Below are 107,761 nucleotides of genomic sequence, written 5' to 3' on the forward strand. Positions count from 1 at the left end.
GGGATAACAGGCTGATACCGCCCAAGAGTTCATATCGACGGCGGTGTTTGGCACCTCGATGTCGGCTCATCACATCCTGGGGCTGAAGCCGGTCCCAAGGGTATGGCTGTTCGCCATTTAAAGTGGTACGCGAGCTGGGTTTAGAACGTCGTGAGACAGTTCGGTCCCTATCTGCCGTGGACGTTTGAGATTTGAGAGGGGCTGACCTTAGTACGAGAGGACCGGGTTGGACGAACCTCTGGTGTTCCGGTTGTCACGCCAGTGGCACTGCCGGGTAGCTATGTTCGGAAAAGATAACCGCTGAAAGCATCTAAGCGGGAAACTTGCCTCAAGATGAGATCTCACTGGAGCCTTGAGCTCCCTGAAGGGCCGTCGAAGACTACGACGTTGATAGGCAGGGTGTGTAAGCGCTGTGAGGCGTTGAGCTAACCTGTACTAATTGCCCGTGAGGCTTGACCATATAACACCCAAACAATCTGCTGCTGACAGCAGAGGGTGTCGATGGTGAAGTCGACAAACCGAAAATTTGCGAGAGCTACAGGCCTGCGGCCTATGCCAAACGACTGTCACATACCCAATTCGCTGTAGCGGTTAACCCCGAGACAGCAACAAATTGCTTGACGACCATAGAGCGTTGGAACCACCTGATCCCATCCCGAACTCAGAAGTGAAACGACGCATCGCCGATGGTAGTGTGGTGCTTCACCATGTGAGAGTAGGTCATCGTCAAGCTCCTATACGAACGCCCTGATCAGGTCTCTGATCAGGGCGTTCTCTTTTGCGCGAAGAAAACCCGCTCGGCGGTGAGCGTCCCGAAGCGCAGACCACCGGGATGCAAGTCACCGGGGTGCCAGTCTGGCCATGCATCAAACTTCAATGCATAACCCCGGTCGCAGCAAGAGGCCGGGGTTTGTTCTTTGTGCGCGAAAAGTGATGTGAGGCGGTGATCTACGGGCCTTTTCTATGCAAGTCGTGGGCTCGTCGTTATCATTCCACCCTTGTTCGTGGCGGGGCCTGGCATGCTGGAATTGTTGAAACTTTTGCAGGATGGGCGTTTTCACTCCGGTGAGGCCTTGGGGGCAGCGCTGGGGGTGAGTCGTAGTGCCATCTGGAAACAGTTGCAGGGTCTGGAATCCGAATTCGGTATCGACATATTCAAGGTGCCGGGCAGGGGATATCGTTTGGCGTCGCCCATGATCTTGCTGGATTCCGAGATAATCGAGCGAGAGACGGCGGTTCTGGGCTGGCCGGTCGCCGTGTTGGCCGCTATCGACTCGACCAATGCTGAGGTGTTGCGCCGCCTCGATGGCGGCCGAGGGGCTCCTTTCGTTGTGCTTGCCGAGCGGCAGACCGCAGGGCGTGGTCGGCGCGGGCGTAGCTGGGCGAGTCCTTTCGCAGAGAACCTCTATTGCAGCCTGGCACTGCGCGTGGATGGCGGTATGCGCCAAGTAGAGGCGTTGAGTTTGACCGTTGGGCTGGCGGTTGCGCGTACATTGCAGGCCTGCGGTCTGGAGTCGGCCGGGCTCAAGTGGCCCAATGATGTACTGGTCGACGGACAAAAGATCGCAGGCGTCCTGTTGGAGCTTTCTGGTGACCCGGCCGATGTCTGTCACGTGGTGGTCGGCATTGGCGTCAACGTGAACATGGCGCTCGATGATTCGGGGGGTATCGATCAGCCCTGGACATCCATGCGTCGATGTCTCGGAGCGGCGATCGATCGAAACCTGCTGGCGGGGATGCTGCTGCGTCAGTTGGGTGGGTATCTGTCTCGCCACTTGCAGCACGGTTTCGCCGGTTTGCGCGACGAGTGGGAGTTGCTCCATCTGTGGCGAGGGCGCTCGGCGGCGTTGACGGCGGGCGATCATGTCACTCTTGGCGTGGTGCTCGGAGTGGATGAACGAGGCGCTATCTGTCTGAATGTCGATGGGGTCGAGCGCGCGTTTAGTGGTGGTGAGCTGAGCTTGAGGTTGCGCGATGATTCTTGAGCTCGACTGTGGCAACAGTTTCATCAAATGGCGGGTGATCGGCGCGGACGGTCTTGGGCGGGTCGGCGCCGGGATCGTCGACTCCGATGCACGCTTGTTTGCCGACCTGGCTGCGTTGCCGAATCCGCGCATTGATCGCTGCCGGCTGGTGAGCGTGCGCAGCGATGCGGAAACCGCCCAGCTGATAGACGAGCTGCGTGCAACCTATGACGTCAAGGTTGACTGCGTGCAGTCGGCCAGGCAGGTCGGGTCGGTACGCAACGGTTATGAAGACTATCAGCGGCTGGGGCTCGATCGCTGGTTAGCTGTGCTGGGCGCCTATCATCTCGGACAGCGCGCTTGTTTGGTGCTGGATCTAGGGACGGCGGTCACCGCTGATTGGATCTCGAGCGATGGCGTCCATCTTGGTGGTTTTATCTGTCCTGGTCTGCCCCTGATGCGTGACCAACTGAGTACTCACACGCGACGTATTCGCTATGACATGCAGGCGGCCGTGGCGGCCCTGCAGGAGCTGGAGCCCGGGCGCACCACGGCGCAGGCGGTGGAGCGTGGCTGTTTATTGATGCTGAGAGGCTTTGTCGCTGCCCAGTTCGCTGAGGCGCAGGCGCGCTTTCCTGAGGGTTTCGAGGTTTTTCTGACAGGGGGAGATGCCGAGCTGGTGCGGGATGTGGTGCCGGGCGCGCAGGTCGTTCCCGATCTGGTCTTTGTCGGGCTGGCGATTGCCTGTCCGTTGAATTGAGGCGCGGCATGCGTTGGATGCTACTTCTGCTCGTTCTGCTCAACGTCTTTTATTACGTTTGGCATCAGCAACAGCTGCCATTGCGTGCCAAGGAAGTGGCGCCGGTCAGCTCCTATCAGGGGGCGCGTAGGGATATTCGTCTGCTCAGCGAGGCTGAATCGCCGCCCGCCCGTCCCAGTGAGGCAGGGGTTGAGGGGGCGGCATCGACAGTCTGCCTGTTCCTGGGCAGTTTCGATGATGAATCGCAGGCCAGGGAGGTGGAGCAGCGGTTGCTCAGTCTGGATATCCGGGCGCAGGTGCGTGGTGTTGATGCTGCGGCCGGTGTCGAATACTGGGTTTATCTACCGCCGCTGGCATCGCGGCAGGCCTCGTTGCGGCAGTTGCGTGAACTGCAGGCACGGCGTATCGATAGCTACATCATTACGCAGGGCGATCTGGCTAACGGTATTTCGTTGGGCATATTCGCACGTAGTGATTCCGCAGACAGCGTCATGCAGCGCTTGCGTGAGGTGGGTTATGAGCCGCAGATGCGGGAGTTGTCGCGGGCGCACCGTAGCTTCTGGGTGCGCGTGGCTCCGGAAAGCCGGCGTCTTGCCGACGAGTTTCTGCTCGGTCGCCTGGCAGGTGATTTCGCTGGTTTGCAGCATCAAATAATGCCATGCGAAGGCGTTGCATTGCCTTAATACTTTGCATAGAATGGCGCCCGCTTCGCAGGGTGGTCATTGATGGTTCCCGACGGAGATGTTGTCAAAGTAGCTAACCTCACGATTTTAAATGAGAAAATGCTTGACAGCAGGGTGGCAGATCTAGAAAATGCCGCCTCACTTTGGAGGGGTTCCCGAGCGGCCAAAGGGATCAGACTGTAAATCTGACGTCATCGACTTCGAAGGTTCGAATCCTTCCCCCTCCACCAGATTCAGCGTGAGCTGCAAGCTCCGCGGGTATAGTTCAGTGGTAGAACCTCAGCCTTCCAAGCTGATGATGCGGGTTCGATTCCCGCTACCCGCTCCAGTTTGTGGTTGATGCGATAGAGTTTGGCTCATGTAGCTCAGCTGGTAGAGCACACCCTTGGTAAGGGTGAGGTCAGCGGTTCAAATCCGCTCATGAGCTCCATCTAATGAAGGCAGATATGAAAGTATCTGCCTTTGTTTTAATGGCGGCATGGCTTGCTCAATTCTTCGCTAGGAGACGGTCAAGATGGCTAAAGAGAAATTTGAACGTAACAAACCGCACGTCAACGTCGGCACCATCGGTCACGTTGACCACGGTAAAACCACTCTGACCGCTGCTCTGACCCGTGTGTGCTCCGAGGTTTTCGGTTCCGCTCGCGTTGATTTCGACAAGATCGACAGCGCCCCGGAAGAAAAGGCTCGTGGTATCACCATCAACACTGCGCACGTAGAGTACGACTCCAACATTCGTCACTACGCGCACGTTGACTGCCCGGGCCACGCCGACTACGTGAAGAACATGATCACCGGCGCTGCCCAGATGGATGGCGCGATCCTGGTCTGCTCGGCTGCCGACGGCCCCATGCCGCAAACCCGTGAACACATCCTGCTGTCCCGTCAGGTTGGCGTACCCTACATCGTCGTATTCCTGAACAAGGCCGACATGGTTGACGACGCCGAGCTGCTGGAGCTGGTCGAGATGGAAGTTCGCGACCTGCTGAGCACCTACGATTTCCCGGGCGACGACACCCCGATCATCATCGGCTCCGCTCTGATGGCGCTGAACGGTCAGGACGACAACGAGCTGGGCACCACTGCCGTCAAGAAGCTGGTCGAGACTCTGGATACCTACATCCCTGAGCCGGTTCGTGCCATCGATCGTCCGTTCCTGATGCCGATCGAAGACGTGTTCTCGATCTCCGGTCGCGGCACCGTGGTAACCGGTCGTGTCGAGCGTGGTATCGTCAAGATCCAGGAAGAAATCGAGATCGTTGGTCTGCGTCCGACCACCAAGACCACCTGCACCGGCGTGGAAATGTTCCGCAAGCTGCTGGACGAAGGTCGTGCTGGCGAGAACTGCGGCGTGCTGCTGCGCGGCACCAAGCGTGATGAAGTCGAGCGTGGTCAGGTTCTGGCCAAGCCGGGCACCATCAAGCCGCACACCAAGTTCGAAGCTGAAGTGTACGTGCTGTCCAAGGAAGAAGGTGGTCGTCACACCCCGTTCTTCAAGGGCTACCGTCCGCAGTTCTACTTCCGTACCACCGACGTGACTGGTTCGTGCGAACTGCCGGAAGGCGTTGAGATGGTAATGCCGGGCGACAACATCAAGATGGTTGTCACCCTGATCAAGCCGATCGCCATGGAAGACGGCCTGCGCTTCGCGATCCGCGAAGGCGGTCGTACCGTCGGCGCCGGCGTGGTTGCCAAGATCATCGAGTAATCGGTTGATCTGTTCCTCTCAGGCCGGCATAATGGTCGGCCTGATTTTGATTTAGGTCAGTAGCTCAATTGGCAGAGCGGCGGTCTCCAAAACCGCAGGTTGGGGGTTCGATTCCCTCCTGACCTGCCATTTTCTAACGAATCTGGCACGTCTTTCACAGGATCCTCTCGAATGAATGTTAAGGCTGAAGCCAAAGACTCTCGCTTTGATCTGGTCAAGTGGCTGATTGTCGCTGCCCTGGTTGTAGTGGGTGTGGTCGGTAATCAGTACTTTTCTGCGGAGCCGATTCTGTATCGCGTCCTCGGTCTGTTGGTGTTGGCGGTCCTGGCGGGTGTGGTTGCCCTGCAGACTGCTCGCGGTCAGGCCTTTGCGGTGCTGTTGAAAGAGGCGCGTGTCGAGATTCGTAAAGTTGTTTGGCCGACCCGCCAGGAAACCACGCAGACCACGCTGATCGTCGTGGCGGTGGTGTTGGTGATGGCGTTGCTGTTGTGGGGGCTCGATTCCCTGCTCGGTTGGCTTGTTTCCCTGATTGTTGGTTAAGGGTGTCCCGTGGCTAAGCGTTGGTACGTCGTGCATGCTTACTCGGGTTACGAGAAGCATGTCATGCGCTCGCTGATCGAGCGCGTCAAGCTGGCTGGTATGGAAGACGACTTTGGCGAGATTCTCGTGCCCACTGAAGAAGTGGTCGAGATGCGCAATGGTCAGAAGCGCAAGAGCGAGCGCAAATTCTTCCCCGGCTATGTCCTGGTGCAGATGGAAATGAACGAGGCGACTTGGCACCTGATCAAGGATACGCCGCGTGTCATGGGCTTTATCGGTGGTACTGCCGACAAGCCGGCGCCGATCACCGAGAAAGAAGCCGAAGCCATTCTGCGCCGTGTTGCCGATAGCGGCGACAAGCCCAAGCCGAAGACGCTGTTCGAGCCGGGTGAGATGGTGCGTGTGGTCGATGGCCCGTTCGCCGATTTCGGTGGCGTGGTCGAAGAAGTGAATTACGAGAAAAGCCGCATCCAGGTTGCTGTGACCATCTTCGGTCGCTCCACCCCGGTCGAGCTGGAGTTCAGTCAGGTCGAGAAGGCATAACTGACATAAGCATCCCCCACCCCGCAGCCTTAGGCTGCGGGGTTTTGTCGTCACTGGGATAAATGCGTAAGTAACCCGGGGAGCCGTCAGGCGTTCGAACCCGAAAATGGAGTAGCTAATGGCTAAGAAAATTCAGGCTTATATCAAGCTGCAGGTTAAAGCCGGTCAGGCAAACCCGTCGCCGCCCGTGGGTCCCGCTCTGGGTCAGCACGGCGTGAACATCATGGAATTCTGCAAGGCGTTCAACGCCAAGACTCAGGGCATGGAACCTGGTCTGCCGACCCCTGTGATCATCACCGTTTACAGCGACCGCAGCTTCACCTTTGAAACCAAGAGCACCCCGGCATCGGTGCTGCTGAAGAAGGCCGCCGGCCTGACCAGCGGTTCCGCTCGTCCGAACACCGTGAAAGTAGGCACCGTTACCCGTGCTCAGCTGGAAGAGATCGCCAAGACCAAGCAGGCCGATCTGACTGCCGCTGACCTGGATGCGGCCGTGCGCACCATCGCCGGCTCCGCTCGTAGCATGGGCCTGAACGTGGAGGGTGTGTAATGGCTAAGTTGACCAAGCGCCAAAAGGCCATCGCGGCCAAGGTTGAAGCCGGCAAGGCCTACACCTTCGAAGAAGCTGCCGGCCTGCTGGCCGAGCTGTCTGCCGTCAAGTTCACCGAGTCCTTCGACGTCGCCGTGAACCTGGGCGTAGACCCGCGTAAATCCGACCAGGTTGTACGTGGCGCCACCGTGCTGCCGAACGGCACTGGCAAGACTGTACGCGTTGCCGTGTTCACCCAGGGTCCGGGCGCTGAAGCCGCTCTGGCTGCCGGTGCTGACAAGGTTGGTATGGACGATCTGGCTGCCGAAATGAAGGCCGGTGATCTGAACTACGACGTGGTCATCGCCTCCCCGGACGCCATGCGTGTCGTTGGCCAGCTGGGCCAGGTACTGGGCCCGCGCGGTCTGATGCCGAACCCGAAAGTCGGCACCGTTACCCCGGACGTCGCCACTGCCGTCAAGAACGCCAAGGCTGGTCAGGTACGTTTCCGTACCGACAAGAACGGCATCATCCACACCTCCGTTGGCAAGGTCGGCTTCGAAGCCGCCGCGCTGAAGCAGAACGTGGAAGCCCTGCTGGCTGACCTGAAGCGTCTGAAGCCGTCCACTTCCAAAGGTATCTACGTCAAGCGCGTGACCCTGAGCACCACCATGGGTCCGGGTCTGGTCATCGATCAGGCTTCGCTCGACGCGTAAGTGATTGGGTCGGTGGCGTGCGCGCTGCCGGCCTTGAAAGATTGGGGTCCCTGCCTGGCGGGGGCTATCCAAGACCGTAGGTGGCGCAAGCCTTAAACCCGGGGAGCGATCCTCGGCAGCCTACGCAGATGGTGCTCCCGATTCTACCGAATCAGACACCAAAACGCCGTCCGGTCTTTGCCGGACGAAACGGTAACATCCAGGAGTAAACCCGTGGCAATTAAACTCGAAGACAAGAAGGCCATCGTCGCTGAAGTCAACGAGGCTGCCAAAGCCGGTCTGTCCGCTGTCGTGGCTGATGCCCGTGGCGTGACCGTCGGCGCAATGACCGGACTCCGTAAAGAGGCCCGTGCGGCTGGTGTGTACGTGAAAGTCGTGCGTAACACCCTGCTGCGCCGCGCCGTTGAAGGCACTCAGTTCGACGTGCTCAACGACGTGTTCAAAGGCCCGACCCTGATCGCGTTCTCCAATGAACATCCGGGCGCTGCTGCCCGTATCTTCAAGGAATTCGCCAAGGGTCAGGACAAGTTCGAGATCAAGGCAGCTGCGTTCGAGGGCCAGTTCCTCGCAGCCAATCAGATCGACGTTCTGGCTACCCTGCCGACCTACAACGAAGCTATTGCCCAGCTGATGAGCGTGATGCAAGGCGCCACCAGCAAGTTCGTTCGTACTCTGGCAGCTGTTCGCGACCAGAAAGAAGGCGCTGCCGCCTAATCCAGGCGCATCTCCCTTTCTACGTTATTTGTTTAATTCGATGGCCGCGTAGGCTGTCACCCCAATACAGGAATTAGAGTCATGGCTCTGACCAACGAAGACATCATCAACGCCGTTTCCGAAATGTCCGTGATGCAGGTTGTTGAACTGATCAAGGCAATGGAAGAGAAGTTCGGCGTTACTGCCGCTGCCGCTGTTGCTGCCGGCCCTGCCGCTGCTGCCGCTGTAGTCGAAGAGCAGACCGAGTTCAACGTCGTTCTGGCCGAAGCCGGCGACAAGAAAGTGAACGTGATCAAGGCTGTTCGCGAGCTGACCGGTCTGGGTCTGAAGGAAGCCAAGGAGAAGGTCGACACCGCTCCTCAGGTCATCGCTGAAGGCCTGAGCAAAGAAGCTGCTGAAGACGCCAAGAAGAAGCTGGAAGAAGCTGGCGCCAAGGTCGAGCTCAAGTAAGTTCGCATCTTGCGTCTACAGCCCGAGCGACTCGCGTAAGGCTGACGGCTGGTGGCTTTTGCCACCGGCCTTTTTCCGTTCTAGGTCGGCTGTTCGGCAGTCGACCTGGGGCCGAAAGACCCGCCTATCGAGGCGGCCGCAAACCGAGGGTTTGCACGATTTTCTGGTCATCGCCGCCGGCGCTGGCCAAACAAGCAGGTGACCAAGCTGGGGAACGCTGATGGCTTACTCATACACTGAGAAAAAACGTATCCGCAAGGACTTTAGCAAGTTGCCGGATGTCATGGATGTGCCTTACCTCCTGGCCATCCAGCTGGATTCGTACCGCGAATTCCTGCAGCAAGGAGTGAGCAAGGAGCAGTTCCGCGACATCGGCCTGCACGCGGCCTTCAAGTCCGTATTCCCGATCATCAGCTATTCCGGCAACGCCGCTCTGGAATACGTCGGCTATCGCCTGGGCGAGCCGGCGTTCGACGTCAAGGAGTGCGTCCTGCGTGGCGTGACCTTCGCCGTGCCGCTGCGCGTGAAAGTGCGCCTGATCATTTTCGACAAAGAATCGTCGAACAAAGCGATCAAGGACATCAAAGAGCAGGAAGTGTACATGGGCGAGATTCCGCTCATGACCGAGAACGGTACCTTCGTCATTAACGGTACCGAGCGCGTGATCGTCTCCCAGCTGCACCGCTCCCCGGGTGTGTTCTTCGACCACGACCGTGGCAAGACCCACAGCTCCGGCAAGCTGCTGTACTCCGCTCGCATCATTCCCTACCGCGGCTCCTGGCTGGACTTCGAGTTCGACCCGAAGGACGCCGTGTTCGTGCGTATCGACCGTCGCCGCAAACTGCCGGCGTCCGTCCTGCTGCGCGCGCTCGGCTACAGCACCGAGGAGGTGCTGGACGCCTTCTACGACACCAACGTGTTCCACGTTAAGAACGAAAGCCTGAGCCTGGAGCTGGTGCCCCAGCGCCTGCGCGGCGAAGTCGCCGTCCTCGACATCAAGGACGCCAGCGGCAAGGTGATCGTGGAGCAGGGCCGTCGTATCACCGCCCGCCACATCAACCAGCTGGACAAGGCTGGTATCAAGGAGCTGGAAGTTCCGCTCGACTACGTCATTGGCCGTACCACCGCCAAGGCCATCGTGCACCCGGCTACCGGCGAGATCATCGCCGAATGCAACACCGAGCTGACCGCCGACCTGCTGGTCAAGATGGCCAAGGCCCGGGTGGTGCGCTTCGAGACCCTGTACACCAACGACATCGATTGCGGTCCGTTCATCTCCGACACCCTGAAGATCGACAGCACCACCAATCAGCTGGAAGCGCTGGTCGAGATCTACCGCATGATGCGTCCCGGCGAGCCGCCAACCAAGGATGCCGCCGAGACCCTGTTCAACAACCTGTTCTTCAGCGCCGAGCGTTACGACCTGTCCGCCGTTGGCCGCATGAAGTTCAACCGTCGTATCGGCCGCACCGAGATCGAAGGTTCGGGCGTGCTGAGCCGCGAAGACATCGTCGACGTGCTCAAGACCCTGGTCGACATCCGTAACGGCAAAGGCATCGTCGACGACATCGACCACCTGGGTAACCGTCGCGTGCGTTGCGTCGGCGAGATGGCCGAGAACCAGTTCCGCGTAGGCCTGGTGCGTGTCGAGCGCGCGGTCAAGGAACGCCTGTCGATGGCCGAAAGTGAAGGCCTGATGCCGCAGGACCTGATCAATGCCAAGCCGGTTGCGGCGGCGGTGAAGGAGTTCTTCGGTTCCAGCCAGCTCTCGCAGTTCATGGACCAGAACAACCCGCTCTCCGAGATCACCCACAAGCGCCGCGTCTCCGCACTCGGCCCGGGCGGTCTGACCCGTGAGCGCGCCGGCTTCGAGGTCCGCGACGTACACCCGACCCACTACGGTCGCGTGTGCCCGATCGAAACCCCGGAAGGTCCGAACATCGGTCTGATCAACTCGCTGGCGGCCTACGCCCGCACCAACCAGTACGGTTTCCTCGAGAGCCCGTACCGCGTGGTGAAGGACACCCTGGTCACCGACGAGATCGTGTTCCTGTCCGCCATCGAAGAAGCCGATCACGTGATCGCCCAGGCCTCGGCCCTGATGAACGACAAGAACCAGCTGATCGACGAACTGGTGGCCGTGCGTCACCTCAACGAATTCACCGTGAAGGCGCCGGAAGACGTCACCCTCATGGACGTTTCGCCGAAGCAGGTGGTCTCCGTCGCAGCCTCGTTGATTCCGTTCCTCGAGCACGACGACGCCAACCGTGCACTCATGGGCTCGAACATGCAGCGTCAGGCCGTGCCGACCCTGCGCGCCGACAAGCCGCTGGTCGGCACCGGCATGGAGCGCAACGTCGCCCGTGACTCCGGCGTCTGCGTCGTGGCTCGCCGTGGCGGTGTGATCGACTCGGTCGACGCCAGCCGCATCGTGGTACGGGTCAACGATGACGAAGTCGAAACCGGTGAAGCCGGTGTCGACATCTACAACCTGACCAAGTACACCCGCTCCAACCAGAATACCTGCATCAACCAGCGTCCGCTGGTGAGCAAGGGCGATCAGGTTGCGCGTGGCGACATCATGGCCGACGGCCCGTCCACCGACATGGGTGAACTGGCGCTGGGTCAGAACATGCGCGTGGCGTTCATGCCGTGGAACGGCTTCAACTTCGAAGACTCCATCTGCCTGTCCGAGCGCGTGGTTCAGGAAGACCGCTTCACCACCATCCACATCCAGGAACTGACCTGTGTGGCGCGTGACACCAAGCTCGGCCCAGAGGAAATCTCTTCGGACATCCCGAACGTCGGTGAGGCCGCGCTGAACAAGCTGGACGAAGCCGGTATCGTTTATGTGGGTGCCGAAGTCGGCCCGGGCGACATCCTGGTCGGCAAGGTCACCCCGAAAGGCGAGACTCAGCTGACTCCGGAAGAGAAGCTGCTGCGTGCGATCTTCGGTGAGAAGGCATCCGACGTGAAGGACACTTCCCTGCGCGTGCCGACCGGCACCAAGGGTACCGTCATCGACGTGCAGGTGTTCACCCGTGACGGCGTGGAGCGCGACTCGCGCGCCCTGTCGATCGAGAAGATGCAGCTCGACGAGATTCGCAAGGACCTCAACGAGGAGTTCCGCATCGTCGAAGGCGCGACCTTCGAGCGTCTGCGTTCCGCTCTGGTTGGCGCGACTGCCGAAGGCGGCGCCGGCCTGAAGAAAGGCGCGGTGATCACCGACGAGTTCCTCGACGGCCTCGAGCGGGGTCAGTGGTTCAAGCTGCGCATGGCCGACGACGCGCTGAACGAGCAGCTGGAGAAGGCCCAGGCCTACATCTCTGACCGCCGTCAGATGCTCGACGACAAGTTCGAAGACAAGAAGCGCAAGCTGCAGCAGGGCGATGACCTGGCGCCGGGCGTACTGAAGATCGTCAAGGTCTACCTGGCCATCCGCCGTCGCATCCAGCCGGGTGACAAGATGGCCGGTCGTCACGGTAACAAGGGTGTGGTCTCGGTGATCATGCCGGTCGAAGACATGCCGCATGACGCCAACGGCACGCCGGTGGACATCGTACTGAACCCGCTGGGCGTACCCTCGCGTATGAACGTCGGGCAGATCCTCGAAACCCACCTGGGCCTCGCGGCCAAGGGCCTGGGCGAGAAGATCAACCGCATGCTCGAAGAGCAGCGCAAGGTTGCCGAACTGCGCAAGTTCCTCACCGAGATCTACAACGAAATCGGTGGTCGTCAGGAAAACCTCGAAGAGTTCTCCGACAACGAGATCCTCGAGCTGGCGAAGAACCTCAAGGGCGGCGTGCCGATGGCGACTGCCGTGTTCGACGGAGCCAAGGAAACCGAGATCAAGGCCATGCTGAAGCTGGCCGATCTGCCGGAAAGCGGCCAGATGCGCCTGTTCGATGGCCGTACCGGCAACCAGTTCGAGCGCCCGACCACCGTCGGCTACATGTACATGCTCAAACTGAACCACCTGGTGGACGACAAGATGCACGCGCGTTCCACTGGTTCCTACAGCCTGGTTACCCAGCAGCCGCTGGGTGGTAAGGCGCAGTTCGGTGGTCAGCGTTTCGGGGAGATGGAGGTCTGGGCGCTGGAAGCCTACGGCGCCGCCTACACCCTGCAGGAAATGCTGACCGTGAAGTCGGACGACGTGAACGGCCGTACCAAGATGTACAAGAACATCGTGGATGGCGATCACCGCATGGAGCCGGGCATGCCCGAGTCCTTCAACGTGTTGATCAAAGAGATCCGTTCGCTCGGCATCGATATCGATCTGGAAACCGAATAACACGACGTGAATCGGCAGCGGGGCTGATCCAGCCCGCTGCCCGCTCCGCCAGGAGGAAAGGCCTTGAAAGACCTACTGAATTTGCTGAAAAACCAGGGTCAGATCGAAGAGTTCGACGCCATCCGTATCGGGTTGGCCTCGCCTGAGATGATCCGTTCGTGGTCGTTCGGTGAAGTTAAGAAACCGGAAACCATCAACTACCGTACCTTCAAGCCCGAGCGCGACGGCCTGTTCTGCGCCAAGATCTTCGGCCCGGTCAAGGACTACGAGTGCCTGTGCGGCAAGTACAAGCGCCTCAAGCACCGCGGCGTGATCTGCGAGAAGTGCGGCGTTGAAGTGGCCCTGGCCAAGGTTCGTCGTGAGCGCATGGCGCACATCGAACTGGCCTCGCCGGTCGCCCACATCTGGTTCCTCAAGTCGCTGCCGAGCCGTATCGGCCTGCTGATGGACATGACCCTGCGTGACATCGAGCGCGTGCTCTATTTCGAGAGCTACGTGGTTATCGACCCGGGCATGACCACCCTGGAGAAGGGCCAGCTGCTGAACGACGAGCAGTACTTCGAAGCCCTCGAAGAGTTCGGTGACGACTTCGACGCCCGCATGGGCGCCGAGGCCGTGCGCGAGCTGCTGCACGCCATCGACCTGGATCACGAGATCGGCCGCCTGCGCGAAGAGATTCCGCAGACCAACTCCGAGACCAAGATCAAGAAGCTGTCCAAGCGTCTGAAGCTGATGGAAGCCTTCAAGGACTCCGGCAACCTGCCCGAGTGGATGGTGCTGACCGTTCTGCCGGTTCTGCCGCCGGATCTGCGTCCGCTGGTACCGCTGGATGGTGGCCGCTTCGCGACTTCCGATCTGAACGATCTGTACCGCCGCGTGATCAACCGTAACAACCGTCTCAAGCGCCTGCTCGATCTGTCGGCGCCGGACATCATCGTGCGCAACGAAAAGCGCATGCTGCAGGAAGCGGTCGATGCCCTGCTCGACAACGGCCGTCGCGGTCGCGCCATCACTGGCTCGAACAAGCGTCCGCTGAAGTCGCTGGCCGACATGATCAAGGGTAAGCAAGGTCGCTTCCGTCAGAACCTGCTCGGTAAGCGCGTGGACTACTCCGGTCGTTCGGTTATTACCGTCGGCCCGACCCTGCGTCTGCACCAGTGCGGTCTGCCGAAGAAGATGGCCCTGGAGCTGTTCAAGCCGTTCATTTTCGGCAAGCTGGAAATGCGTGGTCTGGCGACCACCATCAAGGCCGCCAAGAAGATGGTCGAGCGCGAGCTGCCGGAAGTGTGGGACGTGCTCGCTGAAGTGATTCGCGAACACCCCGTACTGCTCAACCGTGCGCCGACCCTGCACCGTCTGGGTATCCAGGCGTTCGAGCCGGTCCTGATCGAAGGTAAAGCGATCCAGCTGCACCCGCTGGTCTGCGCCGCGTACAACGCCGACTTCGACGGTGACCAGATGGCCGTTCACGTGCCGCTGACCCTGGAAGCCCAGCTGGAAGCGCGCGCGCTGATGATGTCGACCAACAACATCCTCTCGCCCGCCAACGGCGAGCCGATCATCGTGCCGTCGCAGGACGTGGTACTGGGTCTGTATTACATGACCCGTGAGGCGGTGAACGCCAAGGGCGAAGGTCGCGTGTTCGCCGACCTGCAGGAAGTCGACCGCGTGTTCCGCGCCGGCGAAGCGTCCCTGCACGCCCGGGTGAAAGTGCGTATCAACGAAACCGTCAAGGAAAAAGACGGCTCGATCACCAAGAACACCCGCATCGTCGACACCACTGTCGGCCGTGCGCTGCTGTTCCAGATCGTACCGGCCGGCCTGTCCTATGACGTGGTCAACCAGTCGATGAAGAAGAAGGCGATCTCCAAGCTGATCAACCAGTGCTACCGCACCGTTGGTCTGAAGGACACCGTGATCTTCGCCGACCAGCTGATGTACACCGGTTTCGCCTACTCGACCATCTCCGGTGTGTCGATCGGCGTGAACGACTTCGTCATCCCGGACGAGAAGGCGCGCATCATCGACGCCGCCACCGAGGAAGTGAAGGAAATCGAATCGCAGTACGCCTCCGGCCTGGTCACCCAGGGCGAGAAGTACAACAAGGTGATCGACCTGTGGTCGAAGGCCAACGACGAAGTGTCCAAGGCGATGATGGCCAACCTCTCGAAAGAGCCGGTGGTCGATCGCGAAGGCAAGACCGTCGAGCAGGAGTCATTCAACTCCATGTACATGATGGCGGACTCCGGTGCGCGTGGTAGCGCCGCCCAGATCCGTCAGCTGGCCGGTATGCGTGGTCTGATGGCCAAGCCGGACGGTTCCATCATCGAAACGCCGATCACCGCGAACTTCCGTGAAGGTCTGTCGGTACTGCAGTACTTCATCTCCACCCACGGTGCTCGTAAAGGTCTGGCGGATACCGCACTGAAGACCGCGAACTCCGGTTACCTGACCCGTCGTCTGGTGGACGTGGCCCAGGATCTGGTGGTGACCGAGATCGACTGCGGCACCGAGCACGGCCTGCTGATGACTCCGCACATCGAAGGCGGCGACGTGGTCGAGCCGCTGGGTGAGCGCGTGCTGGGTCGAGTGATCGCCAAGGACGTGTTCAAGCCGGGCACCGAGGACGTCATCGTTCCGGCCGGTACCCTGATCGACGAGAAGTGGGTCGAGTTCATCGAGCTGAACAGCGTCGACGAAGTCGTCGTGCGTTCGCCGATCACCTGCGAAACCCGTTACGGCATCTGCGCCAAGTGCTACGGTCGCGACCTGGCTCGCGGTCACCAGGTCAACATCGGTGAGGCGGTCGGCGTTATCGCAGCCCAGTCCATCGGTGAGCCGGGTACCCAGCTGACCATGCGTACCTTCCACATCGGTGGTGCCGCAAGCCGTACCTCGGCTGCCGACAGCGTCCAGGTGAAGAACGGTGGTGCGATCCGCCTGCACAACCTCAAGCACGTCGAGCGTCTGGACGGCAACCTGGTAGCGGTGTCCCGTTCCGGCGAGCTGGCCGTGGCCGACGAGTTCGGTCGCGAGCGCGAGCGCTACAAGCTGCCCTACGGTGCCGTGATTTCGGTGAAGGAAGGCGACAAGGTCGACGCTGGCGCGATCGTCGCCAAGTGGGATCCGCACACCCACCCGATCGTGACCGAAATGAAGGGTACCGTGACCTTCGTCGGCATGGAGGAGGGCATCACCATCAAGCGTCAGACCGACGAACTGACCGGTCTGACCAACATCGAGGTGCTCGATCCGAAGGATCGTCCGGCCGCCGGCAAGGACATCCGTCCGGCCATCAAGCTGGTCGACGCCAACGGCAAGGAGCTGCTGCTGCCGGGTACCGACGTACCGGCCCAGTACTTCCTGCCGGCCAACGCCCTGGTCGGCGTTGCCGACGGTGCGCAGATCGCGGTCGGTGACGTTATCGCCCGTATCCCGCAGGAAACCTCGAAGACCCGCGACATCACCGGTGGTCTGCCGCGCGTTGCCGACCTGTTCGAAGCCCGTCGTCCGAAGGAAGCTTCGATCCTGGCGGAAATCAGCGGCACCATCAGCTTCGGCAAGGAGACCAAGGGCAAGCGCCGTCTGGTCATCACCCCGACCGATGGCAGCGATCCGTACGAGGAGCTGATTCCGAAGTGGCGTCACCTGAACGTGTTCGAAGGTGAACAGGTGAACCGCGGCGAAGTGATCTCCGACGGTCCGAGCGATCCGCACGACATCCTGCGCCTGCTGGGTGTCAGCGCGCTGGCCAAGTACATCGTCAACGAGATCCAGGACGTCTACCGTCTGCAGGGCGTGAAGATCAACGACAAGCACATCGAGACCATCCTGCGTCAAATGCTGCGCAAGGTCGAAGTGACCGAGTCCGGCGATTCGTCCTTCATCAAGGGCGACCAGATGGAGCTCACCCAGGTGCTGGGCGAGAACGAGCGCCTGGCCGAAGAGGACAAGTTCGTCGCCAAGTACACCCGCGTACTGCTGGGTATCACCAAGGCGTCGCTGTCCACCGAGTCGTTCATCTCGGCGGCCTCCTTCCAGGAGACCACCCGCGTCCTCACCGAGGCGGCGGTTACCGGCAAGCGCGACTACCTGCGTGGTCTGAAAGAGAACGTGGTCGTGGGTCGCCTGATCCCGGCCGGTACCGGTCTGGCCTATCACAGCGAGCGCAAGCGCAAGCGTGATGCCGACAAGCCGGTACGTGTCAGCGCCAGTGAAGTGGAAGCCGCACTGACCGAAGCGCTGAACTCCAGCGGAAATTGAGTCGAAGCCCTGCCGGTTCGCCGGCGGGGCTTTGCCTTGACTGGGGGCGGGAGTCTCTTTAGACTCATGCACCCCTAAATTTGGCAGGGCGTCCAGCTCTGCCATCTTTGTTTATGTCGAAAGACAACAGTGGAGCTAGTAGATGGCAACTATCAACCAGCTGGTACGTCAGCCGCGCAAGCGTATCGTCGAGAAATCCGACGTGCCTGCGCTGCAGAACTGCCCGCAGCGCCGTGGCGTGTGCACCCGCGTGTACACCACCACGCCGAAAAAACCTAACTCGGCACTGCGTAAAGTATGCCGTGTGCGTCTGACCAACGGTTTCGAGGTTTCCTCGTACATCGGTGGTGAAGGCCACAACCTGCAAGAGCACAGCGTGGTGCTGATCCGTGGCGGTCGTGTAAAGGACCTTCCGGGTGTGCGTTACCACACCGTGCGCGGTTCGCTGGATACCTCCGGCGTCAAAGACCGTAAGCAGGGTCGTTCCAAGTACGGTACCAAGCGTCCGAAGTAAGGCCGCCTGATCTTTTTATTTAGTTGAGTCGATAAGAGTAAGGTCGGGCGCGGCAACCGCCGTTGGTCCCGGGCTAACCTGAAGACCGTTTGAGGGCTTATCAATGCCAAGACGTCGTGTAGCAGCAAAGCGTGAGATCCTGGACGATCCGAAGTACGGAAGCCAGATCCTCGCCAAATTCATGAACCACGTGATGGAAAGCGGCAAGAAGGCCGTGGCCGAGCGCATCGTTTACGGTGCACTGGACACTGTCAAGGCGCGCAAGAACACCGATCCCCTGGAGATCTTCGAGAAAGCTCTCGACGCCATCGCTCCGCTGGTCGAAGTCAAGTCCCGCCGTGTCGGCGGTGCTACCTACCAGGTTCCGGTCGAAGTTCGTCCGTCCCGTCGTAACGCCCTGGCCATGCGCTGGCTGGTGGACTACGCGCGCAAGCGCGGTGAGAAGTCCATGGCCCTGCGCCTGGCTGGTGAGTTGCTGGATGCTGCTGAAGGCAAGGGCGCTGCCGTCAAGAAGCGCGAAGACGTGCACCGTATGGCTGAAGCCAACAAGGCTTTCTCGCACTACCGCTTCTAATTCCGGCTCCACTAACTTTGCGAGGGCTTTATGGCTCGTACTACAGCAATTAACCGCTACCGTAACATCGGTATCTGTGCCCACGTTGATGCGGGCAAGACCACCACTACCGAGCGGATCCTGTTCTACACAGGCCTGAGCCACAAGATGGGCGAGGTGCATGATGGCGCCGCGACCACCGACTGGATGGTTCAGGAGCAGGAGCGTGGTATCACCATCACTTCTGCTGCGATCACCACCTTCTGGGAAGGTTCTCGTCGTCAGTACGACAAGTATCGCGTGAACGTCATCGACACCCCCGGCCACGTCGACTTCACCATCGAAGTGGAGCGCTCGCTGCGCGTGCTCGACGGCGCTGTCGTGGTGTTCTGCGGTACCTCCGGTGTCGAGCCGCAGTCCGAAACCGTATGGCGTCAGGCCAACAAGTACGGCGTTCCGCGTATTGTCTACGTGAACAAGATGGACCGTCAGGGCGCCAACTTCCTGCGTGTCGTCGGTCAGATCAAGAATCGTCTGGGTCACACCCCGGTTCCGATTCAGATCGCCATCGGCGCGGAAGAGAACTTCGAGGGTCAGGTCGACCTGATCAAGATGAAGGCGATCTACTGGAACGACGACGACAAGGGCACCACCTATCGCGAGGAAGAAATTCCTGCCGAGCTGCTGGACCTGGCCAACGAATGGCGTTCCAACATGGTCGAGGCTGCTGCCGAAGCCAACGAAGAGCTGATGAACAAGTACCTCGAAGAGGGTGACCTCTCTGCCGAGGAGATCAAAGCCGGCCTGCGTCAGCGCACCCTGGCCAGCGAGATCGTTCCGGCCGTTTGCGGTTCGTCCTTCAAGAACAAGGGCGTGCCCCTGGTTCTCGACGCCGTGATCGACTTCCTGCCTGCTCCGACTGAAATCCCCGCGATCCAGGGTATCCACCCGGATCACGTCGACGATGGCGACCAGGCTCCGAAGAGCGAGCGTCATGCCGACGACAACGAGCCGTTCTCGGCTCTGGCGTTCAAGATCGCTACCGACCCGTTCGTCGGTACCCTGACCTTCGTTCGCGTCTACTCGGGCGTGCTCGAGTCCGGTCAGTCGGTCATCAACTCGGTCAAGGGCAAGAAAGAGCGCGTTGGTCGTATGGTGCAGATGCACGCCAACCAGCGTGAAGAGATCAAGGAAGTACGCGCTGGCGACATCGCTGCTCTGATCGGCATGAAGGACGTCACCACCGGTGAAACCCTGTGCGATCCGGACAAGCCGATCATCCTCGAGCGCATGGACTTCCCGGAACCGGTTATCTCGGTAGCTGTAGAGCCGAAGACCAAGGCCGACCAGGAGAAGATGGGTATCGCGCTGGGCAAGCTGGCCCAGGAAGACCCGTCGTTCCGCGTCAAGACCGACGAAGAGACTGGTCAGACCATCATCTCCGGTATGGGTGAGCTGCACCTGGACATTCTCGTTGACCGCATGAAGCGCGAATTCAACGTCGAGGCCAACATCGGCAAGCCGCAGGTTTCCTACCGTGAAACCATCACCAAGGACAATGTCGAGATCGAAGGCAAGTTCGTTCGTCAGTCCGGTGGTCGCGGTCAGTTCGGTCATTGCTGGATTCGTTTCTCGACTCCGGACGTGGACGACAAGGGCAACATCACCGAAGGTCTGGTGTTCACCAACGAAGTCGTGGGTGGTGTGGTTCCGAAGGAATACATCCCGGCGATCCAGAAGGGTATCGAAGAGCAGATGAAGAACGGCGTCGTTGCCGGCTATCCGCTGATCGGCCTGAAGGCTACCGTGTTCGATGGTTCCTACCACGACGTCGACTCCAACGAGATGGCGTTCAAGATCGCCGCCTCCATGGCGACCAAGCAGCTGGCCCAGAAGGGCGGTGGTAAGGTGCTTGAGCCGATCATGAAGGTGGAAGTGGTAACTCCCGAGGACTACATGGGTGACGTGATGGGTGACCTGAACCGTCGTCGTGGTCTGATCCAGGGTATGGAAGATTCGGTGTCCGGTAAGGTAATCCGTGCCGAAGTTCCGCTGGGCGAGATGTTTGGTTACGCTACCGACGTTCGCTCCATGTCCCAGGGTCGCGCCAGCTACTCCATGGAATTCTCCAAGTACGCCGAAGCTCCGTCGAACATCGTCGAAGCGCTGGTTAAAAAACAAGGCTAATCCCGCCCTTTAAGTAAGAGGTTTACTGTCGTGGCTAAGGAAAAATTCGAACGTAACAAACCGCACGTCAACGTCGGCACCATCGGTCACGTTGACCACGGTAAAACCACTCTGACCGCTGCTCTGACCCGTGTGTGCTCCGAGGTTTTCGGTTCCGCTCGCGTTGATTTCGACAAGATCGACAGCGCCCCGGAAGAAAAGGCTCGTGGTATCACCATCAACACCGCGCACGTAGAGTACGACTCCAACATTCGTCACTACGCGCACGTTGACTGCCCGGGCCACGCCGACTACGTGAAGAACATGATCACTGGTGCTGCCCAGATGGACGGCGCGATCCTGGTCTGCTCGGCTGCCGACGGCCCCATGCCGCAAACCCGTGAACACATCCTGCTGTCCCGTCAGGTTGGCGTACCCTACATCGTCGTGTTCCTGAACAAGGCCGACATGGTTGACGACGCCGAGCTGCTGGAGCTGGTCGAAATGGAAGTTCGCGACCTGCTGAGCACCTACGATTTCCCGGGCGACGACACCCCGATCATCATCGGCTCCGCGCTGATGGCGCTGAACGGTCAGGACGACAACGAGCTGGGCACCACTGCCGTCAAGAAGCTGGTCGAGACTCTGGATACCTACATCCCTGAGCCGGTTCGTGCCATCGATCGTCCGTTCCTGATGCCGATCGAAGACGTGTTCTCGATCTCCGGTCGCGGCACCGTGGTAACCGGTCGTGTCGAGCGCGGTATCGTCAAGATCCAGGAAGAAATCGAGATCGTTGGTCTGCGTCCGACCACCAAGACCACCTGCACCGGCGTGGAAATGTTCCGCAAGCTGCTGGACGAAGGTCGTGCTGGCGAGAACTGCGGCGTGCTGCTGCGCGGCACCAAGCGTGATGAAGTCGAGCGTGGTCAGGTTCTGGCCAAGCCGGGCACCATCAAGCCGCACACCAAGTTCGAAGCTGAAGTGTACGTGCTGTCCAAGGAAGAAGGTGGTCGTCACACCCCGTTCTTCAAGGGCTACCGTCCGCAGTTCTACTTCCGTACCACCGACGTGACTGGTTCGTGCGAACTGCCGGAAGGCGTTGAGATGGTAATGCCGGGCGACAACATCAAGATGGTTGTCACCCTGATCAAGCCGATCGCCATGGAAGACGGCCTGCGCTTCGCGATCCGCGAAGGCGGTCGTACCGTCGGCGCCGGCGTGGTTGCCAAGATCATCGAGTAATCGACGATCCGCTTGAGAGAAAAGGGCCCTTCGGGGCCCTTTTCTTTTGAACTGGTTAAAAGTTGACACCCTCTGGGGGCATCCGTACAATTGCGCCTCCTTTCGGCGGGCGTAGTCCGTCCGCAGGGATTAGCAGCTTGGAATCTGAGGTCAAAATGCAAAACCAACAAATCCGTATTCGGTTGAAGGCTTTTGACCATCGCCTGATCGATCAATCTACCCAGGAAATCGTGGAAACCGCGAAACGTACTGGTGCTCAGGTGCGTGGTCCGATTCCTCTGCCTACTCGTAAGGAGCGGTACACCGTTCTGATTTCCCCGCACGTCAACAAGGACGCGCGCGATCAGTACGAAATCCGCACTCATAAGCGTGTTCTGGACATCGTCCAGCCGACGGACAAGACCGTCGATGCGCTGATGAAGCTCGACCTTGCGGCAGGCGTGGAAGTGCAGATCAGCCTCGGCTAAAACCTGGCGGTTTTAGTCGTGTAACGCTCTGAAATGGGCGGCCATAGCGGGTGAAAGCCCCGTACACTCATGAGGTTTACAACATGACTATTGGTGTAGTCGGTCGTAAGTGCGGCATGACCCGCATTTTCACCGAAGAAGGTGTCTCCATTCCGGTCACGGTCATCGAGATCGAGCCGAATCGCGTCACCCAGTTCAAAAACGAGGAGTCCGATGGCTATCGCGCAGTGCAGGTCACTGTCGGTGAGCGTCGTGCCTCGCGCGTCAGCAAGGCTCAGGCCGGCCACTTCGCCAAGGCGAACGTCGCGGCAGGTCGTACCGTCATGGAGTTCCGTCTTGAAGAAGGCGACTACCAGGCCGGCGATTTGATCAACGCTGAAATTTTCCAAGCTGGTCAGCTGGTGGATGTCACCGGTCAGTCCAAGGGTAAAGGCTTCGCCGGTACCATCAAGCGTTGGAACTTCCGCGGCCAGGACAACACTCACGGTAACTCCGTTTCTCACCGTGTTCCGGGTTCCATCGGCCAGTGCCAGACCCCGGGTCGTGTATTCAAGGGCAAAAAGATGTCCGGTCATATGGGCGCTGAGCGCGTGACCGTGCAGTCCCTGGAAGTCGTTCGCGTAGACGCCGAGCGTAATCTGCTGCTGGTCAAGGGTGCCGTTCCGGGCGCTACTGGCGGCGACGTTATCGTTCGTCCGGCTGTCAAGGCGTAAGGGGAGAATCTGAGATGCAATTGAATGTAAATGGCGCTCAGGCGATCGAAGTGTCCGATGCGACCTTCGGTGGCGAGTTCAACGAGACCCTGGTTCACCAAGCAGTCGTGGCCTACATGGCTGGCGGCCGTCAGGGCACCAAAGGCCAGAAGTCCCGTTCCGACGTTTCCGGTGGCGGCAAGCGCCCGTGGCGTCAGAAGGGTACCGGTCGTGCCCGTGCCGGTACCACCCGTGGTCCGATCTGGCGTGGCGGTGGTGTGACCTTCGCAGCGTCCACCCGCAACCACGAGCAAAAGCTGAACAAGAAGATGTACCGCGCAGCCCTGCGCTCCATCCTTGCTGAGCTGGTGCGTACCGACCGTCTGGTCGTGGTCGAGGACTTCGCCGTTGAAGCGCCGAAGACCAAGGCTCTGCTGAGCAAGCTGAACGGCCTGGGCCTGAACGATGTGCTGATCGTATCCGATGCGGTCGATCAGAACCTGTACCTGGCTGCCCGCAACCTGCCGCACGTCGACGTACGTGACGTCCAGGGTTCCGATCCGGTCAGCCTGATCGCGTACGAGAAGGTGCTGGTCACCGTTTCGGCCGTGAAGAAATTCGAGGAGCTGCTGGGATGAACCAGGAACGCGTATTCAAAGTGCTGCTTGGCCCGCACATCTCCGAGAAGGCCACGGTTCTGGCTGACAAGCAAGGTCAGTTCGTTTTCAAGGTCGCTACCGATGCGACCAAGCTGGAAATCAAGAAGGCCGTCGAAAGCCTGTTCAGCGTGAAGGTTGAGCGCGTTACTACCCAGAACGTTCTGGGCAAGAGCAAGCGCACCGCTCGCGGTCTGGGCAAGCGTAACGACTGGAAGAAGGCAGTTATCTCCCTTCAGCCGGGCCAAGATCTCGATTTCACCAGCAGTGCTGAGTAAGGAAGGGGTGCATCATGGCAATCGTTAAATGCAAACCGACTTCCGCTGGCCGCCGTTTTGTGGTCAAGGTGGTCAATCAGGAGCTGCACAAAGGCGCTCCGTACGCTCCGCTGCTCGAGAAGAAGTCGAAGTCCGGTGGTCGTAACAACAACGGCCGTATCACCACTCGTCACGTGGGTGGTGGTCACAAGCAGCATTACCGTCTGGTCGACTTCCGTCGCAACGACAAGGATGGCATCCCTGCCACCGTCGAGCGCGTGGAATACGACCCGAACCGTACTGCTCACATCGCTCTGCTGAAGTACGCCGACGGCGAACGTCGCTACATCATCGCGCCGAAAGGCGTGAGCGCTGGCGATCAGCTGGTAGCCGGTAACATGGCGCCGATCAAGCCGGGCAACAGCCTGCAGCTGCGCAACATTCCGGTGGGTTCGACCGTTCACGGTATCGAGCTGAAGCCGGGCAAGGGTGCGCAGATCGCTCGTTCCGCTGGTGCTTCCGCTCAGCTGATCGCCCGTGAAGGTGCCTATGTGACTCTGCGTCTTCGCTCCGGCGAGATGCGCAAGGTCCTGGCTGAGTGCCGTGCGACCCTGGGCGAAGTCTCGAACTCCGAGCACAGCCTGCGTTCGCTGGGTAAGGCCGGTGCCAAGCGCTGGCGCGGTGTTCGTCCGACCGTTCGTGGTGTTGCCATGAACCCGGTTGATCACCCGCACGGTGGTGGTGAAGGTCGTACCTCCGGTGGTCGTCATCCGGTGTCGCCATGGGGCTTCCCGACCAAGGGCGCGAAGACCCGTGCTAACAAGCGCACCGACAACATGATCGTCCGTCGTCGCAAGTAAATAGAGGGATACGACAGTGCCACGTTCTCTGAAAAAAGGTCCTTTTATCGATCTTCACCTACTGAAGAAGGTCGAAGCGGCGGTGGAAAAGAACGATCGCAAGCCGGTTAAAACCTGGTCGCGTCGCTCCATGATCCTGCCGCAGATGGTCGGTCTGACCATCGCTGTGCATAACGGTCGCCAGCATGTCCCGGTTCTCGTGAACGAAGACATGGTCGGCCACAAACTGGGCGAATTTGCCGGCACCCGTACCTATCGTGGTCACGTTGCCGACAAGAAAGGCAAGCGTTAAGGGGTTTGGAAATGGAAGTAGCCGCTAAGTTGTCGGGCGCTCGCATCTCCGCCCAGAAAGCTCGCCTGGTCGCCGACCAGATCCGCGGGAAGAAGGTGGGCGAAGCGCTCAACCTGCTGGCTTTCAGCAGCAAGAAAGCCGCCGAGATCATGAAGAAAGTGCTGGAGTCGGCCGTTGCCAACGCCGAGCACAACGAAGGCGCAGACGTTGATGACCTGAAGGTCAGCACCGTTTTCGTCAACGAAGGGCGTTCGCTTAAGCGCATCATGCCGCGTGCCAAGGGCCGTGCTGATCGCATCGTCAAGCGGTCTTGCCATATCACTGTCAAGGTTGCGGACAAGTAACGGAGTCGATCAGATGGGTCAGAAAGTACATCCCGTTGGCATCCGCCTGGGAATCGTCAAGGATCACACCTCGGTCTGGTACGCGGATGGTCGCAACTATGCCGACTACCTGAACGCCGACCTGAAGGTTCGTGCATACCTGCAAGACAAACTAAAAAGCGCGTCCGTTAGCCGTATCGACATCGCTCGTCCGGCGCAAACCGCACGCATCACCATCCACACCGCTCGTCCCGGCATCGTGATCGGCAAGAAAGGTGAAGATGTTGAGAAGCTGCGTCAGGACCTGACCAAGCAAATGGGTGTGCCGGTGCACATCAACATCGAAGAGATCCGCAAGCCGGAGCTCGACGGTATGCTGGTTGCGCAGAGCGTAGCTCAGCAGCTGGAGCGCCGCGTTATGTTCCGTCGCGCCATGAAGCGCGCCGTGCAGAACGCCATGCGTATTGGTGCCAAGGGCATCAAGATCCAGGTGAGTGGTCGTCTCGGCGGCGCTGAAATCGCCCGTACCGAGTGGTATCGCGAAGGTCGTGTGCCCCTGCACACCCTGCGTGCCGACATCGATTACGCCACCTACGAAGCGCACACCACCTACGGTGTGATCGGCGTCAAGGTTTGGATCTTCAAGGGTGAGGTCATCGGTGGCCGCACTGAAGAGCTGAAGCCGCAAGCGCCCGCTCCTCGTAAAGCTGCTAAGAAATAAGGAGTACGCATCATGTTGCAACCAAAGCGTACGAAGTTCCGCAAGCAGATGACCGGCCACAACCGTGGTCTGGCTCAGCGCGGTAGTAAGGTCAGCTTCGGCGAGTTCGCGCTGAAGTCTGTTGCCCGCGGTCGTCTCACCGCTCGTCAGATCGAGTCCGCTCGTCGTGCTCTGACCCGTCACGTAAAGCGTGGCGGCAAGATCTGGATCCGCGTCTTCCCGGACAAGCCGGTTACCAAGAAGCCTCTCGAAGTGCGTATGGGTAAAGGTAAGGGTGGCGTCGAATACTGGGTAGCCCAGATCCAGCCAGGCAAGGTCCTGTACGAGATCGAAGGCGTATCCGAAGAGCTGGCGCGCGAGGCTTTCGCCCTGGCTGCTGCAAAGCTGCCGCTCGCCACCACCTTTGTTAAGCGGACGGTGATGTGATGAAAGCGACCGAACTTCGTGAAAAAAGCGCACAACAGCTGAACGAGCAACTGCTCGAGCTGCTGCGCGACCAGTTCAATCTGCGTATGCAGAAGGCGACTGGCCAGCTGGGGCAGTCTCACCTGCTCTCGCAAGTGAAGCGCGACATCGCTCGCGTCAAGACTGTCCTCAGCCAGCAGGCAGGTAAGTGATCATGGCCGAAGTTGAAAAAACAGTCCGTACGCTGACCGGCCGTGTTGTCAGCGACAAGATGGACAAGACCATCACCGTTCTGATCGAGCGTCGCGTCAAGCACCCGATCTACGGTAAATACGTCAAGCGTTCGACCAAGCTGCACGCTCACGACGAGACCAACCAGTGCAAGATCGGCGACAAGGTTTCCATTCGTGAAACCCGTCCGCAGTCCAAGACCAAGTCCTGGGCCCTGGTTGAAGTCGTTGAACGCGCCGTCGACGTTTAAGAGCTAAGGGTCGGAGAAATTTTATGATTCAGACTCAATCCATGCTCGATGTGGCTGACAACAGCGGTGCACGTCGCGTCATGTGCATCAAGGTGCTGGGCGGCTCGCATCGTCGCTACGCCGGCATCGGCGACATCATCAAGGTGACCGTCAAGGAAGCAATTCCGCGCGGCAAAGTGAAGAAAGGTCAGGTCATGACCGCAGTGGTTGTTCGCACCCGTCACGGCGTTCGTCGTGCCGACGGTTCGATCATCCGCTTCGATGGCAACGCTGCTGTTCTGCTGAACAACAAGCAGGAGCCGATCGGTACCCGTATTTTCGGGCCAGTGACCCGTGAACTGCGTTCCGAGAAGTTCATGAAGATCGTCTCGCTCGCCCCTGAAGTGCTTTAAGGAGATCCGACATGCAAAAGATTCGTCGTGACGACGAGATCATCGTGATCGCCGGCAAAGACAAAGGTAAGCGCGGCAAGGTGCTCAAGGTTCTCGCTGACGACCGTCTGGTCGTCGGCGGCATCAACCTGGTGAAGCGCCACACCAAGCCGAACCCGATGTCGGGCGTTCAAGGCGGTATCGTCGAGAAAGAAGCGCCGCTGCACGCTTCCAACGTTGCCATCTTCAACTCTGAAACCAACAAGGCTGATCGCGTTGGCTTCAAGATCGAAGACGGCAAGAAAATTCGTGTCTTCAAGTCCACCCAGAAGCCGGTTGGCGCTTGAGAATCATAGGTAGAACACCATGGCACGACTGAAAGAGATTTACCGGAAGGAAATCGCGCCCAAGCTGAAGGAAGAACTGAAGCTGGCCAACGTGATGGAAGTTCCGCGCATCACCAAGATCACCCTGAACATGGGCCTGGGCGAAGCGATCGGTGACAAGAAGGTCATCGAGAACGCGGTTGCCGACCTCGAGAAGATCACCGGTCAGAAAGTCGTCGTGACTCATGCCCGCAAGTCGATCGCCGGTTTCAAGGTTCGTGAGGGCTGGCCGATTGGCGTCAAGGTCACTCTGCGTCGCGAGCGTATGTATGAGTTCCTGGATCGTCTGCTGTCCATCTCCCTGCCGCGCGTGCGTGACTTCCGCGGCCTGAATGCCAAGTCCTTCGATGGTCGTGGCAACTACAGCATGGGCGTGAAAGAGCAGATCATCTTCCCGGAAATCGATTACGACAAGATCGATGCGCTGCGTGGTCTGGACATCACCCTGACCACCACTGCCCGTAACGATGATGAAGGCCGCGCTCTGCTGCGTGCTTTCAACTTCCCGTTCCGTAACTGAGGATCAGCACATGGCCAAGATGAGCATGAAGAACCGTGAGCTGAAGCGTCAGCAAACGGTTGCCAAGTTCGCCAAGAAGCGTGCCGAGCTGAAAGCGATCATCGCCAACCCGAATTCCACTCCGGAAGCTCGTTGGGAAGCGCAGGTCGCCCTGCAGAAGCAGCCGCGTGACGCCAGTGCCTCGCGCCTGCGCAATCGCTGCCGCATCACCGGCCGTCCGCACGGCGTTTACCGTAAGTTCGGTCTGTCGCGTAACAAGCTGCGCGAAGCCGCCATGCGCGGTGACGTACCGGGTCTGGTGAAAGCCAGCTGGTAAGTCGAAACGGAGCCGGCCTCGCGCCGGCTTTGTTTTATCCGAATCAAGCCCCTCTTGGGGCTTGATTCATTTCTGCCCGGTCTCTAGAATGTCCGGCTCTCCTGAGCCTGGCATTTTGTGTGTCGGGCTTCGGGATGATCCCACAGCCCTCGGGCTGTTCTTTTTGTATCAGGAGCGTCTAGCCCATGAGTATGCAGGACCCGTTAGCGGACATGCTAACTCGTATCCGTAATGCCCAGATGGCTGAAAAGTCCGTCGTAAGCATGCCGTCTTCCACGCTGAAGGTGGCTGTAGCCAAAGTTCTCAAGGACGAAGGTTATATTGCGGGTTATCAGATCAGCGGTGAAGCCAAGCCGCAGCTGTCCATCGAGCTGAAGTACTTCGAAGGCCGTCCGGTTATCGAAGAGGTCAAGCGCGTAAGCCGTCCCGGCCTTCGCCAGTACAAATCCGTCGACGATCTGCCGAAAGTTCGTGGCGGTCTCGGTGTTTCCATCGTCTCCACCAACAAGGGTGTGATGACGGATCGCGCTGCGCGCGCTGCCGGTGTCGGCGGCGAAGTGCTCTGCACCGTGTTCTAAGGGGGGATAAGCATGTCTCGCGTTGCTAAGAACCCCGTCGTGTTGCCTGCCGGTGTCGAGGTCAAACTCGCCGGTCAGCAGCTTTCGGTGAAGGGCGCCAAGGGCGCTCTGGAACTGAACGTTCACTCCTCCGTGGAAGTGATCCAGGAAGGCAGTGAGCTGCGTTTCGCCGCTCGCAATGGCGATCAGCAGAACCGCGCCATGGCCGGCACCACTCGTGCTCTGGTCAACAACATGGTCATCGGCGTCAGCCAAGGCTTCGAGCGCAAGCTGCAGCTGGTCGGCGTGGGCTACAAGGCCCAAGCCAAGGGCCAGGTGCTCAACCTCGCGCTGGGCTTCTCCCACCCGATCGACTACGAGCTGCCGGAAGGCGTCGTGGCCGAGACCCCGAACCAGACCGAGATCCTGATCAAGGGTATCGACAAGCAACTGGTGGGTCAGGTGGCTGCGGAGATCCGTGACTTCCGTCGTCCTGAGCCTTACAAGGGCAAAGGCGTTCGTTACGCGGATGAAGTCGTCCGTCGTAAAGAAGCCAAGAAGAAGTAAGGGGCTGAGATATGACCGACAAAAAAGTTACTCGTCTGCGTCGCGCTCGCAAAGCACGCCTGAAAATGCACGAGCTCGAAGCCGTGCGTCTGTGCGTGTACCGCTCTTCGCAGCACATCTACGCCCAGGTCATTTCGGCCGACGGCAGCAAGGTTCTGGCCAGCGCCTCGACCTTGGACAAAGCACTGCGTGATGGCGCCACTGGCAACGTCGACGCCGCCAAGAAAGTAGGTCAGCTGGTTGCCGAGCGTGCGAAAGCCGCTGGTGTGACTCAGGTTGCATTCGACCGTTCTGGCTTCAAGTACCACGGTCGCGTCAAGGCGCTGGCCGATGCTGCTCGTGAAGGCGGGCTGGAGTTCTAAGTTATGGCAAATAACGACCAAAAGCGCGACGAAGGCTATATCGAGAAGCTGGTCCAGGTTAACCGCGTTGCCAAGACCGTAAAGGGTGGCCGTATCTTCACCTTCACCGCGTTGACCGTGGTGGGTGATGGCAAGGGTCGCGTCGGTTTCGGCCGTGGCAAGTCCCGCGAAGTGCCGGCTGCCATCCAGAAAGCGATGGAAGCTGCGCGTCGCAACCTGATCCAGGTGGATCTGAACGGCACCACTCTGCAGTACCCGATCAAGTCCGCTCATGGCGCCTCCAAGGTGTACATGCAGCCGGCTTCGGAAGGTACCGGCATCATCGCCGGCGGCGCCATGCGTGCCGTGCTGGAAGTGGCGGGTGTGCAGAACGTTCTGGCCAAGTGCTACGGCTCGACCAACCCGGTGAACGTGGTTCATGCCACCTTCAAGGGTCTGAAGACCATGCAGTCTCCGGAGTCCGTTGCAGCCAAGCGTGGCAAGAGCGTCGAGGAGATTCTCTAACCATGGCTAATACCGTCAAAGTGACTCTGATCAAGAGCACCAATGGCCGCCTGGCCAATCACAAAGCTTGCGTCAAGGGCCTGGGCCTGCGCCGCATCGGTCACACCGTAGAGGTTCTGGATACTCCGGAAAACCGCGGCATGATCAACAAGGCTTACTACCTGCTGAAGGTGGAGGGTTAATCATGCAACTGAACGATCTGCGTTCCGCGCCGGGTGCCCGTCGCGAAAAGCACCGTCCGGGCCGTGGCATCGGTAGCGGTCTGGGCAAGACCGGTGGCCGTGGCCACAAGGGTCAGACCTCCCGCTCCGGTGGCTCCATTGCTCCGGGCTTCGAGGGTGGTCAGCAGCCGCTGCACCGCCGTCTGCCGAAGTTCGGCTTCGTTTCCCTGAAGGCTATGGACCGCGCCGAAGTGCGTACCTCCGAGCTGAACAAGGTGGAAGGCGTTGTCACTCTGCAGGCGCTGAAGGATGCCAACCTGGTCGGCCAACACGTACAGCGCGTGAAAGTCATGCTGTCCGGTGAGGTCACCCGTGCGGTCACCCTGAAAGGTATCGCCGCCACCAAGGGTGCGCGCGCGGCTATCGAAGCAGCTGGCGGTAAGTTCGAGGACTAAATGGCTAAGCAAGGTGCTCTCTCAGCGCTGGCAGGTGGCGGATTGTCCGAACTCTGGGCTCGTCTGCGTTTCCTGTTCATGGCGATCATCGTCTACCGGATAGGTGCGCACATCCCGGTTCCGGGCATCAATCCTGACCGACTGGCGGATCTGTTCCGGCAGAATGAGGGGACCATTCTTAGCTTGTTCAACATGTTTTCCGGCGGCGCGCTGGAGCGGATGAGCATCTTTGCACTGGGGATCATGCCGTACATCTCGGCTTCGATCATCATGCAGCTGATGACCGCCGTCAGTCCGCAGCTGGAGCAGTTGAAGAAGGAAGGTGAAGCTGGCCGTCGCAAGATCAGCCAGTACACCCGCTACGGCACTCTCGTTCTGGCGTTTGTCCAGGCCATCGGCATGTCCGTTGGTCTGGCCAGTCAGGGCGTAGCGTTCTCGGTCGATTTCGGCTTCCACTTCGTGGCGGTTACCACTTTCGTGGCGGGCGCGATGTTCATGATGTGGCTGGGCGAGCAGATCACCGAGCGCGGTGTCGGCAACGGTATCTCGATGCTGATCTTTGCAGGCATCGTGGCCGGTCTGCCGGCGGCAGTCGGGCAGTCTTTCGAGTCTGCGCGCCAGGGCGATATCAACATCTTCGCCTTGATTGCCATCGGCCTGCTGGCAGTAGCGATCATCGGTTTCGTGGTGTTCATTGAGCGTGGTCAGCGTCGTATCGCGGTGCACTACGCCAAGCGTCAGCAGGGCCGCAAGGTCTTCGCCGCGCAGACCAGCCACCTGCCGTTGAAGGTGAACATGGCGGGCGTAATCCCGGCCATTTTCGCCAGCAGCCTTCTGCTGTTCCCGGCCTCGCTGGGTGCCTGGTTCGGTCAGTCCGAGGGTCTGGGCTGGCTGCAGGACATTTCGCAGGCTATCGCTCCTGGTCAGCCGTTGAACATCTTGCTGTTTAGTGCAGGGATCATTTTCTTCTGCTTCTTCTACACGGCGCTGATGTTCAATCCGAAAGACGTAGCGGAAAACCTGAAGAAGTCCGGTGCCTTTATTCCGGGTATCCGTCCCGGTGAGCAGTCCGCGCGCTATATCGATGGCGTTCTGACCCGCTTGACCATGTTCGGTGCTCTGTACATGACGGCCGTATGCCTGCTGCCCCAGTTCCTGGTGGTTGCGGCCAACGTTCCGTTCTACCTTGGCGGGACCTCGTTGCTGATCGTGGTCGTGGTTGTCATGGACTTCATGTCCCAAGTGCAATCGCACCTCGTGTCTCACCAGTACGATTCCCTGATGAAGAAAGCCAACCTGAAGGGCTATGGCAGCGGCATGCTCCGCTGACCCACCCATAAGGTTCGAGGAGTTGGTAATGAAAGTTCGTGCATCGGTGAAAAAGCTGTGCCGTAACTGCAAAATTATCCGTCGCGAAGGTGTCGTGCGGGTGATCTGCAGCGCAGAGCCGCGTCACAAGCAGCGCCAAGGCTGAGTGTGAACCACGCGTGATAAGCCCGGCAGCTAGTGCGCTGCCGGGTTGATTATTTGTTATTACAGCGTTAATATCTCGCGCCCTATTTCTTGGCTTCCGGGGCGTAGGTAGCTGTCAATTGGAGTTCCACTGAATGGCCCGTATTGCAGGCGTTAACATTCCGGATAACAAGCACACTGTTATCTCGCTGACCTACATCTATGGTGTCGGTCGTACCACCGCACAGCAAATCTGTGCCGCTACCGGCGTCAACCCGGCAGCAAAAATCAAGGATCTGACTGACGAGCAGATCGAGCAACTGCGTGGCGAAGTAGCCAAGGTGAACACCGAAGGCGACCTGCGTCGTGAAGTGAATATGAAAATCAAGCGCTTGATGGATCTGGGTTGCTACCGCGGCCTGCGTCATCGTAAAGGTCTGCCGGTCCGCGGTCAGCGTACCAAGACCAACGCTCGCACCCGTAAGGGCCCGCGTAAGCCGATCCGCAAGTAATCGCATTCGCGAATCGACAGGAATTTAGTCATGGCAAAACCTGCTGCTCGTACTCGTAAGAAAGTCAAAAAGACGGTGGTCGATGGCATCGCCCATATCCACGCGTCTTTCAACAACACCATCGTGACCATTACCGACCGTCAGGGTAACGCCCTGTCCTGGGCCACCTCCGGTGGTTCGGGTTTCCGCGGCTCGCGTAAGTCCACTCCGTTCGCCGCTCAGATCGCCGCCGAGCGCGCTGGTCAGGCTGCTCTGGAGTATGGCCTGAAGAACCTCGACGTGAACGTCAAGGGCCCGGGTCCGGGTCGCGAATCCGCCGTGCGTGCTCTGAACGCCTGCGGCTACAAAATCGCCAGCATCACCGACGTGACGCCTATCCCGCATAACGGGTGCCGTCCGCCGAAGAAGCGTCGCGTGTAAACAGGAGACAGTGAGAAATGGCTCGTTACATTGGTCCCAAGTGCAAACTGTCTCGTCGTGAAGGCACCGATCTCTTTCTGAAGAGCGGTGTTCGCGCGCTTGAATCGAAGTGCAACATCGAAGCAGCTCCCGGTATCCACGGTCAGCGTCGCGGTCGCCAGTCCGACTACGGCACCCAGCTGCGTGAGAAGCAGAAAGTTCGTCGTATCTACGGCGTGCTCGAGCGTCAGTTCAGCGGTTACTACAAGCAAGCCGCCAGCCAGAAGGGCGCCACCGGCGAAAACCTGCTGCAGCTGCTGGAATGCCGTCTGGATAACGTGGTTTACCGTATGGGCTTTGGCGCTACCCGTGCCGAATCCCGCCAGCTGGTTTCGCACAAAGCAATCAGCGTCAACGGTCAGACCGTAAACGTACCGTCCTACCAGGTTAAAGCTGGCGACGTCGTTGCTGTTCGCGAGAAATCGAAGAACCAGCTGCGCATCGCTCAGGCTCTCGAGCTCTGCGCCCAGCGCGGCCGCGTTGAGTGGGTAGACGTAGACGCCGAGAAGAAGTCTGGTGTGTTCAAGAACGTACCGGCTCGTGGCGATCTGTCCGCTGACATCAACGAGAGCCTGATTGTCGAGCTCTACTCCAAGTAAGGGCTAGAAAATAGGTGCATCCATGCAGATTTCGGTAAATGAGTTCCTGACCCCCCGTCACATCGATGTGCAGGAGGTCAGTCCGACCCGCGCCAAGATCACCCTCGAGCCTCTCGAGCGTGGTTTCGGCCATACCCTGGGCAACGCGCTGCGTCGCATCCTGTTGTCCTCCATGCCTGGCTGTGCAGTAGTCGAGGCCGAGATCGACGGCGTACTCCACGAGTACTCCGCGATCGAAGGTGTGCAGGAAGATGTGATCGAGATCCTGCTCAACCTGAAAGGTCTGGCTATCAAGCTGCACGGCCGTGACGAAGTGACCCTGACTCTGGCTAAGAAGGGCCCGGGCGTCGTTACCGCTGCCGATATTCAGCTGGATCACGATGTCGAAATCGTCAATGGCGACCACGTCATCGCCAACCTGGCCGCCAATGGCGCGCTGAACATGAAGCTCACCGTGGCTCGTGGTCGCGGCTATGAGCCGGCTGACGCGCGTCAGAGCGACGAGGACGAAAGCCGCAGCATCGGTCGCTTGCAGCTGGATGCTTCGTTCAGCCCTGTGCGTCGGGTTGCTTACGTGGTGGAAAACGCCCGTGTCGAGCAGCGCACCAACCTGGACAAACTGGTCATCGACCTGGAAACCAACGGTACCCTGGACCCCGAAGAGGCCATCCGTCGTGCCGCGACCATCCTGCAGCAGCAGCTGGCCGCGTTCGTCGACCTCAAGGGTGACAGTGAGCCGGTGGTGGTCGAGCAGGAAGACGAGATCGATCCGATCCTGCTGCGTCCCGTCGACGACCTGGAACTGACCGTACGTTCGGCCAACTGCCTCAAGGCGGAGAACATCTACTACATCGGCGACCTGATTCAGCGCACCGAAGTAGAGCTGCTCAAAACCCCGAACCTGGGCAAGAAATCCCTGACCGAAATCAAGGATGTTCTGGCCTCTCGCGGTCTGTCCCTCGGTATGCGCCTCGACAACTGGCCGCCGGCAAGTCTGAAGAAAGACGATAAGGCCACTGCCTGATCGTCATCATCACCGAACGAACAAGTTTGGTAAGGAATTGAACCATGCGTCATCGTAAAAGTGGCCGTCACCTCAGCCGCACCAGCGCTCACCGCAAGGCCATGTTCCAGAACATGGCGGTCTCGCTGTTCGAGCACGAGCTGATCAAAACTACCCTGCCGAAAGCCAAGGAACTGCGCCGCGTTGCCGAGCCGCTGATCACCCTGGCCAAGGAAGACAGTGTTGCCAACCGTCGTCTGGCCTTCGACCGTACCCGTTCGAAAGCCATCGTCGGCAAGCTGTTCAACGACCTGGGCAAGCGCTACGCCACCCGCAACGGCGGCTACCTGCGCATCCTCAAGTGCGGCTTCCGCGCTGGCGACAACGCCCCGATGGCTTACGTCGAACTGGTCGACCGTCCGGTCGCTGGTTCGGTAGAAGCTGCCGAGTAAGTTGCTGGTTGTACGAAGAACCGGGCCTAGTGCCCGGTTTTTTGTTGTCTGTCGTTTGGTTGTGTGAATATTTTTCCGCACGTCGTGTTTGATATTGTGTACGTTGTTGGGCTCGGGTAAGGTTCGGCTGTCTTCGATTCGCCGGCTCGCCGGCCTCAATAAGAACAATTGCCGATCATGTCCGAACCTACCGCTTTGAGTCTTATCCCTCCCGCCGTTGTCCTGACCCTCGCCATCTGGCTGCGCCGTCCCATCCTCGCCTTGCTGATAGGGGCCTGCACCGGCCTGTTGCTGCTATCGCCGCAGGATGCCCTGGGCAGCTTCGCCGAGATTTCGCTGAAGGTGATGCAGGATGAAACCATCGGCTGGCTGATCCTGGTCTGCGGCAGCTTCGGCGCGCTGATCGCGCTGCTGGTGCGTACCGGCGGTGCGCTCGCCTTTGGTCGCGCCGCGCTGACCCTGGCCAAGGGGCGCCGCTCCTCGCTGCTGATGACCTTCGTCCTCGGTGTGGTGATCTTCGTCGACGACTATCTCAATGCCCTGACGGTAGGCGAGACCATGAAGCGGGTCACCGACCGTTTCAGCATCTCCCGCGAGAAGCTGGCCTACGTGGTGGACTCCACCGCGGCGCCGATCTGCGTGCTGGTGCCGCTGTCGACCTGGGCGGTGTTCTTCGGTGGCCTGCTGGAGAACAACGGCATCGCCGAGACCGGCCAAGGCATCGATGTTTACATGCAGGCCATTCCGTACATGCTCTACGCCTGGGCCGCGGTAGTGCTGGTGCTGCTGGTGGCCGCCGGGCTGTTCCCCGATCTCGGGCCGATGCGCAAGGCCGAGATGCAGGCGCGCCACGGCTCGGCCGGGGCCATGCACGTGGGCGAGCTGAGCGCCGAGCATAACTATGCGATGAAGTCGCTGGAGGAGGAGTTCGAGGGGGCCGACAAGGAGACCGGCATGCTGCACAACTTCCTGGTGCCGCTGGCGATGCTGGTGGGCTTCACCGTCTACTTCGACATCGACGTGTGGATGGGCATGATCGCCACCATGCTGCTGACCCTGCCGTTCTACCTGCTGCAGCGCCTGATGCCGTTGGCCGAGATGCTCGATCAGATGGTCGACGGCTTCAAGACCATGCTGCCGGCCATCGGCATCTGCGTCGCGGCGTTCGTCTTCAAGGACGTCTGTGACCAGCTGATGCTGCCGCAGTACGTGGTCGAGAGCCTCAAGCCCTACATGACCCCGCAGATGCTGCCGGCCATGGTGTTCCTGTGCATGGCGGTGCTGTCCTTCGCCACCGGTTCGTCCTGGGGCATCTTCGCCGTGACCATCCCCATCGTCATGCCGCTGGCCTATGCCTTGGGCGCGGATATCCCGCTGGTGATCGGCGCGCTGATGTCGGCTTCGGCCTTCGGCAGCCAGGCCTGCTTCTACAGCGACTCGACCGTGCTGGCAGCGCAGGGCTCGGGCTGCAACCTGATCAGCCATGCAGTCACCCAGTTGCCCTATACCCTGGTCGCAGCGGCGGTGGCGTTCGTCGGTTTCGTGCTGGTCGCCTGAGCTGGCGTGCGGCAAAAGAACGGGCCCCGGTGGCCCGTTTTTTCATTCCCGGGCCGAAAGAAAATAGCTATCGGGTCGTTACGCTTCATGAATTGGTTCCCCTAGCGAAGCGGGTCTAGGCTTGTTTCATCGTCGGCCACAGGCGCTGAGACCGACCTGATGAGGTAAAAGGAGAGAACCATGTCCAACCAAGGTAAATGTCCGTTCAATCACGTCGCAGGTGGCGGCACGAGCAACAAGGATTGGTGGCCGAACCAGCTGCATGTGGACTTGCTGAACCAGCACTCCGACAGATCCAACCCGCTGGGCGAGAAGTTCAACTACGCCGAAGAATTCAAGAAGCTCGACTACAAGGCGCTCAAGGCCGATCTGGTCAAGCTGATGACCGACAGCCAGGACTGGTGGCCGGCCGACTTCGGCCACTACGGCCCGCAGTTCATCCGCATGGCCTGGCACTCCGCCGGGACCTACCGCACTACCGACGGGCGTGGCGGCGGCGGTCGTGGACAGCAGCGTTTCGCGCCGCTCAACAGCTGGCCGGACAACGTCAACATCGACAAGTCGCGCCGCCTGCTCTGGCCGATCAAGCAGAAGTATGGCCAGTCCATTTCCTGGGCCGACCTGATGATCCTCGCCGGCAACGTCGCACTGGAATCCATGGGCTTTCGTACCTTCGGCTTCGGCGCCGGACGCGAAGACGTGTGGGAGCCGGATCAGGACGTCAACTGGGGCGCCGAGATCGCCTGGCTGGGGGTCGATCCCAAGCGCGTCAACGATGAAAGGGAGCTGGCCGCGCCCTTCGGCGCCACGCACATGGGACTGATCTATGTGAACCCGGAGGGCCCCAATGCCAGCGGCGACTACCTGGCCGCGGCCAAGGACATTCGCGCCACCTTCAACCGCATGGCCATGGACGACGAGGAAATCGTCGCCCTGATCGCCGGCGGCCATACCTTCGGCAAGGCCCACGGTGCCGCGCCGGAATCGCACAAGGGGCCGGAGCCCGAGGCGGCGCCGATCGAGGCCCAGGGGCTGGGCTGGATCAGCGACTACGGTAGTGGCCATGGCAAGGACACCATCTCCAGCGGCATCGAGGTCACCTGGACCAAGACCCCGGCGCTGTGGAGCAACAACTTCTTCGAGAACCTGTTCAAGTTCGAATGGGAGCTGACCAAATCGCCTGCCGGGGCCAAGCAGTGGGTGGCCAAGGACGCACCGGAGATCATTCCGGATGCGCATGTGCCGGGCAAGTTCCACAAGCCGACCATGCTCACCACCGACCTGACCCTGCGGTTCGACCCGGAGTTCGGCAGGATATCCAAGCGATTCCACGAAGACCCGCAGGCCTTCGCCGATGCCTTCGCCCGCGCCTGGTACAAGCTGACTCACCGCGACATGGGGCCGAAGGCCCGCTACCTCGGCCCGGAAGTGCCGAAAGAGGACCTGATCTGGCAAGATCCGCTGCCGGCTGCCACCCATAACCCGGGCGCTGCCGATATCGCCGATCTGAAAGCGAAGATCGTTGCATCCGGGCTGTCGGTCGGTGACCTGGTGTCCGTTGCCTGGGCCTCGGCCTCTAGCTTCCGCGGTGGCGACAAGCGCGGTGGTGCCAACGGGGCGCGCCTGGCATTGGCGCCGCAGAAGGATTGGGAAGCCAACCAGCGGGCAATCAAGGTGCTGCCGAAACTGGTGGAGATCCAGCAGGCCTCCGGCAAGGCGTCGCTGGCCGATGTCATCGTCCTGGCGGGTAACGTCGGGGTCGAACTGGCGGCCAAGGCCGCTGGCGTGACGGTCGACGTGCCGTTCGCGCCCGGGCGTGTCGATGCGCGTCAGGATCAGACCGACGTCGAGTCGTTCGAAGTGCTGGAGTCGGCTGCCGATGGCTTCCGCAACTACAGCAAGGGCGATCTGGGGGTGCCGACCGAGGCCATGCTGATCGACAAGGCGCAGTTGCTGACCCTGACGGCACCGGAGCTGACCGCGCTGATCGGCGGTCTGCGTGTACTGGGCGCCAACTACGATGGCAGCCTGCATGGTGTGTTCACGGACAAGGTAGGCGTACTGTCCAACGACTTCTTCGTCAACCTGCTCGACATGGGCACCGTATGGAAAGCCGTGGATGACAGTAACGAAATGTTCGAAGGCCGGGACCGCAAGGATGGTCAGCTTAAGTACACCGCTACCCGCAATGACCTGGTGTTTGGCTCGCACTCGGTCCTGCGTGCCTACGCCGAGGTGTACGCCAGCACCGACGGCAAGGAGAAGTTGGTCAGGGACTTCGTCGCCGCCTGGACCAAGGTGATGAACCTGGATCGTTTCGACCTGGCCTGACGCTGCGTCAATGTACGGCAACGCCTCCCTCGCGGGGGCGTTGTGCTTTTGCTTGACCGCGCCCGACACCAGGCGGAGCATTGCCCGCTGTTTACGGATGCAACAAGGATTGCCTGCATGAAAGGCCATAGCGAAGTCATCGACTACCTCAAGCAACTGCTCAAGGGCGAGCTGGCCGCGCGCGACCAGTATTTCATCCACTCGCGGCTGTACGAGGACTGGGGCTTCAACAAGCTCTACGAGCGTATCAATCACGAGATGGAGGAGGAGACCCAGCACGCCGACGCGCTGCTCAAGCGCATCATCTTCCTCGAGGGCGTGCCGGACATGGCGCCCAATCCGTTCAGTTACGGCCAGACCGTGCCCGAGGCGCTGAGGCTGGACCTGGCGCTGGAGTACGAGGTGCGCGCCGCGCTGAGCCAGGGCATCGAGCTGTGCGAGAAGCACCAGGACTACCAGAGCCGCGACATCCTCCTGACCCAGCTCAAGGACACCGAGGAAGACCACGCCTACTGGCTGGAGATCCAGCTGCAACTGATCGACAAGCTTGGGCTGGAGAAGTACCTGCAGGCGCAGATGTAAGTGCTTGCAGGCGGCATGCGCCGTGCAGCTGGCGGAGAAGCCGCGACGCCCTGGGGCGCGCGGCTTTTTTCTTGGCCAATCCGCCGTCCGCGGAGGATGGGGTGGGGCCGCCCAGGCCCTGCGCGCAGGGGTAAGGGGCGACTCCGTCTCTGTCTGCGCGGCTATTCGTCGTGCGGATTGTCCAGCGGCTCGTCCACCTCCTGTCCGGGGCGCAGCAGGCGATCGGCCTCGGCGGGGGCCTGCGTCAGCAGGCTGCCGTCGGCGGTGGCGAGCAGCAGCGCCTCGAGCATCTCCCTGACGTTGTTGCGCAACATGCCGATGGACTTCTGGCCGCGGCTGTTCAGTCCGGTGATCTCCATCAGGATGCTGCCGCCCAGCGGCCCCTCGGCGCCGCTGGCCAGAAGCCTGCTGCCGAGCAGGGCGTACGCGTTGCGGGCGATGCCTGGTTCGCCTCCGCCGCGGCGGATACTGCCGTCCGGGCGCTCATAGTAGTAGTTGGTGATCTCCATGTTGCCGAGCTGCAGCGAGCGCTTCTTCATCACCAGGGCCATCTGCTTCGACAGCTCAACCGCCGCCGGGGCGACGGCGGCATTGGTCGGCCAGGTGATCGAGCCGGTCACCTGGCGGCCCGGGCGATTGGCTTCGGCATCGGCCTCGTCGAGCACCACGGCCGGGTTCTGGTTGTGCACATCGACCAGCCACATCGGTTGGTAGCGATCATAGGCGCTGCGCACGGCCTGGGCCTCGGGCGCCGGGTTGAGGCCGGGATCGAAATGGCGCTGGTCGGCCAGCCCCGGGTTGCAGGTGATCTGGGTGCTCTGGCTCCAGTCCGGCCAGTGATAGCGATTGATGTCATAGCTCCAGCGGCGCACCCCGTCCTCGGAGGTGTGAGCGGTGACGTTGGCGCCGAGGCCCTGGTCGAGTTTGTCGGGGTCGACGCTGCCGTCGGTACGCAGGCAACTGGCATTGGTCTGCGGCGCGCTGAAGTCCAGGTTGCCGCGACTCGCCTGGGCGGTGCCGTCGGGATTGACGCGGGGGATGAAGATCACCTGCAGATGGTCCAGCACCTGTGTGGAGAAGGCGCCGCCGGCCGCCAGCTTGCGCATCAGGTCGAGGGCGGCCTCGGTGCCGTGGGGTTCGTTGCCGTGCTGCTGGGTGATGATCATCACCGCGGGGTTGCCGCTCTTGCCCAGGCGCGCCAGCCAGATCGGCCGGCCCTCGCCGCTGCTGCCGGTCTGCTCCAGGCTGAGCGCGCCGCCGGAGCGACGGGCCAGGCTGGCGAGCTGGTCGTATAACTGGGCATTGCTCATGAAGCCTTCGAGCGAGACCTGCTGCTGCTCGTTGACCCAGGGGCCGTTCGGTTGGGCGGCTGCGGCGAGCGAGGGTAGCAGGCCCGCACCGAGCAGCAGGGACGCGAATGTCAGACGCATGGGGACTCTCCTTGTGATAGGCGATATGTCCCGCCTGCACTGCCCGGGGGACCCCAGTTTGACCTGGCCCGGGCGCAGAGGTTGCGTCGAATCCTGCTCAGCTGGCGGCGCGTTCGCGCTCCAGTAGCGGCCCCAGGAAGTGCCCGGTGTGCGACGCCGGATTGGCCGCCACCTCTTCCGGGGTGCCGGTGGCGATGATCAGGCCGCCCTTGGAGCCGCCCTCGGGGCCGAGGTCGACGATCCAGTCGGCGGTCTTGATCACGTCCAGGTTGTGCTCGATCACCACCACGGTGTTGCCGTGGTCGCGCAGGCGGTGCAGCACGTCGAGCAGTTGCTGGATATCGGCGAAGTGCAGGCCGGTGGTCGGCTCGTCGAGGATGTACAGGGTCTTGCCGGTATCGCGCTTGGACAGCTCGCGCGACAGCTTGACCCGCTGCGCCTCGCCGCCGGATAGCGTGGTCGCGCTCTGCCCCAGCTTGATATAGGACAGGCCGACGTCCATCAGCGTCTGCAGCTTGCGGGCGATGGCCGGCACGGCGTCGAAGAAGGCGCGCGCCTCCTCGATGGTCATGTCGAGCACCTCGGTGATGCTCTTGCCCTTGTACTTCACCTCCAGGGTCTCGCGGTTGTAGCGCTTGCCCTTGCACACGTCGCACGGCACGTAGATGTCCGGCAGAAAGTGCATCTCCACCTTGATCACGCCGTCGCCCTGGCAGGCCTCGCAGCGTCCGCCCTTGACGTTGAAGGAGAAGCGCCCCGGGCCGTAGCCGCGCGAGCGCGATTCCGGCACGCCGGCGAACAGTTCGCGGATCGGCGTGAACAGCCCGGTGTAGGTGGCCGGGTTGGAGCGCGGCGTGCGGCCGATCGGGCTCTGGTCGATGTCGACCACCTTGTCCAGGTGCTGCAGGCCGTCGAACGAGTCGTGGGCCGCGGCCTCCAGGCTGGTGGCGCCGTTCAGCGCGGTGGCGGTGAGCGGGAACAGGGTATTGTTGATCAGCGTCGACTTGCCCGAGCCGGACACCCCGGTGACGCAGGTGAGCAGGCCGACCGGAATCTCCAGGTCGACATTGCGCAGGTTGTTGCCGCGCGCGCCCTTGAGCTTGAGCTGCTTCTTCCTGTCGCGTGGGGTGCGGGTGGCCGGGTAGCGGATCTTCTCGCGGCCGGACAGGTACTTGCCGGTCAGCGAGTCGGCATGCGCCATGACCTCGTCCGGGGTGCCCTCGGCGACGATGCGCCCGCCATGCACGCCGGCGCCGGGGCCGATATCCACCACGTAGTCGGCCAGGCGGATGGCGTCCTCGTCGTGCTCGACCACGATCACCGTGTTGCCCAGGTTGCGCAGGTGGGTGAGGGTGCCGAGCAGGCGCTCGTTGTCGCGCTGGTGCAGGCCGATGCTGGGCTCGTCGAGGATGTACATCACGCCTACCAGGCCGGCGCCGATCTGGCTGGCCAGGCGGATGCGCTGCGCCTCGCCGCCGGACAGGGTGTCGGCGCTGCGATCCAGGGTCAGGTAGTCGAGGCCGACGTTGACCAGGAACTGCAGGCGCTCGCGGATTTCCTTGAGGATCTTCTCGGCGATCTCGCCGCGGCGGCCGGTGAGGTGCAGGGCGCCGAAGTAGTCGCAGGCGTCGCCCACCGGCAGGCCGCTGACCGCAGGCAGGGTCTTCTCGCCGACCCAGACGTGGCGCGCCTCGCGGCGCAGGCGGGTGCCGCGGCAATCCGGGCAGGGCTGGGTGCTGAGGAACTTGGCCAGCTCCTCGCGCACGCTGGCCGACTCGGTTTCGCGGTAGCGTCGCTCCAGGTTGGGGATGATGCCCTCGAAGGGGTGCGAGCGCTTGACGATATCGCCGCGGTCGTTGAGGTACTTGAAGTCGACGTTCTGCGCGCCGCTGCCGAACAGGATCACCTTCTGGTGTTCGGCGGCCAGGTCGTCGAACGGCTGCTCCAGGCTGAAGCCATAGTGCGCGGCCAGCGAGCCGAGCATCTGGAAGTAGTAGACGTTGCGCCGATCCCAGCCGCGGATGGCGCCCTCGGCCAGGGTCAGCTCGCCATTGACCAGGCGCTTGGTGTCGAAGAACTGCTTGACCCCCAGGCCGTCGCAGGTCGGGCAGGCGCCGGCCGGATTGTTGAAGGAGAACAGCTTGGGCTCCAGCTCGCTGATCGAGTGACCGCAGTGCGGGCAGGCGAAGCGCGCGGAGAAGATGATCTCCTCGCCCGGCTCATCGTCCATCGGCGCGACCAGGGCGATGCCGTCGGCCAGGCCGAGGGCCGTTTCGAAGGATTCGGCCAGGCGCTGCTGCAGGTCCTCGCGCACCTTGAAGCGGTCGACCATCACGTCGATGCTGTGCTTCTTCTGCTTGTCCAGCTTGGGCAGCTCGTCCAGCTCGTAGAGCTTGCCGTTGACCCGCGCGCGGACGAAGCCCTGGGCGCGCAGTTCCTCGAATACCGACAGGTGCTCGCCCTTGCGCTCGCGCACCACCGGCGCCAGCAGCATCAGCTTGCGCCCTTCCGGCAGGGCCAGCACCTGGTCGACCATCTGGCTGACGGTCTGCGCCTCCAGCGGCACGTCGTGGTCCGGGCAGCGCGGGATGCCGACGCGGGCGTAGAGCAGGCGCAGGTAGTCGTAGATCTCGGTGATGGTGCCGACGGTCGAGCGCGGGTTGTGCGAGGTCGACTTCTGCTCGATGGAAATGGCCGGCGACAGGCCTTCGATGGTGTCGACGTCGGGCTTCTCCATCATCGACAGGAACTGCCGGGCATAGGCCGACAGCGATTCCACGTAGCGGCGCTGGCCCTCGGCGTAGAGGGTGTCAAAGGCCAGTGACGACTTGCCCGAGCCGGACAGGCCGGTGATCACGATCAGCTTGTCGCGCGGCAGGGTCAGGTCGATGTTCTTCAGGTTGTGGGTGCGGGCCCCACGAATCAGAATCTTGTCCACTTGCAACGGCCTCGCATGGCGGGCGGAAACGGCCGAGTATAGGGCCTGCCGCCAGCCTGCGGCAAAGTGCGCGCCTGTGCCGAAGCAGCGCTGGCTGCTAGAATCGCCGGCTGGTTTTCACGGAACTTCTTCGATGCACGATCCGCACAGCGAGCGCATGAGTGGCAGCGAAACCCGCGCGGCCGGTGGCCTGGCGCTGGTATTCGCGTTCCGCATGCTGGGCATGTTCATGGTCCTGCCGGTGCTGGCCACCTACGGCATGGACCTGGCCGGCAGCACCCCGGCGCTGATCGGCCTGGCCATCGGTGCCTACGGCCTGACCCAGGCGCTGCTGCAGATTCCCTTCGGCATGCTCAGCGACCGTATCGGCCGCCGCCCGGTGATCTACGCCGGCCTGCTGATCTTCGCCGCCGGCAGCGTGCTGGCGGCCAATGCCGATTCCATCTGGGGGGTGATCGCCGGACGGATTCTGCAGGGCGCCGGGGCCATCTCGGCGGCGGTGATGGCGCTGCTCTCCGATCTGACCCGCGAGCAGCACCGGACCAAGGCCATGGCCATGATCGGCATGAGCATCGGCCTGTCGTTCGCCGTGGCCATGGTGGTCGGCCCCTTGCTGACCCGCGCCTTCGGCCTGGCCGGGCTGTTCTGGGCGACGGCGGCGATGGCGCTGCTCGGCATTGCGATCGTCGTCGGCATCGTCCCCAGGAGTGCCGGGCCCCTGCAGCATCGCGAGTCCGGTGTGGCGAAACAGGCGCTGTGGCCGACGCTCAAGCATGGCGACCTGCTGCGCCTGGATTTCGCCATCCTCGTCCTGCACGCAGTGCTCATGGCCAGCTTCGTCGCGCTGCCGCTGGCGCTGGTGGAGCAGGGCGGGCTGGCCAAGGAAGAGCACTGGTGGGTCTACCTCACCGCCCTGCTGATCGGCTTCTTCGGCATGGTGCCGTTCATCATCTACGGCGAGAAGAAGCGCCGGATGAAGCGCGTGCTGCTCGGCGCGGTGGCTGTGCTGCTGCTCTGCGAGCTGTACTTCGCCCTGTTCGGCAGCAGCCTGCGCGCGCTGGTGCTGGGCACCGTGCTGTTCTTCACCGCGTTCAACCTGCTCGAGGCCTCGCTGCCGTCGCTGGTCAGCAAGGTGGCGCCGGCCGGCGGCAAGGGCACGGCGATGGGGGTGTACTCCACCAGCCAGTTCCTCGGCGCCGCGCTGGGCGGCATCTTCGGCGGCTGGCTCTATCAGCAGACGGGCCTGAGTGGTGTGTTCATCGGCTGCGCGGCGCTCTGTGCAATTTGGCTGGCCATTGCTGTTACTATGCGCGAACCGCCGTACGTGACCAGTTTGCGCCTGCCGCTCGAAGCCGCGGCCCTGGCCGATGTCGGACTGGTCGAACGCCTGAAGGCTACGCCTGGAGTGGCGGACGCCGTGGTGGTGGTCGACGAAGCGGCCATCTATATCAAAGTGGACACCCAACAAGTGGATCGCCCGTCTCTGGAGCGCCTGATCGTATCGGCGCCCGCGGCGTGCGGAGCCTAGGAGAACGTTATGGCCCGTGGGGTTAACAAAGTCATTCTGGTCGGTACCTGCGGCCAGGACCCGGAAACACGCTACCTGCCCAGCGGCAACGCAGTGACCAACCTGAGCCTGGCCACCAGCGAGCAGTGGACCGACAAGCAGACCGGGCAGAAGGTCGAGAAGACCGAGTGGCACCGCGTCGCCCTGTTCGGCAAGGTCGCCGAGATCGCCGGCGAGTATCTGCGCAAGGGCTCGCAGGTCTATATCGAGGGCAAGCTGCAGACCCGCGAGTGGGAGAAGGACGGCATCAAGCGTTACACCACCGAGATCATCGTCGACATGCAGGGCACCATGCAGCTGCTTGGCGGTCGTCCGAGTGGTGACGACAGCGGCGCGCCGCGCCAGTCGCGCCCGGCGCCGCAGCGCGAGCAGCAGGCCCCGCGTCAGGAGCGCCCGGCTCCGCAACAGCAGGCCCAGCCTGCGCCGGACTACGACAGCTTCGACGACGACATCCCGTTCTAAGCGGCGCGGCCTCTAGCCTATGCGAATGCGCCTGATGCTGCTGGGCGGCGGTAGCGCCCTGGGGCAAGCGCTGATCCGTCTCGGCGCCGAGGAAGACATCGGCTTCCTCGCGCCCAGGCCACCGGAATCGGGTTGGGACGCCACCAGCCTGACCCAGTTGCTCGACGATACCCGACCGGATGCCCTGCTCAATCTGGCCTACTACTTCGACTGGTTCCAGGCCGAGTCGGTGGCGGAGTCGCGCCTGGCCACCCAGCAGCGCGCGGTCGAGCGGCTCGCCGAGCTTTGCCAGCATCATTCCATCGTCCTGATACAACCCTCCAGCTATCGGGTCTTCGATGGCTCGCGAGCCACCGCCTACAGCGAGAAGGAGGAGCCGCAGCCGCTGGGCCTGCGCGGCCAGGTGCTCTGGTGCCTGGAGCAGAGCGTGCGGGCGATCTGCCCGCGGCACGTGCTGCTGCGTTTCGGCTGGCTGCTCGATGACAGCCGCGAGGGCCTGCTCGGGCGCTTCCTGCAGCGTGCCGAGCGCGACGAAGCGCTGTATTTGGCGGACGATCGTCGCGGCAACCCGACGCCGGTGGACGATGCCGCGCGGGTGATCCTCGCCGTGCTCAAGCAGCTCGACTGCGAGTCGCCGCTATGGGGCACCTATCACTACGGCGGCCATGAGGCGAGCACCTCGCTGAGCCTGGGCCAGGCCGTGCTGAGCGAGGCGCGCCACTACCGCAGCAACCTGGTCGAGGAGATCCTTCCCCAGGCCCACGCCGCCCGCCCGGATGCCGCCGACGAGCCGCAGCACGCGGTGCTCGCCTGCAAGAAAATTCTTCACACCTTCGGCATCAAGCCGCGCGCCTGGCGTGCCGGCCTGCCGAGCCTGCTGGATCGCTACTACCGCCATGGCTGAAATCCTCGTAACCGGCGGTGCCGGCTTTATCGGCTCGCACCTGGTCGACGCCTTGCTGGCCGAAGGTCACGGCGTGCGCGTGCTGGACAACCTGTCCATGGGCAAGCGCGCTAACCTGCCGCTGGACCATCCGCGCCTGCGCCTGATCGAGGCCGACGTCGCCGACGCCGCGGCAGTCGAGCAGGCCGTCGCCGGTTGCTCCGCGGTGGCGCACCTGGCTGCGGTGGCCTCGGTGCAGGCCTCGGTGGATGACCCGGTGGCGACCCACCAGAGCAATTTCATCGGCACCCTCAACGTCTGCGAGGCCATGCGCCGGCACGGCGTGCGCCGCGTGCTCTATGCCTCCAGCGCGGCGATCTATGGCAACAACGGTGAAGGCCTGGCCATCGGCGAGGACACCGCCAAGGCGCCGCTGACCCCCTACGCGGCGGACAAGCTGGCCAGCGAGCACTACCTGGATTTCTACCGCCGCCAGCATGGTCTGGAGCCGGCGATCTTCCGCTTCTTCAATATCTACGGCCCGCGCCAGGACCCGTCCTCGCCCTATTCCGGGGTGATCAGCATCTTCACCCGCCGCGCCCAGCAGGGCCTGCCGATCAGCGTGTTCGGCGACGGCGAGCAGACCCGCGACTTCTTCTATGTCGGTGATCTGATCGAGTTGCTGGTGCAGGGCCTGTTCGGCCAGTACGTGGAGCAGGCGGTGAACGTCGGCTGGAACCAGGCCGTGAGTCTCAACCAGTTGCTGGCGGAGATCGGCGTGCTCTGTGGCGGTCTGCCACCGGTGAGTCATCTGTCGGCGCGCGCCGGCGATATCCGCCATTCGCGCGCCGACAACCGCCGCCTGCAGGCGCATTACCGTCTGCCGCGGCAGACGCCGCTGCGTGAGGGCCTGAGCCAGTTGCTCGGCCTGTAGCTTGGGTAAATGAAGAAAGCCGGCAGATGCCGGCTTTCTTCATTGCGTAGGCGGGCTTAGAACTTGTAGCCCAGGCCGACCATATAGACGAACGGATCGATATCCACATCGACCTTGACCTTGCCGGCTCCGGCCAGGTCAGTGGTGGCGGTGGTATCGATGTCGATGTACCAGACCGCGGCGTTGAACAGCAGGTTGTCGGTCAGCATGACGTCCATGCCGGCCTCCAGCGCCAGGCCCCAGGAGTCATCCAGGTCCAGGTTGCTGAAGCCCTGCCCCTCGCGGGTGCTGGTCAGGTCTTCGTCGAAGAAGGTGGTGTAGTTCAGGCCGACGCCGACATAGGGTTGCATCTGGCTGTCCTTGTCCAGCGGAAAGTACTGCAGCGACAGGGTCGGCGGCAGATGCTTGATGTCCGCCAGCTTGCCGTCCAGGCCGCCCAGGCCCTTGACTCCGACGCTGTGTTCGAAGGGCGTGGCGGCCAGCAGGCCGATGCCCAGATTGTCGGTCAGCATGTAGGTACCGGTGAGGCCCAGTTGGGTGTTGCTGTCCACGGTGGCCTGGCCGCCCAGGGTCGCGTCGTTGAGCTTCAGGGCGGAACTGTCTTCGCGCGGGTCGACGGTGGCGGCACCGGCGCGCACGATGATGTCGCCGGCTTGGTGGGCCTGCGCCAGGGGCGCGGCGATGGCCAGGGCCAGCAGGGAGGCGGTGAACAGCGACTTGTGCATAGTGAACTCCAATCGAGTCTCGGGTGTCTGGGTTGGAATAAATGCTAAGCCATGCATTGATCTACTCTTTGACCCAGCTCAATGGATGGAGGCGCTGCCGCGGTGTTTTGCCGATTGCTTAGAATGCGTCTCTAGATGATAATGTTTCTCTTTTTGCAGCAAGCCCGTCTGTCGAGGAACCTCTCCGCATGAATCGCTTCCCCCTCCGCTCCCTGGCCGCCGCCCTGATGCTGGCCAGCGGATCGCTGGCTGCCGCGCCCCTGGACGCCGCGCTGGACGAAAGCCAGCGCCTGGCCGCCGAAGCCAAGGCCTCCCAGGGCCGCGTCGAGCAGCTGGACGATGCCAGCCGCGAAATGCTCACCGAGTACCGCAATGCCTTGCAGCAGGCTGAGGCATTGAAAGGTTATAACAGTCAGCTGCGTGACCTGGTCGAAGCGCAGCGCCAGGAACTGGCCAGCTACCAGCAGCAGCTGGACGGCATCGAACGCACCCAGGAGGCGGTCAGCCCGCAGATGGTCAAGATGGTCGAGGTGCTCGGCCAGTTCATCGCCGCCGACCTGCCGTTCCTCCCCGAGGAGCGCGAGGATCGTCTGGCCCAGCTGCAGGATCTGCTGCCGCGCGCCGACGTCAGCCTGGCCGACAAGTACCGCCGCATCCTCGAGGCCTACCAGATCGAGAGCGACTACGGCCGCACCCTGGAAGCCTGGCGCGGCGAGCTGAGCCAGGCCGACGGCGACTCGCGCAGCGTCGAATTCCTCCGCCTGGGCCGCAGCATGCTCTATTACCAGACCCTCGACGCCCACGAGAGCGGCTGGTGGAACCCGCAGGCCCAGGCCTGGCAGGTGCTCGACGGCGGCGCGCGGCGTCCGCTGACCCAGGCCATCGCCATCGCCCGTCAGCAGCAGGCGCCCGCCGTGCTGTCCCTGCCGATCAAGACCCTGGCCGAGGAGGCCGCCCAATGAGTCGTCGTGTTGTAGCCGTACTGGCGCTCAGCCTGTTGCCGGCGCTGGCCGCCGTGGCCGAAACCCTCAGCCCCGATCAACTGTTGCAGCGCATCCGCAGCGAGCGCGCCGCCGAAGTCAGCGCCATGCAGGAGCGCGAGCAGGCCTTCCTCGCCACGCGCGGCGAGCAGGCACAACTGCTCGCCGCGGCCCGCTCTGCACTGAACCTGCAGAAGGACGAGGCCGAGCGGCTGAAGGCCGAGTTCGATCGCCAGGAAGCCGAGCTGGCCGAACAGGAAAAACTCCTGGCGCAGCGCGTCGGCCACCTCGGCGAGCTGTTCGGCGTGGTGCGCCAGAGCGCCGGCGACGTTGCCGGGCAGTGGCAGGACAGCCTGCTCAACGCCCAGTACCCCGAGCGCCTGAAGCGTCTCAAGGCACTGGCCGAGAGCCGCTCGCTGCCGTCTGCCGAAGACCTCGACGGCTACTGGATGCTGCTGCTCGAAGACCTGGCCGCCAGCGGCCGCATCGAGCGCGTGCAGCTGCCGGTGGTCGCTGCCGATGGCTCGCGCAGCGAGCAGCAGGTGCTGCGCGTCGGCGCCTTCGCGGTCTACGGCGAGGACGCCTTCCTGCGTTACGACGCCGACGCCGGCGAGCTGGTGGCGCCGCCGCGGCAACCCTCCGGTCTGGGCCAGGTCGAAGACTACCTGGACAGCCGCGACGCCCTCGCCACGCTGCCCATCGACCCCAGCCGCGGCAGCCTGCTGGCGCAGCTGCAGCAGCAGCCGACGCTGTGGGATCGCCTGCAGCAGGGCGGCCTGGTCGGCTGGGTGATAGTCCTGCTCGGCGCGCTCGGCCTGCTCCTGGCGGCCTGGCGCATGGTCTACCTGGGCCGCGTCGGCAGCGGCGTCAAGGCGCAGATGCACGACCTCAGCGCACCGCGTGGCGACAACCCGCTGGGCCGGGTGATCGGCGTGCTGGGGCCGCAGCCGCAGCTGTCCGACCTGGACACCCTGGAGCTGAAGCTGGACGAGGCGATCCTGCAGGAAACCCCGCCGCTGGAGAAGGGCCAGGGCCTGCTCAAGCTGCTCGCCGCGGTGGCGCCGCTGCTCGGCCTGCTAGGCACCGTGACCGGCATGATCGTCACCTTCCAGGCCATCACCCAGAGCGGTGGCGGCGACTCGCGGCTGATGGCCGACGGCATCTCCCAGGCGCTGGTGACCACCGTGCTGGGCCTGGTGGTGGCGATTCCGCTGCTGTTCCTGCACAGCCTGCTGGCCAGCCGTAGCAAGGGTCTGATCCAGGTGCTGGAGCAGCAGAGCGCCGGGCTGATCGCCCTGCATCTGTCGGGAGCGCCGCGCCGTGACTGATCTGTTCGCCTTCTGGTTGCACCTGGTCGACAGCGCCTACGCGTTGCTCGACTTCATGGGCGCCGGTGGCGTGGTGATGTGGGCGCTGGCCGCGCTCTGCGTGGTGTTCTGGACCCTGGTGTTCGAGCGTTTCTGGTACATGCGCAGGATTTTCCCGCGCTGGGTGCAGGAGCGCCGCGAGGCCTGGCAGCAGGTGCTGGCCGACGACACCGGCAACTGGCAGCGCGCCGTGCGCCTGGCCTGGCTGGCCCAGGCGCGCCAGCAGCTGGCCGCGCCGCTTCGCCTGAGCAAGACCCTGGTCGCGCTTTATCCGCTGCTCGGCCTGCTCGGCACCGTGCTTGGCATGATCGCGGTGTTCGACGTGCTCGCCCTCAACGGCACCGGCAACCCACGCGGCATGGCCGCCGGCGTCTGGCAGGCGACCCTGCCGACCATGGCCGGCATGGTCCTGGCCATTCCCGGATTGTTCAGCCTGGCGCGCCTCGAGCGCGAAGCCAGCCAGGCCATCGAGCGGCTGGCCGACCAGCTGCGTCACGACTGAGATCGCCCAACATGAGAATGCGTCGCCACCACCAGCAGGACGAAGACACCGGCATCGACCTCACGCCGATGCTCGACGTGGTCTTCATCATGCTGATCTTCTTCATCGTCACCAGCTCCTTCATCCGCGAGTCCGGCGTCGAAGTGCAGCGGCCGCAGGCGGAAACCGCCAACCCGCAGGACAAGGGCAATATCCTCATCGCCGTCACCGCTGACGGCCAGGTGTGGATGGACAAGCAGCCGGTGGACATCCGCAGCGTGCGCGCCCACGTCGAGCGCATGCGCGTCGACCAGCCGGAAGGCGCAGTGGTGGTGCAGGCCGACCAGGACGCACGCACCGGCCTGGTGATGCAGGTCATGGACCAGGCGCGCCTGGCCGGCGTGCAAGACGTGGCGCTGGCCGCCGGTAGCGGAGTCAACTGATGCGCCTGCCGCTGTCCTTCCTCGGCGCCTGCCTGATGGCGCTGGGCCTGTTCGCCCTGATGCTGTACATGGTCGCCCCGCCCCGCGCCAAGCCGAGCCAGGACCCGGTCAGCGTGGCCAACTTCGTGCGCATGGACGGCAACGCCAGCGAGACCGCCAGCCGCAACCGCCAGCAGGCGCCGCAACCGCCACAGCCGCAGACCCCGCAACCGCCGACGCCGCCCACTCCGCAGACGGCGACGCCGAGCGCCAAGCTGCCGGCCCTGGATATCCAGCTGCCTAGCCTGGCCAGCGGCATCGCCGTCAACAGCGCGCCGGCGCCGAGCCTGTCCGGCTTGGCCCCGGGCGCCCCGGCGCCGACGCCGCCGAGCGAGGCGGCCGAGTCCGGCGGACAGATGGGCGGCATGGAAAGCGAGGTGATGCCGCTCAACGACGTGCGCCCGGACTATCCGCGCTACGCCCTGCAGCGCGGCATCGAAGGCTTCGTCAAGCTGGCCTTCACCATCAACCGCGGCGGCAACGTGGAGAACATCCGCGTGCTGGAGGCCAACCCACGCAACGTGTTCGAACGCGAGGCGCGCCGCGCCGCCGCGCGCTGGCGCTTCGCGCCGCGCACCGAGGGCGGCCTGGCGGTGGACCGCGAAGCGGTGAAAACCCTCTACTTCCGTCTGCAAAGGAGCTGACCATGTATCGTTGGTTGTTGCTCGTGATGCTCAGCGCTGCGGCCGTGCCCGGCATGGCCCAGCAAACCATCGATCCGGCCGTGTTCCGCGCGCTCAACGCGGCGCAGGCCGCGCAGCAGAAAGGCGACCACGGCGCGGCGCGCAAGGCGCTGGAGGCCGCCGAGGCCAACAGTGGCAGCCTGGAGGAGGCGCTGATCTGGCGCAGCCAGGCCTATGTGGCCTGGTCGGCCGGAAATAACGGCCAGGCCATCGACTGGCTGGACAAGGCCGTGCACAGCGGCAAGCTGGACGAGCAGATGCTCGCCGGTGAACGCCTCAACCTGGCCAAGCTCAACCTCGGCGAGCGCCGCTTCGCCAAGGTCGTCGAGCTGCTGGCGCCGAACCAGGCCAAGGCCTCCGAGGAAGTGCTGCAGATGCTGGTACAGGCCTATCAGGGCCTGAACCAGCCGGCCAAGGCCTTGCCGCTGGCCGAGCGCTACGTGCAGGCCAATCCCAATGCCGGCGATATCTGGCTGCAGTTTTTGGTCGGCGCCAACGCCGACCTCAAGCGCTACGCCCAGGCCGAGCGCTGGCAGCGTCAGTTGCTGGCACGCCAGCCGGACGACGCCAAGGGCTGGCGCCAGCTGGCCGCGCTGCAGCAGATGGCCGGCAGCCACGACAAGGCGCTGGCCACCCTGCGTGCGGCGCACAGCAAGGGCCTGCGCTTCAGCGAGTCCGAGCTGGACAACCTGGTGCTGCTCGCCAGCGCCGCCGAGCAGCCCTGGCAGGGCGCCAAGCTGCTCGCCGGGCTGCTCGACAACGGCCTGCTGGCCAACACCGCGGCGCGTCAGGAACGCCTCGGCCTGTTCTGGTGGCAGGCGCGCGATCGCGCCGCGGCGGTGCGTGTGCTGCGCCCGCTGGCCGAGCGCAGCGGCAACGGCAAGCACTGGCTGTACGTAGCCCAGCTGGAGCTGGAACAGTCGCGCTGGCAGGCCGGCCTGGACGCGCTGGCGCGAGCCGAGCGCAGCGGCGCCGAACGCAGCAAGGTGCGTTCATGGCGGCAGTGGGCGGAGAGCGAGCTGCGTTTCGAGCAGGAAAACCGTCTGGCGGCCAACTAATCGGCGCTGCTGACGCCGGGGGCGGCCTGATTGACGCCACCCGGGCCTTCCGCGACGATCATCGGCATCCCCCACCTAGGATGCCAGCGCCATGTCCGTCCCCAGCATTCGTACCATGACCGCCGACGAGCTCGACCTCGCGATCGAGCTGGCCGCGCAGGAGGGCTGGAATCCCGGCCTGCATGATGCGGCCTGTTTCCATCGCGCCGATCCCGGAGGATTTCTCATCGCCGAGGTGGACGGGCGCCCGGCCGGTTGCATCAGCGCGGTGGCCTATGGCGCCGACTTCGGCTTTATCGGCCTGTATATCGTGCTGCCCGAGTTCCGCGGCCAGGGCATCGGCATGCGCCTGTGGCAGCACGGCATGCAGCGTCTGCGCGGCAGGGTGGTCGGGCTCGACGGGGTGCCGGCGCAGCAGGACAACTATCGCAAGTCCGGCTTTGTCCTGGCCTGGCGCAACGCGCGCTGTGCCGGGGTGGCCAGGCCGCTGGGGCGGGCGCCGGCGGCGCAGATCGAGGCAGTGAGCGCGGCGGATTTCGCCGCGCTATGTGCCGACGACCGGCGCGTGTTCCCCGCCCCGCGCGAGGCCTTCCTGCACGCCTGGCTGGCCATGCCCGACGGGCATGCGCTGCTCTGGCGCGAGGCGGGACGGCTGGCCGGGTGGGGGGTGATCCGCCGCTGTCGCGAGGGCTACAAGATCGGCCCGCTGCTGGCGGACGACGGACGGGTCGCGGCCGGCCTGTTCGACGCGCTCTGTGCCCGGGTGCCGGCGGGCGAGGCGGTGTTTCTCGACGTGCCGCTGGTCAACGCCGGGGCGCTGGAGCTGGTGCGGGCGCGGGGCATGCAGTGCGTATTCGAGACGGCGCGCATGTACGCCGGCCCCGCGCCGCAAATCGAGCTGGCGTGGGTATTCGGCATCTGCACCTTCGAACTCGGTTGAGCGAGGCGCGCCTCAGCTCTCCGGCAGCTCGTAGGCGTAGATCTTCTCTGCCGTCATCTGGTAGCCGACCTCGGCCAGCTCGCTGCTGACATGCTCGACCTTCAGCGCGCCCTCGATCCAGAACGGCTGATACAGCGCATCGAGCAGCACGCCCAGTTCGCTGGTGACATGCACGATCTGGTTCGACGGCGGCGGCGGGACATGGATGCAGGCACCGAAGTAGGGCACCAGCAAAAATTCCACCACGCGGCCTTCATCGGTCACGTCCAGCGGCACGATGTAGCCGGGTAGCTTGACCTGCTGGCCGTCGAGCTCCTTGACCACGGGGGCGGCGGGCGACTGCTGCATGGCTGCCGGGCCGGACTCGGCCAGGGCGTCGGCCAGTTGCGACAGGTCATGGATAGGTGCGGCCTCCGCCTGCTGCGGCGGTGCATCGGCCGGCACCAGTTCGGACCAGGTGAGTTCGCGCACCTCGGCGGCGGCCAGCGGCAGCGCCAGGGTCAGCAGCAGGGTGGCGAGCAGGGGGCGGGACATGGGCTACCTCTTGGGGGGATTCGCCTGCACAGTGTACAGGCGAATCGCTAGTTACAGCCGGATCGACAGCCCGTCGGCCAGCGATTGCCGATAGGCACGCCAGGCCGGCACGCTGCCCATCAGCAGGGCGGCGCCGAGAATCCCCGCCAGCAGCGTCCATTCGTAACTCGACGGGGCATTGAGCGCCAGATACAGGCCGTAGTTGGCCTGCACGTAGCCCTGGCTGGCGGCGATGCCCAGGTACAGCAACGCCAGGCCGAGCAGCGTGCCGGCCAGGGCCAGGGCGAAGGCCTCCAGCACCAGCAAGCTGGCGATATGCCAGGGCCGCGCGCCCACCGACCGCAGGATGGCCATCTCGCGACGGCGCTCGTTGAGGCTGGTCAGGATCGCCGTCAGCATGCCAATCAGGCCGGTCAGCACGACGAACAGCGAGACCACGAACAGCGCCTGTTCGGCGGTGCCCATCAGGCTCCACAGCTCCTGCAGGGCCACCCCGGGCAGGATCGCCAGCAGCGGCTCGCCGCGGAACTCGTTGATCTCGCGCTGCAGGCTGAAGGTGGCGATCTTGCTGTTCAGGCCGAGCAGCATCGCGGTGATCTGCTTGGGTTGCAGATCCATGGCGCGCGCCTGCTCGGCGCTGACCTGCGCCGCGCCGCGCGCCGGCATGCCGCTGCGCCAGTCGACGTGCAGCGCCTCCATGCCGGCCAGGGAGATATGCAGGGTGCGGTCCACCGGCGTGCCGGTGCGGGCGAGGATGCCGACCACGGTGAACGGCTTGTCTTCGTGCTTGACCAGGCTGATGCGGGCCACGCCATGGGCCAGCACGATCCGCTCGCCGAGGCCGTAGCCCAGGGCCTGGGCCACTTCGGCGCCGAGCACCACCTCGAACGGGTCCTCGGCGAAGGCGCGGCCCTGGGCCAGTTGCAGCGGCTGGCTGCGGGCGTAGCGGTAGTGCTCGAAGTAGTCGGCACTGGTGCCCATCACCCGATAGCCGCGGTGCGAGTCGCCGAGGGAGATGGGGATGGCCCACTTCACCTGACGGTGCCCGGCGAAGCGCTCGAAGCTGTCCCAGCGGATGTTGTTGGTGGCGTTGCCGATGCGGAACACCGAGTACAGCAGCAGATTGACGCTGCCCGAACGCGCGCCGACGATCAGGTCGGTGCCGCTGATGGTGTTGGCGAAGCTGGCGCGGGCCTCGGTGCGCACTCGCTCGACGGCCAGCAGCAGGCAGACCGACAGGGCGATGGCGAACACCGTGAGCAGGGCGGTGAAGCGGCGGTTGGCCAGGCTGGCCAGGGCGATGCGGATCAGATGCATCTCAGGCCTCCTGGGGTCGTGCGGCGCGGTTCAGTTCGGCCAGCGACAGGCTGCGATCGAACAGCGGCGCCAGGCTCTGGTCGTGGCTGACGAACAGCAGGCTGGCGCCGGCCTCGCGGCATTCGGCGAAGAGCAGGCGGAGGAAAGCCTCGCGGGCGTCGAAGTCCAGCGCCGAGGTCGGTTCGTCCGCGATCACCAGTTCCGGCTGGCCGATCAGCGCGCGCGCGGCGGCGACGCGCTGCTGCTGGCCGATCGACAGGGCATCGGCGCGGCGATCGAGCAGTTCCGCGCGCAGGCCGAGGTGATCGAGCAGCGCGGCGGCGGCGTCGTCGATACTGCCATGGCGCTGGCGCGCGCGTTCTGCACGCAGACGTGAGAAGCGGCAGGGCAGCTCGACGTTGTCGCGCACCGAGAGAAAGGGCAGCAGGTTGAACTGCTGGAAGATGTAGCCGGTGTGATCGACGCGAAAATGATCGCGGGCGCCGGCCGAGAGCTGGCCGAGGTCCTGGCCGAGCAGGCGGATATGCCCGCGTTCGGCCTTCTGCACGCCGCCGAGCAGGCCGAGCAAGGTGGTCTTGCCGCTGCCGCTGGGGCCCTTGAGGAACAGCGTCTCGCCGCGTTCGAGGGTGAAGTGGGGGATGTCCAGCAATTGCGCCTGGCCGGGCCAGGCGAAGCCGAGGTCGGCGAGTTCGATCAGAGCTTGGGTCATGGTCCGGCTATCGGGTGATTGATGGGCCAGCGCGTAGGGTGGACGACGCTTCACCCATCCACCATGGAGATCTCGCGGTAGATGAGAAGAGCGTCATCCACCCTACGGCTTCAGAAGTTCAGGCGCGGCTGCGCGGGCGTCAGTTCGGCGCCCTGCTGGCCGCTGGGGCCGATCAGTTGTACCTGAATCTTCTCGGTGGCGGGGAAACGTTTGAACAGTTCGCTCAGATCCAGCTGCTTCAGTTCGTCGGCCTTGGCGCAGTCGAACTGGTAGTGGGCGTGGATCTCGCTGTGCTCGCCCTCATGCTCGTCCTCGTGTTCATGTTCATGATGCGCATCGCTGTCCAGCAGTGCGCCTTCCAGCTCCGTTTCGCTGACCTTGCAGCCTCCGGCGGCCAGGGCGAACAGCGTCAGCGGCTGTTCCAGCTCGACCTTGGCGGCGGCCACCTTGGCCTTGTCGGCAGCGCTGCTGGCGGCGTGCTCGAAGCCCACCAGGTTCATCGCCGGGCTTTCCAGCTGCAGCTCCAGGGTCTTTCCGTCGAGCACGACGTTGAGGCTGGCGACGCCATGTTCATGGGCGCCGAGACTGTCTTGGCCGTGCTCGTGTTCATGGGCGTGGTCGTGTTGATGTTGGGCGGCCTGGGCGGCGGCCAGGGGCAGCAGAGCGAAGGGCAGGGCGAGCAGCAGTCGGCGCATGGGGGTCTCCGGCGCGGTTAATAGAATCGTTACGTTATAACAACTTTTATATCGGGCTGGCCAGCATCCGGACCGCATGGGAGCATGAGCGCTTCGAATGGAGGGGTGGTTATGGTGCGTATACGCGGGCGGATCGGTGACTGGCCGGTGGATCTGACCCTGGAACTGGATGCCGAGGATTGGGCGCGCCTGGCGGGTGGGCTGACCGCTGCGCCTGTGGCCGAGGCGACTGCGCCGGTTGCCGCGGCGGTGGCAGGCGACGCGCTCTGGCAGACCGCGCTGCAACTGGTGCGCGACGCCGGCCAGGTGGAGGGGCCGCGCCTGCTCGGACAACTGGCCGCGCTGGCCGGGGGCGAGGCCGCGGGCAAGCGCCTGCTGGTGCGCCTGCGCCACTGCGCGCAGATCCGCATGGAAACCGGCGCCGATGCGCCGATCTATCACTGGCAAGAGCAGCTGTAAGCCACAAGCTGCAAGTAAGAGCGAGTAGGGTGGACAACGCGAAGCTTGTCCACCGCTTGCCGGCGTCGCCGATCACGCCAGGGGGTGGAAAACGCTACGCGGTTCTCCACCCTACGGCTTGAGGCCTGCCGCTGCTGTCAGTAGATCGCCTGATACAGCTTGCGGCGGTAGGTGGTGACCAGCGGATGGTCGCCGCCGAGCAGGTCGAACACCTGCAGCAGGGTCTTGTGCGGCAGGCCGTCCTGGTAGCTGCGGTTGCGCACGAACAGCTTGAGCAGTGCCTCCAGCGCCGGTTCGTACTGCTGGCGCGCCAGTTGCTGCACGGCCAGTTGATAGGCCGCCTCGTCGTCGCCGGCGTCCTGGGCCAGGCGGCTTTTCAGCGTGGCCACCTCCGGCAGGTCAGCGGCCTGACGCAGGAAGGTCAGTTGCGCCTTGGCGCCGGCCAGCGCCTGCTTGTGTTCGTCGCCCTTGACCGCATTCAGCACCGCCTCGGTTTCGCCCAGCTCGCCGCGCTCGGCCAGGCAGCGCGCATAGAGGATCAGCGCCGCGGCGTTCTCGTTGTTTTCCGTGAGGATCTGCTTGAGCAGCGCCTCGGCGTCGGCGAAGCGGCCCTCGGCGAACAGCGCCTGAGCGGCCTCCAGCGGGTCGGCGGCGGCCGGCGCCGGCTCGGCCACATGGGGTTTGAGCATCTCGCGAATCGCCGCCTCCGGCTGGGCGCCGGCGAAACCGTCCACCGGCTGGCCGTCCTTGAACAGCACCACGGTGGGCAGGCTGCGGATGCCAAAGCGCATGACGATGTCCTGCTCGATATCGCAGTTGACCTTGGCCAGCAGCAGCTCGCCGGCGTACTCCTCGGTGATCTTCGCCAACATCGGCATCAGCGCCTTGCACGGCGCGCACCATTCGGCCCAGAAGTCCACCAGCACCGGCTTGTGAAAGGAGTTCTCGATCACCAGCTGTTCGAAGTTGGCGGCGCCGGAGATGTCGAAGATGTAGGGGGAATCGCTCATGGTCGGTCTCGAAAGGGGCGTGAATGCATCTATTAATGCGGGCGCCGGGGCGCGGTTACAAGGGGCGCTCGGCGTAGTACAGGCTGACCTGGCGGAATTCGCTCGGCTCGGCCAGATCCGGCCAGGTGCAGCCATCGAGCAGCGCCAAGCGGCGGTACAGCGGGTGGCGGAAGTCCTTGACCCGCGAGTCGGCCACCAGTGCCTGGCGCCCGCGGCTGAGGAAATGATCCAGCAGTGGCAGGTTGGCGCGGTCGTAGAGCACGTCGGCCACCAGGATCAGGTCGTAGCGGTCGGCCTCGGCGAAGAAATCCGCCGAATAACTCAGCGTGACGCCGTTGAGCTCGGCATTGGCGCGACAGGCGGCCAGGGCCAGCGGGTCGAGGTCGCAGGCCACCACCTCGGCGGCGCCGGCCCTGGCCGCGGCGATGGCGGCCACGCCACTGCCGGCGCCGAAGTCCAGCACGCGCTTGCCGCGCACCCATTCGGGGCGCGCGGCCAGCCAGCGCGCCAGCACCAGGCCGCTGGCCCAGCAGAAGCACCAGTAGGGCGGCTCCTCGAGGATGCGCCGGGTCTCCTCGGGGCTGAAGGCGCGGTCCATATTGCCGGCGTCGATCAGCCACAGGGCGATATCGCTGCCGGGCAGCCTCTCGGCCACCAGGCGGGCGTCGCCGAGCAGTTCGCTCAGGGCGCCTTGCAGGGATGCCGGGGCGCTCATGGTGCCGGTACCAGGCGCAGCGGGCCGAGGTCACGGTTCTGCGGGGCGGCGATGGTTTGTGCCGGCAGGCGCTGGACCAGGCGCCCGGACTGGCTGACGCGGCCGCGCAGTTCGACCCGGCGATCCAAAGGAAAGGCCTCCGGCGCGAAGGGCAGGGCGAAGCGCAGGGGGCTGCCGTCGCCGCGCAGCTGCAGGCTGCTGAGCAATTGACCGGGCCGCCCACGCGCATCGACCACCAGCAGTGCCAGTTCCACCTCCGCGCCGGCGGCAACCCCCAGCAGCTCGCCGCGCAGGCTGGGCTGGTGGCTGGCCGGCGCCGCGGGTTCGGCGGCAGGCGCCGCGGCCGGGCTGGCGGGCGCCGGCGGCGGGGCGACGGGGGCGCTGCCGCAGGCGGTCAGCAGGCCGCACAGGGCAAGCGAAAAAAGGGCGTGGCGTCTGTTCATGAGCTTCGGTCAAGTCGATGGCGCGGGCGTCTGTATAGCGCAAAGCCGGCGGCTTGTCTTGAGGCCGCGATGCGCTACCATGGCGCCTTCGCCGCCACCTGCCAGCGTCTGCCATGCACTGTCCCTTCTGCGCCGCCAACGACACCAAAGTCATAGATTCGCGCCTGGTCGCCGAGGGCGACCAGGTGCGCCGCCGCCGCGAGTGCCTGGCCTGCGGCGAACGCTTCACCACCTTCGAGACCGCCGAGCTGGTGATGCCGCGCCTGATCAAGCAGGACGGCAGCCGCCAGCCGTTCGACGAGGACAAGCTGCGTGCCGGCATGCAGCGCGCGCTGGAGAAGCGCCCGGTGAGCGTCGAGCGTCTCGAGGAAGCCATCGCCCGGATCAAGCAGCAGCTGCGCGCCACCGGCGAGCGCGAGGTCAAGTCGCTGGTGCTCGGCGAACTGGTGATGAGCGAGCTGCACAAGCTCGACGAGGTCGCCTATATCCGTTTCGCCTCGGTGTATCGGCGCTTCCAGGATCTCAACGAGTTCCGCGAGGAAATCGAGCGCCTGGCCCGCGAGCCGTCGAAAAGCCGATGAGCCCCTGCGATCACGCCTTCATGGCGCGCGCCCTCGAGCTGGCGCGCAAGGGCCTGTATTCCACCCATCCCAATCCGCGCGTCGGCTGCGTCATCGTGCGTGACGGGCGCATCGTCGGCGAAGGCTGGCATGCCCGTGCCGGCGAGCCGCATGCCGAGGTGCACGCGTTGCGCCAGGCCGGCGAGCTGGCGCGTGGTGCCACCGCCTACGTCACCCTGGAGCCCTGCAGTCACCACGGGCGTACGCCGCCCTGCGCCGATGCGCTGATCGCCGCCGGCGTCGGCAGGGTAGTGGCGGCCATGCAGGATCCCAATCCGCAGGTTGCCGGCAATGGCCTGCGGCGCCTGGCCGAGGCCGGTATCGAGGTGCTGGCGGGCGTGCTGGAAAGCGAGGCGCGCGCGCTCAATGCCGGCTTCATCAAGCGCATGGAAACGGGGCTGCCGCTGCTGCGGGTCAAGCTGGCGATGAGTCTGGATGGGCGCACTGCCATGGCCAGCGGCGAGAGCCAGTGGATCACCGGCCCGGCCGCGCGCGCGGAGGTGCAGCGCCTGCGGGCCCAGGCCAGCGTGGTGCTGAGTGGCGCCGACACCGTACTGGCCGATGACGCCCGGCTCACCGTGCGCCCCGACGAGCTGGGCCTGGGCGCCGAGCTGACGGCCCTGGCGCAGCGCCGCCCGCCCTTGCGCGTGCTGGTCGACGGGCGCCTGCGCGTACCGCTGGACAAGGCGTTCTTCCAGGTCGGGCCGGCGCTGGTGGCGACCTGCGCCGCTGCGCTCGCTCGCGACCGCTATCGGGAGGAAGGCCACGAACTGCTCGCCGTGCCCGGCAGCAATGGCCATGTCAACCTGCGCAGGCTGCTCGAGGAGCTGGCCGCGCGGGGTGCCAACGAGGTGCTGGTCGAAGCCGGACCGCGTCTGGCCGGCGCCTTCGCCCGCGCCGCGCTGGTGGATGAGTACCGCATCTTCATGGCGCCCAAGTTGCTTGGCTGCAACGCCCGGCCGCTGCTCGACCTGCCGCTCAATCGGATGGCCGAGGCGCCGGAGTTGCAGATTCTCGATATCCGCGCCGTGGGCGACGACTGGCAGATCACCGCGGTGCCCAAGCCGTAGTTTGCCGCTGGGCGCAGCGAAGCCCAACCGGGAGCGCGCCGCGCCCCGCCCGGCGATCTTGGCATTCTCCACGATCCCGGCGATCCCCACGCCCATGTTGGGCTTGGTCGCAGGCTCCTTAGCCCAACCTGCCGACGGCAGGTCGACACGGCGTCCCCCTGGGGTCATGCGGTGCGGCGATAAATATGGTAAAACGCCACTCGGCCGGGCGACTGGCCGCAACGTTCTCAGGGCGGGGTGGAATTCCCCACCGGCGGTAATGGCGGATTCTGCCTAGCCCGCGAGCGCTCGTTTCGGCGAGGTCAGCAGACCCGGTGCGATTCCGGGGCCGACGGTATAGTCCGGATAAAGAGAGAGCGGGATTCCCTCCTCGGGCGCCGCGTGCGCGTCCGTGAAATCCCTATCGATCGGCATTGCCCTGTTTTTGACCAAAACAGGAGTTCATCCATGCTGTGCATCATCTTCACGCCAGGTTCGGAGGGCGCATGTTCACCGGCATAATCGAAGCCATCGGCAGCATCCGCGCCATGACCCCCAAGGGTGGCGACGTGCGTCTCTACGTGGCCACCGGCAAGCTCGACCTGGGCGACGTCAAGCTCGGCGACAGCATCGCGGTCAACGGCGTGTGCCTGACCGCGGTGGAGCTGCCCGGCGACGGCTTCTGGGCCGACGTCAGCCGCGAGACCCTGGCGCGCACCGCCTTCGTCGACCTCAAGCCCGGCAGCGCGGTCAATCTGGAAAAGGCCCTGACCCCCACCAGCCGCCTCGGCGGCCATCTGGTCAGCGGCCATGTCGACGGCGTCGGCGAGGTTGTCTCTCGCGCCGATAACGCTCGTGCCGTGCAGTTCAGGGTGCGCGCGCCGCGCGAGCTGGCCAAGTACATCGCGCACAAGGGCTCGATCACCGTCGACGGCACCAGCCTGACCGTCAACGCGGTGGACGGCGCCGAGTTCGAGCTGACCATAGTGCCGCACACCCTGGCCGAGACCATCATGGTCGACTACCAGGCCGGGCGTAAGGTCAACCTCGAGGTCGACCTGCTGGCGCGCTACCTGGAGCGCCTGCTGCTCGGCGACAAGGCCGCCGAGCCCAAGGCCTCAGGCCTGACCGCAAGCTTTCTCGCCGAACACGGCTACCTGAACAAGTGAGACGCGCCGCCATGGCCCTGAATACCGCAGAAGAACTGATCGAAGACATCCGCGCCGGCAAGATGGTCATCCTCATGGATGACGAGGACCGCGAGAACGAGGGAGATATCATCATCGCCTCCGAGTGCGTCACCGCCGAACATATCAACTTCATGGCCCGCTTCGCGCGGGGGTTGATCTGCATGCCGATGACCCGCGAGCGCTGCGAGCTGCTCAAGCTGCCGCTGATGGCGCCGCGCAACGGCTCCGGTTTCGGCACCAAGTTCACCGTCTCCATCGAGGCGGCCGAGGGCGTGACCACCGGCATCTCCGCCGCCGACCGCGCGCGCACCGTGCAGGCCGCGGTGGCGAAGAGCGCGGTGGCCGAGGATATCGTCAGCCCCGGCCATATCTTCCCACTGATGGCCCAGCCCGGCGGCGTGCTGGCGCGTGCCGGCCACACCGAGGCGGCCTGCGACCTGGCGCGTATGGCCGGCTACGAACCTTCCGGGGTGATCTGCGAGATCATGAACGACGACGGCACCATGGCCCGTCGCCCGGAGCTGGAGGCCTTCGCCGAACAGCACGGCCTGAAGATCGGCACCATCGCCGACCTGATCCACTACCGCCTGATCCACGAGCGCACCGTCGAGCGCATCAGCGAGCAGCCGCTGGATACCGAGCTGGGCCAGTTCAATCTGGTCACCTACCGCGACGCGGTGGAAGACACCGCGCACATGGCGCTGACCCTGGGCAGCATTTGCGCCGAGGAGCCGACCCTGGTGCGGGTGCACAACATGGACCCGCTGCGCGACCTGTTCCTGGTCAACCAGCCGGGACGCTGGAGCCTGCGCGCGGCCATGGCCGAGGTGGCCAAGGCTGGCAGCGGCGTGGTGCTGCTGCTGGGTAACCCATTGACCGGCCCGGAGCTGCTGGCCCACCTCGGCCGCCAGCAACCGGCGACCCCGGCCACCTACAGCACGGTGGGCGCCGGCTCGCAGATCCTGCGCGACCTCGGTGTGCGCAAGATGCGCCTGCTGAGCTCGCCGATGAAGTTCAACGCGATATCCGGCTTCGATCTCGAGGTTGTAGAATACCTGCCGGCTGACTGACAGCGGCCCGAAGGGCCAAAGCTGATGACCCTCTCCCATTTATGGGAGAGGGGAGCAAAGCCCGCTCCCCAGGGAGCACGAATTTTATTTTTCGGAGCGCACCGCCGCCCCGGCTCTTTAACCCATGTGAGACCCGTCATGACCCTGAAGACCATCGAAGGTACCTTCATCGCCCCGCAGGGCAAATACGCCCTGGTGGTGGGCCGTTTCAACAGCTTCGTCGTCGAGAGCCTGGTCAGCGGCGCCATCGACGCGCTGGTCCGCCATGGCGTGAGCGAGAGCGACATCACCATCATCCGCGCCCCGGGTGCCTTCGAGATTCCGCTGGTCACCCAGAAGGTCGCCCAGCGCGGCGAGTTCGCGGCGATCATCGCCCTCGGCGCGGTGATCCGTGGCGGTACTCCGCACTTCGAATACGTCGCCGGCGAGTGCACCAAGGGCCTGGCCCAGGTCTCCATGGAGTACGGCGTACCGGTCGCCTTCGGCGTGCTGACCGTCGATTCCATCGAACAAGCCATCGAACGTTCCGGCACCAAGGCAGGTAACAAGGGTGCCGAAGCTGCGCTGTCTGCCCTGGAAATGGTCAGTCTGCTGGCGCAGTTGGAGGCCAAGTGAGCAACTCCGGTAACGGCCAGCCGGCCAAGAAGGGCCCCAGCGGCAAGATTCTCGCTCGCCGCGAGGCCCGCACCCTGGCCATGCAGGCCCTGTACTCCTGGCATATCGCCGGCCAGCCGCTGAACGAGATCGAAGCGCAGTTTCGCGTCGACAACGACTTCAGCAAGGTCGACGGCGCCTACTTCCACGAGATCCTGCACGGCGTGCCGCGGCAGAAGACCGAGCTGGACGAGGCCTTCACGCCGTTGCTCGACCGCCCGCTGGAAGAGATCGATCCGGTCGAGCTGGCCATCCTGCGCCTGTCCACCTACGAGCTGAAGAACCGCGTCGACGTGCCTTACAAGGTGGTGATCAACGAAGGTATCGAGCTGGCCAAGGTGTTCGGCGCCACCGACGGGCACAAGTTCGTCAATGGCATCCTCGACAAGTTGGCGCCCAAGCTGCGTGCGGCCGAAGTCAACGCTAACAAGCGTTGAGGTCTGTCCGGATGCTTGATTTACGCTCTTGCGAGCTCGAGTCCTGCAAGGCAGAAGTAGGCGAGCAAGCGCAGTGTGCTGCTGTGCTGTCGCTAATGAGCATGACTCGCTTCGCTCGCCCCTTCGGGGCCGCACCTAAGTGCGTTAGCCGCAAGCGGCTTTGCGAACCTGCTGCTAACGCAGCAGGGCCGACGCGCAGCGGATCGTTGCCAGCCCATGGGTGAGTTCGAGCTGATCCGCCACTACTTCGCCGCCGCCCCCTGCGCCCAGGGCGGCGACGGCGTGGTCCGCGGTATCGGCGACGACTGCGCGCTGCTGGCCTTGGCCGCCGGCGAGCAGCTGGCGGTGTCCACCGACAGCCTGGTCGCCGGGGTGCATTTCCCCGATCCCTGCGATCCCTTCCTCCTCGGACAGCGCGCACTGGCGGTGTCGACCAGCGACCTGGCCGCCATGGGCGCCACGCCGCTGGCCTTTACCCTGGCCCTGACCCTGCCGACCGCCAGCGAAGCCTGGCTGGCGGCTTTCGCGCGCGGCCTGCAGGCCATGGCGCAGAGCTGTGCGCTGACCCTGGTCGGCGGCGATACGACCCGCGGCCCGCTGAGCCTGACCCTGAGCGTATTCGGTCGGGTGCCGGCCGGTCAGGCGCTGACTCGCTGTGGCGCGCGGGTCGGTGATCTGCTCTGCGTCGGCGGCAGCCTCGGCGATGCGGCCGGTGCGTTGCCGCTGGTGCTGGGTCAGCGCGAGGCGGCCGCCGAGATCGCCGAACCGCTGCTGGCGCGCTACTGGTCGCCGCAGCCGCAGCTGGCGCTGGGCCAGGCCCTGCGTGGGCGGGCGACGGCGGCGCTGGATATCTCCGACGGCCTGCTTGCCGATTGCGGGCATATCGCCCAGGCGTCGGGCGTCGCCCTGCAGGTGGAGTCGGCACGTCTACCCTTGTCCGCGGCGCTGCGCGCCTTCGCCGGCGAGCAGCAGGCACTGGCCTGTGCGCTGAGCGGTGGCGACGACTACCGCCTGGCCTTTACCCTGCCGCCGGCGCTGCTCGCGGAGGTGCAGGCCGAGTGGCCCGAGGTGCAGGTCATCGGCCGTGTGCTGGCCGGTAGCGGCGTGCAACTGCTGGACGCGCAGGGGCGGGCCATGCTGTCGCCGCGCGGCGGCTACCAACATTTCTGACAGGATGGATGCCGCGTGACCGATCACCCCAACCAGGTTCCCGCCGAGTACGTACCCCCTTCTGTCTGGCGCAATCCCTGGCATTTCATCGCCTTCGGCTTCGGCTCCGGTACCCTGCCCAAGGCGCCGGGCACCTGGGGTTCGCTGGTGGCGCTGCCGTTCGTGCCGCTGTGGCAGATGCTGCCGGACTGGGGCTACTGGCTGATGCTCGGAGTGACCATGCTGTTCGGCTTCTGGCTGTGCGGCAAGGTTGCCGACGACTTGCGGGTCCACGATCACGAGGGCATCGTCTGGGACGAGATGGTCGGCATGTGGATCACCCTCTGGCTGGTTCCGGAGGGCTGGGGCTGGCTACTGCTGGGCTTTCTGATGTTCCGCCTGTTCGACATCGTCAAGCCCTGGCCGATCCGCTGGATCGACCGCCACGTGCACGGCGGCGTCGGCATCATGCTCGACGACGTGATCGCCGGGGTATTCGCCTGGCTGGCCATGCAGGGGCTGGTCTGGAGCTGGGGGCGGTATGCGGCGGTGTTGGGCTTCTAGAAAGACGATGACAATGGCGACCCGGCTGTTGGCGCTGCTGCTGGGCCTGGTTGCGGCACTGGCGGCGCACGCCGAGCCCGAGCAGCCGAGCGAGGTGCGCGTGGCCAGCGAAGTCTGGGAGGACCATACCAACGCCGACGGCACCGGCCTGGCCTGGGACATCCTGCGCCTGGTGTTCGAGCCGGCCGGCGTCGCCTTGCGCAGGCAAAGCGTTCCCTACACCCGTTCCGTCGGCCTGGTCCAGCGTGGCGAGGTCGACGCCTGGGTCGGCTCCTACCTCAACGAGGTCGAAGAACGGGTGTACTACCCGCACTGGCACTATGACGCCGATCAGGTCAGCGCCCTGGGCCTGAGCGGCAGACCGGCGCCGAGCCTGGATCGCCTCGGCGACCTGCGCCTGGTATGGATGCGCGGTTACGAGTACCAGCGCTACCTGCCGAATGTGCAGCACTACCGGGAAATTCATCGGCATAGCGGTATCCTCGCCATGCTCGACTACGGCCATGCCGACTTCTATATCGATGCCCGCACCGAGGTCGAGGACGTGCTGGCCGCCGTGCCGGGCAGCGACCGCTACCAGGTAGTCGATCTGACCTCGCTGCCGCTGTACCTCGGTTTCGCCGACAATCCCAGGGGGCGTGCGCTGGCCGCGCTCTACGACCGACGCATGACGCTGCTGGTCGAGGCCGGTACCCTGCGGCCGATCTTCGAGCGTTGGCAGCAACCCTATCCCTTCGACTAGCCGGGAGACCGTTAGCCATGCATTTTCGCCACTGCCTCGTTGCCCTCTGCCTGCTGTTCGGTGCGCCGTGCTGGGCCGTCTCGCAGGTCCAGGTGGTCGGCCTGTTCCCCGGCGCCGCGGTGCTCAACGTCGACGGCCAGCGCAAGCTGGTACGGGTCGGCCAGAGCGGGCCGGGCGGGGTGCAGGTGGTCAGCGTCGACAAGCAGGGCGCGGTGCTGCGCGTCGAGGGCGTCGAGCGGGCCTACCCGCTGAGCCGCGAGTACAGTACCGGCTTCGCCGAGCCGGTGAAGAAGCGCTTGAGCATAGCCAAGGGGGTCGGCGGCCACTATTGGGTGGCCGGCTCGGTCAATGGTCAGAGCGTGCAGTTTCTGGTCGACACCGGCGCCACCTCGGTCGCTCTCAACGACGCCCACGCTCGCCGCCTGGGCATCGACTACCGGGTCAAGGGCCGGCCGTTGCAGGTCAACACGGCCAGCGGCATCGCGCGTGGCTGGCAGGTCAACCTGGATCGGGTGAAGGTCGGCGAACTGGAAGTGCTCGGCGTCGAGGCCGTGGTGCTCGAGGGCGGTGCGCCGCACGACGCCCTGCTGGGCATGAGCTTCCTCGGCCGGGTCGGCTGGCGCGAGGAGCAGGGCATGCTGGTGCTGGAGTCCAAGCTGTAGGCTCGATCAGGCGCGAGGGCGACGCTTTCGATGCTGATGATCGGCATTTCTGACTGACCCGCGGCCTGGGCCTGCTGCTACAATGCCGCCCCGTTTCGTATTCATTGCCAGGAGTATCCGGTGTCCGTCGTGTTCGTCGCCGCCTCCCAACTGCCCACGCCCTTCGGTGTGTTCACCATGCACGGTTTCCTCGACCAGGCCACCGGCAAGGAACACGTCGCCCTGACCTTCGGCGAGGTGGCCGACGGCGCGCCGGTGCTCGGGCGTCTGCACTCCGAGTGCCTGACCGGCGACGCCCTGTTCAGCCTGCGCTGCGATTGCGGCGCACAGCTGCAGGCGGCGCTGCAGGCCATCGCCCAGGAAGGTCGCGGCGTGCTGCTCTACCTGCGCCAGGAGGGCCGCGGTATCGGCCTGCTGAACAAGATCCGTGCCTACGAACTGCAGGATGGCGGCGCCGACACCGTCGAAGCCAACGAGCGCCTGGGCTTCGGCGCCGACCAGCGCGACTACGCGATCTGCCAGCCGATGCTCGAGCATCTGGGCATCAAGAGTCTCAAACTGATGACCAACAATCCGCGCAAGGTCAAGGCGCTGGGCGAGATGGGCATCAATGTGGATCATCGCGTCCCGCTGCAGATCGAGCACAACCCCTACAACAAGCGCTACCTCGCCACCAAGGCCGGCAAGCTCGGGCATATGCTGGGCAACCAGCACCAGGGCGAGGCCGAGGACAGCCTGTGACCCGCGGCCAGGTCAAGCGCCGTCTGGCGCTCGCCTGGTGGCGCCAGCTGGGCGTGGCCCTGGCACCCTTGTTCGTCTTCAACCTGCTGTTCGGCGGCGGCGCCACTACGGTGCTGAGCCTGCCGCTGTTCGTCGCCGGGCTGGCCTCGATGTTCGTCAGCCTGCCGCTGTTCGCCGCCTACAAGCGTGCGCTGATCGCCACCGACAAAGCCCTGGACAGCGACGCCGAGCCGGCCGCCTGGCTGGAGCTGGATCGCGTGCGTTTGCGCGCGCTGCTCGGCGCCGCGCTGCCGGCCTGGATCGCCGCCCTGGCGGTGCTGGCCGGGCTGGAAGCGGTGCCGCTGGTGCTGCTGGCGCTGTCGACCATCGTGCTGCACTGCCTCTACCGCATTCCCCGCCAGCTCGGCTGATGCGCACGCTGCTGCTCGCCCTGTGCCTGCTGGCGCCGCCGCTGGCGGCTGCGGAGCGGGTGATCAGCCTGGCGCCGTCGCTCAGCGAGATCATGCTCGATCTTCAGGCCGGCGATCTGCTGGTGGGCGTGCTCGAAGGCGACGAACGTCCCGCCGCGCTGGCGCACCTGCCCACCGTCGGCCGCTATGGCCAGCTGGAATTCGAAAGCCTGCTGCAGCTTTCGCCCGACCTGATCCTGACTGCTCCGGGCAGCGTGCCGCCGGCGCAGCAGGCGCAGCTGCAGCACTTCGGCATCCCCTTGCTGCTGATCGAGCCGAGTCGTCTCGAGCAACTGGCCGAGGCCTACCTCGGCATCGCCGAGCGGATTGGTCGCCCCGAGCGGGGTCAGCGCCTGGCGGCGGCGTTTCGCGCCGAGCTCGCCGTGCTGCGGCAACGCTACCGGCGCGAGCGGCCGATCGCGGTGTTCTACCAGATCTGGCACCAACCGCTGTACACCATCGGCGGCGAGCAATTGATCGGCGACGCCCTGGCGGTGTGCGGCGCGCGCAACCTGTTTGCCGACCTGCCGCAGCCGGCGCCACAGGTCGGCATCGAATCGGTGCTGGCGCGCGACCCCGAGGTGATTCTCGGCGGCAGCAACGCGGAGCTGACGCTGTGGCAGGCCTGGCCGCAGCTGCAGGCGGTGCGCCGAGGGCAGGTCTGGGCGGTGCCGGACAAGGGCCTGGAACGGCCCAGCTGGCAGATGCTCGGCGCCATCGAGCGGCTGTGCCAGCGCTTGGCGACGGTACCCTAGCTAGGGAAGTTCTGAAAAAGCCATTCATCGTCACTCCCGCGAAGGCGGGAGCCCAGGGATTACGCAGGTTGTGGATTATTCCCCTTCGGGCCAGCGCAAGCGCTGTTCAGCGACAAAGCCTGCGCGGGAATGACGGCTATTTCAGAGTTTCCCTAGCCGGAGACGCAGGACCGGGGCGCCCTAGGCCAGTTCCACGCGGTTGCGGCCCTTGCTCTTGGCCTGGTAGAGCGCATCGTCGACGCGCTTGTAGAAGGCTTCCGGCGAGTCGTCGCACAGCGGCAGGTAATCGCCCACGCCGATGCTGCAGGTGATCGACAACGACAGCGCTGGCAGCTGCAGTGGCTGCTGTTCCAGCTCGCTGCGAAAGCGTTCGGCCAGTTGCAGCGCCTGCTCCAGGCTGGTGTTCGGCATCAGTACGGCGAACTCCTCGCCGCCCAGGCGCAGCAGGACATCGCTGTCGCGGCGAAACACCTTGCGCATGCGTTCGGCGAACAGGTGCAGGCACAGATCGCCGGCGCGGTGGCCGTGGCTATCGTTGACCTGCTTGAACCAGTCGATGTCGATCAGCACCAGGGCCAGCGGGCTGTGCTGGCGGCGCACCGCGGCCAGCCAGTTGGCCAGCAGCACGTTGAACTGGTAACGGTTGCCCAGGCCGGTGAGCGCGTCGGTGCGGCTGCGCTGGTCGAGTTCCTCGCTGTGCTGGCGCAGGCGCATCTCGCGCTCCAGGCCGATGCGGTATTCGCGGTGCCAGCGGTGGAGAAACAGCATCATGTAGGCCAGGTACATCAGCAGCGCCGCCGATTCGGCGGGGGTCTCGCGCTCGTGCCAGAACTTCACCGCGGTGGCCGGCAGGTAGATCAGCAGCATGCCGACCGCGCACGGCCTGCGGCGCATCGGGAAGGTGAAGGCCATCGCGGTGGCGAACACCACCGCGGTGAGCATCACCATCAGGTGCGAGACCTGCAGTGCCTGGCTCAGCTCCACGCCGGCCAGCATCAGGCCCCAGATCAACGCCTGCAGCAGCATCAGCTGCCAGTGGCGGCGCAGCCATTGGCCCAGGTCGGCTTCGAGCTGGTGGCCGCGTGGCTCATGGGCGATGCGCAGCATGACGAACGCCAGCAGCAGCACGCCGCCTGCCAGCCACAACCAGAGGTTCTGCGTCGGCGTGCGACTGGTCAGCCACAGCAGGCACCAGGCGAGCAGGTAGTAGAAGCCGCCGAAGCGCGAGCGCGCGTGCATGTCGTTCGCCTCGCGCCACAGCTTGAAGGCGCTGCTGGACATCTTCACTTCAGGCCGCATGGCTGCGTACTCCGGGGCTTACAGCATCAGCCTAGTCGAGTGATGGCATTTGGCTAGGCTGGTCGTCACGCCTGCACCAGGCGGTCGCGGCCCTGCGCCTTGGCGCGGTACAGGGCGCGGTCGACGCGGCGGAAGAAGGCGTCGGCGTCGTCGTCCATTTCCACATCGAAGCTGCCGACGCCGAGGCTGGCGGTCAGCGGCAGCTGTCGCCCGTTCAGGTGCAGGCCGTTGTGCGCCAGATCCTGGCGAAAGCGCTCGGCCAGGGCGGCGGCCTGGATCAGGTTGGTGTTCGGCATCAGCACGCCGAACTCCTCGCCGCCGAGACGCAGCAGGGCATCGCCGTCGCGGCGGAACACCTTGCGCAGGCGTTCGGCGAACGCCTGCAGGCAGGCGTCGCCGCTGGTATGGCCGTGCTCGTCGTTGATCCGCTTGAACCAGTCGATATCCAGCAGCACCAGCGACAGCGGCTCGCCGCGGCGCTGGGCGCCGGCCACCAGGGCGGGGAACAGCGTATTGAACTGATAGCGGTTGCCCAGCTGGGTCAGGCTGTCGGTGCGACTGAGCAGATCCAGGCGCGCCTGCTGTTCCAGCAGCTTGAGTTCCATGGCGAGGGTGGCGCGGTATTCGCGATGGCTGCGGCCAAGCACCAGCAGCAGGTAGCTCAGGTAGCAGCTCAGGGTCACCAGCAGCGCCAGTTGCCGCGTCCAGTCCAGCGCCAGTACCGCCAGGCCGGGCAGGTAGAGCAGTGCGATGGCGAGCAGGGCGCGCTGCCTGCGCATGGCGAAGTTGAAGGTCATCGCCGTGCAGAAGGCGATGGTGGCGAGCGTGGCGATCAGTGCCGAGTCGGCGAATTCGGCGCGGTAGAGGATCCAGGCGTGGGCCTGGCCCCAGGCCAGTGCGGTGAGCAGCAGCAGGGCCCAGTGCTGGTCGAGCCAGCGCTGCAGTTGGACCGGGTTATCGCCAAGCTCCGCGCAGTGCAGCTGGCGTGCCAGCAGCAGCGCGGCGAACAGCGCACTACCGCCCAGGCCGCTGGCCAGCAGGGCGAGCGGGTCGGCGCTGAACAGCCAGGCCAGCAGCCAGGCCAATAGATAGTAGAAGCCACCCAGGCGGGTACGGACGCGGGTGTCCTGCACTTCGCGCCACAGGGCAAAGGCTTCGGGATGGCGCGGTACGTCGGCGTCGGTCATGTTTGTGATCACAGCAGCGGCTTGGCCGAGCATAGCGCCTTTTGCGACCACAGGGCTGTCCTTTGGCCAGTATGGGGCTGCCGCTCGTCAGGCGGGAGTGCGTTCGCTCGCTCGGCGCAGGCGATGCACAGGGCACAGGCGGAGCCTATCGGCAGGCGCGCCGCCGTCACGGCTTCGCCGCATGCCGGCAGAAGCCCTAGTCGTCCTGCTCCAGGCGCCTTAAGGCGAGGAACAGAGGTTCGCGCGCTGCCGTACGGTGTCGGGCATCGCCTGCTGCAGCGCATCCAGGCGCCACAGGCGGCGGACCGCGCTCTGGCCGATCGTGGGACTGCGTGTCCCGCTCGGCCAGCAGCGCGTGAAAGCGGGCGACGTCCGCCCCGGCCATTTCAGCGCAGCAGCAGCAAGGGGCTGCTGCTGCTCTGCAGCATATGCGTGGTGGTGCTGCCGACCAGGAACTGACGAATGCGCGAGTGGCCGTAGGCACCCATCACCAGCAGGTCGATGCCCTGCTCGGCCTGATAGGCGTGCAGGGTCGGTTCCACCTCGCCGGCGCGGATCGCCACCTGCACCTCGTGACCGCCGGCGACCAGGCGCTGCTTGGCCTGCTCCAGCTGGGCACGGGCGTCGCCGCTGTCGGCGCCGACCATCACCAGATGGATCGGCAGGCCCTGGAACAGCGGGCTGGCGGCGAGCAGGTCGACGCCCTTGTCGCAGGTGGCGCTGCCGTCGTAGGCCAGCATCAGGCTGCGTGGCGCCTGGAACTGGCCGGGCGTGACCAGGATCGGCCGGTGCAGGGTGCGGATCACGCTCTCCAGCTGGCTGCCCACCAGCTGGCTGGCGCTGTCGCTGGTCTCGCCCTGGCGACCGATCACCAGCAGGCGGATCTCGCCTTGCAGTTCGCGCAGGCTGTCGGCCAGGTCGCCGTGGCGCTGACGCAATTGCGGGTTGGTCACGCCGTCGCGCTGGGCGCGTTCCTTGGCTGCCTCCAGGGCCAGGCGGCCCTGCTCCAGCGCCAGCTTGCTGCGCCGTTCGTCGAGGTCGGCCAGCTCCCGCAGCAGCTGTTCGCGGCTGCCCAGGGCGATATTGCCGGACAGGTCGCTGCGCGGCGGGTACTGCCTGTGGTCGAGCACGTGCAGCAGGGTCAGCGGCGCGTCGAGGCGCAGGCTGGCCCAGGCGGCGTAGTCGCATACCGCCGGGGAGGACAGGGAACCGTCGATACAAGCCATTACCTGGATCATTGTCGTTCTCCTTCTCAGTGGCCCGACAGCAGGTCGGTGGCGCTGTCCTTGTCGTGCACGCCGAAGCGGTCGACGATGGTGGCGCTGGCCTGGTTCAGGCCCCGCACTTCCACTTCGGTGCCCTCGCGGCGCAGCTTGATCACCACCTTGTCCAGCGCGGCGACGGCGGTGATGTCCCAGAAGTGCGCGCGCGACAGGTCGATGCTCACCTTAGCCACCGCTTCCTTGAAATCAAAGGCAGCGACGAACTTGTCGGCGGAAGCGAAGAACACCTGGCCGACCACCTGGTAGCGGCGCTGGCGACCGTCGGCGTCGATGGCCGAGCTGATATAGAGGAAGTGGCCGATCTTGTTGGCGAAGAACATCGCCGCCAGCAGCACGCCAACGAACACGCCGTAGGCCAGGTTGTGGGTATAGACGGTCACCGCCACGGTGGCCAGCATCACCAGGTTGGTCGACAGCGGGAAGGTGCGCAGGTTGCGGATCGAGTCCCAGCTGAAGGTGCCGATCGACACCATGATCATCACCGCCACCAGCGCCGCCATGGGGATCTGGCTGACCCAGTCGGAGAGGAACACCACCATCAGCAGCAGCACGCTGCCGGCCACCAGGGTCGACAGGCGGCCGCGGCCGCCGGATTTCACGTTGATCACCGACTGGCCGATCATCGCGCAGCCGGCCATGCCGCCGAGCAGGCCGGAGGCGATATTGGCCACGCCCTGGCCCTTGCACTCGCGGTTCTTGTCGCTGTCGGTGTCGGTCAGGTCGTCGACTATGGTGGCGGTCATCATCGATTCCAGCAGGCCGACCACCGCCAGCGCCGCCGAATAGGGGAAGATGATCGCCAGGGTTTGCAGGGTCAGCGGCACGTCCGGCCAGAGGAAGATCGGCAATGTATCGGGCAGCTCGCCCATGTCGCCGACGGTGCGGATATCCAGGCCCAGATACATGGCCACGGCGGTCATCGCCAGGATGCACACCAGCGGCGAGGGGATGACCTTGCCCAGCTTCGGCACATGGGGGGACAGGTAGATGATGCCCAGGCCCGCGGCGCACATGGCGTACACATGCCAAGTCACATTCGTGAGTTCGGGTAACTGGGCCATGAAGATCAGGATCGCCAGGGCGTTGACGAAGCCGGTGACCACCGAGCGCGAGACGAAGCGCATCAGCGAGCCCAGCTTCAGGTAGCCGGCGCCGATCTGCAGCACGCCGGTGAGCAGGGTGGCGGCCAGCAGGTATTGCAGGCCGTGCTCTTTCACCAGCGTCACCATGACCAGGGCCATGGCCCCGGTGGCGGCGCTGATCATGCCCGGGCGGCCGCCGACGAAGGCGATCACCACGGCGATGCAGAACGAGGCGTAGAGGCCGACCTTGGGGTCGACCCCGGCGATGATGGAGAAGGCGATGGCCTCGGGGATCAGTGCCAGGGCCACGACCAGGCCGGCGAGCACGTCGCCGCGGATATTGAAGAACCAGGTGTTTTTCAGGCTGTGCAACATCGACGCATTCCAGGGTTGTAATCCGCCAAAGCTGGCGCAGCCGCGAGGCGGACAAGGGTTGACGACAAGGCAGAGAAAGGAGACGCGCCGGCCATTCGCAGTGGCGGATACGCGGCGGCGCGCGCGCTCAGCCGAGAGGCTGCGCGGGCATGCGAGGGGGGGGAGAACCTATGGCGGCGTAGGCAGCCAGTCGTACGCTTGAGTCAGGGGCATGGCGACCTGCCTGAGTCCGTTACCTGCAACAAGGGCGCGAAGTCTAGCACCCGCTTAGGTCATCGCCCAAATCCGCGGCCGAACCCATGCCGAATCGCCTGGTCCAACGGCAGCCTCTTGCGAGGCCGGCAAGCGCGCTCAACTGCAACAATGGGCCGACATACTGCCGTTCTTCCCACTGTCTGCGAGCGCTGAGCGATGCTGTCCGTTGCCAAGGGGGGGCTAGGAAGGCTACCTGTCATCAGCCCATGGAAATGGGCGCTGTTGTTGTCGGTGCTGCTGGCGGCCTATCAGGTACGTGCCCTGCACTTGGACGAGCGGCTGTACTTCTGGATCAAGACCAGCTGGCACGAGGAGCGCTGGGAGCACCGCAGCCTGTGGCTGCCGGAATACCGGGTGAGCATCGAGGCCAAGCCGGTGGCTGGGATGACGGACAATTTCTCCGGGCTGAGCTACGACCATGACCGTGACCAGCTCTGGGCCGTGGTCAACAACCCCGAGCAACTGCTGCGCCTGAGCCCGGACGGCGAGTTGCTCGGGCGCTACCCGCTGAGCGGTTTCGAGGACGTCGAGGGCGTCACCTACCTGGGCGATGGCCTGCTGCTGCTGGCCGAAGAGCGCCGACAGGCGCTGGTGGCGGTGCGGGTGCCGGAAACGCCCGGTCCGCTGTATCGCGAGGATACCCGGGTGCTGACCCTGGGCATCGGCCAGGGCGACAACCAGGGCTTCGAGGGGCTGGGCTACGATCGCGCCGGCGACCGCCTTTTCGTGGTCAAGGAGCACTCGCCGCGCAAGCTCTACGAAATCCGTGGATTGAAGAGCAGCCTGGCCGGCGCTTTCAACCTGGAGGTCATCGATCGCCAGGCTTGGATCGATCGGATCGCGTTCGCCACCGACCTGTCGTCCGTGCATTTCGACGAACGCACCGGGCACCTGGTGCTGCTCAGTGACGAATCCCAGTTGCTGATCGAGCTGGACGACGACGGCCGACTGGTCAGCTTCCGCTCTCTGTTCCAGGGTTTCGCCGGGCTGGCCGACGGCGTGCCGCAGGGGGAGGGGGTGACCTTCGACGACCGCGGCAATCTCTATCTGGCCAGCGAGCCCAATCTGTTCTACCGCTTCGAGCGCGACTGACTCAGCCGCGGCGCACCGGCCGGTTCTCCGCGACTGTCGGCTGCAGCCCGGCGACCTTGCCGAGGCCGACCGGCGCCTGGCGAAAACCGGCCCAGCCGAGGTGGTCGAGCAGCAGCGTCATGCCCGGCTGGCCAGCTTCAGCTGGCGCAATTGCATCGGCGAACTACGCTTGATAGCGAAATGCCCGGCAACGTACCGGGTACCAGCCCGATGCAGGAGAACCACGATGGACATGAACCGTCGACAGTTCTTCAAGGTCTGTGCCACCGGCCTTGGAGGATCGAGCCTGGCGGCTCTGGGGGTGGCGCCCCCGGAGGCCTTCGCTGACCAGGTCAGGCACTTCAAGCTGGCGAGCACCGCCGAGACGCGCAATACCTGCCCCTACTGCTCGGTCGGCTGCGGCCTGATCATGTACAGCCAGGGCAGCGGAGGCAAGAACGTCGCGCAGAACATCATCCATATCGAGGGCGACGCCGATCACCCGGTCAACCGCGGCACCCTATGCCCGAAGGGCGCCGGGCTGCTCGACTTCATCCACAGCCCGAACCGGCTCAAGTACCCCGAGGTGCGCGAGGCCGGCTCCGGCGAGTGGAAGCGCATCGACTGGGACGAGGCCCTCGAGCGCATCTGCAAGCTGATGAAGGAGGACCGCGACGCCAACTTCATCGAGCGCAACGAGCAGGGCCAGACGGTCAACCGCTGGCTGACCACGGGCTTTCTCGCCGCCTCGGCCTCCTCCAACGAGGCCGGCTACATCACCCACAAGGTGGTTCGTTCACTCGGCATACTGGCGTTCGACAACCAGGCACGTGTCTGACACGGCCCGACGGTGGCAAGTCTTGCCCCGACGTTTGGCCGCGGTGCCATGACCAACCACTGGACCGACATCAAGAATGCCGATCTGGTGCTGATCATGGGCGGCAATGCCGCCGAAGCCCATCCTTGCGGCTTCAAGTGGGTCACCGAGGCCAAGGCGCACAACCAGGCCCGGCTGATCGTGGTCGACCCGCGTTTCACCCGTTCCGCCTCGGTGGCCGACTACTACGCGCCGATCCGCACCGGCACCGACATCGCCTTCCTTGGCGGGCTGATCAACTATCTGCTGGAGAATGACAAGATCCAGCACGAATACGTGCGCAACTACACCGATGCCAGTCTGATCGTACGCGAGGAGTTCGCCTTCGACGGCGGCCTCTACAGCGGCTACGACGCGCAGAACCGGCGCTACGACAAGAGCAGCTGGGGCTACGAGCTGGGCGAGGACGGCTATGCCCTGAGCGACCCGACCCTGCAGCACCCGCGCTGCGTGTTCAACCTGTTGAAGCAGCACTACAGCCGCTACACGGCGGACCTGGTCAGCAGCATCTGCGGCACGCCCAAGCAGCAGATGCTCAAGGTCTGGGCGGAGATCGCCGAGACCTCGGCACCGGGCAAGGCCATGACCATCATGTACGCCCTCGGCTGGACCCAGCACTCGGTGGGCTCGCAGATGATCCGCACCGGCGCCATGGTGCAGCTGCTGCTGGGCAACATCGGCATGCCCGGCGGCGGCATGAACGCCCTGCGCGGCCACTCCAACATCCAGGGGCTGACCGACCTGGGCCTGCTCTCCAACCTGCTGCCCGGCTACCTGACCCTGCCCGCCGACGGCGAGCAGGACTACGCCGCCTATATCGCCAAGCGCGCGCCGCAACCGCTGCGCCCGGGGCAGCTGTCCTACTGGCAGAACTACGAGAAGTTCCACGTCAGCCTGATGAAGGCCTGGTACGGCAAGAACGCCACGGTGGAGAACGACTGGGGCTACACCTGGCTGCCGAAGCTGGACATCCCCGGCTACGACGTGCTCAAGGTGTTCGACCTGATGTACCAGGGCAAGGTCAACGGCTACTTCTGCCAGGGCTTCAACCCCATCGCCTCCTTCCCCAACAAGGCCAAGGTCGGCGCGGCGCTGGCCAAGCTCAAGTACCTGGTGGTGATGGACCCGCTGGCCACCGAGACCTCGGAGTTCTGGCGCAATGCCGGCGAATACAACGACGTCGATACCGCCAGCATCCAGACCACGGTGTTCCGTTTGCCGACCACCTGCTTCGCCGAGGAGGACGGCTCGCTGGTCAACAGCGGACGCTGGCTGCAGTGGCACTGGAAGGGCGCCGAGCCGCCCGGTCAGGCGCGCACCGACATCGCCATCATGGCCGGTATCTTCCACCGTCTGCGCGAGCTGTACCGCAAGGAAGGCGGCGCCTTCGCCGAGCCCATCCTCAACCTTGACTGGTCCTATCTGCGCCCGGACGAACCGGGTGCCGACGAGCTGGCGCGCGAGTTCAACGGCAAGGCCCTGAGCGATCTCAGCGACCCGGCCAGCGGCGCTCTGCTGCTCAAGGCCGGCGAGCAGCTGCCGGGCTTCGCCATGCTCCGAGCTGATGGCAGCACCGCCTGCGGCTGCTGGATCTTCAGCGGCAGCTGGACCGCCCAGGGCAACCAGATGGCGCGGCGCGACAACGCCGATCCCCATGGCATGGGCCAGACGCTCGGCTGGGCCTGGGCCTGGCCGGCCAACCGGCGCATCCTCTACAACCGCGCCTCGGCGGACGTCTCCGGCAAGCCCTGGGACGACAGGAAGAAGCGCCTGGTGTGGTGGAACGGCAAGGCCTGGGGCGGCACCGACGTGCCCGACTTCAAGGCCGACTCGCCGCCCGAGGCTGGCATGAACCCGTTCATCATGAACCCCGAAGGGGTGGCGCGCCTGTTCGCCCTCGATCGCATGGTCGAGGGGCCGTTCCCCGAGCACTACGAGCCGTTCGAGACGCCCATCGGCCGCAACCCCCTGCACCCGGACAACCCGCAGGCGGTGAGCAACCCGGCGGCGAGGGTGTTCCAGAACGACATGGAGCTGTTCGGCACGGCGGCCGAGTTCCCCTACGCCGCCACCACCTACCGGCTCACCGAGCACTTCCACTTCTGGACCAAGCACTGCCGGCTCAACGCGATCACCCAGCCGGAACAGTTCGTCGAGATCGACGAGGTGCTCGCCGGCCAGCTCGGCATCGTCGCCGGGGATAGGGTCAAGGTGTCGTCCAACCGCGGTTACATCAAGGCCGTTGCGGTGGTGACCAAGCGCCTGAAGCCGCTGACGGTGGACGGCAAGACCGTGCACCAGGTAGGCATCCCGCTGCACTGGGGCTTCTCCGGCGTGGCGCGCAACGGCTACCTGACCAACACCCTGACCCCCTTCGTCGGCGACGGCAACACGCAGACGCCGGAGTTCAAGTCGTTCCTGGTGAACGTGGAGAAGGTGTGACATGGCCACTCAAGACATCATCGCCCGTTCCGCCACCACCACGCCGATGCCCTCGGTGCGCCAGACCGACCAGGTCGCCAAGCTCATCGACGTCTCCCAGTGCATCGGCTGCAAGGCCTGCCAGGTCGCCTGCTCGGAATGGAACGAGCTGCGCGACGAGGTCGGCCAGAACCACGGCACCTACGACAACCCGGCCGACCTCACGGCCGACTCCTGGACGCTGATGCGCTTCTCCGAGCACGAGGACGAGAGCGGCAAGCTCGAATGGCTGATCCGCAAGGACGGCTGCATGCATTGCGCCGAGCCGGGCTGCCTGGCGGCCTGCCCCAGCCCCGGGGCGATCGTGCAGTACGCCAACGGCATCGTCGACTTCAACCAGGACAAGTGCATCGGCTGCGGCTACTGCATCACCGGCTGCCCGTTCGACATCCCGCGCATCTCGCAGAAGGACCACAAGGCCTACAAGTGCAGCCTGTGTTCGGACCGGGTGGCGGTCGGCATGGAGCCGGCCTGCGTGAAAACCTGCCCGACCGGCGCCATCCACTTCGGCACCAAGGAGGACATGCAGGAGCACGCCGCCGAACGCATCGCCGACCTCAAGTCGCGCGGCTACGACAAGGCCGGCCTGTACGACCCCGAAGGCGTCGGCGGCACCCACGTGATGTACGTGCTGCACCATGCCGACCGGCCCGCGCTGTACGCCGGCCTGCCGGAGGCGCCGGTGATCAGCCCGCTGGTCAACCTGTGGAAGGGCGTGAGCAAGCCGCTGGGGCTGCTGGGCATGGGCGCGGTGGCGCTGTTCGGTTTCTTCCATTACCTGCGCGTGGGGCGCAACCGGGTCGAGGAGGACGAGGCGGCGCCGGCCGATCCGGCGGTGCACGAGGTGGACCCCGCGGTCCACCGCTTCGATCCCAAGGATCCGCGCTGAGCGGGAGGCAAGCATGAAACGAGATATCCAGCGCTACACCGCGGGCGAACGCAGCAACCACTGGCTGGTGGCGATCCTCTTCGTCTTCGCCGCGCTGTCCGGCCTGGCGCTGTTCCACCCGGCGCTGTTCTGGCTCAGCGAGCTGTTCGGCGGCGGCGTATGGACGCGCATCCTGCACCCCTTCCTTGGCGTCGCCATGTTCCTGTTGTTCCTCTGGCTGGTACTGCGCTTTGCCCGCCACAACCTGCTCGACAAGGGCGACGGCCAGTGGCTGCGGCAGTGGCGCGACGTGGTCGGCAACCGCGAGGAACGGCTGCCGCCGGTGGGGCGCTACAACGCCGGGCAGAAGCTGCTGTTCTGGGTGCTGCTGCTGTGCATGCTGGTGCTGCTGGGCAGCGGCATCCTGATGTGGCGCGAGTACTTCGGTCCGCTGTTCGGCATCGAGTCGATCCGCCTGGCCTCGCTGCTGCACGCCTTCGCCGCCTGGGTGCTGATCGTCTGCATCATCGTTCACATCTACGCCGGCTTCTGGGTCAAGGGCTCGGTCGGCGCCATGCTCAGCGGCTGGGTCAGCCGTGGCTGGGCGCGCAAGCACCACGGCGCCTGGTACAAGCAGGTAAGCAAGGACAGCGGCAAGCATTGAGGCCGCGCGCGCCATAGCCCGGATGGAATCCGGGACTGGTTCGGCGAGTTCGCGAATGGTTGCAGCATGAACGCTCCAGCGCAGCGCGCTAGCGCGTAGGAGCCCCGCCCCGGGGCGAAGCTTTAGGGCTGCGTGTCGATCCGGCCGCCTTCGCCGCGGGGCGCGGCTCCTACAAAAGTGTGTGGGCCGCGCGACCTGTGCTCGGGATGAAACCCGGGAACTGTGGCCAACTCGCTTTGGATGGCTTCCGGGCTATGCAGGCGTATTCAGCGTGGACCGGGCCTTCCAGCTAACGCCAAGCCTGCCCACCAATACCCCTGTACGGCATACCCCGCCAACCTGGTCTAGGCTCAAAGCCAGCCAAGGTTGCGGCAGCGGACCCGCCTGCAGCCAAAACGGGAGCGATCCCTAAGGAGTCCTGCGTGTCAGGCCAGATTCTCGAGCCGGGGCAGATCGAAGCCGCGGCCAATATCCCGCCCTTTCTCCACCTGCCCGAACGCGACCTGTTCGACCGCCGCGCCGCGCGCCTGCGCCATCTGGCGCCGAACCATCCGCTGGCCGCCTACCTGCTGCTGATGGCCGAGCTGTGCGAGGCCCAGCAGCGCGTACTCGATGCGCCGCCAGACCTGCCCGGGCCATCGGCCGACGCCCTGGCGCGCAGCCTGGAACACCGCATGCCGCCGCTGGGCTTCGACGCCCTGGTGCGCGGCGACGCCTGGCTGCCCGCGCTGGATGCGCTGCTGGCGAGCTTCCAGCCTGGCGGCAATCTCTCGGCGCAAGCGGCGCTGGCCGGCCTGAAGGAGGCCGACGCCGGCCAGCGCAAGGCCTGGGCCATCGCCCTGCTCAATGGTCAGTTCGACCTGCTGCCCGCCGCGCTGGCGCCCTTTCTCGGCGCGGCGCTGCAGGTGGCCTTCAGTCACTGGCTGCTGGCGCTGCCGGCCGAGCGCCTGGTAGAAACCGCCAGCCAGACCCTGTGCCCGGCCTGCGGCTCGCCGCCGGTGGCCGGCATGGTCCGTCAGCGCGGCAAGCACGCCGGGCTGCGCTACCTGAGCTGCTCGCTGTGCGCCTGCGAGTGGCACTACGTGCGGGTCAAGTGCAGCCACTGCGAATCGTCCAAGCACCTCGCCTACCTGTCGCTCGAGCGCGAGGGCCTGGCGGCCGAGCAAGCGGCGATCCGCGCCGAGACCTGCCCGAGCTGCCAGGGATACCTCAAGCTGTTCTATCTGGAACACGACAGCCAGGCCGACGCCGTCGCCGACGATCTGGCCAGCCTCGATCTGGACCTGCGCCTGAGCGAGGAGGGCCACCTGCGCCGCGCGCCGAACCTGCTGCTCGCCCCCGGTGCTGGCGACTGAGGGGAGCGAAGATGAACGCCGCCCGTCTGCCCTCCATCGATCGCCTGCTGCGCTGCGACAGCGTCGCGCCGCTGCAACGGCGTTACGGCCGCGAGGCCCTGCTCGGCACCCTGCGCGATCTGCTCGACGAGCTGCGCGAACCGGCCCGCAGTGGCCAGCTCGCCGCCGTGGAGCTGAGCGAGGCGGTGCTCGCCGGTCGCGCCGGCGAGCGTCTGGCCGCCCGCCACGCCAGCCGCGTGCGCCGGGTGTTCAACCTCACCGGCACCGTGCTGCACACCAACCTCGGTCGCGCGCTGCTGCCCGAGGAAGCCATCGACGCCATGGTTCTCGCCGCGCGCCATCCGCTCAACCTGGAATTCGACCTGGCCAGCGGCAAGCGCGGCGACCGCGACGACCTGATCAGCGACCTGATCCGCGAGCTGACCGGCGCCGAGGCGGTCACCGTGGTCAACAACAACGCCGCCGCCGTGCTGCTGGCGCTCAACAGCCTGGGCGCGCGCAAGGAGGGCATCATCTCCCGCGGCGAGCTGATCGAGATCGGCGGCGCCTTCCGCATCCCCGACATCATGGCCCGCGCCGGGGTCAGGCTGGTGGAGGTGGGCACCACCAACCGCACCCACGCCAAGGACTACCAGGCCGCCATCGGCCCGCGCTCGGGCCTGCTGATGCGCGTGCACACCAGCAACTACAGCGTGCAGGGCTTCACCGCCAGCGTCGCCACCCGCGAGCTGGCGGCCATCGCCCACGCCCACGGCCTGCCGCTGCTGGAAGACCTCGGCAGCGGCAGCCTGATCGACCTCAGCCGCTGGGGCCTGCCCAAGGAGCCCACGGTGCAGGAGGCGCTGCGCGACGGCGCCGATATCGTCACCTTCAGCGGCGACAAGCTGCTCGGCGGCCCGCAGGCCGGCATCATCCTCGGCAGCGCCGAGCTGATCGGGCGGATCAAGAAGAACCCGCTCAAGCGCGCCCTGCGCGTGGACAAGCTGACCCTCGCCGCGCTGGAGGCGGTGCTCGGCCTGTACCGCGACCCGGATCGCCTCGGCGAGCGCCTCACCAGCCTGCGCCTGCTCAGCCGCCCGCAGGCGGACATTCGTGCCCAGGCCGAGCGGGTCGCCCCGCTGCTCGCCGCCAGCCTGGGCGAGCGCTGGCAGCTAAGCGTGGAAAGCGCCCTGGGCATGATCGGCAGCGGCGCGCAGCCGGTCGCGCGCCTGCCCAGCGCCGCGCTATGCATCCGCCCACAGACCTCCAAGCGTCTGCGCGGCCGGGCGCTGCGTGAGCTGGAAGGGCAGTTGCGCGAGCTGCCGATCCCGGTGATCGGCCGCGTCGACGACGACGCCCTGTGGCTCGACCTGCGCCAGCTCGACGACGAGGCGGCCTTCGTCACGCAGCTGGCGCCTCTGCGCGAGGCCCTGGCGTGATCATCGGCACCGCCGGCCATATCGACCACGGCAAGACCGCGCTGCTGCACGTGCTGACCGGCCAGCTGGGCGATCGCCGCCCGGACGAGCGTGCCCGTGGCATCACCATCGACCTCGGTTACCTCTATGCCGACCTGGGCGACGGCCGGCTCACCGGCTTTATCGACATGCCCGGCCACGAGCGCTTCGTTCACAACATGCTCGCCGGCGCCTGCGGCATCGACCTGTTGCTGCTGGTGGTGGCCGCCGACGACGGGGTGATGCCGCAGACCCGCGAGCACCTGGCCATCGCCGAACTGCTGGGCATTCGCCAGGCGCTGGTGGCCCTGACCAAGATCGACCGGGTGGACGCCGAGCGCCTGCAGCAGGTGCGCGAGCAGGTCGAAGCCCTGCTCGCCCCCGGACCGCTGGCCGGCGCCGAACTGCTGGCGGTGGACAGCCTCGGCGGGCAGGGCATCGACGCGTTGCGCCAGCGCCTGCTGGCGATCTCGGCGGCGCACCAGACGCGCAGCATTCAGGGCCATTTCCGCCTGCCCATCGACCGCGCCTTCAGCGTCGAGGGCGCCGGCGTGGTGGTCACCGGCACCGCCTTCGCCGGGCGCGTGGCGCTGGGCGACGAACTGCTGCTCAGCCCCTCCGGTCGCCGCGTGCGGGTACGCGGCCTGCATGCGCAGAACCGCCAGGCCGAGAGCGCGGTGGCCGGCCAGCGGGTGGCGCTGAATCTGGCCGGCGAGCGCCTGGCCGTGCAGCAGCTGCATCGCGGCGACTGGCTGCTGGCGCCGCCGCTGCTGGCGCCCAGCACCCGGCTGGATATCGAACTGCAACTGCTGAATTCGGAAACCCGCGCCCTGGCGCACTGGACGCCGGTGCATGTGCATTTGGCCGCGCAGGACGTCATCGGCCGCATCGCCCTGCTCGACACCAGCAGCCTGGCACCCGGTGAGCGCTGTCTGGCGCAGTTGCTGCTCAACGCACCGGTCCATGCCGTGCACGGCGACGCGCTGGTGCTGCGCGACCAGTCGGCGCAGCGCACCCTCGGCGGCGGCCGCGTGCTCGACCCCTTCGCCCCGGCCCGTGGCCGCCGTGCGCCGCCGCGCCTGGTGCAGCTGCAGGCCCTGCGCGGCGCCAGCCTGGAACAGGCGCTGCCGACGCTGCTGCAGGCCGCCGATAACGGCCTTGACCCCGCTCTGCTGGAGCGCCAGTTCAATCGCCTGCGCGAGAGCTGGGTGCTGCCCGCTGGCCTGTGCGAACTGCCGACCCGCCAAGGCACGCGGCTATTCGATGCCGCCCGCCTGCAGACGCTGCGCGACAGGCTGGTGGAAGGATTGCAGCGTTTCCATCAGGAGTCCCCGGACGAACTCGGCCCCGACCGCGACCGCCTGCGCCGCTATGCGTTGAGCGAGCTGGAGCGGCCGGTCTTTATCGCCCTGCTGGAAGGGGCATTGGCCGCCGGCCGCATCGCTGCCAGCGGCCCCTGGCTGCACCTACCAGATCACCGCGTGCAACTGGGCCCGGACGACGAGGCCCTGCGCGAACGCCTCTGGCCGCTGCTGCTCGCAGGCGGCTTCGACCCGCCCTGGGTGCGCGAGCTGGCCGGCGCCGTGCAACAGGACGAAGCCGCCGTGCGGTTGCTGCTGCGCAAACTGGCGCGCCTGGGCCTGCTGCACCAGGTGGTCAAGGACCTGTTCTACCCCGAAGCCACCCTGCTGACCCTGGCCCGCCACGCCCTCGACCTGATGCAGCAGCACGGCAGCCTGCGCGTAATCGACTGGCGCGACCGCCTCGGCATCGGCCGCAAGCGCAGCATCCAGCTGCTGGAATACTTCGACCGCATCGGCTTTACCCGCCGCCTGGCCAACGAGCGCCGCATCCGCGACGACTCGGCGCTGGCGATTCAGCTGATGGGCAACAGGCAAGAGGAGGAGGCCGTGACCGTGGGGTGCGATTGACGACCAACGGTAGCGATGGGCTACCCTGCGCAAGCACCGCAACGGCTGCCGCGCTCTGAGCAGCCGCCGAACAAGGAAGGCAATCACGCCCGGTGGCGTGGCCGGGCTTCAAACCCGGTGGGGGACGGCATCCGTTCCTGGGTGAGTTCGACTCTCACTGCCTTCCGCCACTTTTGCGTAAACAAGCTTCATGTCCTGTGCAGCCAAGCAGGTATATCCCTGGCCTCATGAAGCACACGCCAAACGTCAATATGCGCCTCTTGCTCAACATAAAACACAAGATAGGGGTAACGCTGAAGCGGCCAGGAACGCAGGCCCGGTAGGTCTAGTTCATGGGCATGGCGAGTCGAGCCAGAGGCAGGATGACGGCTGATCTGCTTATACGCCCGTTCCAGGGCGTCAATGAAACCTAGGGCGGCGTTTTCGGCCTGCTCTTCCAGGTAGTAGGCAATGGCGCTGTCTACATCTCGGTTTGCCAGCTCGCGTGGGATGACCTGCTTTTGCTTCATCCTCGAGCGCTGCGCACACGTCCACGGAGTGATTCGAAGTAGTCGGCATCGGCTGGGGCGGCTGGAGCGGATGCAGCGCCGGCAAGCAGTAGGTCACGGAAGTGCTGGCGATCCCGATCCTTGCGAATCAATTCGCGGATGTATTCGCTACTGGTGCCGTAGCCGCGCTGGTTCACTTGCTCATCGACGAAGCTTTTGAGAGCGTCCGGCAGGGATATGTTCATGGTGCTCATTGGACGTGCCTCTTTGCCAAATTTTGCCAAGAATCCTAGCACCGCTTTGACCATTGGTGTCGACATCACTGTGCCGAGTTGAGCCGAAACGAGCAGGTGAAGAGGGCGGAAAGCCCGGGTTTGACACCTACTGAGCCGCTACTAGAAAGGGGGCGACGCTCACTGCCTTCCGCCATTTCGATGCAGGTATGTCTCGCGCTGCCTAATCCCCCAACACCTGCACCCCGTCCCCCTGAGGATCGAACCTGTCCCGCACCATCCGCTCGACGAAGGCCTGCACCGCCGCCTCGCCACTCAGCAGCTGCGCCTTCGCCTCTGCCAGATCATCCGGCAACAGCCGCACCAGCCAGCCGCTGCCGTAGCAGTCCTGGTTGATCAACGCCGGACGGCGAACCACTTCGGGGTTACTGGCCAGCAGGGTGCCCGTCAGCGGGCTGCGGGCGGAGGAGGCGGCCTTGGCGAATTCCACCACGCCGAAGCTGCGCTCGCGTTCGATGCGCTGGCCGTCGCGCTTGGGGGTGAAGGCGAAGATCTGGCCGTACAGCGCGCAGCCGTAGGCGGTCAGGCCGAGGGTGAGGCTGCCGTCCGCTTCCTCGCGCAGCCACAGGTTGTGCTCCGGGGCGTAGAGCAGGTCGGCAGGGAAGGACAGGCCGTGCAGGTCCATGGCGATTCCTCAGAGTGTCAGCACGCGGTCGTATTCCAGGATCATCTGCGCCAGTTCGCCGCCGCTGGCGATTTCGTCCAGTTCGGGGATCAGCGCGCTTTCGTCGATATCGATGCCCGGCGCGCGGCACATCAGCAGGCGGGCACCGGCCTGTTTGGCCTGCTGGATAAAGTGGCGGATCGGCTCGCCCTGCTCGCTGGCGCGCAGGCTGTCGGCCACGCTCTGGCGGGCCAGTTGCGCCGCCTCGCCGCTCAAGAACAGGGTCACCTCGGCGTCCATGCAGGCGAGCAGGGTCGCGGTGTGAAAGGGCGCGGCGCAGCGGGCCGGGGTACTCGGGCCGCTGCTGACGATGATCAGTACCCGGCGCGCCTCGTTCATAGCGGTTTCTCCATCTGCACCAGGGCGACCCGGCCGCCGTCCGGGCCGCGGCGTTCGACGATGCCGGTGGTGCGGTAGCCCAGGCGGCTATAGAGCAGCAGGCCGCCGGCATTGGCGTTGAAGCAGGAGACCTTCATCAGCGGCGCCTTGTAGTGCTGGTGGGCGAGCGCCTCCATTTCCGCGATCAGGCGCTGTGCCACGCCCTGGCCGCGCGCCCAGGGTGCCACCATGACGTTGCCCAGGGCGCAGTACTCGCCGTGCTGCCATTGGTAGAAGTTGGCGAAGCCGGCGACCCGGCCGTCCAGGCAGACCACGGTGCTGTCGCGGCGCTCGGCCATGGCCGCGGCCAGTTGGCCGACGCTCAGCGGCCAGTTGGCCTTGGGGTAGCAGTAGAACAGCTCGTCGGGGGTCTGCGGGAAGCCCACCACCTCGGCGAGGTCGGCGGCCTGGGCCGGGCGGGCGGTGAGGCTGGATATCGAGGGCATGGCGGGTCCAGTCAGGGAAGTACATGCCGAGACTAGTGCGCCGTCTGGCAATAATCCATTGCCGCGGCGCCTGGTCATAGGGTGTCGCTGGGCCGCCTAGGCCGTGCGCACCACCGGGGAATCGGAGGCGTGGTGCGCGCGGCGCACCCTACCCGCGCATCAGGCGTGGAGAACTTCTCATCGCGGCGGATATTGCGCCATGACCCTGGCCACGGTCTCGCGGATCGCCGCGGCGCGTTCGGCCGGGTTGCCGGGGTTGTTGCGCAGCACCTGCTGGGCACTGCCGCGCCAGACCAGCTTGCCGTCGCGCCCGTCGAACAGGTCGATCTGCAGGGTGCCGATCTGATAGTCGAGGGTGCGCGTCTCGGTGTAGGCGGGGCCGCCCCAGTAACCGCCCCAGGGACCACCCCAGAAGCCGCCGTGGTAGGTGCTGACCTGGTTCTGCCTGTTCTCCACCATCAGCACCGCCTGCACCTTGAGGTCGGCCGGGCTGCCGGCGGCGGCCGGGCGCAGGCCGCGCTGGTCGAGCTGTTCGGCGGTGGCCTCGCGGATGCGCTGCTCGGTGAGGTCGCTTTTCAGGCGCGGGTCGTCCGGGCTGTAGATCAGCGCCGGCTCCTGCCAGCTCCAGCTGCGGTAGGCGGCGAAGTCGCGGTTGGGGTCGTAGTCGCGTTCGACCTGGATGTTCTGGCAGGCCGCCAGCAGGAGCAGCAGCGGGACGATCAGCAGACGCGGGAACATGGGGCACCTCCTCGGACGTCAGTAGGGTGGGTAACCGTGCAGCGCGGCCTTGATCGCCGCGCGCAGGGCGTCGGCACGTTCGCGCTGGCTGCCGCCACTACGCGCCTCGCCGCTGCCGCTCCAGATCGGCTGGCCGTCGCGGCCGTCGAACAGCTCCACGCGCACCACCGCCACTTCCTCCTCGTAGGTGCGCAGCAGCGGCATGCTGCCCCAGGCGCCGTAGCCGTCCCAATAGCGGCCATGGCCATAGTAGGCGCCATAGTCGTCGTAATACTGGCGCAGGCGCCGCTCCAGATTGAGCGAGGCGGCGACCTGCAGGTCGCCGGGCTGGCCGGGCGGTGCGGGACGCAGGCCCTGCTGGTCGAGGCCGTGGCCGAGGCTTTCGGCCAGCAGCTCGCTGCCGGCCCAGGCGCTGCCCGCCGGCAGCTGGCCGCCCAGCCAGCTCCAGCTGCGGTAGCGGCCAAAGTCGCGCGGCGCCGCCGGGTAGGCGCTGCGGTCGAAGCTGGCGGCGGCGCCGGGTGGCGCCGGCGGCAGCGGCAGGGACTCGGCCTGGTAGGGGTTGGGGCTCTGGCAGGCGGCCAACAGTGGCAGGAGCAGCAGGGCTATGGCGGTGCGCATGGTGGTCTCCGTGGTCGCGCGCGACATCTCCGGTGAGATATCAGGCTACGCCTGGCCCCGGCGCGCGTCCACGTCAGCGCGGCCGGCAGATCCAGTGCAGGTAGCGGCCCAGGCCGGCGAAACCGGGGTGGCGGCGGTAGGCCAGCTCCATCTCCAACAGGTCGAGCAGCTCGGCCCTGGCCTGGAACTCCTGCGGCATGTAGTCGTGGAACACGCGCACGCCGCTGCGACTGGTGATCTGCCAGCCGCTCTGCAGGCTGTCCTCGAGTTCGCGCGGGTCGAGCGGGCGCTGTGGGGTCAGGCTCTGGCCCTCGCCGGCGAAGCGCTCCTTGCGCAGCTTGCGGAAATGCCCCTTGAGCAGGTTGCGGTAGATCAGCGCGTCCTTGTTGTAGAAGGCCAGCGACAGCCAGCCGTCCCTGGCGGTCAGCTGGTGCAGCACCGGCAGGATGGCGGCCGGCTCGGCCAGCCATTCCAGCACGGCGTGGCACAGCACCAGGTCGAAGGGTTGGTCCAGTTGGCCGAGCAGCTCCTGCCAGGGCGCCTGGATGAAGCTGGCGCTCTGCCCGGCTTCGGCGAAGCGCTGGCGCGCGCCTGCGAGCATGGGTTCGGCCGGTTCGGCCAGGGTCACCTGATGCCCGCGCTGGGCCAGCCACAGGCTCATATGACCGAGCCCGGCACCGACGTCGAGCACGCGCAGCGGGCGGTCCGGCAGGGTCTCGGCCAGGTCGGCCTGCAGCACGGCGAGGCGGATGGCGCCCTTGGCGCCGCCGTAGATCTTCTCGGCGAAGCGGGTCGCCAGCTCGTCGAAGTGGCGGTCCGTCATTTGCTGAAGCGCCTTTCGCTGTCGGCCAGCTTGGCGCGCACCACCTCGTCCATGTCCAGGCCCAGTTCGCTGCACAGCAGCAGCAGGTAGAGCACGATGTCGCCGACTTCCTGGCCAGCATGGGCGAGCTTGTCCGCCGGCAGCTGGCGCGACTCGTCTTCCGTGAGCCACTGGAAGATTTCCACCAGCTCGGCCATCTCCACGCTGGCGGCCATGGCCAGGTTCTTCGGGCTGTGGAAGCGCTTCCACTGGTTGCCATCGCGGATCGCGTGCAGGCGGGCGGTGAGTTCGGGCAGGTTCATGGCGGGCTCCTTTCGAGCGGCATAGCTTCGGTCCGAAAGGGGCGCACTGCAAGCCGTGAGGGTCAACGGTTCCCGGATTGCATGCGGCTCAGTCCCTCAGCGGCTGCCAGATGCCGGCCATATGCGGCACGTCGCCCGCGCCGAGCAGGCGGAACTGGCCGCTCGACCCCGGCTGGCTGGCCTGCAGCGTGACATGCGCCGGCAGCAGCACCGGCTTCTGGAAGCGCACCTCCACCGCGAAGCCTGCCAGCGGCAGATGCGCGTGCAGTTCGGCCAGGCTGCGCGCCTTGTTCCACAGGCCGTGGGCGATGGCGCGGGGAAAGCCGAACAGGCGCGCGCTGAGCGCACTGAGGTGGATCGGGTTGTAGTCGCCGGCCACCCGTGCGTAGCGCCGCCCGGTATCGGCTGGCGCCGACCAGTCGGCCAGCGGCGCCAGGTCCAGCGGCGCCTGCTCCGTGCGCGGCGGCGGCGCGCCGTCCAGGCGCAGGGCGCGGCAGAGGATGCGGCTGTCGCCCTCCCAGAGCAGGCCGAGCTGGTCCTCCAGGTGGGTGATCAGGCTGAAGCTGGCACCCTTGTCGTGGGGCTGCAGGTCGGCCAGCTGCACGCCGACCTGGAACGGGCCCAGGCCGCCGAGCGGGCGCAGCACGCGGATGCGGTTCTCCAGGTGCACCAGGCCGAGCAGCGGGAAGGGGAAGCGGCGGTCGGTGAGCAGCTGCATCTGCAGGGCGAAGGCCAGCAGGTGCGGATAGACCGGCGGCAGGTAGGCGCTCTCGGCGATGCCGCAGACCTGGCGATAGCGCGCCAGATGGCGCGGATCGACCTCCAGCCGGCAGCGCAGGCCGAGGTCCGGCAGGTGCCGGCCGCGCACGCCGTGGCGCAGCGCCGCGCGCAGGAACAGGCCGGGCAGGGCGGGCGGGCTGTCGAGGTCGAGCCAGTCGATGGCCATTGGCGAACTCCTTGGCGAATGAATGCCAGCAGCTTAGCCACCGGGCGCGGCGTCGCATTGGCTGCGCTGCCCGCGTCACCGGCAAGGCAGTCAATCCGTCTGCCGAGCCGGTTTGCGCCATGGCCTCCGCTGCCCCTAAGATGGCGGCGCCTCACGGATAACAAGAAAACCTAGAAAGATGCGTGATCTGACCGACGATGTGGCGCTGATGCGCCCGGTAATCGATGCCTTGCGCGCCAGCGGAACCGATCCCGAGCGGGTGCTGGCGCGTGTCGGCCTGGCGCCCGGCGGCCTGCCTGCCGGGCGTTTCCCGCATGCGGCGCAGGCGCTGTTCTGGAAGGCCGCCAGCGAGGAGTGCGGGCAGGAGCATGTGGGCCTGTTTCTCGCCCAGCACCTGCCGGCCTTCCATGGCCTGCTGCTGGAATACCTGTTCCTCTCCAGCGACACCTTCGGCGCCGGCCTGCGTCATGCCCTGCGCTACGTGCGCCTGCTCTCCGACACCCTCAATGCCCGCCTGACGGTCGATGGCGAGCGCGCCGTGCTCAGCCTGGGCCTGGCGGCCGAGACGCCGCGGCACTTTCCCGAGATGCTCGCCGGTGCGGTGATCCGTCTGTTCGGCGCGCTGACCGAGGACCAATTCGCCCCCCGCGAGGTGCAGCTGATGCACGCCGACGGCGCGCCGGCCGAGCGCTACCTGCAGGTCTACGGCTGCCCCGTGCGCCTCGGCGCCGAGGACTACGCCCTGGTATTCGACGCCGCGGTGCTGGACAGGCCGTCGCGCCATGCCGCCCCGGAGCTGCTGCGCATGCACGAGTCGCTGGCGCGCCGGCAGCTGGCCGAGGTGGAGCGGCTGGATCTGGTGCGCCAGGTGCGCGAGCTGATCGCCGAGTTGCTGGTCGACGGCGGCGCCACCCTGGAGCAGGTGGCGGCACGGCTGAACATGCCGGCGCGGCGCCTGCGCGAGCGCCTGGCCATGGCCGGCGTGCGCTTCAACGACCTGATCACCGACTACCGCTGCCGCCTGGCCAAGGAGCTGCTGCTCAAGACCGACGAGCGCATCGAAGTGATAGTCGAGCGCACCGGCTTCTCCGAGCCGAGCACCTTCTACCGCGCGTTCAAGCGCTGGGTCGGCGAGACCCCGGTGGAGTTCCGCAAGCGCGGCAAGGTGTGAGGCGACCTTTCGCTCTGGTGGGCCGAAGCGGAGCGCCGCCCGGCCCACCCTACAACCGCGCTCTGCCGTAGGGTGGGCTTCAGCCCACCAATTCCACTCAGGCGCCCAGCAGACTCTGCCCGCACACCCGCAGCACCTGCGCGGTGACCGCGCCGGAGCCGGGCTGGGCGAACCAGGCCACGGCCTCGGCGACGTCCTGTGGCAGGCCGCCCTGGCTCATCGAGTTCATCCGCCGCCCGGCTTCGCGGATGCCCAGCGGGATGGCGGCGGTCATCTGCGTCTCGATAAAGCCCGGCGCCACCGCGTTGATGCTGATGCCGCGCTTGGCCAGCGCCGGCGCCCAGGCCTGGGCCAGGCCGATCACCCCGGCCTTGCTCGTCGCGTAGTTGCTCTGGCCGAGATTGCCGGCGATGCCGCTGATCGAGGCGATCAGCACCACGCGGCCGTTGTCGTGCAGCTTGCCGGCATCCAGCAGGGCCTGGGTCAGCAGCTGCGGCGCCTGGAGGTTGACCGCGATCACCGAGTTCCAGAATGCATCGCTCATCTTCGCCAGGGTCTTGTCGCGGGTGATGCCGGCATTGTGCACGACGATATCGACGCCAGCGGGCAGCGCCTCGACCAGACGCTGCGGCGCCTCCTCGGTGCAGATATCCAGGGCCACGCCGCGTCCGCCCAGGCGCGCGGCCAGGGCCTCGAGCGCCGCGGCGGCCGGCGGCACGTCGAGCAGGATCACCTCGGCGCCGTCGCGCGCCAGCACTTCGGCGATGGCCGCGCCGATGCCGCGCGAGGCGCCGGTGACCAGCGCCTTCTTGCCGGCCAGCGGCCGCGTCCAGTCGCGCACCTGCTCGGCGCAGGCGCCCAGGCGCAGCACCTGGCCGGAGACGTAGGCGCTCTTCGGCGAGAGGAAGAAGCGCAGCGCGCCTTCCAGCTGCTGCTCGCCGCCCTTGCCGACGTAGAGCAGCTGCACGTTGCCGCCGCGGCGGATTTCCTTGCCCAGCGAGCGGCTGAAGCCTTCCAGCGAACGCTGCACGCTGGCGGCGACCGGGTCCTTCAGCGATTCCGGCGCGCGCCCCAGCAGCACCACCCGCGGGCACTGGCCCAGGCCCTTGAACGCCGGCTGGAAGAAGTCGCGCAGCTCGATCAGTTGCTCGAAGCGGGTCAGGCCACTGGCGTCGAACAGCAGCGCCTTGAGCCTGGGGCCGTGCTCGGCGGTCCAGCGCGGCAGCTCCAGCTGGCCTTCGCGGGCGGCGAACAGCTGGTCGGTGAGCTTGCCGGCGAACGACCGCACGGCCTGCAGCAGGCTGCCTTCGCCGCCGAGCAGCAGGGCGCCGTCCACCGGTCGCATGCGGCCGGCCATCCAGCGCTCCAGGCGCAGCGGCGCCGGCAGGCCGAGGGCGCCGACCAGGCGACGACCGGCGGCGGAGTTGGCGAAGGCGAGGTAACGATCGGACATGAAAGGGCTCCTGTGGGCGAATCAAAGAACGTGTTTGCGATTTGCTGCGCGTTGGCCCTGCTGCATTGAAAAGTCGTCATTCCCGCGCAGGCGGGTCAGCAGCTTTATCGCTGAACAGCGCTTGCGCTGGCCCGAAGGGGAATAATCCAGAACCTCGGTAATACCTGGGCTCCCGCCTTCGCGGGAGTGACGGTAGATGGCCTTTTCAGCACTTCCCTAGCTCGCGAAATCGTAAACACGTTCTAAAGTCGTGCCACTCTACGCAGTGATGGACCACGCGCAATTGACCGCACTGCCTGGGGCCGCGGCAAGGCGGCCAATGCAGATGCGGCGGCGCGCGCTAGCCTGTAGCCCAATCTTTATTCGCAAGGAGTCAGCATGGCCCAGCTACGCCGGGTCGCCATAGTCGGCGGCAACCGCATCCCCTTCGCCCGCTCCAACACCGCCTACGCCACGGCGAGCAACCAGGAGATGCTGACCAGCGCCCTCGAGGGCCTGGTGGAGCGCTTCAACCTCCACGGCGAGCGCCTCGGCGAGGTGGTGGCCGGCGCGGTGCTCAAGCATTCGCGCGACTTCAACCTGACCCGCGAATGCGTGCTCGGCTCGCGCCTGGCGCCCGAGACCCCGGCCTACGACCTGCAGCAGGCCTGCGGCACCGGCCTGGAGGCGGCGATCCTGGTGGCCAACAAGATCGCCCTGGGGCAGATCGACTGCGGCATCGCCGGCGGCGTCGACACCACCTCGGATGCGCCGATCGGGGTCAACGAGGGGCTGCGCCGGATCCTGCTGGAGGTCAACCGCGGCAAGCGCACGACCGACAAGCTCAGGAGCCTGCTGCAGATCCGTCCGCGCCACCTGGCGCCGGTGATTCCGCGCAACGGCGAGCCGCGCACCGGGCTGTCGATGGGCGAGCACTGCGAGCTGATGGCGCAGCGCTGGACCATCCCGCGTGACGAGCAGGACCAGCTGGCCCTGGCCAGCCACCGGAAGCTCGCCGCCGCCTATGCCGAGGGCTGGCACGACGACCTGCTCACGCCGTTCCTTGGCCTGACCCGCGACCAGAACCTGCGCGCCGACATCAGCGCCGAGAAGCTCGCCAGCCTCAAGCCCTGCTTCGAGCGCGGCCCGCGCGGCACCCTGACCGCGGCCAACTCCACGCCGCTGACCGACGGCGCCTCGCTGGTGCTGCTGGCCAGCGAGGACTGGGCCAAGGCGCGCGGCCTGCCGGTGCTGGCCTACCTGCGCGACGGCGAGGCGGCGGCGGTGGATTTCGTCCAGGGCAAGGAGGGGTTGCTGATGGCGCCGGTGTATGCCGTGCCGCGGCTGCTGGCGCGCAACGGCTTGAGCCTGCAGGACTTCGACTACTACGAGATCCACGAGGCCTTCGCCGCCCAGGTGCTGTGCACCCTCAAGGCCTGGGAGGACGCCGACTACTGCAGGGAGCGCCTGGGCCTGGACGCGCCGCTGGGCGCCATCGAGCGCAGCCGGATCAACGTCAAGGGCAGCTCGCTGGCCGCCGGCCACCCCTTCGCCGCCACCGGCGGGCGCATCGTCGCCAACCTGGCCAAGCTGCTGGCGGTGGCGGGCGAGGGGCGCGGGCTGATCTCGATCTGCGCGGCCGGCGGTCAGGGTGTGACCGCGATCCTGGAACGGTAATCCAATAGCGGTGGGCGCCAGTCATCGCGCCCATTCGATGTAAGCAACTCCGTGATTGAGGCGGCCCGCGCGATGCGTGGCCGCCTATTTTTTTTGCTTGTCTGCGCGGCCGCAGGATGTAGCGGGGGCGCCCTGGCCGTGCGCACCGCCGATACCGCGGCCTTTGCTTGGTGCGCGCGGCGCACCCTACGCCCTGCGGTGGTCTGTCGCGCGGCAACTCACCACAGCGTCATTCCCCGGCGAACCCGCTAGTCTTTTCGACAGGAATTGACCCAGGTCAATGCAAGCTTGGCGTGATTGCGCTCGTGGGTCTCTGGCCCCGTTCTTCGTAATACCCATTCGACAAGAACAATTACGACGTGCCGTGCTCCAAAAACCTGGGGTCCATGGCCCGGCCGAGCGTGCCGGGCTCGCGATAACCTGTACGAGGATGTGCCATGTTCGGCTTAGAGGCCCTAGATCTCGCCCGGATCCAGTTTGCCTTCACCATCTCCTTTCACATCGTCTTTCCCGCCATCACCATCGGCCTGGCCAGTTACCTGGCGGTGCTCGAAGGCCTCTGGCTGAAGAGCGGCGAGACGGTCTACCGCGACCTCTACCATTTCTGGGTGAAGATCTTCGCGGTCAACTTCGGCATGGGCGTGGTCTCGGGCCTGGTCATGGCCTATCAGTTCGGTACCAACTGGAGCGCCTTCTCCGACTTCGCCGGCGCGGTCACCGGGCCCTTGCTGACCTACGAGGTGCTCACCGCCTTCTTCCTCGAGGCGGGCTTTCTCGGCGTCATGCTGTTCGGCTGGAATCGCGTCGGCCCGGGCCTGCACTTCTTCTCCACGGCGATGGTGGCGATCGGCACGCTGATCTCGACCTTCTGGATTCTCGCTTCCAACAGCTGGATGCACACCCCGCAGGGCTTCGAGATAGTCGACGGCCGGGTGATCCCGGTGGACTGGTTCGCCGTGGTGTTCAACCCCTCGTTCCCCTATCGCCTGGCGCACATGGCCACCGCGGCCTTCCTCGCCACCGCCTTCTTCGTCGGCGCCTCGGCGGCCTGGCACCTGCTGCGCGGGCGCGACAACCCGGCGATCCGCAAGATGCTGTCGATGGCGGTGTGGATGGCGCTGCTGGTCGCGCCGGTGCAGGCCTTCATCGGCGACCTGCACGGCCTCAACACGCTGAAGTACCAGCCGGCGAAGATCGCCGCGATGGAAGGCCACTGGGACAACAGCAGCGGCGAGCCGACCCCGCTGATCCTGTTCGGCTGGCCGGACATGCAGCGCGAGGAAACCCGCTTCAAGGTAGAGATCCCGGCGCTCGGCAGCCTGATCCTGACCCACAGCCTCGACCAGCAGGTGCCGGCGCTGAAGGAGTTCGCGCCCGAGGATCGACCCAACTCCACCGTCGTGTTCTGGACCTTCCGGGTGATGGTCGGCCTCGGCATGCTGATGATCCTGGTCGGCCTCTGGGGCACCTGGCTGCGCCTGCGCGGCCGGCTGTTCGCCTCGCGGGCCTTCCTGCACCTGGCGGTGTGGATGGGCCCGTCCGGCATCCTGGCGATCCTCGCCGGCTGGTACACCACCGAGATCGGCCGCCAGCCCTGGATCGTCCACGGCCTGATGCGCACCGCAGATGCCGCCTCGGGACACGGCGCGGGGCAGTTGGGCCTAACCCTGGCGCTGTTCGTGGTGGTCTATTTCGCCCTGTTCGGCGCCGGCATCAGCTACATGCTGCGCCTGGTGCGCAAGGGCCCGATTACCGACGAGGGCGACGAGATGTCCCAGGGCGGACCGGGTCAGGCACGGACCCCGGCGCGGCCGCTGTCGGCGGCCGACGAGGGGATGGAAGAAGGCGAAACCGATACGTTGCCGGGGAGGAGCTGAGCATGGGAATCGATCTTTCGCTGATCTGGGCGGTGATCATCGCCTTCGGCGTGATGATGTACGTGGTGATGGACGGCTTCGACCTGGGCATCGGCATCCTCTTCCCCTTCGTCCGCGACGAGGGGGAGCGCGACGTGATGATGAACACCGTGGCGCCGGTATGGGACGGCAACGAGACCTGGTTGGTGCTCGGCGGCGCCGGGCTGTTCGGTGCCTTCCCGCTGGCCTATTCGGTGGTGCTCAGCGCCCTCTACCTGCCGCTGATCCTGATGCTGCTGGGGCTGATCTTCCGCGGCGTGGCCTTCGAGTTCCGCTTCAAGGCCAAGGCCGAGAAGCGTCACCTGTGGGACAAGGCTTTTATCGGCGGCTCGCTGACCGCCACCTTCTTCCAGGGCGTGGCGCTGGGCGCCTATATCAATGGTTTCGAGGTGGTGAATCGCACCTATGCCGGCGGCCCGTTCGACTGGCTGACGCCGTTCTCGGTGTTCTGCGGCCTGGCGCTGATCGCCGCCTATGCACTGCTTGGCTGCACCTGGCTGATCATGAAGACCGAGGGCCGGCTGCAATTGCAGATGCACGATCTGGCGCGACCGCTGGTGTTCGTGGTGCTGGCGGTGACCGGCATCGTCAGCCTGTGGACGCCGCTGGCGCACCCGGCGATCGCCGAGCGCTGGTTCAGCCTGCCCAACCTGTTCTGGTTCATGCCGGTACCGGTGCTGGTGCTGCTGTGCACCTGGAAGTTGCTCCAGGCGGTGGCCGAGAATGCCCACTACTCGCCGTTCGTGCTCACCCTGGTGCTGATCTTCCTTGGCTACAGCGGCCTGGGCATCAGCCTGTGGCCGAACGTGATCCCGCCGTCGATCAGCATCTGGGACGCCGCCGCGCCGCCGCAGAGCCAGGGCTTCATGTTGGTCGGCGCGCTGCTGATCATCCCCTTCATCCTGATGTACACCGCCTGGAGCTACTACGTGTTCCGCGGCAAGGTGACCCAGGATCATGGCTACCACTGAGGACCCGGGCATGCAGGATGTGCAGGAGAAGAAACCGCTCTGGCAGCGCCTGGGCTGGCTGGTGCTGATCTGGGCGGCCAGCGTGCTGACCCTGGGCGCGGCGGCCTGGCTGCTGCGCCAGTTCATGAGCGCGGCGGGGCTGGGGACGGCCTGATCGGCCGCCGCTGTACGAGCTTTTCGTAGGGTGGGTTAGGCGCTTGTCTGAGGGGCTGGGTGGCCTCGCGATCTCTGCTGCGCCATAACCCACCAGCGATGGTAGGTCGTGAGCCCGCTCGGTGGGTTACGCGGCACCCGATTGCCGTTATCGATTGCGCCTGAGGCGTACTGTGCCGCTAACCCCCCCCCCTACGGATCGGCGGCATGCCGGGCTTATTTGATCGCCTTGAGCACCACGAACTTGGGATTGGCCGCCACCTGTTCGACGCCGCGGAACAGCCGTTTGAGCTTGGCGTGGTAGCCCAGGTGGCGGTTGCCGACTATCCATAGCTCGCCGCCTTTGACCAGCGCGGCGCGGGCTTGCTGGAACATGCGCCAGGCGAGGAAATCGCCGACCACCTGCTGCTGGTGGAACGGCGGATTGCACAACACCAGGTCCAGCGATTCTGCCGGCTGCTCGGCCAGGCCGTCGCCGGCGCGGATCTCCACTGACCGCTCGCCGAGGGCCGCTTGCCAGTTCTCTCGCGCCGACTGCACCGCCATGTAGGACTCGTCCACCAGCGTCAGCTGCGCCTGCGGACTGCCGAGCGCATAGGCGATGCCGAGCACGCCGTTGCCACAGCCCAGGTCCGCCACGCGGATGCGCCCGAGATGGCGCGGCAGGTGCGGGAGTAAGGCGCGGGTGCCGATGTCCAGGCCCTCGCGGCAGAACACATTGGCGTGGTTGAGCAGCTCGATGACCGGGTCGTCCAGCCGATAGCGAGTCGGGTAGGGCGATGCGGGCGCCGCCTTCGGTTCGGGCGTGACCAGCAGCAGACGCGCCTTCTTCACCGCCAGCGAGGCCTGCACCGGGCCTATGTATTGCTCCAGCAGGTCGCCGGCGGCGCGCGGCAGGTGCTTGACCATGGCCCCGGCCACTACCCGCGCGCCCGGTGCGAGCTGGCCGTGCAGGCGGATCAGCTGTTCTTCCAGCAGCGCCAGGGTCTTGGGCACGCGGATCAGCACCTGGTCGAACGGGCCCTGCGGCGTCTCGCTGCTCGGCACGAAGGTCACCGCATCGCTGGCCAGGCCATTGCTGGCGAGGTTGCTGCGCAGGGCGATAAAGCCCAGGTGCGAATCACCGCTGCTGGTCACCCGGCAGCGCCCGGCCAGCGAGCAGGCCAGGGCGCCGAAGCCGTCGTTGAGCAGCAGCACCGAATCCTTTGCAGCGATACCCTGCTCGTGCAAATGATTGAGCAGGTACTCGTCCGCGGCGTCAAAGGCTTGTAGCGGCTCGTTCGGCTGGTGCGGCTGGCGCTGCAGATCGAGCTGGGCGAAGGGGGGGTCGAGAATAGGCATGGAAACCGTCGGTGTTTGTCGCGCCCGCTTTGCGCGAGACTGCAGGGGAGTTGAGCGAAGGGGGAAGTATGACCGTCAGCGAAGAGAAGTTCACCCGCCAGGTCCTGACCGAGGTGCATGTCTGGTCGCCCAGTCTGTTCAGCCTGCGCTGTACCCGCGACGAGGGGTTCCGCTTCCGGGCCGGGCAGTTCGTCCGCCTCGGCGTGCGCAAGGTCAGCGGCTGCATCGTCTGGCGTGCCTATTCGATGGTCTCGGCGCCGCACGACGAGTTCCTGGAGTTCTTCTCCATTGTCGTGCCCGGCGGGGAGTTCACCAGCGAGCTGAGCGGCCTTGCGCCCGGTGAACAGCTGCTGGTGGAGAAGCAGGCCACCGGCTTTCTTACCCTCGACCGCTTCGCCGATGGCCGCGACCTCTGGCTGATCGGCACCGGCACCGGGCTGGCGCCGTTCCTGTCGATCCTGCAGGACCTGGAGGCTTGGCAGCGCTTCGAGCGCATCGTCCTGGTGTACAGTGCCCGCGACCGCGGCGAACTGGCCTATCAGGAGCTGATCGCCGACTTGCCGCGGCGCGAGTGGCTGGAGGGGGCGGGGCACAAGTTGCAGTACCTGCCGGTGGTCACCCGCGAGCAGGTGCCCGGGGCGCTCCATGCGCGGGTCACCAGCCTGATCGAGAACGGCGAACTGGAACGCGCCGCCGGGCTGGCACTGGAGCCCGAGCACTCGCGCATCATGCTCTGCGGCAACCCACAGATGATCGAGGACACCCGCGCCGTGCTCAGGGCGCGCAACCTGAATCTGGCGCTGACCCGCCGCCCCGGCCAGGTGGCGGTGGAGAACTACTGGTAGTTCAGTCCTCGCGGATCGCCTTGATGCGGTGCTCCCAGCGGCGCTTGGCGAAGCGGCGCATGTTGGGAATGTCGTCGGTCTCGTCGAGGATCGGCTTGCCGATGATGGTTTCCATGATGTCTTCCAGGGTCACCAGGCCGCGCCAGCTGCCGAACTCGTCGTACACCAGGCACATGTGCTGGCGCTCCTGCATCAGCTGGGTCATCAGGTTTTCCACGTTCATGGTCTCCGGCACCACCTTGAGCGGCTTGAGGATGCTGGTCAGCGGCGCGGCGTCGTCCTCGGCGGCCAGGGCGTCGTAGCGGAATACCACGCCCAGCGGCGCTTCGTCCGCGCCGATCACCGGGTAGCGGGAGAACTGGCTTTGCTTGACCCGCGCCTTGAACGCGCCGATCGAGTCGTCCGGCCCCGCCGACTCGCAGACGATGCGCGGGGTCATGATGTCGCGCAGCTTGATTTCGTGCAGGTCGAGGATATTGCTGATCACCCGCTGCTCGTCTTCGTCGAGCTTGCCCAGCTCGCGGCCGAGCAGGGTTAGTGCCTTGATCTCCTGGCGAATGTCGTGCTCCGGTTCCTTGCCGCCGAACAGGCGCATGATCAGGTCGGACATCAGGATGAACGGCTTGAGCAGCAGGATCATGAAGCGCAGCAGGGCGGGCAGGAAGGGCGCCAGGGCGCGCCAGTAACGGGCGCCGATGGTCTTCGGCAGAATCTCCGAGAGCACCAGGATCAGCAGGGTCATGATCGCCGAGGCGGCGCCGAGGTAGCCGTCGCCGAAGACCAGAGTCACCTGCGCGCCGACGCCGGTGGCGCCCACGGTATGCGCCACGGTGTTCAGTGTGAGGATCGCGGCCAGGGGCTGGTCGATCTTGTCCTTGAGCTCTTTCAGTCGCTCGTACAGCTTGGGGCGATCGACCTTCTGCTGGGCGATATAGCTGGGCGTCAGGGAGAGCAGGGCGGCTTCGAGGATGGAGCAGATGAACGAAACCAGGATGGAGAGGACAGCGAACGCTATCAGGAGTGTCATGTAGGGGGTGCAGGTGGCCAATGGCCTGCCAATTTAACGGAAATCCGCCGGCGAACGGCCGCTGACCTGCAACATTTCGTGTCCATGGCGGGCATGCCGAGCATGCCCGCCGGATGGATTATTCCTTGCTCTGCTGCGCCTTGAGCAGGTCGCGGATCTCGCCGAGCAGCACCTGGTCCGGCGTCGGGGCCGGCGGCGCGGTCGGTGCGACGGCTTCCTCGCGCTTGAGCCGGTTGATCGCCTTGACCCCGACGAAGATGGCGAAGGCGACGATGGTGAAGTCGAGGACGGTCTGGATGAACTTGCCATAGCCCAGGGTCACCGCCGGCACGTCGCCCTCGGCGGCCTTGAGCACGATGGCCAGGTCGGAGAAATCCACCCCGCCGATCAGCAGGCCCAGCGGCGGCATCACCAGGTCGCCGACGAAGGACGAGACGATCTTGCCGAAGGCGGCGCCGATGATGATGCCCACGGCCATGTCGACCACGTTGCCCTTGACCGCGAAAGCCTTGAATTCACTGAGGAAGCTCATGCATTACTCCTTTTGCCGATGGCGTTGCCAGATGTGTTTATAGCCTGCGATTGGGCCGCAGTCAGGAGGTAAAGGCAATGCGCAAATGCCGCGTGCGTGCGCAGAAGCTGTCCGCGGTCCCCGTCCGGCGCTCGTGCTTCTGTGATCTTTTGTTATGGATCAATGAGTTATGTGCTTTCTGTAGTGCTGTACGGGCGGCTACCGCAGCTTCGACTAGGCTAATAAGGCTATCCTCTGGGAGGGTCCTCCATGCCGCTCGAACATCATCCGTTGACTCGCGAATTTCCCCAACACAACGGCGCCCTGCGCCAGCTGATGCAGCACGATGCGCGTTTTGCCCGCATGGCCGAGGAGTATCAGGAACTGGACAAGCGCATCTACGAAATCGAAGACGGCCGCGTCGCCGTCGACGACCTGACCCTGCAGGGTCTCAAACTGCAACGGGTCGGCCTCAAGGACGAGATTGCCGATCTCCTGCGCGCCGCCGCGACCTAGGCGGCATATCCGCGGATCAAGGGTGACCCCGCGAGTGGCATGCCGGCCTGTGCATAGGGGCATGCGCATGCATCTCGACCATCATCCCTTGATCCATCACTAGCCTCGACCACCCGCCGCGCCTGCTCGAGCGCACCGCCGGACGGCGATCGTTTCGCCGGTATCCGTTCGGCATCGGCGGCAGGTCAGTGCGTGGGCGGGTTGATCAGGTAGCTGAGCAGCCCTTCGCTTTCTTCTTCCGTGCACAGCTGCCGCGGCGGTCGAGGCAGTTCAGCCAGCACCTGTCGCCAGAAGGCGCAGGCTAGTTCGTCCTGGCCGTAGAAGCGCAGCAGCCAGGGGCTGCCGTCGCCCATCAGCTGCCGCACCAGGGCGCGGCCGATGCCCTGGCGGCGATACTTCCTGAGAATGAACAGGTCGGCGAACTCCGGCGCTTCGATACCTGGCAGTTCGCTGCGTTCGATCAGCAGGAAACCGGCGATGAAGCCGTCGGCGAGAATCAGTTGCGCGCTCCAGCCCGGTTCCTGCCAGTAGCGCGCCAGATGCGGCTCATGGATATAGAAGCGCCCGTCCGTATCCACGTCCTCCTGCTCCCAGTCGGAGCTTTCAAAGGCGTAGAACTGGTAGAGGTTGGCAATCAGGGGCAACTGCTCGGCGACGGTGGGGATCAGTTCGATCTGCATGGGCGGGGCCTTCAAGCGGCGGGCACGCATTATCCCCGGGCCTGCTGTGCACGGGTAGCTCGGCTGCCGTTGGTCTGTAAATTTATCCAGTTGTTCGGTATCGTTTCGGCCTTCGCTCATTAGGCAGGACGATCCCCATGGCCAAGGCCAAGCGCATGTACGGCTGCACCGAATGCGGCGCCACCTTTCCCAAATGGGCCGGCCAGTGCGGCGAGTGCGGCGCCTGGAACACCCTGGTGGAAACCGTCCTGGAAGGCGTCTCGGCGCCGAGCGGGCGCACCGGTTGGGCCGGCCAGCAGGCGGCGCTGAAGACCCTGGCCGAGGTCAGCGTCGAGGAAGTGCCGCGCTTTTCCACCGCCTCCGGCGAGCTGGACCGGGTGCTCGGCGGCGGCCTGGTCGACGGCTCGGTGGTGCTGATCGGCGGCGACCCCGGCATCGGCAAGTCGACCATCCTGCTGCAGACCCTGTGCAATATCGCCCAGCGCTTCCCGGCGCTGTACGTCACCGGCGAGGAGTCGCAGCAGCAGGTGGCCATGCGCGCCCGTCGCCTCGGCCTGCCCGAGGACAAGCTGAAGGTTATGACCGAGACCTGCATCGAGTCGATTATCGCCACCGCGCGCCTGGAAAAACCCAAGGTGATGGTGATCGACTCGATCCAGACCATCTTCACCGAGCAGCTGCAGTCGGCCCCCGGCGGTGTCGCCCAGGTGCGCGAGAGCGCGGCGCTGTTGGTGCGCTTCGCCAAGCAGAGCGGCACCGCGGTATTCCTCGTTGGCCACGTGACCAAGGAGGGCGCCCTGGCCGGCCCGCGCGTGCTCGAGCACATGGTCGACACCGTGCTGTATTTCGAGGGCGAGTCCGATGGTCGCCTGCGTCTGCTGCGCGCGGTGAAGAACCGCTTCGGCGCGATCAACGAACTGGGCGTGTTCGGCATGACCGACAAGGGCCTGAAGGAGGTCACCAACCCCTCGGCGATCTTCCTTACCCGTGCCCAGGAGGAAGTCCCCGGTAGTGTGGTGATGGCCACCTGGGAGGGCACTCGGCCGATGCTGGTGGAGGTGCAGGCGCTGGTCGACACCAGCCATCTGGCCAACCCGCGCCGCGTCACCCTCGGCCTCGACCAGAACCGCCTGGCCATGCTGCTGGCGGTGCTGCACCGCCACGGCGGCATCCCCACTTACGACCAGGACGTGTTCCTCAACGTGGTCGGCGGGGTCAAGGTGCTGGAGACCGCCTCCGACCTGGCGCTGATGGCGGCGGTGATCTCCAGCCTGCGCAACCGGCCGCTGCCGCACGATCTGCTGGTGTTCGGCGAGGTCGGCCTGTCCGGCGAGATCCGCCCGGTGCCGAGCGGTCAGGAGCGCCTGAAGGAGGCGGCCAAGCACGGCTTCAAGCGTGCCATCGTGCCCAGGGGCAACGCACCCAAGGAGGCGCTCGGCGGTCTTTCGATCATCGCCGTGACGCGCCTGGAGCAGGCGCTGGATGCCTTGTTCGAGTAGCGAATCGTCGCGGCTGAAGCCCCTCCCGCCAATCGGGAGTCGATCGTGGGAGGGGCTATAGCCGCGACCCCGAGAGACGCATGCCGGCTGCGGCGTTGTGCCGCGCCTGGTCTCAGGCGAAAACTGACCAGGATCAATGGTTAGCAGGCTATCGGCGAGCAGCATCGAGGCGTATCCACAGTGGAGATAGCCTCATGTTCCTGTTCTTCGACTTCTTTTCCCGTGCCTTCAACTTCGATGCCCAGGCCACGCAGCCGAGCGAGGCACGCCGTGAAGCCCAGCGTATCCAGGCGCTGCGTCAGCGCCGCCAGCAAGCCGAGGCTGCCCGCACGCGCCACTGAGGCGCGTCAGCTGTCTTCGCCAAGCGCCGCCAGCTCGCGTTCCAGCAGGCCCTCGTCGCCCAGGTTGAGTTCCACCAGGCGGCGCAGGTGGCTGATGGAGTCCAGGTCGATATGGCGGCAGACGAAGCCCAGGCGGTCCTGCTGGTTGCGGGTCAGCACCACTTCCATCCTGACCATTGCCTCGGGGCCGAGCTCGATCTGCGCCTCGAACGGCTGGTCCGGGTCGCCGTTCCAGCCCTGCGGCTTGTCGACCAGCAGGCCCTTGAGGGAAATGTCGTGCAGAGCCGCCGACCAGCGCCGTTCACCCTGGACGATCAGGGTGGGGGCGTCGAAAGCGATGCGATGAAAGCGTCGACGCTCGTTGGCTGTCTGACTCATGCCGAACTCCTTCAGGGTTTTCCTCACTATAGCCAAGGCTGCCGCAGGCGTACCGTCGCCAGGCGCACAGCCCACGAATTTGCCGGGGGCGAGTTTGACAGCCTGGCAACTGTCACCAAAGCTCCATGTGCGGTTTTTCATCAGCAAAACATTGCGGAGCAACAGATATGGACAAGCGACTGCTGAGCAAAGGGTTGGTTCTCGGCCTGCTGGGGGCGGCCAGCCTGGCTGCCCAGGCCGATCAGGCGGGTGGCGGGGGCTGCGGCTGGGGCAACATGGTATTCGAAGGGCAGCGCGGCCTGGCGCCGCACCTGTTGGCTACCACCACCAACGGCACTTCGGGTAACGCCACCTTCGGCTTGACCTCCGGTACCAACGGCTGCGATTCCAGCGTCACGCTGGGCTACGGCGGTCGTTCGTGGCTGGCGATGAACGGCATGCTCGACTCCATCGCCGAAGACATGGCGGTCGGCCAGGGCGAAGCGCTGGACGCCTACGCCACCCTGCTGGGCATCGAGGCGCAGGACCGCGCGCATTTCGCCAAGGTCACCCACCAGAACTTCGGCAACATCTTCTCCGGCGCAGACGTCACCAGCGAGCAGGTGCT

The 107,761-nt window shown here is 65.1% G+C and carries 119 protein-coding genes, 5 tRNA genes, 2 rRNA genes and 1 riboswitch (2 of these 127 only partly in view); of the genes, 96 read left to right on the plus strand and 30 right to left on the minus strand.

Annotated elements, in window-relative coordinates; genetic code table 11:
* The 53 genes from ACUTAF_RS00020 to bfr form a co-directional block, all read left to right on the plus strand.
* Positions 1–460 (plus strand): 23S ribosomal RNA (locus tag ACUTAF_RS00020); it begins 2,432 nt to the left of the window's first position.
* Between the two features lie 156 nt (positions 461–616).
* Positions 617–732, plus strand: a 5S ribosomal RNA gene (gene rrf, locus ACUTAF_RS00025).
* Positions 733–1,019: 287 nt separating this feature from the next.
* Positions 1,020–1,985: a bifunctional biotin--[acetyl-CoA-carboxylase] ligase/biotin operon repressor BirA gene (gene birA, locus ACUTAF_RS00030; protein ID WP_445578086.1), complete on the plus strand. Its 966-nt coding sequence runs from the start codon at positions 1,020–1,022 to the stop codon at positions 1,983–1,985.
* On the plus strand, positions 1,975–2,724 hold the full coding sequence (locus ACUTAF_RS00035) for a pantothenate kinase (RefSeq protein ID WP_445578087.1): 750 nt from the start codon (positions 1,975–1,977) through the stop codon (positions 2,722–2,724). The genes birA and ACUTAF_RS00035 overlap by 11 nt, the downstream gene beginning before the upstream one ends.
* An 8-nt stretch (positions 2,725–2,732) precedes the next feature.
* On the plus strand, positions 2,733–3,407 hold the full coding sequence (locus tag ACUTAF_RS00040) for an SPOR domain-containing protein (protein ID WP_445578088.1): 675 nt from the start codon (positions 2,733–2,735) through the stop codon (positions 3,405–3,407).
* 145 nt (positions 3,408–3,552) lie between these two features.
* Positions 3,553–3,637: transfer RNA gene (locus ACUTAF_RS00045), tRNA-Tyr, on the plus strand.
* A gap of 24 nt (positions 3,638–3,661) precedes the next feature.
* Positions 3,662–3,735, plus strand: a tRNA-Gly gene (locus ACUTAF_RS00050).
* A 26-nt stretch (positions 3,736–3,761) separates the two neighbouring features.
* Positions 3,762–3,837: transfer RNA gene (locus ACUTAF_RS00055), tRNA-Thr, on the plus strand.
* A gap of 84 nt (positions 3,838–3,921) precedes the next feature.
* Positions 3,922–5,115, plus strand: a complete 1,194-nt coding sequence (gene tuf, locus ACUTAF_RS00060) for an elongation factor Tu (protein WP_445578089.1) — start codon at positions 3,922–3,924, stop codon at positions 5,113–5,115.
* A gap of 53 nt (positions 5,116–5,168) precedes the next feature.
* Positions 5,169–5,244, plus strand: a tRNA-Trp gene (locus ACUTAF_RS00065).
* A gap of 42 nt (positions 5,245–5,286) precedes the next feature.
* Positions 5,287–5,655: a preprotein translocase subunit SecE gene (gene secE / locus ACUTAF_RS00070; protein ID WP_445578090.1), complete on the plus strand. Its 369-nt coding sequence runs from the start codon at positions 5,287–5,289 to the stop codon at positions 5,653–5,655.
* Positions 5,656–5,664: 9 nt separating this feature from the next.
* Complete coding sequence (gene nusG, locus ACUTAF_RS00075; protein WP_004373446.1) at positions 5,665–6,198, plus strand: transcription termination/antitermination protein NusG; 534 nt, start codon at positions 5,665–5,667, stop codon at positions 6,196–6,198.
* Between the two features lie 118 nt (positions 6,199–6,316).
* The gene (gene rplK / locus ACUTAF_RS00080) at positions 6,317–6,748 is read left to right on the plus strand and encodes a 50S ribosomal protein L11 (RefSeq protein ID WP_004373444.1); all 432 of its coding nucleotides are present in this window, start codon (positions 6,317–6,319) and stop codon (positions 6,746–6,748) included.
* A complete protein-coding gene (gene rplA / locus ACUTAF_RS00085) occupies positions 6,748–7,443 on the plus strand; it encodes a 50S ribosomal protein L1 (RefSeq protein WP_197855609.1) in 696 nt (231 codons plus the stop codon). Before rplK ends, rplA begins: the two co-directional genes overlap by 1 nt.
* 213 nt (positions 7,444–7,656) lie before the next feature.
* A complete protein-coding gene (gene rplJ, locus ACUTAF_RS00090; RefSeq protein WP_021445869.1) occupies positions 7,657–8,157 on the plus strand; it encodes a 50S ribosomal protein L10 in 501 nt (166 codons plus the stop codon).
* Positions 8,158–8,238: 81 nt separating this feature from the next.
* Positions 8,239–8,607, plus strand: a complete 369-nt coding sequence (gene rplL, locus ACUTAF_RS00095) for a 50S ribosomal protein L7/L12 (RefSeq protein ID WP_445578091.1) — start codon at positions 8,239–8,241, stop codon at positions 8,605–8,607.
* A 220-nt stretch (positions 8,608–8,827) separates the two neighbouring features.
* On the plus strand, positions 8,828–12,901 hold the full coding sequence (gene rpoB, locus ACUTAF_RS00100; RefSeq protein ID WP_445578092.1) for a DNA-directed RNA polymerase subunit beta: 4,074 nt from the start codon (positions 8,828–8,830) through the stop codon (positions 12,899–12,901).
* Positions 12,902–12,964: 63 nt separating this feature from the next.
* Positions 12,965–17,164 (plus strand): DNA-directed RNA polymerase subunit beta', encoded by a 4,200-nt coding sequence (gene rpoC / locus ACUTAF_RS00105; RefSeq protein WP_445578093.1) that lies wholly within the window; start codon positions 12,965–12,967, stop codon positions 17,162–17,164.
* Positions 17,165–17,306: 142 nt separating this feature from the next.
* Positions 17,307–17,678, plus strand: a complete 372-nt coding sequence (gene rpsL / locus ACUTAF_RS00110; RefSeq protein WP_003463319.1) for a 30S ribosomal protein S12 — start codon at positions 17,307–17,309, stop codon at positions 17,676–17,678.
* A 103-nt stretch (positions 17,679–17,781) separates the two neighbouring features.
* The gene (gene rpsG / locus ACUTAF_RS00115; protein WP_021445873.1) at positions 17,782–18,252 is read left to right on the plus strand and encodes a 30S ribosomal protein S7; all 471 of its coding nucleotides are present in this window, start codon (positions 17,782–17,784) and stop codon (positions 18,250–18,252) included.
* Between the two features lie 30 nt (positions 18,253–18,282).
* Positions 18,283–20,418: an elongation factor G gene (gene fusA / locus ACUTAF_RS00120; RefSeq protein WP_445578094.1), complete on the plus strand. Its 2,136-nt coding sequence runs from the start codon at positions 18,283–18,285 to the stop codon at positions 20,416–20,418.
* A gap of 30 nt (positions 20,419–20,448) precedes the next feature.
* Positions 20,449–21,642: an elongation factor Tu gene (gene tuf / locus ACUTAF_RS00125; protein ID WP_445578089.1), complete on the plus strand. Its 1,194-nt coding sequence runs from the start codon at positions 20,449–20,451 to the stop codon at positions 21,640–21,642.
* 155 nt (positions 21,643–21,797) lie between these two features.
* Positions 21,798–22,109, plus strand: a complete 312-nt coding sequence (gene rpsJ, locus ACUTAF_RS00130) for a 30S ribosomal protein S10 (protein ID WP_003243886.1) — start codon at positions 21,798–21,800, stop codon at positions 22,107–22,109.
* An 83-nt stretch (positions 22,110–22,192) separates the two neighbouring features.
* The gene (rplC, locus tag ACUTAF_RS00135) at positions 22,193–22,822 is read left to right on the plus strand and encodes a 50S ribosomal protein L3 (protein ID WP_003243888.1); all 630 of its coding nucleotides are present in this window, start codon (positions 22,193–22,195) and stop codon (positions 22,820–22,822) included.
* A gap of 14 nt (positions 22,823–22,836) precedes the next feature.
* On the plus strand, positions 22,837–23,439 hold the full coding sequence (rplD, locus tag ACUTAF_RS00140; protein WP_090432876.1) for a 50S ribosomal protein L4: 603 nt from the start codon (positions 22,837–22,839) through the stop codon (positions 23,437–23,439).
* Positions 23,436–23,735, plus strand: coding sequence for a 50S ribosomal protein L23 (gene rplW / locus ACUTAF_RS00145; protein WP_021444331.1), 300 nt, complete (start codon positions 23,436–23,438; stop codon positions 23,733–23,735). Before rplD ends, rplW begins: the two co-directional genes overlap by 4 nt.
* Positions 23,736–23,749: 14 nt before the next feature.
* Positions 23,750–24,574, plus strand: a complete 825-nt coding sequence (gene rplB / locus ACUTAF_RS00150; protein WP_021444330.1) for a 50S ribosomal protein L2 — start codon at positions 23,750–23,752, stop codon at positions 24,572–24,574.
* Positions 24,575–24,590: 16 nt separating this feature from the next.
* Positions 24,591–24,866, plus strand: a complete 276-nt coding sequence (gene rpsS, locus ACUTAF_RS00155) for a 30S ribosomal protein S19 (RefSeq protein WP_003243896.1) — start codon at positions 24,591–24,593, stop codon at positions 24,864–24,866.
* Between the two features lie 11 nt (positions 24,867–24,877).
* Positions 24,878–25,210 (plus strand): 50S ribosomal protein L22, encoded by a 333-nt coding sequence (gene rplV, locus ACUTAF_RS00160; protein WP_003103908.1) that lies wholly within the window; start codon positions 24,878–24,880, stop codon positions 25,208–25,210.
* A gap of 13 nt (positions 25,211–25,223) precedes the next feature.
* Positions 25,224–25,910, plus strand: coding sequence for a 30S ribosomal protein S3 (gene rpsC, locus ACUTAF_RS00165; protein ID WP_003243898.1), 687 nt, complete (start codon positions 25,224–25,226; stop codon positions 25,908–25,910).
* 12 nt (positions 25,911–25,922) lie between these two features.
* Entirely contained in the window at positions 25,923–26,336 is a 414-nt protein-coding gene (gene rplP / locus ACUTAF_RS00170) for a 50S ribosomal protein L16 (RefSeq protein WP_003243901.1), read from the plus strand.
* Positions 26,336–26,527 (plus strand): 50S ribosomal protein L29, encoded by a 192-nt coding sequence (rpmC, locus tag ACUTAF_RS00175; protein WP_003243902.1) that lies wholly within the window; start codon positions 26,336–26,338, stop codon positions 26,525–26,527. Before rplP ends, rpmC begins: the two co-directional genes overlap by 1 nt.
* A 2-nt stretch (positions 26,528–26,529) precedes the next feature.
* Positions 26,530–26,796: a 30S ribosomal protein S17 gene (gene rpsQ / locus ACUTAF_RS00180; RefSeq protein ID WP_230925659.1), complete on the plus strand. Its 267-nt coding sequence runs from the start codon at positions 26,530–26,532 to the stop codon at positions 26,794–26,796.
* Between the two features lie 23 nt (positions 26,797–26,819).
* Positions 26,820–27,188, plus strand: coding sequence for a 50S ribosomal protein L14 (gene rplN / locus ACUTAF_RS00185; protein WP_003243907.1), 369 nt, complete (start codon positions 26,820–26,822; stop codon positions 27,186–27,188).
* Between the two features lie 11 nt (positions 27,189–27,199).
* Positions 27,200–27,514 carry a 50S ribosomal protein L24 gene (gene rplX / locus ACUTAF_RS00190; RefSeq protein ID WP_003243909.1) on the plus strand — a complete coding sequence of 105 codons (315 nt, stop codon included), beginning with the start codon at positions 27,200–27,202 and terminating at the stop codon, positions 27,512–27,514.
* A 19-nt stretch (positions 27,515–27,533) separates the two neighbouring features.
* Positions 27,534–28,073, plus strand: coding sequence for a 50S ribosomal protein L5 (gene rplE, locus ACUTAF_RS00195; protein ID WP_003243911.1), 540 nt, complete (start codon positions 27,534–27,536; stop codon positions 28,071–28,073).
* Between the two features lie 10 nt (positions 28,074–28,083).
* Positions 28,084–28,389 carry a 30S ribosomal protein S14 gene (gene rpsN / locus ACUTAF_RS00200; RefSeq protein ID WP_445578095.1) on the plus strand — a complete coding sequence of 102 codons (306 nt, stop codon included), beginning with the start codon at positions 28,084–28,086 and terminating at the stop codon, positions 28,387–28,389.
* A gap of 185 nt (positions 28,390–28,574) precedes the next feature.
* Positions 28,575–28,967: a 30S ribosomal protein S8 gene (rpsH, locus tag ACUTAF_RS00205; RefSeq protein ID WP_013789766.1), complete on the plus strand. Its 393-nt coding sequence runs from the start codon at positions 28,575–28,577 to the stop codon at positions 28,965–28,967.
* 12 nt (positions 28,968–28,979) lie between these two features.
* Positions 28,980–29,513, plus strand: coding sequence for a 50S ribosomal protein L6 (gene rplF, locus ACUTAF_RS00210; protein ID WP_197855601.1), 534 nt, complete (start codon positions 28,980–28,982; stop codon positions 29,511–29,513).
* Between the two features lie 11 nt (positions 29,514–29,524).
* Positions 29,525–29,875: a 50S ribosomal protein L18 gene (gene rplR / locus ACUTAF_RS00215; RefSeq protein ID WP_003243919.1), complete on the plus strand. Its 351-nt coding sequence runs from the start codon at positions 29,525–29,527 to the stop codon at positions 29,873–29,875.
* Positions 29,876–29,878: 3 nt separating this feature from the next.
* Positions 29,879–30,379, plus strand: a complete 501-nt coding sequence (gene rpsE, locus ACUTAF_RS00220; RefSeq protein ID WP_445578096.1) for a 30S ribosomal protein S5 — start codon at positions 29,879–29,881, stop codon at positions 30,377–30,379.
* Positions 30,380–30,381: 2 nt separating this feature from the next.
* Complete coding sequence (gene rpmD / locus ACUTAF_RS00225) at positions 30,382–30,561, plus strand: 50S ribosomal protein L30 (RefSeq protein ID WP_003243922.1); 180 nt, start codon at positions 30,382–30,384, stop codon at positions 30,559–30,561.
* Between the two features lie 2 nt (positions 30,562–30,563).
* On the plus strand, positions 30,564–30,995 hold the full coding sequence (gene rplO / locus ACUTAF_RS00230) for a 50S ribosomal protein L15 (RefSeq protein WP_013717341.1): 432 nt from the start codon (positions 30,564–30,566) through the stop codon (positions 30,993–30,995).
* Positions 30,996–32,324: a preprotein translocase subunit SecY gene (secY, locus tag ACUTAF_RS00235; RefSeq protein WP_445578097.1), complete on the plus strand. Its 1,329-nt coding sequence runs from the start codon at positions 30,996–30,998 to the stop codon at positions 32,322–32,324.
* A 28-nt stretch (positions 32,325–32,352) separates the two neighbouring features.
* Entirely contained in the window at positions 32,353–32,469 is a 117-nt protein-coding gene (rpmJ, locus tag ACUTAF_RS00240; protein ID WP_002555468.1) for a 50S ribosomal protein L36, read from the plus strand.
* Positions 32,470–32,602: 133 nt separating this feature from the next.
* A complete protein-coding gene (gene rpsM / locus ACUTAF_RS00245) occupies positions 32,603–32,959 on the plus strand; it encodes a 30S ribosomal protein S13 (protein ID WP_021444323.1) in 357 nt (118 codons plus the stop codon).
* Between the two features lie 30 nt (positions 32,960–32,989).
* Positions 32,990–33,379, plus strand: a complete 390-nt coding sequence (gene rpsK / locus ACUTAF_RS00250; RefSeq protein ID WP_003243933.1) for a 30S ribosomal protein S11 — start codon at positions 32,990–32,992, stop codon at positions 33,377–33,379.
* A 17-nt stretch (positions 33,380–33,396) separates the two neighbouring features.
* Positions 33,397–34,017 (plus strand): 30S ribosomal protein S4, encoded by a 621-nt coding sequence (gene rpsD, locus ACUTAF_RS00255; protein WP_445578098.1) that lies wholly within the window; start codon positions 33,397–33,399, stop codon positions 34,015–34,017.
* 22 nt (positions 34,018–34,039) lie between these two features.
* Positions 34,040–35,041 carry a DNA-directed RNA polymerase subunit alpha gene (locus tag ACUTAF_RS00260; RefSeq protein ID WP_317525700.1) on the plus strand — a complete coding sequence of 334 codons (1,002 nt, stop codon included), beginning with the start codon at positions 34,040–34,042 and terminating at the stop codon, positions 35,039–35,041.
* A 44-nt stretch (positions 35,042–35,085) separates the two neighbouring features.
* On the plus strand, positions 35,086–35,472 hold the full coding sequence (gene rplQ, locus ACUTAF_RS00265; protein WP_037055738.1) for a 50S ribosomal protein L17: 387 nt from the start codon (positions 35,086–35,088) through the stop codon (positions 35,470–35,472).
* A 177-nt stretch (positions 35,473–35,649) separates the two neighbouring features.
* A complete protein-coding gene (locus ACUTAF_RS00270; protein WP_445578099.1) occupies positions 35,650–37,029 on the plus strand; it encodes a Na+/H+ antiporter NhaC family protein in 1,380 nt (459 codons plus the stop codon).
* A 180-nt stretch (positions 37,030–37,209) separates the two neighbouring features.
* On the plus strand, positions 37,210–39,360 hold the full coding sequence (gene katG / locus ACUTAF_RS00275; protein ID WP_445578100.1) for a catalase/peroxidase HPI: 2,151 nt from the start codon (positions 37,210–37,212) through the stop codon (positions 39,358–39,360).
* A gap of 117 nt (positions 39,361–39,477) precedes the next feature.
* On the plus strand, positions 39,478–39,942 hold the full coding sequence (gene bfr / locus ACUTAF_RS00280; protein ID WP_445578101.1) for a bacterioferritin: 465 nt from the start codon (positions 39,478–39,480) through the stop codon (positions 39,940–39,942).
* Between the two features lie 161 nt (positions 39,943–40,103).
* Here the strand turns inward: bfr and ACUTAF_RS00285 are convergent, their stop codons facing one another.
* Both ACUTAF_RS00285 and uvrA read right to left on the minus strand, forming a co-directional pair.
* Entirely contained in the window at positions 40,104–41,372 is a 1,269-nt protein-coding gene (locus ACUTAF_RS00285) for a M14 family zinc carboxypeptidase (protein ID WP_445578102.1), read from the minus strand.
* A gap of 97 nt (positions 41,373–41,469) precedes the next feature.
* Positions 41,470–44,310 (minus strand): excinuclease ABC subunit UvrA, encoded by a 2,841-nt coding sequence (gene uvrA, locus ACUTAF_RS00290; RefSeq protein WP_445578103.1) that lies wholly within the window; start codon positions 44,308–44,310, stop codon positions 41,470–41,472.
* 133 nt (positions 44,311–44,443) lie between these two features.
* On the opposite strand from uvrA, the gene ACUTAF_RS00295 reads away from it, so the two are divergent.
* From ACUTAF_RS00295 to ACUTAF_RS00310, 4 genes are read left to right on the plus strand one after another with little or no spacing between them, the layout of a single operon-like run.
* Entirely contained in the window at positions 44,444–45,838 is a 1,395-nt protein-coding gene (locus ACUTAF_RS00295) for an MFS transporter (protein WP_445578104.1), read from the plus strand.
* A gap of 9 nt (positions 45,839–45,847) precedes the next feature.
* Positions 45,848–46,339: a single-stranded DNA-binding protein gene (locus ACUTAF_RS00300; protein ID WP_445578105.1), complete on the plus strand. Its 492-nt coding sequence runs from the start codon at positions 45,848–45,850 to the stop codon at positions 46,337–46,339.
* Positions 46,340–46,358: 19 nt separating this feature from the next.
* Positions 46,359–47,243: a sugar nucleotide-binding protein gene (locus tag ACUTAF_RS00305; RefSeq protein ID WP_445578106.1), complete on the plus strand. Its 885-nt coding sequence runs from the start codon at positions 46,359–46,361 to the stop codon at positions 47,241–47,243.
* Entirely contained in the window at positions 47,236–48,156 is a 921-nt protein-coding gene (locus ACUTAF_RS00310) for an NAD-dependent epimerase/dehydratase family protein (RefSeq protein ID WP_445578107.1), read from the plus strand. Before ACUTAF_RS00305 ends, ACUTAF_RS00310 begins: the two co-directional genes overlap by 8 nt.
* A gap of 56 nt (positions 48,157–48,212) precedes the next feature.
* Here ACUTAF_RS00310 and ACUTAF_RS00315 read toward each other — a convergent pair whose 3' ends face one another.
* Entirely contained in the window at positions 48,213–48,881 is a 669-nt protein-coding gene (locus ACUTAF_RS00315; RefSeq protein WP_445578108.1) for an OmpW/AlkL family protein, read from the minus strand.
* 188 nt (positions 48,882–49,069) lie between these two features.
* Between ACUTAF_RS00315 and ACUTAF_RS00320 the strand changes: the two genes are divergently transcribed.
* The 7 genes from ACUTAF_RS00320 (at position 49,070) to ACUTAF_RS00350 (ending at position 54,872) form a co-directional block, all read left to right on the plus strand.
* Complete coding sequence (locus ACUTAF_RS00320; RefSeq protein WP_445578109.1) at positions 49,070–49,843, plus strand: DUF3450 domain-containing protein; 774 nt, start codon at positions 49,070–49,072, stop codon at positions 49,841–49,843.
* Positions 49,840–51,189 (plus strand): MotA/TolQ/ExbB proton channel family protein, encoded by a 1,350-nt coding sequence (locus tag ACUTAF_RS00325; protein ID WP_445578110.1) that lies wholly within the window; start codon positions 49,840–49,842, stop codon positions 51,187–51,189. The genes ACUTAF_RS00320 and ACUTAF_RS00325 overlap by 4 nt, the downstream gene beginning before the upstream one ends.
* A complete protein-coding gene (locus ACUTAF_RS00330) occupies positions 51,182–51,730 on the plus strand; it encodes a MotA/TolQ/ExbB proton channel family protein (protein WP_445578111.1) in 549 nt (182 codons plus the stop codon). Before ACUTAF_RS00325 ends, ACUTAF_RS00330 begins: the two co-directional genes overlap by 8 nt.
* A gap of 11 nt (positions 51,731–51,741) precedes the next feature.
* The gene (locus tag ACUTAF_RS00335; protein WP_445578112.1) at positions 51,742–52,152 is read left to right on the plus strand and encodes an ExbD/TolR family protein; all 411 of its coding nucleotides are present in this window, start codon (positions 51,742–51,744) and stop codon (positions 52,150–52,152) included.
* On the plus strand, positions 52,152–52,835 hold the full coding sequence (locus ACUTAF_RS00340; RefSeq protein WP_445578113.1) for a TonB family protein: 684 nt from the start codon (positions 52,152–52,154) through the stop codon (positions 52,833–52,835). Before ACUTAF_RS00335 ends, ACUTAF_RS00340 begins: the two co-directional genes overlap by 1 nt.
* Before the next feature lie 2 nt (positions 52,836–52,837).
* Positions 52,838–53,932 (plus strand): tetratricopeptide repeat protein, encoded by a 1,095-nt coding sequence (locus ACUTAF_RS00345; protein ID WP_445578114.1) that lies wholly within the window; start codon positions 52,838–52,840, stop codon positions 53,930–53,932.
* Between the two features lie 91 nt (positions 53,933–54,023).
* Positions 54,024–54,872: a GNAT family N-acetyltransferase gene (locus ACUTAF_RS00350; protein ID WP_445578115.1), complete on the plus strand. Its 849-nt coding sequence runs from the start codon at positions 54,024–54,026 to the stop codon at positions 54,870–54,872.
* Between the two features lie 12 nt (positions 54,873–54,884).
* On the opposite strand, the gene ACUTAF_RS00355 is transcribed toward ACUTAF_RS00350, so the two are convergent.
* The 4 genes from ACUTAF_RS00355 to ACUTAF_RS00370 form a co-directional block, all read right to left on the minus strand.
* The gene (locus tag ACUTAF_RS00355; protein WP_445578116.1) at positions 54,885–55,406 is read right to left on the minus strand and encodes a DUF3299 domain-containing protein; all 522 of its coding nucleotides are present in this window, start codon (positions 55,404–55,406) and stop codon (positions 54,885–54,887) included.
* 51 nt (positions 55,407–55,457) lie between these two features.
* Positions 55,458–56,723, minus strand: a complete 1,266-nt coding sequence (locus ACUTAF_RS00360; protein WP_445578117.1) for an ABC transporter permease — start codon at positions 56,721–56,723, stop codon at positions 55,458–55,460.
* A gap of 1 nt (position 56,724) precedes the next feature.
* On the minus strand, positions 56,725–57,432 hold the full coding sequence (locus tag ACUTAF_RS00365) for an ABC transporter ATP-binding protein (RefSeq protein ID WP_445578118.1): 708 nt from the start codon (positions 57,430–57,432) through the stop codon (positions 56,725–56,727).
* Positions 57,433–57,542: 110 nt separating this feature from the next.
* Positions 57,543–58,127 carry a DUF2796 domain-containing protein gene (locus ACUTAF_RS00370; protein WP_445578119.1) on the minus strand — a complete coding sequence of 195 codons (585 nt, stop codon included), beginning with the start codon at positions 58,125–58,127 and terminating at the stop codon, positions 57,543–57,545.
* A gap of 111 nt (positions 58,128–58,238) precedes the next feature.
* Between ACUTAF_RS00370 and ACUTAF_RS00375 the strand changes: the two genes are divergently transcribed.
* Positions 58,239–58,586 (plus strand): hypothetical protein, encoded by a 348-nt coding sequence (locus tag ACUTAF_RS00375; protein ID WP_445578120.1) that lies wholly within the window; start codon positions 58,239–58,241, stop codon positions 58,584–58,586.
* A 137-nt stretch (positions 58,587–58,723) separates the two neighbouring features.
* Here the strand turns inward: ACUTAF_RS00375 and trxA are convergent, their stop codons facing one another.
* Genes trxA through ACUTAF_RS00390 form a run of 3 tightly spaced genes read right to left on the minus strand, consistent with a single transcriptional unit; the run spans position 58,724 to position 60,754 of the window.
* Positions 58,724–59,596, minus strand: a complete 873-nt coding sequence (gene trxA / locus ACUTAF_RS00380) for a thioredoxin (RefSeq protein ID WP_445578121.1) — start codon at positions 59,594–59,596, stop codon at positions 58,724–58,726.
* Between the two features lie 55 nt (positions 59,597–59,651).
* Complete coding sequence (locus tag ACUTAF_RS00385; RefSeq protein ID WP_445578122.1) at positions 59,652–60,311, minus strand: class I SAM-dependent methyltransferase; 660 nt, start codon at positions 60,309–60,311, stop codon at positions 59,652–59,654.
* Positions 60,308–60,754, minus strand: a complete 447-nt coding sequence (locus tag ACUTAF_RS00390; RefSeq protein WP_445578123.1) for a YbaY family lipoprotein — start codon at positions 60,752–60,754, stop codon at positions 60,308–60,310. Before ACUTAF_RS00390 ends, ACUTAF_RS00385 begins: the two co-directional genes overlap by 4 nt.
* Positions 60,755–60,867: 113 nt before the next feature.
* Between ACUTAF_RS00390 and nrdR the strand changes: the two genes are divergently transcribed.
* The 13 genes from nrdR to ACUTAF_RS00455 all read left to right on the plus strand — a co-directional run bounded on the left by nrdR (position 60,868) and on the right by ACUTAF_RS00455 (position 70,836).
* A complete protein-coding gene (gene nrdR, locus ACUTAF_RS00395; protein ID WP_445578124.1) occupies positions 60,868–61,335 on the plus strand; it encodes a transcriptional regulator NrdR in 468 nt (155 codons plus the stop codon).
* Positions 61,332–62,444: a bifunctional diaminohydroxyphosphoribosylaminopyrimidine deaminase/5-amino-6-(5-phosphoribosylamino)uracil reductase RibD gene (ribD, locus tag ACUTAF_RS00400; protein WP_445578125.1), complete on the plus strand. Its 1,113-nt coding sequence runs from the start codon at positions 61,332–61,334 to the stop codon at positions 62,442–62,444. The genes nrdR and ribD overlap by 4 nt, the downstream gene beginning before the upstream one ends.
* 219 nt (positions 62,445–62,663) lie before the next feature.
* A riboswitch (FMN riboswitch) is annotated at positions 62,664–62,806 on the plus strand.
* A 123-nt stretch (positions 62,807–62,929) separates the two neighbouring features.
* Positions 62,930–63,592, plus strand: a complete 663-nt coding sequence (locus ACUTAF_RS00405) for a riboflavin synthase (protein WP_445578126.1) — start codon at positions 62,930–62,932, stop codon at positions 63,590–63,592.
* A gap of 11 nt (positions 63,593–63,603) precedes the next feature.
* Positions 63,604–64,683, plus strand: coding sequence for a bifunctional 3,4-dihydroxy-2-butanone-4-phosphate synthase/GTP cyclohydrolase II (gene ribBA / locus ACUTAF_RS00410; RefSeq protein ID WP_445578127.1), 1,080 nt, complete (start codon positions 63,604–63,606; stop codon positions 64,681–64,683).
* A 138-nt stretch (positions 64,684–64,821) separates the two neighbouring features.
* Positions 64,822–65,298: a 6,7-dimethyl-8-ribityllumazine synthase gene (gene ribH / locus ACUTAF_RS00415; RefSeq protein ID WP_445578128.1), complete on the plus strand. Its 477-nt coding sequence runs from the start codon at positions 64,822–64,824 to the stop codon at positions 65,296–65,298.
* Positions 65,295–65,774, plus strand: coding sequence for a transcription antitermination factor NusB (nusB, locus tag ACUTAF_RS00420; RefSeq protein WP_003463208.1), 480 nt, complete (start codon positions 65,295–65,297; stop codon positions 65,772–65,774). The genes ribH and nusB overlap by 4 nt, the downstream gene beginning before the upstream one ends.
* Positions 65,775–65,990: 216 nt before the next feature.
* Positions 65,991–66,944: a thiamine-phosphate kinase gene (thiL, locus tag ACUTAF_RS00425; RefSeq protein WP_445578129.1), complete on the plus strand. Its 954-nt coding sequence runs from the start codon at positions 65,991–65,993 to the stop codon at positions 66,942–66,944.
* Positions 66,945–66,959: 15 nt separating this feature from the next.
* Positions 66,960–67,487, plus strand: coding sequence for a phosphatidylglycerophosphatase A family protein (locus ACUTAF_RS00430; RefSeq protein ID WP_445578130.1), 528 nt, complete (start codon positions 66,960–66,962; stop codon positions 67,485–67,487).
* A 13-nt stretch (positions 67,488–67,500) separates the two neighbouring features.
* On the plus strand, positions 67,501–68,229 hold the full coding sequence (locus ACUTAF_RS00435) for a substrate-binding periplasmic protein (protein ID WP_445578131.1): 729 nt from the start codon (positions 67,501–67,503) through the stop codon (positions 68,227–68,229).
* Between the two features lie 17 nt (positions 68,230–68,246).
* Positions 68,247–68,891, plus strand: a complete 645-nt coding sequence (locus ACUTAF_RS00440) for a retropepsin-like aspartic protease family protein (RefSeq protein ID WP_445578132.1) — start codon at positions 68,247–68,249, stop codon at positions 68,889–68,891.
* A gap of 120 nt (positions 68,892–69,011) precedes the next feature.
* Positions 69,012–69,632 (plus strand): GTP cyclohydrolase II, encoded by a 621-nt coding sequence (gene ribA, locus ACUTAF_RS00445; protein ID WP_445578133.1) that lies wholly within the window; start codon positions 69,012–69,014, stop codon positions 69,630–69,632.
* Positions 69,629–70,042, plus strand: coding sequence for an MFS transporter (locus ACUTAF_RS00450; RefSeq protein WP_445578134.1), 414 nt, complete (start codon positions 69,629–69,631; stop codon positions 70,040–70,042). The genes ribA and ACUTAF_RS00450 overlap by 4 nt, the downstream gene beginning before the upstream one ends.
* Positions 70,042–70,836: a cobalamin-binding protein gene (locus tag ACUTAF_RS00455; protein ID WP_445578135.1), complete on the plus strand. Its 795-nt coding sequence runs from the start codon at positions 70,042–70,044 to the stop codon at positions 70,834–70,836. The genes ACUTAF_RS00450 and ACUTAF_RS00455 overlap by 1 nt, the downstream gene beginning before the upstream one ends.
* A 180-nt stretch (positions 70,837–71,016) precedes the next feature.
* Here the strand turns inward: ACUTAF_RS00455 and ACUTAF_RS00460 are convergent, their stop codons facing one another.
* The 4 genes from ACUTAF_RS00460 to ACUTAF_RS00475 form a co-directional block, all read right to left on the minus strand.
* A complete protein-coding gene (locus ACUTAF_RS00460) occupies positions 71,017–72,135 on the minus strand; it encodes a diguanylate cyclase (RefSeq protein WP_445578136.1) in 1,119 nt (372 codons plus the stop codon).
* Positions 72,136–72,200: 65 nt separating this feature from the next.
* Entirely contained in the window at positions 72,201–73,322 is a 1,122-nt protein-coding gene (locus ACUTAF_RS00465) for a GGDEF domain-containing protein (protein ID WP_445578137.1), read from the minus strand.
* Between the two features lie 386 nt (positions 73,323–73,708).
* Positions 73,709–74,560 (minus strand): universal stress protein, encoded by an 852-nt coding sequence (locus ACUTAF_RS00470; RefSeq protein WP_445578138.1) that lies wholly within the window; start codon positions 74,558–74,560, stop codon positions 73,709–73,711.
* A 14-nt stretch (positions 74,561–74,574) separates the two neighbouring features.
* Positions 74,575–76,062, minus strand: a complete 1,488-nt coding sequence (locus ACUTAF_RS00475) for a SulP family inorganic anion transporter (RefSeq protein WP_445578139.1) — start codon at positions 76,060–76,062, stop codon at positions 74,575–74,577.
* Positions 76,063–76,473: 411 nt separating this feature from the next.
* On the opposite strand from ACUTAF_RS00475, the gene ACUTAF_RS00480 reads away from it, so the two are divergent.
* The 8 genes from ACUTAF_RS00480 to ACUTAF_RS00515 all read left to right on the plus strand — a co-directional run bounded on the left by ACUTAF_RS00480 (position 76,474) and on the right by ACUTAF_RS00515 (position 87,170).
* Positions 76,474–77,409, plus strand: a complete 936-nt coding sequence (locus ACUTAF_RS00480; RefSeq protein ID WP_445578140.1) for an SdiA-regulated domain-containing protein — start codon at positions 76,474–76,476, stop codon at positions 77,407–77,409.
* Between the two features lie 226 nt (positions 77,410–77,635).
* Positions 77,636–80,707 carry a formate dehydrogenase-N subunit alpha gene (fdnG, locus tag ACUTAF_RS00485; RefSeq protein ID WP_445578141.1) on the plus strand — a complete coding sequence of 1,024 codons (3,072 nt, stop codon included), beginning with the start codon at positions 77,636–77,638 and terminating at the stop codon, positions 80,705–80,707.
* A 1-nt stretch (position 80,708) separates the two neighbouring features.
* Positions 80,709–81,635: a formate dehydrogenase subunit beta gene (fdxH, locus tag ACUTAF_RS00490; protein WP_445578142.1), complete on the plus strand. Its 927-nt coding sequence runs from the start codon at positions 80,709–80,711 to the stop codon at positions 81,633–81,635.
* A gap of 13 nt (positions 81,636–81,648) precedes the next feature.
* Positions 81,649–82,278, plus strand: coding sequence for a formate dehydrogenase subunit gamma (locus tag ACUTAF_RS00495; RefSeq protein ID WP_445578143.1), 630 nt, complete (start codon positions 81,649–81,651; stop codon positions 82,276–82,278).
* A gap of 422 nt (positions 82,279–82,700) precedes the next feature.
* Positions 82,701–83,633, plus strand: coding sequence for a formate dehydrogenase accessory protein FdhE (gene fdhE / locus ACUTAF_RS00500; protein WP_445578144.1), 933 nt, complete (start codon positions 82,701–82,703; stop codon positions 83,631–83,633).
* Positions 83,634–83,644: 11 nt separating this feature from the next.
* Positions 83,645–85,051 (plus strand): L-seryl-tRNA(Sec) selenium transferase, encoded by a 1,407-nt coding sequence (gene selA / locus ACUTAF_RS00505; protein WP_445578145.1) that lies wholly within the window; start codon positions 83,645–83,647, stop codon positions 85,049–85,051.
* Complete coding sequence (gene selB, locus ACUTAF_RS00510; protein WP_445578146.1) at positions 85,048–87,000, plus strand: selenocysteine-specific translation elongation factor; 1,953 nt, start codon at positions 85,048–85,050, stop codon at positions 86,998–87,000. The genes selA and selB overlap by 4 nt, the downstream gene beginning before the upstream one ends.
* 74 nt (positions 87,001–87,074) lie before the next feature.
* Positions 87,075–87,170, plus strand: a tRNA-Sec gene (locus tag ACUTAF_RS00515).
* Between the two features lie 18 nt (positions 87,171–87,188).
* Here the strand turns inward: ACUTAF_RS00515 and ACUTAF_RS00520 are convergent.
* From ACUTAF_RS00520 to ACUTAF_RS00565, 10 genes are all read right to left on the minus strand, one after another.
* The gene (locus tag ACUTAF_RS00520; RefSeq protein ID WP_445578147.1) at positions 87,189–87,509 is read right to left on the minus strand and encodes a type II toxin-antitoxin system RelE/ParE family toxin; all 321 of its coding nucleotides are present in this window, start codon (positions 87,507–87,509) and stop codon (positions 87,189–87,191) included.
* Positions 87,506–87,742, minus strand: a complete 237-nt coding sequence (locus ACUTAF_RS00525) for a type II toxin-antitoxin system ParD family antitoxin (protein WP_445578148.1) — start codon at positions 87,740–87,742, stop codon at positions 87,506–87,508. The genes ACUTAF_RS00520 and ACUTAF_RS00525 overlap by 4 nt, the downstream gene beginning before the upstream one ends.
* A 202-nt stretch (positions 87,743–87,944) precedes the next feature.
* On the minus strand, positions 87,945–88,406 hold the full coding sequence (locus ACUTAF_RS00530) for a glycine cleavage system protein H (RefSeq protein WP_445578149.1): 462 nt from the start codon (positions 88,404–88,406) through the stop codon (positions 87,945–87,947).
* Positions 88,407–88,415: 9 nt separating this feature from the next.
* Entirely contained in the window at positions 88,416–88,784 is a 369-nt protein-coding gene (locus ACUTAF_RS00535) for a DsrE family protein (protein ID WP_445578150.1), read from the minus strand.
* Positions 88,781–89,269, minus strand: a complete 489-nt coding sequence (locus tag ACUTAF_RS00540) for a GNAT family N-acetyltransferase (protein ID WP_445578151.1) — start codon at positions 89,267–89,269, stop codon at positions 88,781–88,783. The genes ACUTAF_RS00535 and ACUTAF_RS00540 overlap by 4 nt, the downstream gene beginning before the upstream one ends.
* Before the next feature lie 177 nt (positions 89,270–89,446).
* Positions 89,447–90,007, minus strand: coding sequence for a DUF4136 domain-containing protein (locus tag ACUTAF_RS00545; protein ID WP_445578152.1), 561 nt, complete (start codon positions 90,005–90,007; stop codon positions 89,447–89,449).
* 18 nt (positions 90,008–90,025) lie between these two features.
* Positions 90,026–90,625, minus strand: a complete 600-nt coding sequence (locus ACUTAF_RS00550; RefSeq protein WP_445578153.1) for a DUF4136 domain-containing protein — start codon at positions 90,623–90,625, stop codon at positions 90,026–90,028.
* Positions 90,626–90,698: 73 nt separating this feature from the next.
* Complete coding sequence (locus ACUTAF_RS00555; protein WP_445578154.1) at positions 90,699–91,448, minus strand: methyltransferase domain-containing protein; 750 nt, start codon at positions 91,446–91,448, stop codon at positions 90,699–90,701.
* Positions 91,445–91,750 (minus strand): MazG-like family protein, encoded by a 306-nt coding sequence (locus ACUTAF_RS00560; RefSeq protein ID WP_445578155.1) that lies wholly within the window; start codon positions 91,748–91,750, stop codon positions 91,445–91,447. The genes ACUTAF_RS00555 and ACUTAF_RS00560 overlap by 4 nt, the downstream gene beginning before the upstream one ends.
* A gap of 88 nt (positions 91,751–91,838) precedes the next feature.
* Positions 91,839–92,696: a MaoC family dehydratase gene (locus tag ACUTAF_RS00565; RefSeq protein WP_445578156.1), complete on the minus strand. Its 858-nt coding sequence runs from the start codon at positions 92,694–92,696 to the stop codon at positions 91,839–91,841.
* Between the two features lie 178 nt (positions 92,697–92,874).
* Here ACUTAF_RS00565 and ACUTAF_RS00570 point away from each other — a divergent pair, with 178 nt between their 5' ends.
* On the plus strand, positions 92,875–93,867 hold the full coding sequence (locus ACUTAF_RS00570) for an AraC family transcriptional regulator (protein WP_445578157.1): 993 nt from the start codon (positions 92,875–92,877) through the stop codon (positions 93,865–93,867).
* Positions 93,868–93,964: 97 nt separating this feature from the next.
* Here the strand turns inward: ACUTAF_RS00570 and ACUTAF_RS00575 are convergent, their stop codons facing one another.
* Positions 93,965–95,320 (minus strand): 3-oxoacyl-ACP reductase, encoded by a 1,356-nt coding sequence (locus ACUTAF_RS00575; protein ID WP_445578158.1) that lies wholly within the window; start codon positions 95,318–95,320, stop codon positions 93,965–93,967.
* Between the two features lie 378 nt (positions 95,321–95,698).
* On the opposite strand from ACUTAF_RS00575, the gene ACUTAF_RS00580 reads away from it, so the two are divergent.
* The 4 genes from ACUTAF_RS00580 (at position 95,699) to ACUTAF_RS00595 (ending at position 100,017) form a co-directional block, all read left to right on the plus strand.
* Positions 95,699–96,976, plus strand: coding sequence for an acetyl-CoA C-acetyltransferase (locus tag ACUTAF_RS00580; RefSeq protein ID WP_445578159.1), 1,278 nt, complete (start codon positions 95,699–95,701; stop codon positions 96,974–96,976).
* Positions 96,977–97,413: 437 nt separating this feature from the next.
* The gene (locus ACUTAF_RS00585) at positions 97,414–98,853 is read left to right on the plus strand and encodes a cytochrome ubiquinol oxidase subunit I (RefSeq protein WP_445578160.1); all 1,440 of its coding nucleotides are present in this window, start codon (positions 97,414–97,416) and stop codon (positions 98,851–98,853) included.
* Between the two features lie 2 nt (positions 98,854–98,855).
* Entirely contained in the window at positions 98,856–99,863 is a 1,008-nt protein-coding gene (gene cydB / locus ACUTAF_RS00590; protein ID WP_445578161.1) for a cytochrome d ubiquinol oxidase subunit II, read from the plus strand.
* Positions 99,864–99,873: 10 nt separating this feature from the next.
* Positions 99,874–100,017 (plus strand): DUF2474 domain-containing protein, encoded by a 144-nt coding sequence (locus ACUTAF_RS00595; protein ID WP_445582373.1) that lies wholly within the window; start codon positions 99,874–99,876, stop codon positions 100,015–100,017.
* A 215-nt stretch (positions 100,018–100,232) separates the two neighbouring features.
* Here the strand turns inward: ACUTAF_RS00595 and ACUTAF_RS00600 are convergent, their stop codons facing one another.
* Positions 100,233–101,357, minus strand: a complete 1,125-nt coding sequence (locus ACUTAF_RS00600) for a methyltransferase (RefSeq protein WP_445578162.1) — start codon at positions 101,355–101,357, stop codon at positions 100,233–100,235.
* A gap of 68 nt (positions 101,358–101,425) precedes the next feature.
* Between ACUTAF_RS00600 and ACUTAF_RS00605 the strand changes: the two genes are divergently transcribed.
* Positions 101,426–102,202 (plus strand): ferredoxin--NADP reductase, encoded by a 777-nt coding sequence (locus ACUTAF_RS00605; RefSeq protein WP_445578163.1) that lies wholly within the window; start codon positions 101,426–101,428, stop codon positions 102,200–102,202.
* Position 102,203: 1 nt separating this feature from the next.
* Here the strand turns inward: ACUTAF_RS00605 and ACUTAF_RS00610 are convergent, their stop codons facing one another.
* The gene (locus ACUTAF_RS00610; RefSeq protein ID WP_445578164.1) at positions 102,204–103,229 is read right to left on the minus strand and encodes a CNNM domain-containing protein; all 1,026 of its coding nucleotides are present in this window, start codon (positions 103,227–103,229) and stop codon (positions 102,204–102,206) included.
* 118 nt (positions 103,230–103,347) lie between these two features.
* Positions 103,348–103,761, minus strand: a complete 414-nt coding sequence (gene mscL, locus ACUTAF_RS00615; protein ID WP_445578165.1) for a large-conductance mechanosensitive channel protein MscL — start codon at positions 103,759–103,761, stop codon at positions 103,348–103,350.
* Between the two features lie 249 nt (positions 103,762–104,010).
* Here mscL and ACUTAF_RS00620 point away from each other — a divergent pair, with 249 nt between their 5' ends.
* Complete coding sequence (locus tag ACUTAF_RS00620) at positions 104,011–104,256, plus strand: YdcH family protein (protein WP_445578166.1); 246 nt, start codon at positions 104,011–104,013, stop codon at positions 104,254–104,256.
* A gap of 185 nt (positions 104,257–104,441) precedes the next feature.
* On the opposite strand, the gene ACUTAF_RS00625 is transcribed toward ACUTAF_RS00620, so the two are convergent.
* The gene (locus ACUTAF_RS00625; protein WP_445578167.1) at positions 104,442–104,936 is read right to left on the minus strand and encodes a GNAT family N-acetyltransferase; all 495 of its coding nucleotides are present in this window, start codon (positions 104,934–104,936) and stop codon (positions 104,442–104,444) included.
* A gap of 137 nt (positions 104,937–105,073) precedes the next feature.
* Here ACUTAF_RS00625 and radA point away from each other — a divergent pair, with 137 nt between their 5' ends.
* Positions 105,074–106,435, plus strand: coding sequence for a DNA repair protein RadA (gene radA, locus ACUTAF_RS00630; protein ID WP_445578168.1), 1,362 nt, complete (start codon positions 105,074–105,076; stop codon positions 106,433–106,435).
* Between the two features lie 194 nt (positions 106,436–106,629).
* Positions 106,630–106,776 carry a hypothetical protein gene (locus tag ACUTAF_RS00635; RefSeq protein WP_445578169.1) on the plus strand — a complete coding sequence of 49 codons (147 nt, stop codon included), beginning with the start codon at positions 106,630–106,632 and terminating at the stop codon, positions 106,774–106,776.
* A 6-nt stretch (positions 106,777–106,782) separates the two neighbouring features.
* On the opposite strand, the gene ACUTAF_RS00640 is transcribed toward ACUTAF_RS00635, so the two are convergent.
* Positions 106,783–107,154, minus strand: a complete 372-nt coding sequence (locus tag ACUTAF_RS00640; protein WP_445578170.1) for a PilZ domain-containing protein — start codon at positions 107,152–107,154, stop codon at positions 106,783–106,785.
* A gap of 167 nt (positions 107,155–107,321) precedes the next feature.
* Here ACUTAF_RS00640 and ACUTAF_RS00645 point away from each other — a divergent pair, with 167 nt between their 5' ends.
* Positions 107,322–107,761: the 5' portion of a DUF3015 domain-containing protein gene (locus ACUTAF_RS00645; protein WP_445578171.1), read on the plus strand. 67 nt of this gene lie beyond the right edge of the window; 440 of the gene's 507 nt are visible here — the first part of the coding sequence; the start codon lies at positions 107,322–107,324; its stop codon lies off the right edge, out of view.

Source organism: Pseudomonas sp. SP16.1, from assembly GCF_052682975.1.

What these genes read in the sequence shown, in the direction of transcription:
- katG (WP_445578100.1), top strand. Translation starts at nt 37,210, where the DNA reads ATGTCCAACCAAGGTAAATGTCCGTTCAATCACGTCGCAGGTGGCGGC.
- ACUTAF_RS00375 (WP_445578120.1), top strand. Translation starts at nt 58,239, where the DNA reads ATGGTGCGTATACGCGGGCGGATCGGTGACTGGCCGGTGGATCTGACC.
- rpsG (WP_021445873.1), top strand. Translation starts at nt 17,782, where the DNA reads ATGCCAAGACGTCGTGTAGCAGCAAAGCGTGAGATCCTGGACGATCCG.
- ACUTAF_RS00600 (WP_445578162.1), bottom strand. Translation starts at nt 101,357, where the DNA reads ATGCCTATTCTCGACCCCCCCTTCGCCCAGCTCGATCTGCAGCGCCAG.
- radA (WP_445578168.1), top strand. Translation starts at nt 105,074, where the DNA reads ATGGCCAAGGCCAAGCGCATGTACGGCTGCACCGAATGCGGCGCCACC.
- ACUTAF_RS00625 (WP_445578167.1), bottom strand. Translation starts at nt 104,936, where the DNA reads ATGCAGATCGAACTGATCCCCACCGTCGCCGAGCAGTTGCCCCTGATT.
- ACUTAF_RS00365 (WP_445578118.1), bottom strand. Translation starts at nt 57,432, where the DNA reads ATGACCCAAGCTCTGATCGAACTCGCCGACCTCGGCTTCGCCTGGCCC.
- ACUTAF_RS00325 (WP_445578110.1), top strand. Translation starts at nt 49,840, where the DNA reads ATGAGTCGTCGTGTTGTAGCCGTACTGGCGCTCAGCCTGTTGCCGGCG.
- ACUTAF_RS00465 (WP_445578137.1), bottom strand. Translation starts at nt 73,322, where the DNA reads ATGACCGACGCCGACGTACCGCGCCATCCCGAAGCCTTTGCCCTGTGG.
- tuf (WP_445578089.1), top strand. Translation starts at nt 3,922, where the DNA reads ATGGCTAAAGAGAAATTTGAACGTAACAAACCGCACGTCAACGTCGGC.
- ACUTAF_RS00405 (WP_445578126.1), top strand. Translation starts at nt 62,930, where the DNA reads ATGTTCACCGGCATAATCGAAGCCATCGGCAGCATCCGCGCCATGACC.
- ACUTAF_RS00480 (WP_445578140.1), top strand. Translation starts at nt 76,474, where the DNA reads ATGCTGTCCGTTGCCAAGGGGGGGCTAGGAAGGCTACCTGTCATCAGC.
- ACUTAF_RS00340 (WP_445578113.1), top strand. Translation starts at nt 52,152, where the DNA reads ATGCGCCTGCCGCTGTCCTTCCTCGGCGCCTGCCTGATGGCGCTGGGC.
- ACUTAF_RS00035 (WP_445578087.1), top strand. Translation starts at nt 1,975, where the DNA reads ATGATTCTTGAGCTCGACTGTGGCAACAGTTTCATCAAATGGCGGGTG.
- ACUTAF_RS00475 (WP_445578139.1), bottom strand. Translation starts at nt 76,062, where the DNA reads ATGTTGCACAGCCTGAAAAACACCTGGTTCTTCAATATCCGCGGCGAC.
- ACUTAF_RS00530 (WP_445578149.1), bottom strand. Translation starts at nt 88,406, where the DNA reads ATGGACCTGCACGGCCTGTCCTTCCCTGCCGACCTGCTCTACGCCCCG.
- ribD (WP_445578125.1), top strand. Translation starts at nt 61,332, where the DNA reads ATGAGCCCCTGCGATCACGCCTTCATGGCGCGCGCCCTCGAGCTGGCG.
- rplC (WP_003243888.1), top strand. Translation starts at nt 22,193, where the DNA reads ATGACTATTGGTGTAGTCGGTCGTAAGTGCGGCATGACCCGCATTTTC.
- ACUTAF_RS00435 (WP_445578131.1), top strand. Translation starts at nt 67,501, where the DNA reads ATGGCGACCCGGCTGTTGGCGCTGCTGCTGGGCCTGGTTGCGGCACTG.
- rplO (WP_013717341.1), top strand. Translation starts at nt 30,564, where the DNA reads ATGCAACTGAACGATCTGCGTTCCGCGCCGGGTGCCCGTCGCGAAAAG.
- rpsM (WP_021444323.1), top strand. Translation starts at nt 32,603, where the DNA reads ATGGCCCGTATTGCAGGCGTTAACATTCCGGATAACAAGCACACTGTT.
- rpsN (WP_445578095.1), top strand. Translation starts at nt 28,084, where the DNA reads ATGGCCAAGATGAGCATGAAGAACCGTGAGCTGAAGCGTCAGCAAACG.
- ACUTAF_RS00305 (WP_445578106.1), top strand. Translation starts at nt 46,359, where the DNA reads ATGCGAATGCGCCTGATGCTGCTGGGCGGCGGTAGCGCCCTGGGGCAA.
- ACUTAF_RS00635 (WP_445578169.1), top strand. Translation starts at nt 106,630, where the DNA reads ATGTTCCTGTTCTTCGACTTCTTTTCCCGTGCCTTCAACTTCGATGCC.
- ACUTAF_RS00355 (WP_445578116.1), bottom strand. Translation starts at nt 55,406, where the DNA reads ATGTCCCGCCCCCTGCTCGCCACCCTGCTGCTGACCCTGGCGCTGCCG.
- rplR (WP_003243919.1), top strand. Translation starts at nt 29,525, where the DNA reads ATGACCGACAAAAAAGTTACTCGTCTGCGTCGCGCTCGCAAAGCACGC.
- ACUTAF_RS00595 (WP_445582373.1), top strand. Translation starts at nt 99,874, where the DNA reads ATGCAGGATGTGCAGGAGAAGAAACCGCTCTGGCAGCGCCTGGGCTGG.
- ACUTAF_RS00295 (WP_445578104.1), top strand. Translation starts at nt 44,444, where the DNA reads ATGCACGATCCGCACAGCGAGCGCATGAGTGGCAGCGAAACCCGCGCG.
- rpmC (WP_003243902.1), top strand. Translation starts at nt 26,336, where the DNA reads ATGAAAGCGACCGAACTTCGTGAAAAAAGCGCACAACAGCTGAACGAG.
- rplN (WP_003243907.1), top strand. Translation starts at nt 26,820, where the DNA reads ATGATTCAGACTCAATCCATGCTCGATGTGGCTGACAACAGCGGTGCA.
- trxA (WP_445578121.1), bottom strand. Translation starts at nt 59,596, where the DNA reads ATGAGCGATTCCCCCTACATCTTCGACATCTCCGGCGCCGCCAACTTC.
- birA (WP_445578086.1), top strand. Translation starts at nt 1,020, where the DNA reads ATGCTGGAATTGTTGAAACTTTTGCAGGATGGGCGTTTTCACTCCGGT.
- ACUTAF_RS00385 (WP_445578122.1), bottom strand. Translation starts at nt 60,311, where the DNA reads ATGAGCGCCCCGGCATCCCTGCAAGGCGCCCTGAGCGAACTGCTCGGC.
- rpsC (WP_003243898.1), top strand. Translation starts at nt 25,224, where the DNA reads ATGGGTCAGAAAGTACATCCCGTTGGCATCCGCCTGGGAATCGTCAAG.
- ACUTAF_RS00545 (WP_445578152.1), bottom strand. Translation starts at nt 90,007, where the DNA reads ATGTTCCCGCGTCTGCTGATCGTCCCGCTGCTGCTCCTGCTGGCGGCC.
- rplW (WP_021444331.1), top strand. Translation starts at nt 23,436, where the DNA reads ATGAACCAGGAACGCGTATTCAAAGTGCTGCTTGGCCCGCACATCTCC.
- rplK (WP_004373444.1), top strand. Translation starts at nt 6,317, where the DNA reads ATGGCTAAGAAAATTCAGGCTTATATCAAGCTGCAGGTTAAAGCCGGT.
- ACUTAF_RS00260 (WP_317525700.1), top strand. Translation starts at nt 34,040, where the DNA reads ATGCAGATTTCGGTAAATGAGTTCCTGACCCCCCGTCACATCGATGTG.
- rplQ (WP_037055738.1), top strand. Translation starts at nt 35,086, where the DNA reads ATGCGTCATCGTAAAAGTGGCCGTCACCTCAGCCGCACCAGCGCTCAC.
- ACUTAF_RS00040 (WP_445578088.1), top strand. Translation starts at nt 2,733, where the DNA reads ATGCGTTGGATGCTACTTCTGCTCGTTCTGCTCAACGTCTTTTATTAC.
- ACUTAF_RS00575 (WP_445578158.1), bottom strand. Translation starts at nt 95,320, where the DNA reads ATGTCCGATCGTTACCTCGCCTTCGCCAACTCCGCCGCCGGTCGTCGC.
- selA (WP_445578145.1), top strand. Translation starts at nt 83,645, where the DNA reads ATGAACGCCGCCCGTCTGCCCTCCATCGATCGCCTGCTGCGCTGCGAC.
- ACUTAF_RS00550 (WP_445578153.1), bottom strand. Translation starts at nt 90,625, where the DNA reads ATGCGCACCGCCATAGCCCTGCTGCTCCTGCCACTGTTGGCCGCCTGC.
- rplP (WP_003243901.1), top strand. Translation starts at nt 25,923, where the DNA reads ATGTTGCAACCAAAGCGTACGAAGTTCCGCAAGCAGATGACCGGCCAC.
- rplX (WP_003243909.1), top strand. Translation starts at nt 27,200, where the DNA reads ATGCAAAAGATTCGTCGTGACGACGAGATCATCGTGATCGCCGGCAAA.
- secE (WP_445578090.1), top strand. Translation starts at nt 5,287, where the DNA reads ATGAATGTTAAGGCTGAAGCCAAAGACTCTCGCTTTGATCTGGTCAAG.
- ACUTAF_RS00350 (WP_445578115.1), top strand. Translation starts at nt 54,024, where the DNA reads ATGTCCGTCCCCAGCATTCGTACCATGACCGCCGACGAGCTCGACCTC.
- ACUTAF_RS00585 (WP_445578160.1), top strand. Translation starts at nt 97,414, where the DNA reads ATGTTCGGCTTAGAGGCCCTAGATCTCGCCCGGATCCAGTTTGCCTTC.
- ACUTAF_RS00390 (WP_445578123.1), bottom strand. Translation starts at nt 60,754, where the DNA reads ATGAACAGACGCCACGCCCTTTTTTCGCTTGCCCTGTGCGGCCTGCTG.
- ACUTAF_RS00460 (WP_445578136.1), bottom strand. Translation starts at nt 72,135, where the DNA reads ATGCGGCCTGAAGTGAAGATGTCCAGCAGCGCCTTCAAGCTGTGGCGC.
- ACUTAF_RS00540 (WP_445578151.1), bottom strand. Translation starts at nt 89,269, where the DNA reads ATGCCCTCGATATCCAGCCTCACCGCCCGCCCGGCCCAGGCCGCCGAC.
- ACUTAF_RS00560 (WP_445578155.1), bottom strand. Translation starts at nt 91,750, where the DNA reads ATGAACCTGCCCGAACTCACCGCCCGCCTGCACGCGATCCGCGATGGC.
- ACUTAF_RS00320 (WP_445578109.1), top strand. Translation starts at nt 49,070, where the DNA reads ATGAATCGCTTCCCCCTCCGCTCCCTGGCCGCCGCCCTGATGCTGGCC.
- ribH (WP_445578128.1), top strand. Translation starts at nt 64,822, where the DNA reads ATGACCCTGAAGACCATCGAAGGTACCTTCATCGCCCCGCAGGGCAAA.
- ribBA (WP_445578127.1), top strand. Translation starts at nt 63,604, where the DNA reads ATGGCCCTGAATACCGCAGAAGAACTGATCGAAGACATCCGCGCCGGC.
- rpsD (WP_445578098.1), top strand. Translation starts at nt 33,397, where the DNA reads ATGGCTCGTTACATTGGTCCCAAGTGCAAACTGTCTCGTCGTGAAGGC.
- rpsJ (WP_003243886.1), top strand. Translation starts at nt 21,798, where the DNA reads ATGCAAAACCAACAAATCCGTATTCGGTTGAAGGCTTTTGACCATCGC.
- rplD (WP_090432876.1), top strand. Translation starts at nt 22,837, where the DNA reads ATGCAATTGAATGTAAATGGCGCTCAGGCGATCGAAGTGTCCGATGCG.
- ACUTAF_RS00300 (WP_445578105.1), top strand. Translation starts at nt 45,848, where the DNA reads ATGGCCCGTGGGGTTAACAAAGTCATTCTGGTCGGTACCTGCGGCCAG.
- rplB (WP_021444330.1), top strand. Translation starts at nt 23,750, where the DNA reads ATGGCAATCGTTAAATGCAAACCGACTTCCGCTGGCCGCCGTTTTGTG.
- rplF (WP_197855601.1), top strand. Translation starts at nt 28,980, where the DNA reads ATGTCTCGCGTTGCTAAGAACCCCGTCGTGTTGCCTGCCGGTGTCGAG.
- ACUTAF_RS00610 (WP_445578164.1), bottom strand. Translation starts at nt 103,229, where the DNA reads ATGACACTCCTGATAGCGTTCGCTGTCCTCTCCATCCTGGTTTCGTTC.
- ACUTAF_RS00285 (WP_445578102.1), bottom strand. Translation starts at nt 41,372, where the DNA reads ATGCGTCTGACATTCGCGTCCCTGCTGCTCGGTGCGGGCCTGCTACCC.
- ACUTAF_RS00565 (WP_445578156.1), bottom strand. Translation starts at nt 92,696, where the DNA reads ATGGCCATCGACTGGCTCGACCTCGACAGCCCGCCCGCCCTGCCCGGC.
- rpsK (WP_003243933.1), top strand. Translation starts at nt 32,990, where the DNA reads ATGGCAAAACCTGCTGCTCGTACTCGTAAGAAAGTCAAAAAGACGGTG.
- ACUTAF_RS00335 (WP_445578112.1), top strand. Translation starts at nt 51,742, where the DNA reads ATGAGAATGCGTCGCCACCACCAGCAGGACGAAGACACCGGCATCGAC.
- ACUTAF_RS00580 (WP_445578159.1), top strand. Translation starts at nt 95,699, where the DNA reads ATGGCCCAGCTACGCCGGGTCGCCATAGTCGGCGGCAACCGCATCCCC.
- thiL (WP_445578129.1), top strand. Translation starts at nt 65,991, where the DNA reads ATGGGTGAGTTCGAGCTGATCCGCCACTACTTCGCCGCCGCCCCCTGC.
- ACUTAF_RS00555 (WP_445578154.1), bottom strand. Translation starts at nt 91,448, where the DNA reads ATGACGGACCGCCACTTCGACGAGCTGGCGACCCGCTTCGCCGAGAAG.
- cydB (WP_445578161.1), top strand. Translation starts at nt 98,856, where the DNA reads ATGGGAATCGATCTTTCGCTGATCTGGGCGGTGATCATCGCCTTCGGC.
- rpsL (WP_003463319.1), top strand. Translation starts at nt 17,307, where the DNA reads ATGGCAACTATCAACCAGCTGGTACGTCAGCCGCGCAAGCGTATCGTC.
- rpsE (WP_445578096.1), top strand. Translation starts at nt 29,879, where the DNA reads ATGGCAAATAACGACCAAAAGCGCGACGAAGGCTATATCGAGAAGCTG.
- ACUTAF_RS00455 (WP_445578135.1), top strand. Translation starts at nt 70,042, where the DNA reads ATGCGCACGCTGCTGCTCGCCCTGTGCCTGCTGGCGCCGCCGCTGGCG.
- rpsH (WP_013789766.1), top strand. Translation starts at nt 28,575, where the DNA reads ATGAGTATGCAGGACCCGTTAGCGGACATGCTAACTCGTATCCGTAAT.
- ACUTAF_RS00620 (WP_445578166.1), top strand. Translation starts at nt 104,011, where the DNA reads ATGCCGCTCGAACATCATCCGTTGACTCGCGAATTTCCCCAACACAAC.
- rpmD (WP_003243922.1), top strand. Translation starts at nt 30,382, where the DNA reads ATGGCTAATACCGTCAAAGTGACTCTGATCAAGAGCACCAATGGCCGC.
- ACUTAF_RS00535 (WP_445578150.1), bottom strand. Translation starts at nt 88,784, where the DNA reads ATGAACGAGGCGCGCCGGGTACTGATCATCGTCAGCAGCGGCCCGAGT.
- rpsQ (WP_230925659.1), top strand. Translation starts at nt 26,530, where the DNA reads ATGGCCGAAGTTGAAAAAACAGTCCGTACGCTGACCGGCCGTGTTGTC.
- ACUTAF_RS00570 (WP_445578157.1), top strand. Translation starts at nt 92,875, where the DNA reads ATGCGTGATCTGACCGACGATGTGGCGCTGATGCGCCCGGTAATCGAT.
- rpmJ (WP_002555468.1), top strand. Translation starts at nt 32,353, where the DNA reads ATGAAAGTTCGTGCATCGGTGAAAAAGCTGTGCCGTAACTGCAAAATT.
- ACUTAF_RS00270 (WP_445578099.1), top strand. Translation starts at nt 35,650, where the DNA reads ATGTCCGAACCTACCGCTTTGAGTCTTATCCCTCCCGCCGTTGTCCTG.
- rpoB (WP_445578092.1), top strand. Translation starts at nt 8,828, where the DNA reads ATGGCTTACTCATACACTGAGAAAAAACGTATCCGCAAGGACTTTAGC.
- ACUTAF_RS00495 (WP_445578143.1), top strand. Translation starts at nt 81,649, where the DNA reads ATGAAACGAGATATCCAGCGCTACACCGCGGGCGAACGCAGCAACCAC.
- ACUTAF_RS00525 (WP_445578148.1), bottom strand. Translation starts at nt 87,742, where the DNA reads ATGAGCACCATGAACATATCCCTGCCGGACGCTCTCAAAAGCTTCGTC.
- ACUTAF_RS00370 (WP_445578119.1), bottom strand. Translation starts at nt 58,127, where the DNA reads ATGCGCCGACTGCTGCTCGCCCTGCCCTTCGCTCTGCTGCCCCTGGCC.
- rplV (WP_003103908.1), top strand. Translation starts at nt 24,878, where the DNA reads ATGGAAGTAGCCGCTAAGTTGTCGGGCGCTCGCATCTCCGCCCAGAAA.
- ACUTAF_RS00310 (WP_445578107.1), top strand. Translation starts at nt 47,236, where the DNA reads ATGGCTGAAATCCTCGTAACCGGCGGTGCCGGCTTTATCGGCTCGCAC.
- ACUTAF_RS00470 (WP_445578138.1), bottom strand. Translation starts at nt 74,560, where the DNA reads ATGATCCAGGTAATGGCTTGTATCGACGGTTCCCTGTCCTCCCCGGCG.
- ACUTAF_RS00345 (WP_445578114.1), top strand. Translation starts at nt 52,838, where the DNA reads ATGTATCGTTGGTTGTTGCTCGTGATGCTCAGCGCTGCGGCCGTGCCC.
- ACUTAF_RS00360 (WP_445578117.1), bottom strand. Translation starts at nt 56,723, where the DNA reads ATGCATCTGATCCGCATCGCCCTGGCCAGCCTGGCCAACCGCCGCTTC.
- fusA (WP_445578094.1), top strand. Translation starts at nt 18,283, where the DNA reads ATGGCTCGTACTACAGCAATTAACCGCTACCGTAACATCGGTATCTGT.
- ACUTAF_RS00440 (WP_445578132.1), top strand. Translation starts at nt 68,247, where the DNA reads ATGCATTTTCGCCACTGCCTCGTTGCCCTCTGCCTGCTGTTCGGTGCG.
- ACUTAF_RS00640 (WP_445578170.1), bottom strand. Translation starts at nt 107,154, where the DNA reads ATGAGTCAGACAGCCAACGAGCGTCGACGCTTTCATCGCATCGCTTTC.
- ACUTAF_RS00605 (WP_445578163.1), top strand. Translation starts at nt 101,426, where the DNA reads ATGACCGTCAGCGAAGAGAAGTTCACCCGCCAGGTCCTGACCGAGGTG.
- ACUTAF_RS00520 (WP_445578147.1), bottom strand. Translation starts at nt 87,509, where the DNA reads ATGAAGCAAAAGCAGGTCATCCCACGCGAGCTGGCAAACCGAGATGTA.
- rplL (WP_445578091.1), top strand. Translation starts at nt 8,239, where the DNA reads ATGGCTCTGACCAACGAAGACATCATCAACGCCGTTTCCGAAATGTCC.
- rplE (WP_003243911.1), top strand. Translation starts at nt 27,534, where the DNA reads ATGGCACGACTGAAAGAGATTTACCGGAAGGAAATCGCGCCCAAGCTG.
- fdxH (WP_445578142.1), top strand. Translation starts at nt 80,709, where the DNA reads ATGGCCACTCAAGACATCATCGCCCGTTCCGCCACCACCACGCCGATG.
- bfr (WP_445578101.1), top strand. Translation starts at nt 39,478, where the DNA reads ATGAAAGGCCATAGCGAAGTCATCGACTACCTCAAGCAACTGCTCAAG.
- rplA (WP_197855609.1), top strand. Translation starts at nt 6,748, where the DNA reads ATGGCTAAGTTGACCAAGCGCCAAAAGGCCATCGCGGCCAAGGTTGAA.
- mscL (WP_445578165.1), bottom strand. Translation starts at nt 103,761, where the DNA reads ATGAGCTTCCTCAGTGAATTCAAGGCTTTCGCGGTCAAGGGCAACGTG.
- secY (WP_445578097.1), top strand. Translation starts at nt 30,996, where the DNA reads ATGGCTAAGCAAGGTGCTCTCTCAGCGCTGGCAGGTGGCGGATTGTCC.
- ACUTAF_RS00315 (WP_445578108.1), bottom strand. Translation starts at nt 48,881, where the DNA reads ATGCACAAGTCGCTGTTCACCGCCTCCCTGCTGGCCCTGGCCATCGCC.
- nrdR (WP_445578124.1), top strand. Translation starts at nt 60,868, where the DNA reads ATGCACTGTCCCTTCTGCGCCGCCAACGACACCAAAGTCATAGATTCG.